This window comes from Conexibacter sp. S30A1, from assembly GCF_023330665.1.
Classification (GTDB): domain Bacteria; phylum Actinomycetota; class Thermoleophilia; order Solirubrobacterales; family Solirubrobacteraceae; genus Palsa-465.
Genome location: NZ_CP097127.1, coordinates 1,404,655 through 1,517,722, shown reverse-complemented (window position 1 = coordinate 1,517,722; position 113,068 = coordinate 1,404,655). Strand labels below are relative to the sequence as shown.

Sequence of the window (113,068 nt, the reverse complement as noted above, 5' to 3'; positions counted from 1 at the left end):
AGGACTCGGTGGTAATGCGCGGGTCGGCGACGCGCCCTGCGCCTGCTTGACAAGGTGCGGCTAAGGAAGCGTCAGTCGATAAGTCGCGGTTTGATGAGGTAGTTCCACTCGCCGTGGAACTCGTCCGGGGTTAGGTTGACCGCGGCCAGTTCAGCGTCGGGGACTTCGACGCCCCGCTGGTAGGTGTTCTCATCGAGCTGGGCGTAGACCTTCAACCCCGCGGTTGAGGTCGTCGCGCCGATCAGCTCGACGATCACTTGACGAGAGACGAGCGGCCGTCCACGCCAGTTTCTTGAGATGTAGCTGAACAGGCGGTGCTCGATCTTGTTCCACTTCGACGTTCCGGGCGGGAAGTGGCAGACCTGGATCTGCAGGCCGGTCTGATCAGCGAAGCGCTGTAGCTCGGTCTTCCATAGCCTGGTCCGGTAACCGTTAGAGCCGCCACAGTCCGCGGTGATCGTCAAGGTCTCAGCGTTGGGGTAGCGCGGTTTGCCGAGCTGCTCCCACCAGCTTCGGATCGACGCGACCGCGAACTGTGCAGTGTCGGCGTCGATCCCGACGCTCACCCACCCCTCGTCGTTGGCGATGTCATAGACACCGTAAGGGTTGACCTTGCCCAGCTGTTGGTCCTTGAAATCATGAACCCGAACCGGGATCGGATCGCCCTTCGCTCGCCACTCGCGCCCACCGTTCTTGAAGTCCCCGACCAGCTCCTTCTTCTTGGTGTCCACAGACACCGCCGGCTGCCCAGCGCTGAGCGCCGTCTGGACGGTCCGGTTGATATGACGAAACTGAGCGTCGCGATCGGGATGACTAGATCCCTCCTTGGTCTTGCGGTTGGCCTGCAAGCTGTAACCAAGGGACCGCAGATACCGCGCGACCGTCTCGTGGCTGACCTGATGGCCTTGATCGCGTAGCGCACCAGCGATCGACCTGACGCTCTTCGCGGTCCACAGAAGCGGCGACTGCGGGTCACCACGAGCATCATCCCGGACAAGCCGCTCAAGATCCGTCAGCAACGTCGGATCGCTCTCACTCAACGCCTTCGGGCCCCCACCACGCACACGAACCCGGCCGTGCTCGATCGACTCGCCAGCCTGGACCTCACGCACACCACGGCGGACCGTTCCCTCATTCAGGCCAGTCGCACGAACCACCGCCGCCTGACCACCACGACCATGCGAAAGCGCCTCCGCACCAGCCCACAACCGCCGCTGACGCTCGTTCAGATCACCAGCCAACGCCCGGTAACGCTCCCCGATCGCACGCTCATCGATCACACACAAAGAGTTCTACAAAACCCACAAAACTCCTTGACTTATTATCTGACGCCTCCTAACGAGGTGAACTGACTCGGACTGGGTTGCGTGGAGACCTCTGGCCTTGGAAAACAAGGAGGCGCACGCGGTGGTCAAGCCTACCGTCAGCGTCGTGATGCCGCGAACCAGCGACTCCGACGGCGGCGTGTCCGGAACGCGGCAATTCTGCGCTGCGAGAACGGCACAGAACTCGAAGGAGCCAGTGGTAAAGTCGCCAGGTGCATGGCAAGGAGGCCACCTGTAATGAAGCGGTTGGGGGTTCGAGTTCGAGCGCGGGCTTGGCCATGGTGTTGCCGGGCGGCCTCTATGTGCGGTAGTGAGACCGCTGTGACGGGTGGGCTACACGCTGCTTGCCGGCCGGACGCGGCTGGTGGCCTCGGGCGTTCTGGGTGGGGGTTGACGTGTCATGCTCGCGCGCGGGGCGTGAGCGCGATGTGATCGCTGTGGTTTGCACCTCCTGCCGGGTGGCCTACACCAGGATGGGTTGGTGAGGTGGCCTTGGTGCTGCATCAGAATGTGTTTATGGGGTCCGTAGGTGAGCGATTGTCAGATCGTGCGCGCGGCGTGTTGCTGGGCCTGGCGGTGGGCGATGCGTTGGGGGCGCCGCTTGAGTTCATGACCGAGCGGGAGATCCGCCGTAGGTACGGTGGACCGGTCGTTGACCTTGTGGGTGGTGGCTGGCTGTCGTTGGTACCGGGTGAGGGAACGGATGACACCGGGATGACGTTTGCGCTGGCTCGTTCGTTGGCGACCAGCGTGGGGTATGAGACAACTCGGGCGATGGCTGCGTACCTGGACTGGTTTCGTTCCAATCCGAAGGACGTGGGCAGCACGGTCGGTGCGGCTCTCGTTGGCTTGAGCGCGGGGCGACCTGCTGCCGAGGTGACCGAGGAGTATCACCGAGCGACGGGCAGGAGTGCCGGTAATGGCTCGTTGATGCGGGTCGCCCCGATCGCGCTCAGGCACCTGCATGAAGCGCAGCGGCGGGCCGGTGCAGCTCGTAGCGACTCGAAGCTCACGCATTTTGATGATCACGCGGCCGGTGCGTGCGAGCTGCTCTGTGACGTGCTCGCGTCGCTTGTGTGCGGTGTTGAGGTCTCAGAGATCGCTGCGCCGGAGAGCCTTGCGCACGAGTGGGCGCCGGCCCGTGAGGTGGCCGCCAGTGAGGCTGCTGGGGGGAGGGCCGGTTATGTTGGGACTGCGCTGATGGTCGCCTCAATGTTGAGCGCCGTTTGAATCCGGCACGCGCGGTGTGGGTGGCGCCGTTCATCGGCGGCATGTTTGCTGCGATGGTGGCAGGCTTGGCGCGTTTGTGAACGCGCGAGAGCCCTCCCGTCAGCTTGGCGGTTGCCGGGAGGGCTCTCTTGGATGCCGGAGGTGGCACCCCGATGTTGATCGTATGTGCAGAGCCTGCCGTGGTCGAGGCTGAGTTGTTGGCTGGCGGGTTGTTGTGTCCGTTATGCCGGGCGGTGTTGGGGCCGTGGGGTCATGGCCGGGAGCGGGTGTTGCGCTGTCGGGGTGCTGACCGGCGGCTGGTGCCCAGGCGGGCCAGGTGCCGGGGGTGTCTGGGGACCCATGTGCTGTTGCCTGATATCGGGTTGTTGCGTCGTCGGGACGAGGTGGCTGTGATCGGCGCGGCGGTTGAGGCGAGCGTTGCTGGGCAGGGGTATCGCCGGATCGCTGGGTGGTTGGGGTTGCCGGCGGACACGGTCCGGGGCTGGTTGAGCCGGTTCGCTGCGCGGGCGGATGTGATTCGGGAGCATTTCACGCGGTGCGCGATCGTGCTGGACCCGGAGCTCGGGCCGATCATGCCGGCTGGGAGCGTGGTCGCGGACGCGTTGGAAGCGATCGCAGTCACGGCCAGGGCGTGGGTTTTGAGGTTCGGTCCGGTGGATCCGTGGCCGGTTGTGTCCAGGTTGTCTGGCGGGGTGCTGTTGGCAACACGAGCTCCCGCCTTCCCGTGGGCGGCGTGAGCTGAGACGCTCCTGCGCTTCGGATGAACGAGAGCGCGGGAGAGCAACGAGGTGAATGAGGATCGTCGCCGGGAGATCGGCCTGTTTCGTTACACCCTGATTCGTGACGCCGCCGATGAGGGGTTGTCGAAAGCTGAGCGTGGCCGGCTCGTTCGGTCACTGGCTGGGCGTGAGCATGTCGGGCCTGATGGGCAGCTCGTCAGGGTCGCGCGCGGCACTCTGGATGAGTGGATTCGTGCTTATCGCCGCGGCGGGTTCGAGGCTTTGCTTCCCCGGCGGCGGGTCGTCCCGGTCAGGACACCGGCCGAGACATTGGAGCTGGCGTTCGCTTTGAAACGTGAGCGGCCGGAGCGAACCGCCGCGCAGGTCAGGCAGATCATGCTCGCCAGCGTCAAGGACGGTGAGGACGTGCCGGGGTTGCGGACATTGCAGACGCATCTGGCTCGTGCCGGGTTGAACGTCAGGGGTGATGGTCACACTGCAGGGAAGGTTTATGGCCGGTTCGAAGCCGCTGCCCGGAATGAGCTGTGGACTGGGGACGGGTTACATGGCCCCAGGCTCGCCGGCACCGCCGCGCGGGCGGTGCTCGTCGCGTTTATCGACGATCACTCTCGCCTGCTGACCGGGTGGCGGTGGGGGACCGGTGAGGATGTGTTCCGCCTCGAGGCCGCGCTCCGTGCCGGGTTGATGAGCCGTGGGGTGCCCGGCCAGATTTTGGTTGACCGCGGCTCGGCGTTCGTGTCCTCACAGCTATTTCGTGCGTGTGCGGTGCTTGGTGTGAGGCTGATTCACGCAAGCCCGAGGGCGGCGACAACGAAAGGGAAAATCGAACGCTTCTTCCGGACCGTGCGCGACCAGTTCCTGGTGGAGATCGATGATGGCATCGAGCTGGCGGAGCTGAACCGTCGGTTCTCCGCGTGGGTGGAGGTCGTTTATCACCGCCGGGTGCACTCAGAGACCAAGCAAGCCCCGCTGGCCCGGTTTGATGCGGCGGGCGCACCCCAGTTGCCGACCCCGGCGCTGTTGCGCGAAGCGTTTCTGTGGAGTCAGGAACGGACGGTCACGAAGACCGCGACCGTGTCGCTTTACGCCAACCAATACGAGGTCAACGCCGCGCTCGCCGGCTGCAAGGTCGAGTTGGTGTTCGACCCGTTCGATCTCACGATGATCGAGGTTCGCTACCAGCATCGCCCGATGGGGACCGCCACACCTTTGGTGATCGGCCGCCGCACCCACCCACAAGCCCAGCGGGAGCTGCCGCCACCACCGGCCGGCACAGGGATCGACTACCTGAAGCTGCTGGCTGAGCAGCGCGACGCTGAGCTGGGTGGTCAGCGGATCGACTACGCCAGCCTCACAAACAACGGCGACGGCGACGGCGAGAAGGATCGTGACATCAACCAAAAGCAGGAGGGATGAGCAGTGAGTATTGACAGGTTGCGCGCCCATTACGGGTTCACACGCATGCCGTTCGGGAAGGATCTGGCACCGGGAATGTTGCATGCCCATGGCTCGCATGCTGAGGCGGTCGCCCGGATGGCGTGGTGCATCAGTGAGCAGGCGATCGGTGTGATCAGCGGGGAGTGCGGCGCCGGCAAAACTGTTGCTGCCCGCGCCGCTGTGGCGAGCCTTGATGCCTCAAGGCACACGGTGCTTTATCTCGGAACCCCCGGCGTCGGGTTGCGCGGTATCTACGGGCTGATCATCAACACCCTGGGCGCCACCCCTAGGTTCCATCACGCCGCTCTGATCCCCCAAGCCCAAGAGATGCTCGCCGCCGAGAGCGCGGAGCGTGGCAAGCATGTCGTGATCATCATTGATGAAGCCCATTTGCTTGACGCGGAGAGCCTGGAGGGGATCCGGTGTTTGTCAAACATGGGGATGGACCAGACCGCCCCGTTCTGTTTGCTTTTGCTCGGCCAACCCACACTTCGGCGTCGGCTGCGCAACGGCACGTTCACCGCGCTGGACCAGAGGATCGCGGTGCGTTACACGATCAACGGCCTCGACCTGAAAGAGACCCGAAGCTATGTGCAGCATCATTTGGCGCTCGCGGGCCGCTCGGACACCCTGTTCTCCGATGATGCGATCAGCCTGATCCACACCACGTCCCGTGGTCTGCCGAGGTTGATCAACAACCTCGCTGTCGCGGCGCTGGTTGCCGCGTTCGCGGCAAACAAGGCGATCGTGGATGAGAGCTCGGCACGGGTCGCCGTCACAGAGGTCTCAGCCGAATGACCGCCACCCTGTCGCTGCTTGACCCGCCACCGGAGGATCAGCCTACAAACAGCGGGCTGCTGCCAGCACCGCCAGGCTGGCCGCAAGCACCAGCACCCGCCGTCTACCACGAGCTGCTCGGCGAGATCGTGGGCCGCGTCGCCCCGCACACCGAGGCTGACCCGGTCGCGATCCTCACCCAGCTGCTGGTCGGGTTCGGTACCGCCATCGGTCGTGGCGCGTGGTTCCAAGTCGAAGCGACCCGCCATCACACCAACGAGTTCATGCTGCTGGTCGGTGACAGCGCGAAGGCGAGAAAGGGGTCATCTTGGGATCATGTCCGTCGGCTTCTGGTCAGTGTCGACACGTCGATCGACTCACGGATTCTCACCGGCCTATCCAGTGGCGAGGGGTTGATCTGGGCGGTCCGTGACCCAGCCGGCCAGGATCCCGGTCACCCTGATCAGCGGCTGCTGGTGATCGAACCAGAATTCGCGTCAGTATTGAAGGCCGCAAGCCGTGAGATCTCGACACTCTCACCAACTCTGCGCTCAGCGTGGGATGGACGGCCACTGGCGATCCTGACCCGCACCGCGCCGGCGCGCGCCAGCACCGCGCACATCACGCTAATCGGTCACATCACCCAACACGAGTTGCGCCGCCACATAACCCAGGCAGAGCTCTCCAACGGGTATCTGAACCGGATCCTGATCGTCTGCTGCCGCCGCCAGCGCCTGCTCCCAGAAGGCGGCGAACCTGACCCCCTCGCCGGCACCGGCCTTGATCGCCTGCTCGCCACGGCGCTACGCCAAGCACGCACAGCCGGCCAGATCAAGCTTGATCCCGACGCCCGGGAGATGTGGCATCACGCCTACCGCACACTCGCCCAGCCACAGGCCGGGATTATCGGCCAGATCACCGCCCGCGCCGAAGCGCACGTCATCCGCCTCGCGCTTCTCTACGCCCTCGCTGACGGCAAAACCCAGATCGGCAGCCCGCACCTGAGCGCCGCACTCGCGCTCCAGGACTACGCCACCCGGTCCGCAGCATGGGCGCTCACCGGTGCGACCGGTCAGCCACTCGCCGAACAGATCCACACCATCCTCACAAACCATCCCGGCGGACTGACCCGCAGCCAAATCAGCCAGACCCTCAACCACAACCAGCCCGCCGGGCAGATCGACCACGCCCTCCAAGCCCTGCACGCCGCCCACCGCGTCCACAGCACCCAGATCCCGACCGGCGGACGACCCGCCCAGCTCTGGGCCGCCAGCAGCAGCGGGACATAACCGGCCGGCTGCCTACCGCCACGCGCGAGTGGGTCGAATCGCTCGCCGAGCACCCGGCCGCGCCACCAGACCGGTCACTCAGAAACCTGAGCACCTCATGGCGAGCGATCAAAAGCGAAAGCGAAGCGGTCACAAACGCGCGACAAGCAACCGCAAGCCCACGACCCTGACCGCCCTTCATTGCGAGCCGATCAGCCGTCAGCCCGGGACCCCACCCCGGACTTACTTCTTCTTTCGTACCCCACCCCCCGATGCCGCCGAACAAAAGCATCACCGTCCCGAAAATCAACGGCGCTCAACAGCCTCAAGCGCCCTGGTGAGCGCCAGGACGTTTGAGGAGGGGTTGGTGTGGGCGGTCAATCTCGGGGGTGATGCCGACACCAACGGCGCCGTTGCTGGCGCGCTGCTTGGGGCGCGCTTCGGCGAAGGGGGTATTCCAACGCGCTGGCTTGACGGGCTGCTGGTGGCGGAGGAGGCGCGTGCGCTGGCAGATCGGTTGCTTGAGCTTGCGCAGGCCCGTGGCGGCCTGGATGTGGTTGCCGGCAACCGTTACGCGCGCCACCGGCCCAGTGGGTTCAGCGACCTCGGTGCGCGGCTTGACGCCGCGCTGGCCACATTCAGGGGTGAGCTTGAGCACGACCAGAAGTCGCGGCTTGCAGCGGAGCTGCTGATAGCCCAAAGCGGTGTGTTTGGGCATGGGTCGACGCTCGTCTCAAACGTGCCGGACCGTGACGCGCTCTATGTGCATGAGCGCGAATACGCGTTTGACGACCTGGAGCCCGCACGGAGCATCGAGATCTGTGATGGTGTGCGCCTGATGCTCGACCTTGAGTCTGAGCGCTGCGTGGGGTTTGCGATGCGGGGGTTCGCATCGTTTGATTTCGAGTCACCGGCCAACGCCGCGGTGTGGCGGGGTCCTCGCTTCGATGTGCCACCGCTTGGGATCGAGCAGGGCACCGTCGGTCTGATCGCCGCCAGCGCCCGGCTTGTGCTCGGTGACCTCCGTACCCCGGACCGGGTTTTGTTCGACCGGGCGGTTGCGGCCGGTCAGAGCGAGAAGGCGCTTTTGCTGTGGCAGGCCTGTCTTGAGCAAGGCAATGAGCTGGCACGCTACGCGCTCGGCTACACGCTGCTTGACCAGGGTCGCCCAGCCGAGGCCAGGGAACAGCTCAAGCACTACTCCTCGATCGTTCGCGCCAACGCGTGGGCGTGGTGCTACCTCGGCCAGGCGTGCGAACAGCTCGAGGACTGGGAAGAGGCCGAGTACGCATACAGGCAGGCGGTCGCCGCCACGCAGGCGGGCGCGCTCGAGACCGACGCGCCCGCGCGGTTGGCGGATATGCTGCACCGACGCGCGGATGGGGCGTAGCTCACAGGCGGATTGCTGGTCGGGTAGCCTGGGCGGTGGATGACCGCTGAGGGCAACCCACCCAGTCGTGAAGCCACGCCTCTGACGGGCCGCTTCGATCAGGCTCTGGCGTATGCAGCTGAGGTCCATCGCAACCAGTTCAGGAAGGGAACAACCATCCCGTACCTCTCGCATCTGCTGGCGGTCTGTGGCCTGGTGCTCGAGGACGGTGGCGATGAGGACGAGGCAATCGCCGCACTGCTGCACGACGCACCCGAGGATCAAGGCGGCAGAGAGAGGTTGGCGGAGATCCGCACGCGCTTTGGTGAGCGCGTCGCGACGATCGTTGAGGCCTGCAGCGACACCTTTGAGACGGACAAGGAGGATTGGCGGGTACGGAAGGAACGCTACCTCGACCATCTCAGGGTGGAGACAGACCAGGGAGTTCTGCGCGTGTCACTGGCTGACAAGCTCGCCAACGCGCGCTCCCTGCTGCGCGACCAGCTCCAGCAAGGTGACACCCATTGGAACCGGTTTCACGCGCCGCGCCACGACCAGCGCTGGTACTACACGAGCCTTGCGACCGTGTTCCAAGAGCGCGCAAACGGCCCGATGGCGCGCGAGCTCAACGACACTGTCACCCGGCTATTTGCCATCTGACATCGTTGCCGTAGCTGGCTGGTAGCGCCTGCGAGCTGGGTGATCCATGCCGGGTGCATGTCGTGCACCGCGGTTTGCTGTGGATCGTGGACGGTGGTGTCTTGGCGGACACGCTGGACGGTGATGGCGGTGTTATCGACGAGGGGACCTGGGTTATTGAAGACCGAACGACCAAAGCCCTCAAAACTCGGGTGGGCTTGCCTGTCAGGTTGACCACGGTGCGCACGCCCGGTGAGCACGGCTTGATAATGGCGCAGCGGGCTGAGTGCACGGCAGTTGTCGCCCGCCGCCGCACGGCAGAGGTGGCGCGAGAGACGTTGCTTGATGCCGCTGCGGAGATGATCGCCTCCCACCGGCCGCAGCGCCGTACTGCGCCGATCAGGCCTGGGGCCACCGAGCGCGTGACCCTCGACCTCGCCCCGGCGAATTGAATCACCGCTACCTGGAACGGCATCTCACCGTTGACGGCTGCCGGTTCTGTGCGAGCGCGCCAACCACTTGATCTGCAATCACGTGGACGCCGACATGCGCACTCGCGTGCCAGGCCAGCGCGGAATCCCGGCCGGGACCGCTCGCGCGACCTGCTACAGGTAGCGCCACGCCCGGCACCAGCCCATCGGCGATGACTCGCTGCGACGTGTGAGAGTCGTTGGCAGAGCGGGCCGGTGACGCGCTCGTAGGTCTCGCCTTCGATGGTCAGCTCGAGTGTGCCTGAGAGGATCAGGCTGAACTCCTCGTCAAGGTGGCGAAATGGTCGTTCGCTGCCTCCGTTGGCGGGGAGGTGGCGGGCGTAGAGTGCGGAGAAGGCGCGGTCTGCGACCTGGCCTGCCAGTACGGCGTAGACCTCGCCTGAGCCTTGCTCGAGGCGGAATTCGTGGCGGTCGGCGGCCCGGATCAGTCGTGTGCCGTGGCGGCGCTCCTCGGGGAAGAAGTCTGCGACCTCTACGCCGAGGTCGGCTGCAATGACCTGCAGGGCTGTTAGCGATGGCACGGCGGTGCCTGTCTCGATCTGGGATAGGTAGCCGGTCGAGAAGCCGCAGTGACCGGCCAGTTCCAGAAGCGTGAGCCCGTGCTCGTGTCGCAGTTGCTGCAGCCTTTGGCCGATGGAAGATGTCCCGTTCGCTGTTGAACTTCGGTGGCGATCCGGACAGTGATTTCTAGGCAGCTTTGAGGGTATCGGCCTCCTCGGTCGGGATCGTCGGGTGTAGCTCTCGCTGGATCGCGTCGTGGAGCTTGGGCAGGTCGCGGTGGCCTTTGACGCGGTTGAAGTGCGCGGCCGCTTCGGCCATCCCGGCGGCGGTCCACCGCAAGCGCATGTCGCCGTCACGCCAGCGTTTGACGTTGCGCTGTGTGGTGCGGACGGTGTCGAACATGCTCTCGATGCTGTTGGTTGATCTCAGCGTGCGTGCCAGCGCACCGTCGATGCCGAGGCGGGTGAGCGTGAGGGTCTCCTCCATGCCCTCCCGCAGCGAGCCGGCGGCGTCGGGGTGGGTCTTCTGAAGCTGTGAGGCGAGCGCCCGCAGCGAGGTAAGCGCCTTGCTGTGATCGGGCTCTGACCAGGCTTTGCGAAGCTTCGCCCTCACCCAGGCGCGCTGGTGCTCGGGTAGGTGCCCGCACACATTCCTTGCCTTGTGCACCTGGCAGCGTTGCACCAGCGCCCGCTGCCCAGCCAGGTCACGCACCGCCTTGCGCAACGCCTTGGCGCCACCTGGCACGTAGAGCTGCTGGTCTGTGAGCCGCAGGCCGCGATCAACCAGATCGGCCAGCAGCGCGGTCACGACGGTCGTGTTCTTTAGCCTGGCCTTCGCGCAGCGAGAGCGGCACCTTCACGCCATCAGTCGTGATCTCAGAGCGCGACCACGTTGGTGCTGTCCGCAAGGTCGATCCCGCAGGTGAACAGCACCGCCAGCTCCAAGTCTGAGAGGTCCCGGCTCAAGCAGCTCGGTAAGCGCACTTCGTGTCCCAGCCACCAGCGCGCGTGACACCGAACTCTCAGGCGTCGAACGGCCATGCGCTCTGATGTCCTTCCCGACGGGCTCATCCACCCGCCGCGCCTTACGGGCAGACACCCCCGCGAGCATCCGCTCCAACATCACCTCACAAAGCGGGTCGCGGGCGGTGAACTGCCGGTAGGTTGCAAGCGCGATCTCCTGGCCCTCAGCGACCTTCCTGACCCGCGGACGGCTGACCTGCACACGTCGACCGCCGAGCGTCACCTCACCAGCGGTGCGCCCATGCCGATACGCCGCCCGGTCTTCAGTCATCACGGCCCTTCGGGCCCGCGACCTGCCCAACCTCCCACTCCATCGTCTCCTGCAACACCGCCAAACCCGCGCTGACAGCCAACGCAAGCAGCCCCTCCTTCGCCTCGCCCGCGATCCCAGGCAAGCGAGACCTGCAAGCGCTCAGGCACAATCAACGATGCTGAATTAGAGGGCGTCACGTTAACTGTGTAAGCGTGGTTTCTTCAGGTTAACAGTTACTCTCGTCGTGTCAATGGGTGGTGGTCAGCTTGCGTCCGGGATCCGGTCACCGAAGTGGATCTTGAGCGCTAGCAGCGCGGCTGTCCAGTTCCGGCAGCGGGTCCATTGCGGGACGGCGTTCTGGAGGCAGAGGTAGACGAGCTTGCGGGCTGAGTCCTCGTTGGGGAAGCTGCCCTTGGTTTTGATGGCTTTGCGTAGCTGCCGGTTGAGCGCCTCGATCGCGTTGGTGGTGTAGATGATCCGGCGGACCTCGGCGGGGAAGGCGAGGAACGGTGTGATGTGCTCCCAGGCGGCGGTCCACTGCCGGGTGATGATCGGGAAGCGCGCTCCCCACTTCTCATCGAAGGCCTCCAGTGCGGCCCATGCCTGCTCGGCGTTGATCGCGGTGTAGATCGGTTTGAGGTCGCGGGCGACTTGCTCACGGTCGCGTCTGGGCACGTATTTGAGACTTGAGCGGATCATGTGCACGATGCATGTCTGGACCGTGGTCTTCGGGAAGATCGCCTCGATCGCCTCAGGGAACCCTGTGAGCCCGTCGACACAGCAGATCAGGATGTCGCGCACACCACGGGTCTTCAGGTCGTTGAGCGCCTGCATCCAGAACTTCGCGCCCTCCGTCTCCTGAAACCACATGCCGAGCACGTCCCGGTCGCCGTCCAGGGTGATCCCGAGCGCTATGTAGAGCGCTTTGTGCCCGACGCTGCCACCATCACGGATCTTGAGCACCATGCAGTCCAAAAACACGACGGGGTAGATCGTCTCAAGCGGCCGTTTGGCCCACTCACGCACGTCGTCTGCGACCTGGTCGGTCACGCGGCTTATCAGCTCACGGCTCACACCCGTGCCGTAGAGCTCTTGCATGTAGCCCTCGATGTCACGGGTCGACAGGCCACGGCTGTAGAGCGCGAGGATCTTCTGATCGATCCCGGCAAGGCGCCGCTGACGCTTCTTGACGATCTGCGGCTCAAACGTGCCTGCCCGGTCCCTGGGCGCGTCGATCACGATCTTGCCGTGATCGCTCACGAGCGTCTTTACGCTCGTCCCGTTGCGCTGGTTGGCCGCGCCGCCAGCGGGCTCCTGGTGGGGCTCATAGCCGACATGGCAGGTCAGCTCCGCGTTCATCGCACGCTCCACCAGCCGTTTAGTCAGCCGGCCAAGAACCCCGCCTGACCCAAGGATCTCCTCCTCGGTCCTGGCGCCAGCCAGCAGCTCGTCGATCACCTCGTCGGAGATCAAGGACTCCTCAACGCCCCCAACCGCGCAACGGACCCGCCGACGCGCGATCGCGCGCTCGACCGCCTCCTCGAGCCCCGGCACCGGCCGCGCCGCGCCTGGGTTGGGCGGCTCGTCGCTTCGCTCCTCCCCGCCCAACCCAGGCGCGGGAGACATCACCCCGAACGGGGGCTGGGCCAACAACACATCACTGCTCATGGTCTTCGTCGTGGTAGGCATGCGATCTCCTTCGCTGATGCCTACACAGTTCCTGTGACGATCCCCCGTTAAACCCGGTCCGCCTCAGTGTGGCTGAGCTGGTCGCAGCGCTCGCTGGTGCGCGACGGGTCGGTGTGGAGGGCGAGCACCTGAATTTTGTGCGTAGCGAGGCGTTGCGCGCGGCTGGGTTTGAGCTGGTCAGCGCCGGGCAGCTCATGGATGCGCTGCGTTGGTGTAAGGAGGCGGGTGAGATCGAAAAGGTAAGGGCGGCGTGCGAGCTTGTCGAGCGTGGCGTGAGACTGGTGTTTGAGACGCTCAGCCCCGGCGTGACCGAGCGTGAGGCCAACGGTCGTGTCGAGAGCTGGCTGCGCGAGCAGGGGGCTAGGGCAGCGCATCCACTGATCCTGTTCGGGGAGCGGGCTGCCAACCCGCACAGTGAGCCCGGAGATCGTGAGCTGCGCGTTGGTGACGTCGTGTGCGCTGATCTATCGGCCTGTCTTGACGGTTACTGGGGGGATCTGACGCGGTGTGCCACGGTTGGGCCCGCGTCGGATTGGGCGAGGGACGCCTGGATCGTCGTGCGGGAGGCTCAGGCGGCCGCGATCGCGGCCTGTCGCCCTGGGATCAGCGCCCGTGAGGTGGATGCTGCCGCACGCCAGCCGGTTGAAGCGCGTCCCGATCTTGGGCAGTGCCTTCACGGCGCCGGGCACGCGATCGGTTTGGCGATCCACGAGCCCCCGTTCCTGGTTCCGCGCACGCAGACCCCGCTTGTCGCAGGCATGATCTTCACCATCGAACCGGGGATCTACCTGCCCGGTGTCGGAGGCCTGCGGCTCGAGGACGATGTCCTCGTCGGCCCGGATGGTCCGGAGCTGCTGTCAACGCCACACCCCGAACTGCTCGAGCTGAGCGCATGATCAGAAGCGTTCTCCACCGGCCTCGGCGCGCTGCATCTCGACGAACTTGCAGAGTTCGTCTACGACATGCGCCCCGGCATTCCAATTGAGGCCTCGGGACTGTGGCCCGTGGTGGTGTAGATGTCTCTGTCCGTGGTGGGGGCAGAGGCTGCGGCGCGGGAGCGTGTGTGCCAGCGCCAGAGTTCGTCTGAGCCCCAGACGATGATTGGGAAGCAGGCGAGCACAAGCAGGTCGCGCACGCTGAGCGGCGAGGTTTTGAAGATCGCCTGTATCGGCGGGGCGTAGATGATCGCCGCGGCGAACGCGAGCGCGAACGCGATCCCGCGCAGCAGGTGCCGGTTTGAAAGGACTCCGACCTCGCGGAGCGAGGCGTGGCTGGTGCGCACGGCGAACGCCGCGCCGATCTGGCAGGCGACGATTCCGGCCCAGGTCATGGTTGTCGCCTGCTGATAGGCGTGGTGTAGAGGCGTGCCGGAGCCGATGTGCTCGCCCACGGACCAGCCGGCTGTGAGCATTACCAAGAAGAAGCCGCCGGTGACGAGCAGCGCCTCAAGCACGCCCAGGCGCAGCCAGGCGCGGGCGAGCATGGCACGGCTGATGATCCCGGCCTCGCGCGGGCGGGGTGGGCGGTCCATCGTGCCAGGCTCGGCGGGCTCGCGGCCGAGCGCCAGGGCGGGGACGGTGTCGGTGCCGAGGTCGATCGCGAGGATCTGAATCGCGGTCAGCGGTAGCGGGATCGCGCCGCCGGCGAGTGCGTAGATCAGGAAGGGAAAGACCTCGGGGACGGCGTGCACGAAGATGTAGGTGATGAACTTGCGGATGTTGTCGTAGACGACCCGGCCTTCCTCGACGGCGGCCACGATCGAGGCGAAGTTATCGTCGGTCAGCACCATCGTTGCCGCTTCGCGCGCGACATCGGTGCCCGACGCGCCCATCGCCACACCGATGTCCGCGCGGCGTAGAGCGGGCGCGTCGTTGACGCCGTCGCCGGTCATCGCGACGGTATGGCCCTGCGCGCGGAGCGCGTCGACTATGTGCAGCTTGGTCTCCGGGTTGGAGCGGGCGACGATCAGCTCGGGCGCGGTTGAGAGCAGCTGGTCGCGTTCGTCCTGCGCCATCGCGTCGAGGTCTGCGCCACTGATCACGGTCGGTTCGCTCTCGCCGGAGACGAGCCCCACCTCTCGTGCGATCGCGGTGGCGGTCAGACCGTGATCGCCGGTGACGACGACGATCCGGATACCAGCCCGCTTGCAGCGGGCGACGGCGTCTGTGACCTCTGGGCGGGGCGGGTCCTCGAGCGCCGCCAGTCCCACGAACGTCAGGTTCGACTCGACAGCCTCGCGCGGTCCGTCGTCGGCCTGCGCGACCTGGCGCTGCGCGAAGCCGAGCACGCGCAGACCCTTGGCGGCATAACTTTCGAACGCCGCGCGCACCTCGGTTCGATCTGCATCGGTGAGCGAGTGGTCGCCATCAGGGGTGCGGATCGCGGTGCAGCGCTCGAGTAACTCCAGCGGCGCGCCCTTCGCGTGATACCACAGCTGCCCGCCGGGTTCGTCGTCGAGCGTCGTCATGCGCTTCAGGTGTGGGTCGAAGTGGAAGACCCGCTTACGGCGCCCCTCACGCTCACGCTCGGCGGCTTGCACATCGACGCCCAGCTGTGCCGCTGCCAAGAGCAGCGCGCTCTCGCTCGGATCCCCACCCCGCACCCAGCGCTCACCGTCGCGCTCGAGACGCCCGTTGTTGCAGCGAACGGCCGTGCGCAAGAGCGGCGAGAACAGGTCCGGGGCCGGCGAGCCCGCGGCGCTCGCAAGCTCGAGTTCGGTGCCGGCGCACCACAGCAAACGGACGCTCATCCTGCCCTCGGTCAGCGTGCCGGTCTTGTCGGTGCAGATCACGTCGGTCGAACCGAGTGTCTCCACCGCAGTCAGCCGCTTGACCAGCGCGTGCCTGGCCGCCATACGACGGACACCGCCGGCCAGCGACAGGGTGATCGTCGGAAGCAGCCCCTCTGGCACGTTTGCGACCAGCAGGCCGATGGCGAACGTGACTGCCGCGGCGAGTGAGAGGCCCGCCAGTGTCGTGCCCGCCACGAAGAACAAAGCGCCGGCCGCCACCGCGATCGCCGCGATCAGCCATGCGACCCGATTGACCTGCCGCTGTAACGGGCTGATCTCCGGTTTCACGCGTTGTGAGAGGGCGGCGATCCGCCCCAACTGGGTGCCCATCCCGGTCGCGTAGATGACTGCCTCAGCGTCGCCACCTGTGCAGAGCGTGCCGGCGAACACCAGATCCTCTGACTCCAGCACCGACGCCACGCGGTGGACTGCGCTGGCACTGCGCACGACCGGCTCTGACTCGCCGGTCAGCGGCGCCATGTCGAGCTCGAGCGAGCCGGCGGTCAGCCGCGCATCGGCGGAGAGGCGATCGCCCTCACTGAGCAGCACCACATCACCGGGCACCAGCTCGATCGCCGCCACGTCCAGCTCCGCGCCGTCGCGGCGTACGCGCGCGCGGGCCGGCAACAGCTCGCGCAGCGCCTCGGTTGCCCGCTCGGCCTGGAGTTCCTGTGCGTATGCGAGTGCTGCGTTCAGGAGGATCACCGCAACGATCGCGATCGCCAGTGTCTGGCTGCCGCTCGCCGCCGCGAGCACAGCAGCCACCCACAACAGCAGGGCCAGCGGGTGTACGAGCTGACGCACCAGCTCTCGAATCCGGCCCTGCTTGGCGGTGCGTGAGATCACATTGGGACCAAACTGCGTCAACCGTCGCGCCGCCTCACGCGCCGACAGGCCGGTTGAGCGCGTCCCCAGATGCGCAAGCAGCGAGTCGATCCGCTCCTGCGGATCGACGCCGCCGAGGTCGTCCCCTGAGGGAGCGCGCTCGGCGTCTGGGCCCGGCGCAGCTTGCGGCGTCGGGGAGGTGATGGTCCGGCGGAGCGGTCGCTGCGCCGGGCTGCTCATTGGGTTGACCTCATGGCGATAGGCTCACGCCTGGCCGGCGCATAGACATCCGTAGCGCTCCACAGCCGCTGCTGCGTGGCCTACCGACCCGCCGTGTGATCACTCCTGCGCTGGATAACTACGGAGCGGTGTTGAGGCTCATTCCCGATGCGCAAGCGGTCGGCTGGGTCTAGGGTCGTTGCATAAACGGCAATCAGAGGAAAGGAGCTCAGTGATGGCTGGAACACTCACGCGCTGGGACCCATTCGCCGAGCTGTCAGAACTGCGGACGCGGTTTGACCGCATCTACGACGGCCTGACTGGAGGCACGGAGCGTTCGTGGGTGCCCGCGATCGACGTCGCGCGCGAGAATGGAAATCTGATCGTGCGCGCCGACGTGCCCGGCATCAAGCCGGAGGAGGTCAAGATCGAGGTCGAGGACGACATCCTCACGGTCTCCGGTGAGCACGAAGAGACTACGGAAGCGAAGGAGAAGGAGTACGTGCGGCGCGAGCGCCGGTATGGCTCCTTCCGCCGCTCAATGGTGCTGCCGACGGGCGTCGATGCCAAGCAGATCAAGGCTACGACGCACGACGGAGTGGTCGAGGTCACGATCCCGCTCCCCAAGGACATCAAGAAGGAGACGGTCACGATAACGCCGACCGCCGCCTGATTCGCGTGTCGCGCCTGGGGCCGAACCCAGCTCATCGGGCAGCTGGGCGCCGACCCCAGGCGCCGTCACCGGCCCCGCCGGTACGCGCAAGCAACGGCCGCCGAGATATCCGATAGACCAGCGGCTGCCCAGCGGCGACAGTGGCGCACGCGCGCAGATACGTCGGCAGCGCGCGATGGGCGGGTGAGGCGCTGCGCTCGCCGCAGTGAATTTGACGAGGGTGCAGGCCGCGAGTGGTCTGCGCGCTTCGGTTCAAACTACGTAACCCAGCGCCCGCAGCCGCGGTGGCTGAGGTCGCGCCACCTTTGTATCCGCGCCCACGACCTGCCGACTGCAGCAGCGCAGTCTCTTCATCCAGTTCGCCGGAGTGCTCGGTCAACACGCTCGCGCCGCCCGTGCAATTGCTGGCCTCAGCCGGTCGCCGTCACCGACCTCCGACGGTGACTCGTCACTTCTTCAGGAAGCGCAGAGCGAAGGCTCCGAAGACCAGGACGATGCCGATGTTGACCATCAGCCGCTGCCAGAAGTGGTGTCTGAAGAAGAGCACGTCCACCAGTACCACGACCACCACCATGGTGGCGACGTAGATGGCGGTGGCCGGCTCTCTGCCCATCTGCCTCTGGATGTAGGTTAGCGGCGGTTGCAGCCGCTTGCCATGTGGCCGCCTTTTGACCTGCGGCGGCGGGGCCGGGAGGCTTGCGCGACTAATCCAGGCCTGCTCGGCCGGCGCTGGGAACGGCTGCCGCGAGCTCGTTCTGAGCACGTGCCGCGCCCGCGACGGTCGGGACGGCACCCTGCGCTTGCTGATCGCCTGGCGTCGCTGAGACACGCCCGCGCACCGTCAGCAGGGCGGCCAGGAAGGCCAGGGCCGCAAGCAGCGCTCCGGTTCTGAAGGCGCTGTCATAGCCCTTCACAAGCTCGCGCACGAGCAGCGCATGAGCGGCTGCGGTCGCGGGTGCGTGCTGCGGAGCCGCGGTCCTGCCGGCGCTCGCGTGGCTCGCGACCGTGACCAGGATGGCGATGCCGAGCGAGCCGCCGATCTGCTGGCTTGTGGTCAGCAGCGCGGATGCGAGGCCGGTGCGCTCGTGCGAGACCGAGCTCACAGCGTTCAGCGTGAGCGGCACGAACGATAGGCCCATGCCGAGGCCCGCAAGCACCAGCGGCCCAAACAGCGCCAGGTAGCTGTCGGTTGCCGAGATGTTTGAGAGCCAAAGCAGCCCGGCGGCTGTCACCAGCGGACCCACAGTCAGCAGCGGCCGCGTTCCGATGCGGCCGACCAGCCGCGAAGCAACCTGGCTGACGGTGGCGACCATCACCGGCACGGGCAGGAAGGCGACACCGGTCAGCAGCGGGCTGTAGCCCTTGACGTCCTGGAGGAACTGGGTGACGAAGAAGATCAGTGCCAGCATCGCGCCGCCCAACAGCAGCATCGCCGCATAGCCGCCGGCACGGTTGCGGTTGCGCAGCATGCCCAGCGGTAGCAGGGGTGTTGCCGTGGTCGCCTCCACGGCCACGAATCCGGCGAGCAGGACGGCCGCGGCAGCCATCGCGACGAGCGTGGTCGTGCTCCCAAAGCCGTAGTCGGCGGCGTGCGCGAGCCCGTAGACAAGGGATGCCGCTCCCGCCGTCGCCAGCAGCGCGCCGCGGATGTCGAGCCGCCCACGGCGCCCCGGGGCGGGGTCGAGCACGAGGACCGCTCCGAGCACGACGGCGAGGCCGATCGGCACGTTCACGAACAGCACCCAGCGCCAGGAGGCGAACTCGGTGAGTGCGCCGCCGATCAGCAGCCCCAGGGCGCCGCCAGCGCCCGACATCGCCGCGTAGACGGCCATCGCCCGGTGCCGTGGCCGACCCTCCGGGAACGTGGCGGTCACCAGCGAAAGCGCCGTTGGGGAGGCGATTGCGGCGCCCACACCCTGGATGGCGCGGGCCGCGATCAGCCATGTCTGATCTGTCGCAAGGCCACCGGCGAGCGAGGAGACCGAGAACAGCAGGATGCCTGCCACGAACATGCGCCGCCGGCCGTACAGGTCCCCGGAGCGCCCGCCGAGCAGCAGCAGGCCACCGAATGTGACGACGTAGGCGGTGATCACCCACTCGAGGTTGGCGGTGGAGGAAAACGAGAGCGCCCTCTGGATCGACGGCAACGCGACGTTGACGATGGTGACGTCGAGCATCACCATCAGCTGCGCCGCCGAGATGATTGCGAGCGCCCAGCCGAGGTGACGGTGGTGGGGTGTCCGGGCGTCTTCCGGATGCTGCCGGTGTCTGGCGGGCTCAGTGTTGGTCACGGTTTCTCCACAATGAAAAGCGAATGGGCGTTTTGCTTTTCACAAGCCTAGCAAAACGAACGTTCCCTCACTAAGCTTTGGCCTGTGCCCCGTGTATCTGAAGAACACCTGGAGTCCCGCCGCCAGCAGATTCTGGAGGCGGCCCGCCGCTGCTTTGTGCGAAACGGCTTCCACGAGACGTCGATGCATGACGTGTTTGCCGAGTCCCAGCTTTCCGCCGGCGCGGTCTACCGGTACTTCAGCAGCAAGGACGAACTCATCACTGCGATCGCGAGCACCGGCGTGAGCCAGCTCGAGCTGGCCTTTGAGACGGTCCTCGCCGACGACGATCCGCCGCCGCTGGATCGCGTGCTCGAGCTGCTGCTCGAGCAGGTGCGACGGCTCGAAGCCGAGCGTCAGCTCTGCGCACTTGCCGTGCAGATCTGGGCTGAGGCCGGTCGTAACCCGACCATGCGCGCGTGGTTTGATGGCACCATGGCGCGGGTGCGGGGCTGGTTCGCGCGGCTGATCGAAATCTACCAGCAGCGCGGACTCGTCGAGTCAGGCCACCGACCGCAGGACGCGGCGCTGGTTCTGGGCACGCTGCTCCCCGGCATCCTCGTGCAGGTGGCGCTGCTCGGCGACATCGATCCGCAGGCGTTTGCCAACGGCGTGAGGCTGCTTGGGATCCCCGCCGGCCCCTTGATCAGCTGAACGGCGCGCACCCGGCGGTCGCGGGTCCCTTGCCGGTGCGCCGTCCCGTATAAGCGCCGTAGGTGATTTGCGCACACGCGCACGCCGCCGAGCTGTGATCATCAGGTTCTGTTGTCAACCCCGTGGCCAGATCGCATAACCGACCCAGCCGTGCAGCGGGCGTTTGCGGACGCGCAGCCGGAGCCCTATTGGCTACAGACGCTGCCCGCCCGTGAAGCACACGCAGCGCTCGAGCGGGCGCTCGACGCTGACCTGTGCATCGTCGGTGGCGGCTTCACCGGACTTTGGGCCGCGCTATATGCCAAGGAGCTCGAACCGCGACGCGAGGTGGTGGTGCTCGAAGCGAGCCGCTGCGGTTCAGGGGCGAGCGTCCGCAACGGCGGCTTTCTGAACTACTCGCTGACGCACGGGATCGCCAACGGCATGGCCAGGTTTCCGGCAGAGCTGGCAGCGCTTGAACGCCTTGGCACGGGTAACTACGACGCGCTGCTGGCCGATCTCGAGCGCTACCGGATCAGCGCCGAGCTTGAGACCACCGGTGAGCTCGATGTGGCCGTGGCCACGCACCAGCTGGCAGGGCTCAGAGAGGCGCAGCGTCTGTTTGAGGAGTTCGGCCAGCGGGCCGAACTCCTCGACGCCGACGCCCTCCAGGCCCAGATCCACTCGCCGCTGTACCTCGGGGGCCTGTGGTTGCGCAGCGGCGCCGCGCTGGTCAACCCGGCCAAACTGGCCGACGGCCTGCGGCGTGCAGCGCTGCAAGCCGGGGTCCAGATCTACGAGCATTCGCGGGTGCGGCGCCTGCGCAAGCTTGGCAGCGGTGTCGAGGCGCTGACCGACTCGGGTGCCGTCCGCGCCAACAAGCTGCTTTTGGCGACCAGCGCCTACGAGCCGCTGGTGCCTGCGGTTGGACGCTACGTGGCGCCGGTGTACGACTACGTGCTTGTCACCGAGCCGCTTGGGCAGGACCGCATGAGACAGATAGGGTGGTCGCAGCGGCAGGGAGTTGGAGACAGCGGCAACCGCTTTCACTATTACCGCCTGACCGCAGACAATCGCATTCTCTGGGGCGGCTTCGACGCCGTCTACCGCTACGGAGGTCCGGTGGGCCCGGAGTACGACGAGCACCAGACGACGTTCCGGCGCCTTGCGGCGAACTTCTTCACGAACTTCCCGCAGCTCGAGGGTGTGCGCTTCAGTCACCGCTGGGGCGGGGCGATCGACACCTGCAGCCGCTTCTCGGTGTTCTTCGGCCGGGCCCTCGGAGGCCGGGTCGTCTACGCGCTCGGCTACACGGGTCTGGGCGTGGGCGCCAGCCGGTTCGGTGCGCGCACCGGCCTGGACCTGCTGGACCGTCGCAGCACGGAGGTGACGGCGCTTGGCTTTGTGCGCCGCCGCCCGGTGCCGTTTCCGCCTGAACCGCTGCGCCGAGCGGTGATTGGCCTGACCAGCAACCGTCTCGCCGCGGCCGATCGCAGCGGACGGCGTGGGCTGTGGCTGCGCACGCTCGACCGTCTCGGCCTGGGCTTCGACAGCTGACGCTGTTCGGTCGCTGATCTGTAACGGCGTTCGCTTGGCTGTGTAGAAATGGGTGCATGCCGTCCGCTCTTGCTGCCCCCGCCTCCGCTCGCGTGCCGCTGCCCGCGGGCGTCAACCCGCGCCGCAAGCTAGCCTCACTGCGGTGGCCGAGAGTCAGCCCACGAGCAAGGCCGCGCTCGACGCGCGCTTCAGCGAGCTCTACCGCGAACATCTGCGCGACGTCTACTCGTACAGCTTCTACCGGGTCGGCAACCACCACGACGCCGAGGATCTCACCGAGCAGACCTTCCTGCAGGCCTACCGTCACTTCGAGCGGGCGCTGCGCGAGTCCGACGGGCGGCCGTTGCGTCCCTGGCTCATCCGCATCGCTCACAACCTTGCTGCGAACCTCTATCGCGACCGCTCGCGCCGCCCGGAGGCGACGATCGAGGATGCCGAAATGATCTCCACTCCACACACGACGGAGGGTCTGGTCGAGGGCCGTGAGCAGCTGAGGGCGATCATCGACGGCGTCCAGCAACTGCCAGACGACCGGCGTGAGGCGCTGATCATGCGCTTTGCACTGGGCATGGACAACCGTGAGATCGCCCGTGCTCTGGGCCGCTCAGACGGCGCCACGAAGGTGCTTTTGCACCGCGCGATCAGGCAGCTCGAAGGGATAGTGGCCACCGACGACGAAAGCACAGCCAAGCCATGACCGCAAACCTCGAGTCGATGCTGCGAGAGGCCTTCGCGCCGGTGGAGCCGCCGCTGCGCCTGACCGAGCAGCTGGAGTCGCGGCTGATGGCGCTTGCCGAGGCCGCACAGGAGGAGCTCGACGGCTGGGAGCTGGCGGCGATGCGCGACCCGCGCAACTGGATCCGGCCGCTGGTTGCCGCGGGCGTGACGGTCACAGCCGGCACGGCGCTCGTGGCTCTGCGCGTCAGGGCTCGGCAGCGAGCGCGGCCTGAGGCGCAGGGCAAGACACTGCTTCAGTACGCGGAGCAAACTCTGAACGACATCGCCGAGGAAGCCCGGCGGATCCTGCCGGACCGGTAGCCGGTGGCGACCTGCTACAGGCACCCCGACCGGCAGACCGGGGTGTCGTGCTCCAACTGCGGTCGGCCGATCTGCCCTGACTGCATGACACCCACATCGGTCGGCATGCGCTGCCCGGAGTGTGCCAGCCAGCGCACGAAGGTCCGGCGGATGCAGGGCCGTGGGACGAGCGCGAGCTTCGCGCGGCCGAAGGTCTGGAGTGACCCACGCACATGGTCGGCGACCGACCTGCTGATCGCGATCAACGTGATCGTCTTTCTCTGGGAGGTCGCTGACGGGGTCACGCTCGGTGGCTCAGACAGCGGCTGGCTCTACTACAACGGCGTCCTCTTCGGTCCGTTGATGAGCCACGGCCATCACGAGTACTGGCGGCTGCTCACATCCGGCTTTTTGCACGCGAGCATCTTCCACATCGGCATCAACATGCTCTCGCTGTGGTTCGTCGGGCGGGCGATCGAGCCGGCGATCGGCAAGCTGTACTTCACCTCGATCTACTTCGCGGCGCTGCTCGCCGGCTCCTTCGGTGCGCTCTGGTTCTCGCCCGATGTGCCGACTCTCGGTGCCTCGGGCGCGATCTTCGGCGTCTTCGGGGCGTTGATCATGATCGCCCGCGCGCGCAGGATTTCGCTTTGGCAGTCGGGCCTGTTGCCGATCCTGCTGCTGAACCTGGTGTTTGACCTGGGGGTTGCGGGCATCTCGATCGGCGGTCACCTGTTCGGCTTCATCGCCGGCCTGGCGGGCGGGTGGCTGGTCGTCGAGTACGGCGAGAAGCGCGACCGTCGAGCGGTGGTTCTGGGCGGCTGCGTGCTGATCGCCGTGCTGGCCGTGGTCGGATCACTGGCTGTCGCCGGAGGCAGCGGCCTGTTGCCCAGCGGCAGCGTCATCTGACGCTCGCGCCCCGGTCAGAGCTCGACCGTGATGGCCTTGGCCGCCAACTCGGTGCTCACCGGCACGAGTTCCGGATGGATCACGTGCGCGAGCAGCTCGAGACCGTCGATCAGACGCGGTCCCGGCCGGGAGAAGTAGGACGCGGCGTCCACCGCGATCACTTCGCCGGCGCCGAGGGCGGCAAGCTGGTCGCGGTGCATCTCCGCCTCACGGTGGGCTATCTCCGCGTCGTAGCCACACGGCATAACGAGCACGACGTCCGGCTCGGTGGCGGCCACCAGGTCCCATGTCTGCTCCTGCGAGCTCTCGCCGGCGAACCCGAGCACATCCTCGCCGCCGGCGTAGCTGATCATCTGTGGCGTCCAATGACCGGCGGCGTAGGGAGGGTCAAGCCACTCCAGGGCCACAACCCGGGGGCGCCGTGCCCCGCGCACGAGCAGGCGGATGCGGTCGATGCGGGCGGCGGCTTCGCGGATCAGATCAACCGCGGCGTCCTTGGCGTCGGTGGCCTGCGCGATCGTTCTCGCGTCACCGAGCACCTCGCCCAGCGTGTGCGGGTCGAGCGCAACCACGATCGGCTGGCTGTCGATCTCCTCCGCAAGCTCGCGCACGTCGTCGACCGAGACGGCGCACACCTTGCACAGCGCCTGCGTGATGATCAGGTTCGGCTGCAGCTCGTGCAGCAGCTCGGCATCCAGCTCGTAGATCGACTCGCCCCTGAGGGTGCGTTCCTTGACGGCCGCGTCGATCTGTGCGGCGGTGAGGCCATCAGGGAGGCGGTCACGGGTGACGCGTGGTAGTGAGGTCGCGGCGGGTGGGTAGTCGCACTCGTGCGTGACGGCGACCACCTGGTCGTCGAGGCCCAGCGCGAAGAGCATCTCCGTTGCCGACGGCACGAGGCTTACGATGCGCATATGAGGTCAACGATATGACAACCCCACCACGCCTGACCGGCGACGAGATCGCCAAACGTCTCCTTGGCAGCGCATGGAGGCACGAGCAGGGCATGATTGTGCGTGATCTGGTGTTTGCGGACTTCGCCGCAACGATCGCGTTCGTCAATCGCGTTGCAGAGGTCGCCGAGGCATACAACCATCATCCCGATATGCTCGTGCATGGGTGGAACAAGCTGAAGCTCAGCCTCACCAATCATGCTGCCGGGGGGCTGACGGAGACCGACTTCGACATGGCCGCACGCTTCGACGCTCTGTTCGGGCAGACCGCGGCTCAGCCTGTGGATGAACGCTGACCCGGATCGATGTCGCCGGCCGGTGCTCCGCCGGCCGGTGCCAGCCCGCGCTGAAGTGCGGAGAGCGCCGTGAACCCGCTTTTGATCCTGCTCGCCGTGCTGCTCGTGCTGGTCAACGCGTTCTTCGTGGTTGCCGAGTATGCGCTTGTGCGCTCGCGCCGAGGACGCCTTGAGGAACTGGCCGAGGGCGGCTCGCGCGGGGCGCGGCTGGCGCTCGGTCAGCTGGACCAGATCGGCGACTACATCTCGGCCTGCCAGGTGGGGATCACGATGGCATCGATCGGCATCGGGGCCCTTGGCGAGCCGGCGCTGGCACGGGCGCTGCGGTCTGCCGTTGGCGCCGGCGCCGGCAATGAGCTGGCGCTGGTGCTCAGCGTGCTGGTCGCCTATCTGCTGATCACCTTCTTTCAGAGCACCGTCGGCGAGATCGTCCCCAAGCTCTACACGATCCAGCACGCGGAGGGCTTGGCCCGCCGGATAGCCCCGCCCATGCAGACGTTCATGGTCGCGTTTCGTCCGTTCATAAGCGCGCTGAATGCCTCGTCGGAATGGCTGCTGCGGCTGCTCGGCGTGGATCCTGATGCCGAGCCCGCGCACGGCACGCCCGAGGAGCTCAAGCGCCTGATCGCCGAGTCCCAGACCGGCGGGCAGCTCGATGTCGGCGAGGCAGAGATGCTGACCGGCGTCTTTCACCTGCACGAGCAGGAGGCTCGTCAGGTGATGACGCCGATTCCCGCGGTCGTGACCGTCGACATTTCAGAGACCGTGGGCGCGGCACTGCGGCGCGCGGTCGCCACCGGCCACTCACGGCTGGTCGTGACGGAGGAGGATGACCAGGATCAGGTGCGGGGCATCGTGCATGTCAACCAGCTGGTGCGCCGGCTGATGGATGGCGGCGAAGAGGCCGACTTTCGCTCGTTCGTACGCGAGGCGCCGATCTTTCCGGAGACCAAGCCGCTAGATGATCTGCTGGCCGACCTGCAACGCGAGCGGACCGAGCTCGGGATCGTGGTCGACGAGTACGGACGGACCGCGGGGATCGTCACGATCGAGGACATCATCGAGGAGGTCGTTGGCGAGATCGCGGATGAGAACGACCCTGCGGGCGGCGCCGTGCGTCGTCTGGCCGGGGGTGACTGGTTTGTGCGCGGGCATGTCGCGGTCACGGATCTGGAGGACTATGGTCTCGAGCTGCCGGTCGACACCGATGCCTACAACTCGGTGGGCGGCTTCGTCTTCACGGAGCTCGGCAGGCTACCCAAGCGCGGCGACACGATCGAAGCCAACGGCTACTCGATCAGGGTGGAGTCGGTGCGCCAGAACCGGGTTGAGGCCGTCCGCATCCGAGAACGTCGCGAACCTGTGAGCGGTGGGGAGCCCGCGGACGGCGACGCGTGAGCGGCGACTCGTCAGAGCCAGCCCGCCAGGAACTGGAACTCGGACTGCTGTTGGCGAATTGTTAGGCCTGCGCGCAGGCCGCCACCGACACGACACATTAGTTACAATCACAGGATCGCAACACCGGATGTGGGCGCCTCCCGAGGGAGTGCGCCAAAGAGATTCGCCCGGTGGTTGAGAGGAGAGAGATGAAGCCGGCCCACGGGCCGGCTTCAGCGTTTCCGCCGGGGCGAGGCCGACATGCGGACGGCCACGCGCAGCGGCTTCTGGGGCTTCCGAGCGCCGGCTGAGAGGCGATTAACGATTCGCAGCCAGCCAGGCGGCCGCGCAAACCGCGACGGGGCTCCCGGTGTTGGGCGAGGGGACCCACCAACAATCCGGGGGTCAAGCAGTAGCGAAGCCGACCCGCGGGTGCGGGCCGGCTTCGCGCTTCTGGGGAGGAGGTGCTGCTATGAGGTACGTCGCGCTATGGAATATGCTCGCGCGACCTGAAGATAGATTAAATTCATGTTAGGTGTTTGTGTAGAAAGCTCGCTCTGCGTTAGCGCTTCCGCTTCATATCTCCGTCCAGTGGCTTGCTCTGGTCGTCAACGGACCCCTCGCCCAGGCCGAAACGAGTGGTGTCTGACATCCGGATGCAGGTATCCACCCCCGGGCTTAGGGGTGGCCAGCAGAACCGTAGGGGGTGCAGACATGAGGTCGCGCGCCCCCTACACGCTGGTCGTCCTTGGCGCTGGGTGGCGGGTGCACCACGGCCGAACGGACGGCGGCCCGCGCTCACCCCGGCGGGCGGCCGTCCAGGCCGCAGCTGTGTGGGCGCCATGGTCTGGCCCAGGCGCCAGAGCGGATGCCTAGTGGTGAGCGTCGCCGGCGAGTGCGGCTGCGTCCGCGGAGACGCTTGCGAGCGGGTGCAGCCCCGCTTCTGCGGGATGGCCTCGGACCTCGCCCTCACGGGCGATCGCGTCGAGTCTGGCGAGCTCGCGCTCACCCATCAGCCGGGCGGGATGGTCCTGCGGGAGTGGCGCGATCAGCGCACGGATCCGCGTTCGCAGCTGCATCGCAAAGTGGGGTGTTGAGGCCCCCATCAGGGCCTGCACGTCCTCAAGCGTGACCTCGTGTTCGGGCCGCAGCCGTTCTGGATCCTCAGCCTGACTCATGTCAAGCACAGAGACTAACGGGATGTGGCCGCGGACGCCTGGCCAGCGTCCTGCTTGGGGCTCAGTGGAGCGGGCCGTGGCCCGGTGTCGCGGCGTCAGCTCCGCCGTCGCGTGGCTGTTGGGAAAAGGTGCTGCGGCCGTGCTCGATTGCCTCGCGTTCGGCCAGACGGTGGTGGCGGCGCAGCTCAGCGTCGTGGGCGCGCCGCGCGTCGGTGGGTGTCGTCGCGACCAGCGGTGGCACCTCCGTCGGCAGGCCGTCGTCGTCGAGCGCCACGAACGTGAGGTAGGCGCTGCTCGCATGGCGTACCTCGCCGGTCCGTGGATCTTCGGCCTCAACGCGCACGCCGACCTCCATGGACGTGCGCCAGGCGGCATTGACCGTCGCCGTGAAGGTCACAAGCTGCCCGATCTTGATCGGAACCAGAAATGACATGCGGTCAATGCTTGCCGTAACCGTCCGGCGGCGCGAGTGTCTGACCGACGCGATCCCGGCGGCCTCGTCAACCAGCTTCATGATCGTGCCACCGTGGATGTCGCCACTGGAGTTGGCGTCGGCGATGCCCATCCAGTGCGCCAGGACGCTTGTCGACTCTGAGGGTGTGCGCGGCTGCATCGCTGGCAACCTTAGCCTCTGGCTCACTGGCAACCCTGGCCTCCGGCTCAGAAAGCTCGCCGACCCGCTCGGTCGGGCGCTGCCTGACAGAAACTCCTTAACGATCAGACAATGGATCGGCGGGCTTGACCGTGCGCAGACGCTGGCAGGCGGCGGTACGCTTGTATCCAGGTTTCAGAACCCCGCCAAGGAGGATGCGATGCCGGGCTTGACCGGGCGCATGTCGACAGTCGTCAAAGCGAAGATCTCGAAGGTGCTGGACAAGGCTGAGGATCCCGCCGAGACGCTGGAGTACAGCTACCAGAAGCAGATCGAGCAGTTGCAGAACGTCAAGCGAGGCATCGCCGACGTCGTCACCGCCAAGAAGCGCCTGCAGGCGCAGGAGACCGGTCTGCAACAGCAGATCGTGAAGCTGGACACGCAGGCGCGCCAGGCATTGGCCGCCGGCCGTGAGGATCTGGCGCGGACCGCGCTCGAGCGCAAGAACGTCATCCAGACCGAGCTGCAGTCGCTTGACGGCCAGGTGCAGGAGCTCGAGCAGCAGCAGGAGCAGCTCACCGAGTCAGAGAAGAATCTGCGCGCCAAGATCGAGCAGTTCCGCACCAAGAAGGAGGTCATCAAGGCCCAGTACTCAGCCGCTGAGGCGCAGGTGCGGATCTCCGAGGCGGCGACGGGGGTAGGCAACCAGATGGCCGACGTGGGTCTGGCGATGCAGCGGGCGATGGACAAGACCGAGCAGATGAAGGCCCGCGCCGGTGCCGTTCAAGAGCTGGAGGCCGCCGGCACCTTCGAGGATCTGACCGCGATCGGCGGGCCGGGCGAGGACGACATCGACCGGCAGCTGCGCGAGCTCTCATCCACCAGCGCGGTTGACAACGAGCTCGCCCAGCTGAAGTCGCAGCTCGCCGGCGGCGCGCAGCTCGAGGGTGGCCAGCAACCGGTGGGAGAACTCGCCGCCGGCTCCGAGCCAGCCCCTGAAGCGGCCCAGTCGGCTCCCGCAGCGGCCCAACCGACCCCCGCGGCAACGCAGCCGCCGACCGAACAGGCTGCGGACCCTGCCGCCCCGCCGTCCGACGATGAGCAGGCCGCATCCGGGGACGACGCGGGCGGTGGCGAGGAGCACGCCTCGGCACCGGCGCCCGAGCCCGAGCCGTAGGACCGGGCTCACGCTCGGCGCTCAGCTCCAGCTGAACGCGAAGGTCGACACCTCGACGGTGGGCGCCACGCCGTCGGGGAGCACCGTGCTCACCGCCAACGCCGCCCGGTAGCCGCTCAGCGCGCCGGGCAGCTTCAGGTCGCTGCAGAGCCAGCCGCCGGCGACGGCGTCGTCCAGTACGTCGATCCCGCCCATGCTCAGGGCTGAGCCCTCGCCACCGGCCTTGAGCACCGCCTCCTTGCGCACCCACAGTCGCAGCAGCGCTTCCGGGCTCGGGTCGGCGAGGTGGGCGGCGTACTCACGCTCGCTGCAGATGCGCCGGGCGAACCACGGTTTGCCGGTCGCCGGATGCGGCGCCTGCACGTCGACACCGAGCTCGCGGCTGTGCGAGACGCCCACCAGCGCAAGGCGCTCCGAGTGCGAAAGGTTGAAGCGCAGGGGCTCGCCCCGCAAGCGCGGCTTGCCGCCCGGGGCGCGCACGAACTCGAGCGCCGCCGGTTTCACATCGAGGTAGCCTGCCAGCAGCCGAGCGCACGCCAGGTGCGCCAGTTCGCGGCGCCGCGCCCGGTCGTCGTCGCCGAGCGAGACCAACCAGATATGCACTTCGAGATCAGCGAGCGGCGGCGGGAGCATGAGCGTTGACGGGGGATGGGCGCGAGCCCGATGCGGGTTCGGTTGGGCGCCGCATCAGGCGGCCCTCGGGGAGTCAGGATGTTGATTGAAGCCGACAGTGCTCGTGGCACGCAATACTGAGGCCTGTGACGGCCACCAGAGGAGACGCGCGTGCCCGCCGTGGCCGACGGCGGGGTGGCGAGCACCAGAACGACACCAAGCCGCCGGTCCCACGCGAGGCATGGACCAGGCTCGCGGCCTGCACGGCTGCGGCGGCGCTGCTGCAGCTGGACGGCACCGTGATCACGGTCGCGCTGCCCTCTGTGGCCCGCGGCCTGCACGTCTCGAACTCGTCCACCGCGATTGTGCTGAGCGTCTACTTCGCAGCCTATGCGCTGCTGCTGTTCCCGGGTGGGCGTCTGGTCGACCGCTTCGGTGCCCGCCGTGTGGCTCTGCTCGGCCTGATGATCTTTGCTCTCGGCGCCGCGCTCGGAGCGGTCGTCTCGAGCCTCACGCTGCTTTCACTGACTCGCGTGGTGCAGGGCATCGGCGCCGGGCTGGTCAGCCCGGCGGCGCTTGCGGGTGCCGTCAGCGGTTTCCCGCCCGAGCGACGCGGCGGCGCGCTCGGTATCTGGGGAGCCAGCGCCGGCCTGGCGAACCTGGTGGGGCCACTGCTCGGCGGCATTCTGACCGTGGTCTTCGGCTGGCGCTCTGACTGGTGGGCGCTGGTGCCCATGGCGCTGTTGGTCGCCTGGGCGGTGGCCGTGCACGTCCCTCGCGTCGTGCACGAGGTCGGGGCGGAGGGACGCGGCCGCGTGCTCAACCGCACCGTCGTTGCCGCCGCTTTGGTCGCCGGCCTGACCTTCGCTGTGATGATCGGCGCCTTCTATCTCGCCGAGCAGTATCTGCAGAAGACAGCCCACTACTCCGCGCTCGGAGCGAGCTCCGTGCTGGTGGTGGTGGCCCTGTTCGTCGGTGCGGCCGCGCCGCTTGCGGGCAGGCTGGTCGACAGCAGGGGCGAGCGATTTGCGACCGCGCTCGGCTTCATCAGCGCGGGCGTTGGCATGGGGGTGATCGGGATTCCGGGGGTTTCGCTCACCGGTATCGGCGCCGGTATTGCGCTGGTGCCGATCGGCCTGGGGCTCGGGATGCTTTTCGTGCCCGTCTCGCGCGCGGCGCTCAACTCGATTCCAGACCACTCGCACGGACGCGTCTCGGCGGTGCTCTCCACAGCGCGCTTGGCCGGCGCGGCGCTTGGTGCCGGTCTCGCGGGGCTGGCGTTATCGTCGAGTGGTCCGTCGGCCTCCGCGTTGCACACGGCGCTGCTGGTGGCTGCCGCCGCCTGCCTGCTCGTTGGGCTTCCCGCCACCGCGCAGTTCCAGCCTCACCCGCGTCTGCCCGCCGCAGAGCCGGCAGCCTGATTCCGGGCTTGGGGCAAGTGCCCGTGATCGCCGGGGTTTCGGCCGCCGCGCCGGCCGGTGCGCTCACGCGACGGGCGCCGCATGGCAACATCGGCGGCTCGCGTGCACGGTGAAGCAGACCGATATCAGCTCTCTCACGTCTACCCGCTGGGCAGCCGCATCAACGAACGTGGCCATCTGGAGATCGGTGGCTGCGACAGCGTGGAGCTCGCGGCCCAGTTCGGCACGCCCGCATTCATCGTGGCCGAGGAGGACCTGCGCGCCCGTGCCCGCGCCTACCGTGAGGGCCTGGCCGCCCGGCACCACGACAGCGACGTGCTGTTTGCCTCCAAGGCGTTTCCCTGCACCGCCGTCTACCGGCTGCTGGCCCAGGAGGGGCTTGCCTGCGACGTCGCCTCCGGCGGCGAGCTGGCGCTGGCGCTGGCTGGCGGCTTTGACCCCGCGCGGATCTATCTGCACGGCAACGCCAAGTCAGAGGACGAGCTGCGCGAAGCGCTCGCCGCCGGTGTCGGCCATGTGGTGCTCGACTCGACCGATGACATCCGGCGGCTCGAGCGAGTCGCCGCGGCGCGCGCCAGCACCCAGGAGGTGCTGCTGCGGGTCACACCCGGTATCGCCGGCGATACGCACGCCGCGATCTCAACCGGCCAGGCTGACTCGAAGTTCGGTTTCAGCATGGCGCAGGCGCGCGCGGCGATCGACCTGGTGGCCGCGTGCGGCCACCTGCGGCTGGTGGGTTTGCACTGCCACATCGGCTCCCAACTGCTCGAGCTCGAGCCGTTCACCAGAGCCGTCGCGGCGCTCGCGACACTCGGCGCGTTTGAGGTCTACAACCTCGGCGGCGGGCTCGGCGTGGCCTACCTCGACAGCCAGCAGCCGCCCTCGGTCAGCGCCTATCTGGGTGCGCTGATCGACGCCGCCCGGGCGACGCTGCCGGGAACTCCCCGGCTGCTGGTCGAGCCGGGCCGTTCGCTGGTGGCCAACTCGACCGTGACGCTCTATACGGTGCAGACTGTGAAGCGCAACATCTCGACCTGGGTGGCCGTTGACGGCGGCATGTCGGACAACCTGCGCCCCATGCTCTACGGCGCCCGCTACGAGGCGGCGCTCGCCAACCGGATGCAGCGCACGGGCGCTGGCGAGCTCTGCCACGTGGCCGGCAAGCACTGCGAGTCGGGCGACGTGATCGTCCGCGACGTGCGATTGCCCGACCCACGGCCAGGTGACCTGGTCGTGACCCCGGCGACCGGCGCCTACGGCCATGCGATGGCCAACAACTACAACGGCGTGCCGCGCCCGCCGGTGATCTTCTGTGCGCGCGGCGACGCGCGACTGGTGGTGCGCCGCGAGACCTACGCCGACCTGATGAGCCGCGATGTCTGAGATGCAGCCGCCGAGCTTCCGGATCGGGGTCCTGGGCCGCGGCACGGTCGGCAGCGCGTTCACGGCGCTGGTCACCGAGCACTCAGACCGCATCCAGCGCATCACGGGGCTGCGCCCTGAGGTCAGCGGCGTGCTCTCCCGCTCAAGCGGTGACTTTGCCGAGATCCTCGCCCAGGCTGAGCTGATCGTTGAGCTGATCGGCGGCATCGAGCCGGCCAAGACCTACGTGCTTGAGGCAATGCGCGCCGGGCGCCACGTGGTCACCGCCAACAAGCAGCTGCTCTCCCAGCACGGCGATGAGCTCTTCGAGGCCGCCGGGGCGGCCGGGGTGCAGCTGCGCTTCGAGGGCGCGGTCGCGGGTGTGGTGCCGGTCATTCGCGTGCTGCAGGAGTCGCTCGCGGGTGCCCGCATCGACCGTGTGCACGGCATCGTCAACGGCACCACCAACTTCATCCTCAGCGAGATGGCGGCTCGTGGGATCACTTTTGCCCAGGCGCTGGCCGAGGCCCAGCAGCTTGGCTACGCGGAGGCCGACCCCTCCGACGACGTCGATGGCCGCGACGCTGCCGCCAAGATGGCGATCCTCGCTCGCCTGGCCTTCGGCGCGCCGGTGCATCTCGACCAGGTCCGCTACGAGGGCATCCGCCAGATCACACCCGACGACATGCAGTATGCGCGCGAGCTCGGCCTTGGCCTCAAGCTGGTCGGGACCGCCGAGCGGATCGGCGAGGCGCTCTCGGTGCGCGTCCATCCTGCCTTTCTCTACCCCGGCCACCCGCTGGCCTCGGTCGGCGGCCCGTTCAACGCGGTCACCGTCGAGTCGCCGGAGATCACCGAGATCACCATGTCAGGGCCCGGCGCCGGTGGCCCGCAGACCGCCACGGCTGTCCTGGGCGACGTGGTCAGCGCGATGATCCCGCCCGCCAGCCCGCCTGAGGCGATGGTCACGCTCCCGATCGTGCAGGACATCAGCTCGGCCTTCTACCTGCACCTGGAGGTCGCTGACGAACCGGGCGTGCTTGCGACCGTCGCGCAGGTGCTGGCCACCCACGGCGTGTCCGTGAAGTCGGTCTTCCAGCGTGGGCTGAGCGAGCAGGCGAGGCTCGTGATGGTCACCCACAGCGTGCTCGAGTCGCGCTTCCTGGCCGCCACCGATGAGATCACCGGCCTGGACGCGCTGCGCGCCCCGCCGCGCTTCATCCGCGTGATCGAGGAGGCGTTCTGAGGATTCAGGTCCACACGGGCGCGTGGCCCGCTGGCCACGCGCCTTGTCTGCCATCCTCGAACCGATGCCCGGTCTGATCGAGCGCTACATGGACCGCCTGCCGTTTGAGCCGGGCGATCCGATCATCACCCTCGACGAGGGCTCGACGCCGTTGGTGCAGGCGCCACGACTGTCTGAGCGTGTCGGCGCGGAGGTGTGGCTGAAGCTCGAGGGCGCCAACCCCACCGGCAGCTTCAAGGACCGCGGCATGACCTGTGCGGTGTCGGCCGCGGTGCGCGACGGCGCACGCGCGGTGATCTGCGCCTCCACCGGCAACACCGCGGCCGCGCTCGCCGCCTACGCGGCGCGGGCCGGCATCCGTGGCGTGGTGATCGTGCCTGAGGGCAAGATCGCGATGGGCAAGCTCGCGCAGGCACTGATGCACGGCGCCCAGGTGGTGGCGCTTCAGGGCAACTTTGACCGCGCCCTGGAGCTCGTGCGCAAGGTCGCGGCGCGACACCCGATCGCGCTGGTGAACTCCGTCAACGACTTCCGCATCGAGGGCCAGAAGACCGCCGCCTACGAGATCGCCGAGGCGCTCGGCGATCTCGACGCGCTCTGCATCCCCGTGGGCAACGCCGGCAACATCACCGCCTACTGGCGTGGCTTTCGCGAAGTCGGGCTGAGCCCCCGGATGTTCGGCTTCCAGGCGGCGGGTGCGGCGCCGCTCGTGCACGGCTCGCCGGTGGCGGCGCCTGAGACCGTAGCGAGCGCGATCCGGATCGGTAACCCCGCCCGCTGGGAGCAGGCGATGGATGCCATGACCTCCTCGCGAGGCGGCGTCGATGCCGTCAGCGACGAGCAGATCCTCGATGCCTACCGCTTCCTGGCCCGCGATGAAGGGGTGTTCTGCGAACCGGCGTCGGCGGCGTCGGTGGCGGGTCTGCTCGCGCACGGCGCAGGCGGCGCGCAGCGTGTCGTGTGCGTGCTGACCGGCCACGGTCTGAAGGACCCTGACACCGCGCTTGCGAGTGTGGGCGGTGTCATCCCGTGCGCGCCCGAACTCGACATGATCGAGCGCGTGATCGTGGGGCAGGGCCTGAGTTGAGCTCGGTGCGCGTGCGCGTGCCGGGCTCCTCGGCCAACCTCGGCCCGGGGTTCGACGTGCTGGCGGCTGCGCTTGCGTTGCACCTGACCGTCGAGGTGCACGAGACCGGCCAGTTCGCGTTGCTGACCGACATGCACCTGCGCCGTGACCGTGAGAACCTGATCGTGCGCGCCTTCGAGCGACTGCTGCCGGCCGACCGCTTCGAGTTCCACGTGCGCTCCACGATCCCGTTGAGCGGCGGCCTGGGCTCCAGTGCGGCCGGTGTCGTTGCCGGGCTGCTGGCCGCCGACCGGCTCTCCGGCGGCGGCGCCGACATCCTCGAGCTGGCGACCGAGATGGAGGGCCACCCCGACAACGTCGCCGCATCGCTGCTCGGTGGGCTGGTGATCTGCGATGGTCCCCGCGCCGTGAGGCTTGAGTTGCCGCCAGCGCTCGAGGCGGTGCTCGTGATACCGCAACGGCCGGTGCGCACCGCGGCTGCGCGCGAGGCTCTGCCGGCAGCGGTGCCGCTGGCCGATGCGGTCTACAACCTTGCGCAGATCGCCAAGCTCACCGCAGGGCTCGTGGCCGGTGACCTGCAGCTCATCGCCGACGGACTCGGCGACCGCCTGCACCAGCCCCATCGCGCTCACCTCTATCCGCGTTCGGCAGCCGTGGCGCAGCGCGCGAGCGAGTTCGGGGCGCTCGGGGCGACGATCTCCGGGGCGGGGCCGACGGTGCTCATATGGTGTGATCGTGACCGCCCCCGTGAGCCGCTGCTCGAGTGGCTCGAGAGCATCAGCGAAGGCTGGGCCACGATCCGGGCGGTGCAGTTCGAGCCCGCCGGTGCGAGCGCGACCGAGCTGCCCTGAGCGGGCGGGGCGGGTGGCGGCGTGGCGACCACGCCGAGGCCCCGGGCCCGGGGATCCTGGAGGCGCCTGTTAGGGTCAAGCGCACCGCCAGACCTCGAGCGCATCGCCCAACCGGGCGTAGTCGACAAGCCGCGCGCGTCCGGGCAGGTTTGTCGACTACGACCCGGCGGCCAGTTTGTCACGGTGGGCCGGTTGTCAGGCTCGAGGCTCGACGGCCTTGACAGCCGCATCCAGGCCGCGAACCATCGCGTTCGCGGCCCGGATGCGGCCGCGACCTCGTCGCGATGGTCTACCTCGCCGTTGGCAGGTTGAACGCTGGCCCCGTGATCGCCTGATCGGCTCGAGAACAGGGCGGAGCCCTCAAACGCTCGAGGCAAATGTCGCCTGGAGGCGCTCACTGAACTGCGCGTGGTCCGCGGTGAGCGCCGGCGAGTAGAGCAACCAGCCCCGCCTCGGCTGATGCCACCAAACGCCCTCTACGAACAGCAACTGCGTGTCAGCCTCGAGAGTTTCGACTGGCACTTTCCTCTGGGATGCCGCTGCCACTGCGGCGTCGCGGAACAGCCTCCATTGGTCCAGCGAACCTGTTTCACCAGCCGCCGCGATCACCCTGGGTGCGAACCAGCGCATGAAGTCCGGCCGAATCTCGCCGAAGAGCTCTGCGATCAGCGAGTCCGCGAGGTAGTCCGCGGGGAGCTCGTACGACGGTGTGGCTATCAGCGCTGAGAACCAGAGCTGCCAGGCTGATGCTAGTGCTGGCTGGCCGTACCCTTGGCACAGCGCGGATCTATCGGTCGCGCCGCCGAGGACCCGTGGGACGTGCCAAGGCTCGCTCAGGTGAATCGGAAGACCAAGAGCATCTCTCACATACAGGGCGAAATGAAGCTCCTCACTAGAACCCGTCGTGAACCGCCATGATCTTTGACCGGCGACTCGCATCGCGATCTGATTGGGACCGGGCCTCAATAGCGGCCCATCAGCCGTTCTTGCCGAGTCGTGTCGCGGCTGGCCCTGACCGGTTGCGGATCGCGGTCAGACGCTGCGGCGGAGAGCTGGCCGCCTAGGGGCAGGCTGACGTCGGGTAGACGGTCGAGGAACAGCCCCACGTGCACATGCTGACCTGCGCCGGGTAGCCTCAGTCGCCGCCGCATCCGAGGGCCTCCGAGTCCTTTCCCGGCTCGGTGCTTCAGGGGGCGGCATTCAGTGATTCGAAGCACCACGCCGGATCCCATCGTGGAGGTCAACTAACTGTTGCCGTCTGGACAGGGCCGCCGGAGTAGCAGATCGTTTCGGAGCCGATCACGAAACTACCCGACGGAACTACCGCCAAGATGTAGAGACATTAGGGGAAGTCACGCTCGCACGTCACCGCGTCGTTGTCAATGTCAGGTGAGACGAGAGCCGTTGTGGCCGGTCGCCGATCCGTCCCAAGGCGGTGCGGCGCCGAACGCCAGCTCGGGGTGTCGAGCAGTTGGCGAGGCGACCTCGGTGAGCGTGCGGACGGTCGTGGTCTTGCCGGTCCCGGCATTCTGAGAGAGCACTGCGATCGTGGTTGGCACGAGCGAGCGACTACGTGCTCGGACAATGATCAATGCCAAGGAACGCGATCAGACGCGAGCACTGGCCGGCGGCAGTCAGATGCCGGTGCTCGGGCTCGGCGTTTGGCAGGCTCCGGAGGGTGACGAGTGCGAGCAGGCGGTGCGCTGGGCGCTGGAGGTGGGCTACCGGCACATCGACATCGCTCAGGCCTACGGCAACGAGGAGAGCGTGGGGCGCGCGCTGCGCGCGAGCGGCGTCCCCAGGGAGGCGGTGTTCGTCACGACCAGATTGGGCGCTCATCCAGGCCGGGCTCGGCGACCGCCTGCACCAGCCCCATCGCGCTCACCTCTATCCGCGTTCGGCAGCCGTGGCGCAGCGCGCGAGCGAGTTCGGGGCGCTCGGGGCGACGATCTCCGGGGCGGGGCCGACGGTGCTCATCTGGTGTGATCGTGACCGTCCCCGTGGACCGTTGCTCGAGTGGCTTGAGAGCATCAGCGAAGGCTGGGCCACGATCCGGGCGGTGCAGTTCGAGCCCGCCGGTGCGAGCGTCGAGTTAGGGTAGCCTAAGCCGTGTGCCTGACGATGTGCCAGCCGCAGCGCCCCGTCCCGCGGCCGGCTCGCGCGCCGGCGACTGGCGCCTGCAGGCGGCGCTCGCCGGGGCCGGGATTCTGATCGGCAGCTACGACCTCGGCGCCATCTCGGTCGCGTTCGCGCCGCTTGAGGTCCGTTGGCATCTGACCAATGCCGTGGTTGCGACGCTGGGCACCGCCACGCTGGTCGGCATGCTCGTTGGCTCGCTGGTCACGGGACTGCTGGCCGATCGGCTCGGGCGGCGAGCGCTCGTGATCGCCGATGTGATCCTGTTCGTGCTCAGCGCGGCCGCCGGCGCGTCGGCTGGTGACTTTGCGGTGCTGACGATCGCCCGCCTGGCGACGGGGGTGGCGGTTGGGATGGACTTTGCCGTCGTGTTTCCGTTCGTTGTCGAGACCGCGCCGGCGCTCAAGCGGGGCCGGGCGCTGGCGTGGATCATGTGGGCCGCCAACTTCGGCACGCTGCTCGCCTACGGCGCCGGCGGCCTCCTGCTGCACGAGCTGCCCGTCAACGGCTGGCGGGCGGCGGTGGCGCTCGGTGGTCTGCTGGCGCTGCCACTCCTGCTGCTGCGCGGCCGGGTCGGCGAGCCGGCGGCCTGGCGCACCGCACGGCTCGAGCGCACGGGCAGCATCCTGCGCGCGGTGGCGAGCCGCGCCCGCCGCCGCCGGCTGTCCGCGTTTACGCTTACGACCTTCTGCTATCAGGTCGGCGACCAGGGTCTCGGGCTGGTGCTGCCGCTGATGCTGGTCACGGTGCTCGGCGCCTCCGCAAGCTCGGGCGCGGTCGACGCCGCGGTCGTCAAGGCGATCACGATCCCGGCCTCGACCCTGACCGTCATCTTCATCGAGCGTCTGGGTCGGCGACGGTTGCAGTTCTACGGCTTTCTCGGCCGGGCGCTGGCCTTTCTCGCCCTGGGGTTGTTGCTGATCGCCGTCGCTCACCTGTCGGCGCTGCTGGTCGGCGGCCTGCTGGCGGTCGGCTACTTCTTCGGTGCGGCCGGTCCGGACAAGACCACCGTGATCGTGCCTGCCGAGGCCTTTCCTTCGGAGATCCGTGGCACCAGCCAGGGCATCAGCCAGGCCGGCGGGAGGCTGGGCGGGATCGTCGGGGTGAGCGCCTACGGTGTGCTCGCGCAGCTCGCCGGCCCAGGGGCCGGGATGATCCTCTTCGGAGCTGCGGCGCTGATCGGAGCGGGCCTCACGCTGCTCCCGGGGCGGGGCGCGTTCGGGGGCCGTTCTATGCTCGCCCGATGACCATCAACACGGATCGCGATCAGCGGCGCACGCTCGCCGACGGCAATCAGATGCCGGTGCTCGGGCTCGGCGTCTGGCAGGCGCCGGACGGGGCCGAGTGCGAGCAGGCTGTGCGCTGGGCGCTCGAGGCGGGCTACCGGCACATCGACACCGCTCAGGCCTACGGCAACGAGGAGAGCGTCGGGCGCGCGCTGCGCGCGAGCGGCGTGCCCAGAGAAGCGGTGTTCGTCACCACCAAGTTCTATCCGGGTGGCGAGGATTCCGCCCTGGAGCTCGAGCACAGCCTCAGACGGCTTGGGCTCGACTACGTCGATCTCTACATCGTGCACTGGCCGCAGGGCGGCCCGACATGGGCGTGGCCCGGCATGGAGCTGGCGGCGCGGCGAGGTCACGCGCGCTCGATCGGCGTGTCCAACTTCAGCCTCGGCGAGCTCGACGAGGTGCTCCGGATCGCCGAGACCCGTCCGGTCTCAAACCAGGTTCAGTTCAGTGCCTTCGAATACCGCCGGGCGCTCGTTGAAGGCTGCCGCGAACGCGACGTGGCGGTGACCGCCTACAGCTCGCTGGGCACCGGCCAGCACCTTGACGATCCGACCGTCGCGGCCGTGGCCGCGCGCAACGGACGCACGCCCGCGCAGGTGCTGCTGCGCTGGTGCCTGCAGCGCGACACGCTGATCATCCCCAAGAGCACGCATCGGGAGCGCATCGAGGAGAACGCGGCGGTGCTGGACTTCGAGCTGTCGAGCGAGGACCTGGCGGAGCTGGATGCGCTTGACAGAACGGGCGGCACCGACCAGGCCAGGCCGGACGCGTGGTGGTGAGCGTGCCCTCGGAAGGGGGCGCCAGTGGACGAGCCTGACGGCGGCCGCCCCGGCCTGCTGGCGGCTGCCGAACGCCTGGTGGCCGCCTGGGAGCGTCGCTTCGGGTCGAGCGAGCCGCACCCGGCCACGGTGCCAGACCCAGCGCGGCTGGCGCACGCCTGGGAGGACTTCGGCCGCCGGATGGAGGATCACTACCCGTTCTTTCACCCCCGTTACGCAGGGCAGATGCTGAAGCCACCAAACCCGGTCGCGGCCGCCGGATACCTGGCGGCGATGCTGATCAACCCCAACAACCACGCGCTCGACGGCGGCCCCGGCACGAGCGCGCTCGAACTCGAGGTCCTGGCCGCCCTGGTGGGCATGTTTGGCCTGCCGGAGCGCACGCTCGGACACCTGACCTCCAGCGGCACGATCGCCAACCTCGAGGCGCTCTGGGTGGCCCGTGAGCTGCATCCGAACAAACGCATCGTCCACAGCCAGGCTGCGCACTACACGCACGCGCGGATGTGCAAGCTGCTCGGGGTGCAGGCCTCCGCGGTGCCGTCCACTCCGGACGGTCGCATCGATCTGGATGCGGTCAGCGACGAATGTCGTCGCGGCGATGTCGGCACCGTCGTGCTGACGCTTGGCAGCACCGGTCTTGGTGCGATCGACCGCATCGACCAGGCGCTCGCGCTGCGCGAGCGCTACGACGTGCGGCTGCACGTCGACGCCGCCTACGGTGGCTTCTTCACGCTGTTGGCCGATGGGTCCGAGCCGCTCGTCGACCCGGCGCCGTTTGCGGCCGTGCGCGCCTGCGACTCGGTGGTGGTCGACCCGCACAAGCACGGCCTGCAGCCCTACGGCTGCGGCGCGGTGCTGTTCGCCGACCCGACGGTGGCGCGGCTGTACCGCCACGACTCGCCCTACACCTACTTCACCTCTGAGGAGCGCCACCTCGGCGAGATCAGCCTCGAGTGCTCGCGTGCCGGCGCGGCTGCCGCCGCGCTGTGGTTGACGCTTCAGGTATTCCCGCTTGAGCGTGACGATGGCCTCGGTGCGATCCTCGCCGCCTGCCGGCGGGGGGCGCAGCGCCTCGGCGCGGTGCTGGCCGGCTCCGAGCGACTGACGCCACATGTCGCGCCGGAGCTCGACATCGTCACCTGCTTTGCACGCGAGCGGTCACTGACGCGTATCGACAGCGTCAGCGCCCGGATGCTCGCTGACGGCATGGCCGACCGCACGGACCCGCTGTTTCTCAGCCTGCTGACGGTCGACGCGCCAGCGTTCCGGACGCTGCACCCAGGGGTGCAGACCGACGCGCCGGCAGCGCGGATCGTGCGCAGCGTCCTGATGAAGCCAGAGCACGAGCACGCCACCGACTGGCTGGCCGCGCGGCTGGAGGCGCTGGCTGCCGGCTGAGAGAGCTGGGCCGGCAGCGCTCGCGCGCGTCTGTCAGGCCAGCTCGGGCTCGGCGGCCGGTGTGGCGATCATGTCGGCTGTCGCCTGCACGTCGCAGAAGTGCAGGTGGTGGCGGCCGATGACGATCTCATCGCCGTCCGTGAGCGCGCTCCACTCGACCCGCTCGCCGTTAACGAACACGCCGTTGAGGCTGCGGTCGTCGACGACCCTCAGGCCATCGGGCTGGCGCACGATCAGCGCGTGGCGGCGTGAAACCGTTGGGTCGTCAAAGCGGATGTCGGCCGCCAGGCTGCGGCCGATGCGTGTCCATTCCTGGTCGAGCCCGAAGGCCACGACGTTCCCGTCGGGGCCCCGGTAGGCCAGATATTGGCCCGGCGCATCGATCCCTTGACGCAGCTCCGCAAGCCAATCTTGGTCCGAGGACTCAGTCTGGGCGCGCAGCTGCTGGGACGTTACGCCGACCTTCAGTGTTGGGTCTGTCGTCCAGGCCTCCATGTCATCTCCTCTGGGCGGTGGACATGACGTGCCGGGGCCGGCACGTGCAGTGATGATAGTCCCCCGGTCGCCTCGTTCCAAACGGGTGCTCCACGGTTCTTAGTGAGTTATTCGCTGCAACGCGGCTGCGGTTTTGTGCTGGTTGGCGGTTGGGGCCGTTCATGCAGGAGTTATCGCTTCCCGCTCGAACTCGGTCTCATGCAAGCGTCAAGCCAGGACACCCCTGCACTCGAGTTCGCCCTGCTGCACCGCAGCCTCGGCGAGATCACCGCCAGCACCGAGCACTGTGGCCGCTGTGGCCGCGCGCTGTTGATCGGCGAGCGAGTCTACGAGTACGAGGACGGCGGCTTGGCATGCTCGCTCTGTCGCGACCGTGAGCGTCGCACGCCCGCCTTGACACGGACCGTCCACACGGCCGCCAGTGGGCATTCGATCAGGGTGCTCGACCGACGCCCGCGCCGGCACGCCCCCTGATCCGGCCCGCGGCCCGGGCGTGGAGACGTTCGCGCGGGCTGGCATTTAGACTGGGGTCCCCGTGCAACCGTTCACCGTCTCCGTCGTCATCGAGCGTCCGGCCAGTGAGGTCTTCGAGTACCTGGCTGACATCGCCAACCACGCTGAGTTCACAGATCACTACCTGGTCGACTGGCACCTGACGCGTGAGGACAGCTACGGACAGGGCGCTGGCGCCCGCTTTCGCGTCAAGGCGCCGCTGAACCGTTTCGCCTGGGCGGATATGACCTTTGCCGAGCTGCGCGCCCCGGTGAGATTGGTGGAGCGTGGCCGTGGCGGCAAGTTCAACCGCGTCAAGATGATCGGCACCTACGAGCTCTCCGAGCCGCAACCGGGCCGGACGCGGGTCGCCTACACGTATGAGACCGATCCCCACGTGCTCTCCGACGTCATCCGCGAGAGCCTCGGCGGACGTGTCTGGACTCGGCGTCAGGCCGGGCGTGCGCTCAAGCGCCTGCGCGCGATTCTCGAGGAGAACCGCATGCGCGGCGCCCGACCATCTATCGCCGCGCGCTGAGCGCGCGCTCTATAGACTGCGCAGCCGTGAGTTTTCTGCCGACCAAGCGCCTGCCGCGGGTGGCCCAGCTGCTGCTCGCCGGCGCCGTCGCGATTGGCGTCAGTGGCTGCGCGATCTCGACCAGGCCGCCCGCGCCGCGCAACGTCACGGCGGTGGAGCTGGCCAACGGCGCCGAGCCGTACTTCTGGTCCGGTCCCGTCACCTACCAGGTGCAGATCTCGCGTCAGCTGAACCCGTTCAGCTTCTCCGACGTGCAGTTTCTGGCCGGCGTCAAGGACGCGCAGCAGTTGGGCCCCAACGAGTTCTGGTACGGGGTGTTCCTCTGGGCCAAGAACCAGACCAACCGCTTCGTGCATACCGCCGATCACTTCCGGCTTTTCGACTCCGCCGGCCAGGCCTTCTCCCCGGTCAAGCTCAATGCGAACGTCAACCCGTTTGCGTGGACGTCGCAGGTCCTCGGACCCAACGGCACCGAGCCGGCCGACGGCAGCATCCCCGCGTCGATGTCGACCATGGGCGACCTGGTCCTGTTCAAGCTGCCCGAGAGCGTCTACTCCAACCGGCCGCTGATGCTGCAGGTCTACACGCCGGGCGCCCGCAAGCCCTCCGACGTCTCGCTGGATCTCTAGCCGCCCGTGCCTGCGCTCGCCGGCTGGGCGAGCGCGTCCTCGATGAGCTGCCTGACGACAGCGCACGCCGCAGATCCAGGCAAACCGAGGAACTGAACGACGGTCACCGCCGCCGGCGCCGGGAGCAGCAGAACCGGCGCCGCGCGTGCCACGGGTCGCCTGCGTCTCTGGGGCCGGCGCGAGGTGATCCTCAGCTGCTGTATGGGGCCGAACGTTGGTCAAAGGCGCCCGTGTGCGGGAAATGGCTCACGGGTAAGCTCCCGCTGCATGACCACAGCTGACCTCGTGATCATCGCGCTTGTGGCGCTGATGGCGCTGCAGGGCTTCGCGCGCGGGTTTGTGGTGGGCGCGGCGGCACTGGCAGGCTTTGCTGGCGGTGCGCTGATCGGCTCCAGGCTGGCGCCGCTTGTGCTCTCGCACGGGGCCCGCTCACCCTATGCGGCGCTCGTCAGCCTCGGCGGCGCGATCATTCTGGGCGGGCTTGTGGCGGCCGTTTTCGAGGGCGTTGCTCGGCGCCTGCGGCGCTTCATGTGGCTGCCAGGCCTGCGCATCGTCGACGGCCTGCTGGGCATGGTCCTGACCGCGTGCGTCGGGCTCGGTCTGGTTTGGATTGCGGGTGCCGCGATGCTGCAGGCGAGCAGCCAGTTCAGCCTGCCCGCCGGCGTGCGCCGCAGTATCGCCGGATCGGTGATCCTGCGCTCGTTGGACAGTGTCCTGCCGCCCTCGGGGCCGATCCTGAACGCGCTTGGGCGCATCGACCCGTTGCCCAACGTCACCGGCCGCGTCGCGGACGTGCCGGCGCCCAGCCGGGCGATCGTCGACTCCGGCGGTGTGCTTTCCGCGTCGGCATCGGTCGTGCGTGTCCTGGGGACCGCCTGCAATCTCGGGATCGAGGGCAGCGGCTGGGTTGCCGGACCGGGTCTCGTGGTCACCAACGCGCACGTCGTGGCCGGCGAGCGCTTCACGTCGGTGCAGTTGCGCGGCGTCGGTCCGGAGCTGCCGGCGACGGTGGTGCTCTTCGATCCCCACAACGACATTGCGGTGTTGCGCGTGCGCGGCCTGGGCGCGCCGGTGCTGCGCTTGGCCGCCACGCAGGCGGTGGGGGAGTCGGGCGCGATCCTCGGTTTTCCGCTCGATGGTGCCTTTGACGTGCAGCCGGCGCGCCTTGCCCAGACGCAGCTGACCGACACGACCAACGCCTACGGGAACCCCACGGTGCGGCTGATCAGCTCCGTGCGGGGCCTGGTGCGCCCGGGCAACTCCGGTGGGCCGCTGGTCGATTCGGCCGGCCGGGTGATCGGCACGGTGTTCGCGGAGATCACCAACGCCCCGGCGAATGCGCCGAGCGGGCTTGCCGTGCCCGACAGCGTCGTCAGAACCGAGCTCGAACGGGCCCGCACGCGCCTGCGCGCGGTCAGCACGCGTGGCTGTGCCGAGTAGGTCCGAGTGTGCGCCTTCGCGCGGATCGCTACGCTGCTGACCCCATGGCCAAGACACTGGTGATCGCCGAGAAGCCCTCCGTTGGGCGAGACCTGAGCCGCGTGCTGCCCGGACCCTTCACCAAGGGGGAGGGCGTGCTCGAAGGTCCCGAGCACATCATCACCTGGGCGGTCGGTCACCTGGTTCAGCTCGCCGACCCCGACGAGTATGACCCGAAGTACGCAAAGTGGCGGATGGCCGATCTGCCGATCGTGCCGCGCAAGTTCAAGCTGGTGGTGCGTGATGAGCGCTCACGCAAGCAGATGAACGTCGTCAAGCGCGAACTGGATCGCGAGGACGTGGCTAGCGTCATCAACGCCTGCGACGCCGGCCGCGAGGGCGAGTTGATCTTCGCCTATCTATACGAGAAAGCCGGCAGCAAACTGCCAGTGCAGCGCCTCTGGCTCAACTCCATGACCACCGGGGCGATCCGTGACGCGTTCGCGTCGTTGCGACCGTCCGCCGAACTGCACACGCTCGAGCAGGCGGCGCGCTCGCGCTCGGAGGCCGACTGGATCGTCGGCATGAACGCGACCAGGGCCGCCACGATCAGGCTGCGCAGCTCCTTCGACGGTGCCGTCAGCCTCGGTCGCGTGCAGACCCCGACGCTCGCGATCCTTGCCCGCCGCGAACAGGAGATCCGCGACTTTAGACCTGAGCCATACTGGGTGGTCGACGCCCGCTTCCTGGCATTGCCGCAGGAACCGCGGCGTGCCTACGACGGGCGCTATCACGCCGGCGCCAACCCGCGGATCGCCGACGAGCGCGAGGCGCAGGAGATCGTCGCCGCCTGCCAGGGCGCCGTCGGCGTCATCACCAAGGTCGAGAAGCGCGAGAGCCGTGACCGTTCTCCGCTGCTGTACGACCTGAGCTCGCTGCAGCGCGACGCCTCCTCGCGCTACGGCTTCTACGCCCGCCGCACGCTCGCAGCCGCCCAGCGCCTCTATGAGGAACACAAGGCGCTCACCTATCCCCGTACCAACAGCCGCTACATCACCAGCGACATGGTGCCCGACATCAAGCCGATCGCGGCGCTGGTCGGGGCTCAGCCGCAGTACGCCGCCGCCGGCAGCTACGTGACCGGTCTTGACGTGCTGCCGCTGGCGCGCGTGGTCAACAACGAGAAGGTCACCGATCATCACGCGATCATCCCGACGCTGGCCGAGCGCCACCCGGTCGAGAAGATGGACGACGACGATCGCCGCATCTACGACCTCGTCGTCCGCCGCTTCCTCGCGGTCTTCCACCCCGAGGCGGTGTTCGAGAACACGCGTGTGGAGACCACAGTTGCGGCGCGGCACGTGTTCCGCACCCGCGGACGGCTGCTGTTGGTTCCCGGCTGGAGAGGGGTCTACGGTGAGGGTGTCAGCGCCGATGCAGCCACCGCCGAGGATGACGACGAGGGCACCGACCAGCAGCTGCCCAAGCTCGAGCAGGGTGAGCAGGCGCAGGTGCACAGGGTTGCGTTCGCGGCCAAGGAGACCAAGCCACCACGGCGCTTCTCGGACGGGTCACTGATCGACGCGATGGAGACCGCCGGCAGGCTGGTTGACGACGAGGAGCTGCGTGAGGCGATGAAGGACTCGGGGATCGGCACCCCGGCCACGCGCGCGGCGATCATCGAACGGCTGCTGCAGGTCGGTTACATCGAGCGTGACGGCCGTGCGCTGGTGGTCACCGAGAAGGGCATGAACGTGATCAGGCTGCTCGGTGAGCACGCGCTCACGTCTCCGTCGCTGACGGGTGAGTGGGAGCACCGCCTCGCCAAGATCGAGACCGGCGAGGACACGCGCGCGGCGTTCATGGCAGACATCGCGAGCTTTGCCAAGGAGACCGTGACCCAGCTCGACGAAACGCTCAAGGACGTCCGCATTCCACGCGCGAACCTCGGTCCCTGTCCGGTGTGTCACCAGGACATCGTCGAGAATCGCAAGGGTTACTCGTGCTGGTCGCGTGAGGATCCCGGGTGCGGATTCGTCATCTGGAAGGCCAAGGCCGGCAAGAACCTGACGACCCAGATCGCCCGCGAACTGATCAAGACGGGGCGGACACAGCGTCCGGTGACCGGCTTCAAGAGCCGTGCCGGTAAGAGCTTTCGCTCGCGCCTGGCGCTGATGCAGACCGAGGAGGGGCGTTGGCGCGTGGAGTTCGACGAGCCCTGGGCGCGTGAAGGAGCCAAGCCGCCGGAGGCTGAGGACGTGCTGGCGGAGGCGGCGGAGGCCGGGGTCGACCGAGTCGGGGCCGAGCTGCCCGGCGCGGAGCCAGCTGCCGCCTGAGCCGCCGCCCGCGAGTTCAGCGGATCGGCAGGTCCAGCGCGAAGCTCGCGCCGCCCCAGGCCGAATCGATCACCGACACTGAGCCGTGGTGAGCCTCAGTGATCGCCTGCACGATCGCAAGCCCCAGGCCGGCGCCACCGGCCTCCCGCGAGCGGGCCTTGTCGGTCCTGAAGAAGCGTTCGAAGACTCGCAGACGCAGCTCCGGATGGATGCCTGGGCCGTCATCACTTACGGTGATCCGCACCGCGTTCGGTCCACGCCGGGTCACGTCGACCCGCACCAGCCCGCGTGGCGGCTGAGTGTGGGTGATCGCGTTGCGGGCCAGGTTGCGCAGCGCCTGAGCCAGTCGGTCAGGGTCCGCCCGGATGGTCACGGGCTCGAGCGCGCCGATCTCAAAGTTCCGCTCCGCGATCAGGCTGAGGCCGTCCCACAGCTCGGTGACCAGCTCGTCCAGGGGCACCTCGGTCGGATGCAGGAAGTCGTTGCGATCCGACTGCGCCAGGACCAGCAGGTCATCGACCAGGCGCGTGAGCCTGGCGGTCTCCGCCTCCATCAGGTGCCGGACGCGCTCAAGCTCGGCGGCCGAGAGCGACCCGTCGAGCTGATCGCCGCCGGAGAGCACGTCCAGCTGGCCGCGCAGGACCGTCAGCGGCGTGCGCAGCTCATGGGAGGCGTCGGCGACGAACTCGCGCTGTGCCGCGAACGCCGTCGCGAGCCGGTCGAGCATACGGTTGAGCGCGTCGGCGAGCAGCTCGAGCTCGTGGCTGGTACCGGCAGGTAGATGGATCCTGGGACTGAGCTCGCCCGCGTCGATGCTGGCGGCGACCTCCGCCGAGCTGCGGATCGGCGCGGTTACGCGCGTGGCGGTCAGGTAGGCGGCCAGGAGCGCCAGGGCGATGCCGATCAGGCCGGCGAGCTCAAACGAGTGCCGCACCACCTCCTGCGCGTGCGAAACCGACGCCAGCACCTCGCCGGCACCGGCGTAGGCGGTTATCCCGGCGACCTTGACGGGGATCTCGAAGAGCCGCAGCTCGCCGGTGTCCGCGCCGAAGGTCGTGCTGTATCCAGGGTGTGGCTCAAGCAGACGGCGGTCCTGGGCATTCTCCGCGCTCTGGGCCGAGCCCGACTCGTCCCGGTCGGCGTCGACGGTGCTGAACAGCTCCGGGTGGTTGCTCACGGCGCCGACGCCGGGGATCAGCGCGAACAGCAGCACCGCGGAGTCGCGGTAGGGCTGGGAGCTGGCGAAGTGCCTGGCGCTGATCAGCGCGGCCTGTGGCGAGCTGCCGCCGCGCTCAAAGATCTCGTCACGCATCTGGATCGCGCTCGCGCGTACCGAGCGGTCGATCTGCGCCTTGAGCTGGGCTCCGGTTGAGCGGTAGACGAAGGCGAAGGTGGCCGCCAGCACGATCACCACGACCGCGGCCACGGCCAGCATCAGCCGCGCGCGCAGACTCCCCGGTAGGGCCGGTCGCTTCAGGCCGCGTCCTCGTCGAACCGGTAGCCGACCGAGCGCACGGTCGTGATCGGGGCCGGTCGGGAGACGGTCCGGAGCTTGCGCCGCAGATAGCCGATGTAGACCTCAAGCACGTTGGTCCCGGGATCGTGCGTGTAACCCCACACGGCTCGCAGTATCTCCTCGCGTGAGAGCACGTGTGGACGGTTTTGGGCGAGGTAGACGAGCAGCTCAAACTCTGTGTTTGAGAGGCGCACGGGGGTACCGTCGACCAGCACCTGGCGCGAGACCAGGTCGATGCGCAGGGTCTCGGTGCGGATCGTTGGCGCCCCCCGCGAGGCGGTGCGCAGCTGGGCGCGGATACGGGCCGCCAGCTCAGCGACCGCGAATGGCTTGACAAGGTAGTCCACGGCGCCGGCGTCGAGCCCGGCGATCCGGTCCTCGACCTCGCCGCGCGCGGTGAGCACGATCACGGGTAGCTCCGGACGCTGGGCGCTCAAGCGGCGCAGCACCTCGGGTCCGCTCAGCTTCGGGAGCATCAGATCGAGGACCACCAGCTCGACGGCCGGGTCCAGCGCGTGCGCGAGCCCAGCCTCGCCGTCGGCCGCAGATGTCACATCGAGCCCGTGTCGTCTGAGGCCTCGCTCGACGAAGTCGACGATCCCGGGCTCGTCCTCAACCACAAGGATCATGGCGCGATCATAGGCACCGCACGCCCAGGCGTAATCCTGGCCCTGCTTTTAGAGACTTTTCTCATAAGCCGGTCAGGGCGGCTTTATCGGTCTTTCCGAGACTCGCATGGTGGCAACCACCAAGCCCTACGCGCCGCCGCGGGTCCGGATCGTCCACAGCACGCGGGGCCGGCGACTGTTCGGCGGCGGTACCTCCGGCAACGAGCAGTTGACCGCGGCAACGGCCGTGATCCTGCTCGTGCTCTTCGGGGTGCTGGGGATCACCATCGTCGCGCTCACTCGGCTCCTGTGGCTGCACCTCTTCCTCGGCGTGCTGCTCGTCGGCCCGGTCGCGCTCAAGCTGGGCAGCACCGGTTACCGGTTCATGCGCTATTACACCGGCAACTCCGCCTATCGCCGTAAGGGACCACCGCACCCGGCGATGCGCCTGCTCGGACCGTTTGTCGTGCTTAGCACGCTGGCGGTGTTCTTCACCGGGCTGCTGCTGTTGATCGCCGGCCCCGGGGCATCGATGGCGCTGCGCGACCTGCACAAGCTCAGCTTTATCGCCTGGATCATGGCGGTCGGCCTGCATGTCCTCGGGCACCTGATGGAGCTGCCCGCTTCGCTGCGTGCGGTCAGCCATCAGGAGCGCCGCCGGCACAGGCTGCCGGGCAGTCAGGGGCGCGCGTTGGCGGTCATCGCGGCACTGGCCGGTGGGCTGCTGTTGGCGCTGGCGTTTCTGCCGCTGATCGACGCCTGGTCAGCCGCGGGACTGTTTAACCCGCGCTACTTCCACCCGTAGCCGGGGCGCCTGGCCAAGCCCGGCGATGGCGGCAGCGGGTATGCTCGCCCGCATGGACGATTGGTTTGATGAGCTCGCCGAGCTGCTGCGGATTCCCTCGGTCAGCGCCGACTCCGGGCACGCCCAGGATGTGACTCGCGCCGGTGAGTGGGTGCGTGACTTCATTCTCGGAGCCGGTGGCGGCGCCGAGCTGGTCGACTGGCACGGCCAGCCGCTCGTGATCGGCGAGATCGCCGCCAGCACGCAGGCGCAGCACGCACCGACAGTGCTCTGCTACGGCCACTTTGACGTTCAGCCGCCCGACCCGCTGGCGCTCTGGGAGTCCGCGCCGTTTGAGCCGGAGATCAGGGGTGACCGTATCTACGGGCGGGGTGTCGCCGACGACAAGGGTCAGCTGTACATGATGCTCGCGGGGGCGCGCGCGCTCGCGCGCTCAGGCACGCTGCCGGTCAACGTGCGCTTCGCCTGCGACGGCGAGGAGGAGACGGGCGGGCACTCGATCGTTGAGTTCCTCGAGGCCGACGAGCGCGGCGCCGATGCGGCGGTGATCTTCGACTCCGGCATGATCGCCGAGGACCGACCCGCCTTCAGCATCGCCACACGCGGGTTGGTCTACTTCCATCTGGAGCTTTCAAGCGGCAGGGTGGACCTGCACTCGGGCGTCTACGGCGGCGCCGCGCTGAACGCCGCACACGCCCTGATTCGCACGCTCGACAGTGTGATCGCACGCGACGGCCGCCTGGCGGAGCCGTTGCGCGAGGGCATCGAGCCACCCACGCCGCAGGAGCTCGCGGACTGGGCGGCGCTGCCCGGCGGCGCTGCGGAGCTGGCCGATCAGGGCGCGCGCCCAGCTGACCGGCAGGCCACGGAGGCCTTCTATGTGCGCACCTTCGCGGAGCCGGCACTGGACGTGAACGGCATCGCGTCGGGCTCGCCGCAGCTCGAGAAGACGGTGCTGCCCGTGCACGCCAGCGCCAACGTCTCGGTGCGCCTGGCCCCAGGGCAGGATCCCGACGCGATCGCTGACGCCTTCGAGCGGCTGCTCGCCGCCGCCACGCCGGATGGTGCTGAGCTCACGGTGACGCGCAAATCATCGGCCCGGCCGGGGATCGTGCCGCCGGACGCGCGGGCCCTCAAGCTCGGCCAGGACGCCTTCGAGCGGGTGCTGGGCGTGCGGCCGGCGCTGATCCGCACCGGCGGCACCCTGCCGATCGTCGCGGCGCTCGCCGATCGCCGGATCCCCGCGATCATCACCGGGTTCTCGCTGGCGGACTCCAAGATCCACGCGCCCAACGAGAACCTGCTGGCGCGCTACATCCCGCTCGGCACCGAGGCTGCGGCGGCGCTGTTCACGTCCCTCGGTGAGCTTCGCTAGCTCGCGCGGCCAGCGGGCCGCGCGAGCCTACGTTCGCGCCGTCACGGAATCTGTGAAACTGCTCATGGTTCTGCTTCTCGAGCCTGGCGATCGTCCGGCTCCGCGCAGGCCGCCAATCGAGACACTGGAGAGATGAGCGTCATGAAGTCAAGCCTTGAAATCGCCCAGGAAGCCACACTGCAGCCGATCGAAGCGATCGGCGCGGCGGCAGGCCTGGAGCCGGAGGAGATCGAGCCCTACGGCCGCTACAAGGCGAAGCTATCCCTGTCGGTGCTCGACCGGCTCGCCTCACGCCCGGACGGCAAGCTCATCTGTGTCACCGGCATGACCCCCACCAAGGCTGGTGAGGGCAAGACGACGACGCTCGTGGGTCTGACACAGGGCCTCGGCGCGATCGGCAAGCGGTCGGTGGCCTGTCTGCGCGAGGCCTCGCTCGGCCCCGTGTTCGGCATCAAGGGTGGTGCCGCCGGTGGTGGGCTAAGCCAGGTGGTCCCGATGGAGGACCTCAACCTGCATTTCACCGGCGACATCCACGCGATCGGCGCCGCCAACAACCTCCTGGCGGCGATGATCGACGCCTCGATCCTGCACGGCAACCCGCACCGGATCGACGCGCTGCGGGTCGGCTGGCGTCGCGCTGTCGACATCAACGACCGTGCGCTGCGCGACATCACGATCGGGCTCGGCGGCCGCGCCAACGGCTACCCGCGTGAGACGGGCTTTGACATCACCGCGGCCTCGGAGGTGATGGCGATCATGGCCGTCGCACGCGACCTCACGGACCTGCGTCGGCGGTTGGGGGCGATCACGGCCGCCTACTCATACGACGGCGGCAAGCCGATCACCGCCGAGGACCTGCGCGCCGCCGGGGCGATGGCCGTGCTGCTCAAGGATGCGCTCAAGCCCAACCTGGTGCAGACGCTGGAGGGCCAGCCGGTACTGATGCACTGCGGCCCGTTCGCCAACATCGCCCACGGCAACAACTCGCTGATCGCCGACCTGATCGGCATGAAGCTCGGTGACTACGTCGTCACCGAGTCCGGGTTCGGCGCCGACATGGGAATGGAAAAGTTCTTTGACATCGTCTGCCGCTTCGGCAAGCTGACGCCTTCGGCCACCGTGCTGGTGAGCACCGTGCGTGCGGTCAAGCATCACGGTGGGCTGGACGATGACGCGCGCACCGATCGCTCAAACGCGATGCACGCGATCGAGGCGGGCTTCGCCAACGTCCGCCGTCACCTGCGCACGATCGCGACCTTCGGCGTGCCGGCGGTGGTCGCCGTCAACCGCATGCCGGGCGACACCAACGAGGAAGTTGAGCTGTGCAGGCGCCTGGCGCTTGAGGCCGGCGCCTTCGCGGCTGAGGTCAACGAGGGCTTCATGAAGGGTGGCGCCGGCTCAGCCGCGCTGGCGGCTGCGGTGGTCGAGGCGTGCGAGCAGCCCAACACCTTCCACCAGCTCTACCAGGACGACGAGCCCATCCAGGACAAGATCGAGGCGGTGGCCACCAAGGTCTACGGCGCCCGCGAGGTGTACTACTACCCGGAGGCTGAGGCGAAGCTCGCCCAGTTCACGCGCGAGGGGCTTGCAAAGTTCCCCGTTTGCATGGCAAAGACGCATCTGTCGCTGTCGTCGGACCCGACGCTGCGGGGCGCACCTGAGAACTTCACCCTGCCGGTCCGCGACATTCGCGCCTACACCGGCGCGGGGTGGCTTGTGCCGCTGTGCGGCGACATCGTGCAGATGCCCGGGCTTGGCAAGGCCCCGGCGGCGGTGAACATCGACATCGACGAGAACGGACGCACCGTCGGCCTGTTCTAGGCCGGTCCCGGGGCGGGGGTGAGCGCCGCGATGAGCGCGCTGGCCGACGAGCAGCTGAGCGAGATCCTCAGGCGGATCGAGGCGCGCACACCCGCACCGGCCAGCGGCAGCGCCGCCGCGGTCGTGTGCGCCACCGCCGCCGCGCTGGCCGGGATGGTCGCCGCCTATCAGGGCGAGGCGCCGGCTGGCGTCGCTGCCGGCGAACGTGCGGCTGCGCTCCGCCTGCGGGCGCTGGCGCTCGCGCAACAGGACATCAGCTCCTACGCGCCTGTCCTTGAGGCGCTGCGCCTGCCGCAGGCGGCTGCGGGTCGCGACGCTCAGCTCGCCCGGGCGCTGGCGGCTGCGGCCGAGGTTCCGCTCCAGATCGCCGAGGCTGCGGCGGAGGCGGCCGAGCTGGCGGCAGAGCTCGCGCAGGGCGCAAGCAGACATGCGCTCGGCGACGCCGCCACGGCGGCGACGCTGGCGGAAGCGGCGTGTCGTGCCGCGGTGCTGCTGGTGGAGGTAAACCTGCGCGGTGCCGGCGAGGACGAGCGGCTCATTCGGGCCGCTGCGCTGGCGCGCAGGGCGGCTGCGGCACGCGCCGGCGCGCTGGCGCTCGCCTGCGGTTGAGCCTGGGGATCGCTTTCTGGGAAGCGCCCGCCGTCTGTCCAGGGCCTCCCGCCTGCGCCCCTGCAAAGCTTCTGGGCCGTGCCCACGACACTGATCATCGGCCCTGCAAACGCCGCCAAGGCGGGCGCCGTGCTTGGCGCCTACGCACTTGCTGCGCGCCGTGATGCGCTGCTGGTGCTGCCGACCAGCGCCGACGCCACGCACTACGAGCGTGAGCTGGCGAGTCCCGGTGTGACGCTCGGTCGCGCGCTTACGTTCCCGGGACTGATCGACGAGATCGCCTTGCGGGCCGCCTACAGGCGTGGGCGGCTTGGGGCAACGACACGCGAGCTCGTGCTGCGTCGCGTGCTCGCGGCGGCGCGCCTGGAGGCGCTCGAGGGGCCCGCGGGTGCGCCCGGGTTCGCGCGCGCGGCGGGCCGGATGATCGCCTCGCTGGAGCTGGCGCGTGTCGATCCACAGCGCTTCTCGCAGGCGATGCGCAGCTGGTCACTTCAGGCGCACGGTGCTTCAGCGCTGGCCGCCGACCTGGCTGGGATCTACAGGCGCTACCGCAGAGAGCTCGACGCCCTCGACCTGGTCGACGCCGAGCTGTTCGCCTGGGAGGCGCTGGACGCGCTGCGGGCCCGCCCTCAAACCTGGGGGTCGACGCCGCTCTACCTCTACGGCTTCGACGATCTCACGGCGATCGAGCTTGACGCCGTGCAGACGCTGTCTGAGCGGGTCGGCGTTGCCGTCACAGTGGCGCTCACCTACGAGCCGGGCAGACCGGCGCTGGCCGCTCGTGCAAGCGTCGTCGAGGAGCTGCGAGCGCACGCGCACACGGTCACGGAGCTTGAGGCCCGCGACGATTACTACGCCCCCGCCGCGCGCAGCGCCTTGCACCACCTCGAGCGCCAGCTGTTCGAACCAGAAGCCAGCGCGATCGACCCGGGACCGGCGGCCCTACTGATGGAGGCGGGCAGCGAGTGGTCTGAGGCCGAGCTGGTGGCGGCCGAGGTGCTCCAGACGCTGCGCGCAGGTGTGGCGCCAAGCGACATCGTCGTGGTCTGCCGCAACCTCGAGCGCTCCGGGGCACGGCTCGAGCGGGCGCTCGAACGCGTTGGCGTGCACGTCACCAGCGCCAGACGGGTGCCGCTCGCGCACACGGCGCTCGGTCGTGCGCTGCTCGGGCTCGTGCGCTATGCGCTGGCGCCGCTCGCCGGTCGCGACGTGTCGGACCTGATCGCATACCTGCGCCGTCCCGGTGTGGTCGCCTCAACAGATGCCCTCGACGCCTTCGAGCAGCAGGTGCGGCTCGCGGGTGGCGACTCCGGTATGGTGATGCGGACAGGCGGAGCGCAGCTGCGCGCGGCGCTTTCAATGGTGGAGCGCCTGCGCGTGGAGACGGATCGTCTGCCTGCCGTTGGCGAGGTGACGCGCTGGCTCTTGGCGGCGCCCGACAGGGAGCGGGCGCCGCTGTTTCAGGCGGCCGAGCGCGTTGACGCGCACGCGGCCACGGTGGTGCTGGACGCGCTCGCGGAGCTCGCCGATTTGCGCGGGCGGCCGGTGGCGGGCACGGAGCTGATCCTGGCGCTCGAGTCGCTGCAGGTGCCCGTCCACGGACCGCCCGGCCGAGACGCGGTGCTCGTCTCCGACCCGCTCGCGATCCGTGCACGGCGCTTCAGGCATGTCTTTCTCACCGGCCTGTGCGACGGTGAGTTCCCGAGCCTCGAGGCCAGGGGCGCCGACCCGCTGCTGAGTGACGAACGCCGCCGCGAGGTCGCGCTCGCAAGCGGCTTGGCACTCCCGCCGGCGCCGGATCCGCTGGAGCGCGAACGCTACCTGCTCTATGCCTGTCTCTCGCGTGCCACCGACCGGATCTGTGTGAGCTACCGCAGCTCGGATGCGGACGGCAACCTCGTCGTAGCCTCCTCCTTCCTGGATGAGCTGGTCGCGGTGTTTGGGGAACCGTGGCTGGAGGCCAGACGGCGCAGGCCGCTTGCCGATGTGGCCTGGGAGCCGGACCTTGCGCCGACGCGACGTGAGTGGCTGCTCGCCCGTGAGCTGGTCGCTGCTCGCCAGCTGCCCGGGCTCGCGCCGGCCGTGGCGACCAAGCAGCTGTCCGCGCGCGTCATGACACACGTGCGCCACCGGCGCGTGATCTCCGCCGGTGCGCTTGAGGCGTATGCCGCGTGTCCGGTGCGCTGGCTGGTCGAACGCCAGCTCAAGCCACAGCAGCTTGACCCCGAGCCGGAGGCGTTGGCCCGTGGCTCCTACATGCATCGGGTGCTCGAGCGCGTGTTCAGGCAGCTTGATGACGGCCTGACACCGGCCACGCTGCCACGGGCGGAGGGTCTGCTGGCGGAGGCGATGGGCGGCCACGACACGGCGGCGGAGCGCGCGCGGCTGGCGGTCGATCAGCCGGCCGAGGTGCGGGCCGCGATCCTGCGCGGGATCGAGGCGGAGCTGCTGCGCTACCTGCGTGCGGAGGCTGGCGATGGCCGTTCGAGCAGGCCACTCGCGGTCGAACTGCGCTTTGGCCTGGGCCAGGACGGCGACGGCGAGCCGGGACCGGTGCCGCTGCGCGACGGCGACGATGTGGTGCTGCTCGGCGGCATCATCGACCGGGTCGACGCTGCCCCGCTGCCCGGCACGCTCGTGGTTCGTGATTACAAGAGCGGTGCCAAGAACGCCAGCTGGCCGGCGGCGCGCTGGCGCTCCGACAATCAGTTGCAGGTGGCGCTCTACATGATCGCCGCCGGGCGACTCCTGGACGCCCGCGCCGTGGCCGGCTTCTACCAGCCGCTCAGCGGTGATGATCTGCGTCCCCGTGGCGTCTATGAGGCCGGTTTCGATCCTGGTCCGCGCGCCGTCAGCCGTGACGAGCTGGCGCCCGAGGAGCTCGACCTTCTGCTGGCCGGCCTGGAGCGCGATGCTGTCGCACTGGCCGGGCGGCTGGGGCGCGGCGAGTTGACCCCATGCCCTGAGCGCTGCTCGCCGGAGGGTCTGTGCAGTCACCCTGGGATCTGCTGGGCGCGACGCTGATGGATTTCACACCCGAGCAGACAGAAGCGATCACCCGCAGCGACGGCGAGCTGCTGCTCGACGCCGGTGCCGGCAGTGGCAAGACGGCGGTACTCGTCGAGCGCTTCGTGCGAGCCGTGCTCGAGGATGGCGTGAGCGTCAGCCAGATCCTCGCGATCACGTTCACCGACAAGGCGGCCGCGGAGCTTCGCGAGCGCGTGCGCAAAGCGCTCCGCAAGGCAGGCGAGCGACAGGCGGCAAATGCGGTTGACGGCGCCTGGATCTCGACGATCGACGCCTTCTGCGCGCGCGTGCTGCGGCTGCACCCGCTGGATGCGGGCCTGGACCCCGAATTCTCTGTGCTTGACGAGCGCGCCGCCGCGCCGCTGCGCCAGGCTGCCTTCCGGCGTGCGCTGGCGGCCTGCGCCCGGACGCAGGCCGGTGCGCACCTGATCTCCGCCTACGGCGCGACGGCGCTCTGGGGCGCGGTGTCGACGACCTACGCGGAGCTGCGAACCAGGGGGGCGTTGGCACCGACCCTCCCGCCGCCCCCGCCGCCCCCCGACCCGCGGGACATCCGCAGCTCGATCCTGCGGGTGCAGGCGTCCGCCGCGTCTGCGCTGGCTGAGCTGGGGGCGCTTAGCTCGCCGGGACGAAGGGTGCTGGACGCGCTCGCCCTGCTCGAGCGCGTGACCGAGGGGATCCCGTCCGCAGCGCTGTGGCCTGGGGAGCTCGAGCGTCTGCGACTGGGGATCGGGGCCGCAGCGCTGCGCACCGACGCTTGCGAGCGCTACAGGCTGGCGCTGGCCGAGCTCGAGCAGCTCGCCGGCGCGGCGGCGGTCGCCACCGTGCACGACGGCCTGAGCGCACTCCTCGAGACCTACGGAGAGCACTACGCGCGGCTCAAGCGCGAACGTGCGGCGCTCGACTTCTCCGACCTCGAGCTGTTTGCGCGGGACCTGCTGGCGAGCCGTGAGATCGGCTCGCGCTACCGGGAGCGCTTTGCCCGGGTGATGGTCGATGAGCTGCAGGACACAAACCAGCTCCAGCTCGAGCTGGTCGACCTGGTCGCCGGTCCAAGCCTCGTGATGGTCGGCGACGCCCAGCAGTCGATCTACGGCTTCCGGCATGCGCAGGTCCAGCTCTTCGAGGAGCGCGGCCGGCGACTTGACCGCCTCGGCGCACGCCTGTCACTGCAAACGAACTTCCGCTCCCGTCCGGAGATACTGAAGGCTCTCAACGCCGCCTTTGCGACCGCGCTGGGCGAGTCCTTCAGACCGCTTTGGGCCGGCCGTCAGGTGCAGCCGGTAACGGTTCCGCTGGTTGAGCTGATCCTCGCCGACCGTGACGGCGCGCCGACGGGCCTCGAGGCCGACGTCGAGCAGCTCTCCGCGCCGTGGCGGGTTGCCGAGGCGCGTGCCCTGGGGGCACGCATCGCCGAGCTGATCGCAAGCGGCGAGGCGCGCCCCGGTGAAATCGTCGTGCTGCTGCGCGCCACCACCGGAATGGGAATCTACGAGCGGGCGCTCGATGCTTTCGGCGTACCGAGCTACGTCGTCGGTGGGCGCGGCTTCTGGGCGGCGCCACAGCTGGTGGAACTGGTTTCCTACCTGCGTGCACTCGCCAACCCGCGCGACGCGGAGGCGCTGGCCACGGTTCTGTGCTCGCCGCTGTGCGGCCTGACGCTCGATGGTCTGGTGCTCACCTTCGCCGCAGCCGAGGACCAGCTCGAGGCCGGAGACCGGGCACGCCTGGATGACTTTCGTGACTGGTTTGCTGCCGAGCGTCGGGCCGCGATCTGGCTGGGCGCGGAGGAACTGATCGACCGGGCGCTCCTCCACAACGGCTACGAGCGAACGCTGGCACAGCGGCCCGACGCTCGCCAGCGGCTGGCGAACGTCCGTAAGCTGATGGCGCTGGCGCGCGACTGGGAGCAGGCGCACGGCAGCGACCTGCGCGGCTTCGTGGACCAGCTGCGTGCTCAGGCGCAGGCGCCTGAGGGCACGGCGGAGAGCGAGGCGCCGGTCGAGAGCGAGGCCATGGACGCCGTGCGGATGATGACGATCCATCGCTCCAAGGGACTTGAGTTTCCGGTCGTGTGCGTGGCGGACCTCGGCCGACAGGTGCAGAGCAGGTCTGCGCCGATCGTGGTCGTCGGCCGCGACGGTTCAAGCCTTGGGTTGCGTCTCAAGCAGCCCGGGCAGGGGCGTGCGGTCTCTGCGCTCGACTACGACGCGCTCAGGGCGCAGGCGCGCGAGCGCGAGCTCGAGGAGGAGCGGCGGCTGTTCTACGTCGCCATGACGCGTGCGCGCGAGCGCCTGATCGTCTCTGGCGCGGCTCGCTTCGACAGCTGGGAGCAGTCCAACAGCCAGGCGCCGATCGGTTGGGTGGCTCGGGCGTTTGTCCCGGACATCGCCGAGCGCGTCGCCGCCGCCGCGGCCGCTGACACGCTCGCCAGCGGTCCGCTTGAATTTCGCGGCGAGCATGGGGTGCTGGTGCGGCTGGTCGGCTCGACGCCGCCCGTGCCCGCCGTGGCGCCGATTGCGGCGTTTGCGGCGGGGCGCGGCTCGGGAGCTGGCGCGGGCGGGCTCGATGCCCCGTCGCCTGCAGCCGCCCCAGGCGCACCCGCGGGCACCGAGCCCGGCCCCCAGCCCGGCGCCCAGCCCGGCCCCCAGCCCGGCGCCATGAAGCTCTCCTACAGCGCGCTTGCGCTGCACGAGCGCTGCGGCTACCGCTTCTACCTTCAGCGCGTGCTCGGCCTCGCGGACGCACCGGGAGCCGTCATGGGCGCCGGCCGCGAGGGCGGCGAGCGCGGCCGTTCGAGAGCTACCGTCGCACCGGGGCGTAGCGGCGCCGAGCGTGGCGTCCTGATCCACCGGTTGCTGGCCGAAATCGACTTCCGCAGCCCGTCGCTGAGCGGCGCAATGCCTGCGGATGTGCGGGCTCTGCTGGCGAGGTTGATCGGCAGCGAAACCTTTGTGAGGCTCGCGGGTGTGCGTGAGCGCCGCAACGAGCAGCGCTTCGCCTTTCCGATCGGCGAGACGCTGATCACGGGTGTGTTTGACCTCGTCGCGCGGGAGCGGACCGGCGCGCTCCTGGTTGTCGACTACAAGAGCGACAGGCTTGGCGGCCTTGATCCGCACGAGCTGGTCGCTCGCCGCTACGAGATCCAGCGCTCGCTCTACGCGCTGGCCGCGCTCGAGCTCGGTGCGCAGACCGTCGAGGTCATGCACCTCTTCCTGGAAGCGCCTGATCAGCCGGCATGCAGGCGCTACAGCTCCGCGGACGCGGGCGCTCTGCGCTCGACGCTGGCACGGCGCGTGGCCGCGGTCCTCGGCCCCGGCGCCAACTACGGTGTGACCGACAGGCCCGGCCGGGAGGTCTGCGAAGGGTGCCCGGCTCAGGGCGGGCTGTGCTCGCACCCGCTCGAGGTCACGGCCGTCTGATCCCCGCCGGCCTCAGGGCTCGCGCGGGGCGGGAGCCCTGAGGCCGGCGGGGTCTGCGCCTGTTGGCCCACTGCCGGCCCGCCGAGCCGGCGGGCGCCGGCCGGCTGATCGCTGCCGAGCAGTGAGCGCGGCCAGCGTCGGCCCGCGATCACTGTGTTGAGCTCGGCGCAGTAGAGCGTGATTCTGCAACCGAGCTGCAGCCAGGCGAGGATCCCGAGCACCACCGCGAAGGTGCCGTACGCGGTGTCTGAGTGCGCGATGTGCCCAACGTAGATCCCGCCGACGGCTTGCAGCAGCGTCCATACGAGCGCCGCGGCCACCGCTCCTGGGAGCAGCTCGCGCCAAGGGGCCCGCCATGCGCACAGTAAACGGAACGAGGCCAAAAACAGGCAGAGGTTGACGAGCACCGAGACGGCGAGTCCGAGAATCACGAGGGGGGCACCACCAAGGCCGCCGCCGACGAGCCCGGAGGCGCCCGAGGCCAGGAAGAACAGCAGCGCCAGGCCCGCCAGCAGACCCAGGCCACGGACCTTCTTCTTGATGAAGCCGGTGCGCGCCGCACGAGGGACCTCCCAGATCTGCTCCAGCGCGTTCGACATTGCGCCGGTGACAGCCGATCCGGACCACAGCGACAGCACGATTCCGACCACCAGCGCCAGTGCATCACCACGCAGATGTCGCTGGCGCAGGGTGCTGCCGATCACCGGGAAACTGCCGAGCACCGACCTGCTGACCGACCGCATCAGCGACGGGTCGCCCGCCAACACGTAACCCAGGACCGTGACGAACACGAGCAGCAGCGGGAAGATCGAGAAGAACGCGTAGAAAGCCACCACCACCGCCAGGTTGGATGCCTGATCGTCGCTTGCCTTCTTGACGGTTGCGACCAGCAGCGCGAGCGGCCTGTGCCGCTGCTGCCAGCTGTCCAGGCGCTGTATCGGTGTGGCCGCCGTCATACAACGTGAGTGATACCCGCTTTGCTTGCTGTCAGCGTTGAACCCCAGCGTCGAGGCGTGCATGCCTGCTCAGGCAGCGTCGCCGTGCTTGAGCACGCCTTCGATCTCGAGCAGGCGGCGCTTGATCTGCAGCCCGCCGGTGTAACCGCCAAGCCCTCCGTTCGCATGCAGAACGCGGTGGCAGGGCACCACGATCGGCAGCGGGTTTGAGCCGAGCGCCGTGCCCGCGGCACGGTAGGCGCGGTCGTTGCCCGAGCGGCCAGCTATCTCCCTGTAGCTAACCGTCTCGCCAAACGGGATCAGCGACGTCTGCTCGAGCACCCGGCGCGTGAACCCGGTTTTGACAAGGGCGAAGTCGAGTGCGATTGCAAACTCGCGGCGGCGTCCGGCGAAGAACTCGTCAAGCTCTCGACGTGGCGCCTCGAGCCTGCTTGGCGCCCTCAGCACACGCGGTGACAGACGCCTGGCGATCAGTTCGAGTGCCGCTTCGACGTCGCTCTCCGTGCGCACGTATTGCACGCAGACCAGGCCCGTCGCCGTTGTCGCCAACAGCAATCTGCCCAGGGGCGAGTCCTCCACCGCATAGGCAACGTCCATCAGGCCGGAGCGCGCAAACGCCTCTGTCAGATCAGGTGGACCACTCAACGCCGTGCTCCTCTCGTAGCCGCTTGAGCCCCTCGTGGACATTGCGTCTGGCCGCCGCCTCGCTGATCGCCATGGTCGCGGCGACCGTGGCGTAATCGGCGTCCAGCAGATGGCGCAGGACAACAGCCGCCCGCTGCTTGGGTGCCAGCCCACAGATCGCGGCCCAGAGATCCTCAGACAGCCTGCCATCGGCGCGCTGGCATTGCGCCGCTGGCGCCGTCGCGGCGGCGTCGAGCGCCGCCAGCAAAAGCGGGGTGCGTTGGCGGCGGCGCTGCAGGTCAAGCGCCTTGTGCGCGGCGATCGTGAACAACCAGCCACGCAGGTTGCCGGTGTGCGCCAGCGTCGGGTACGCGCGCAGCGCGGCCAGCCAGGTCTCCTGATAGCAGTCCTCGGCGTCTGCCCGTCCCACGCTGGCCACCAGGAAGCCATACACGTCGCGGCCGTGGTCGTCGAGCAGTCTTTGGAAAGGGGGAGGGGTCATCCATGCAATAGAACGCGCGGGAACCGACATTGTGAGGTCCAGCCGTGCTGAGCCTGCGGCCGGCCTGTCGCTGGCTGCGCACCCGCACCGCATCCCGCGTGCGCGCCTAACGTGCGCCCGCACGCGCGCGCCCCGCGCGCGCCCCGCGTGCGCCCCCGCGTGCGCCCCCGCGTGCGCCCCCGCGTGCGCCCCCGCGTGCGCCCCCGCGTGCGCCCCAAAGGGTGGCAACAAACCCGGTAGCCTCTATAAACGTAGGCTCAGGCTCACACGCCTCCCGCCACGCTCGCCCAGCCGAGCGGATCCCTGAAAGCCGATGAACCACGCACCCGAACCGATGGCCGCCAGCCGCGGCCTGTACCAGTCCTCAGCCGAACACGACGCCTGTGGTGTGGCGCTCGTGGCCAAGCTCTGGGGTGAGGCGACGCATGCCGTTATCGAGAAGGGCATCGAGGCGCTCGGCAACCTGGAGCATCGCGGTGCCGCCGGCGCAGACCCCAACACCGGTGACGGAGCCGGCATCCTGCTGCAGGTGCCCGACGCCTTCTTCCGCGGCGTGGCGGCTGGCATCGAGCTGCCGCCGCTCGGTCGCTACGGCGTCGGCGTCGTTTTTCTGCCCACCGATCCCGAGCGTCGAGTCGAGCTCGAGCAGATGATCGAGGCGCGCGTTCGCGGCGAGGGACAGCGCGTGATCTGGTGGCGTGACGTACCCACCGACGATCGCTATGCGGGCGAGACCGCCCGAGCCTCTCAACCCTACATTCGCCAGCTGCTGATCGCGGCGGCCGAGGACCTGCCTGATCAGGATGCGTTCGAGCGCAAGCTCTACGTGATCCGGCGCCTGATCGAGCTCGAGGCGGGCGCTGAGCTGTCCTTTGCCAGCTTCTCCTCCCGCACGCTCGTCTACAAGGGGATGCTGACCGCACCGCAGCTGCCGCGCTTCTTCACCGACCTGCGCGACCCCCGCCTGGCGAGCCGTCTGGCGCTCGTGCATTCGCGCTTTTCCACCAACACCTTCCCGAGCTGGACGCTGGCCCACCCGTTCCGGATGATCGCTCACAACGGGGAGATCAACACCCTGCGCGGCAACGCCAACTGGATGCGGGCGCGCGAATCGCAGCTTGCCTGTGAGCTGTTCGGCGACGATCTGGGCCGGATCCTGCCCGTGATTCAGCCGCAGGCCTCCGACTCGGCCGCCTTTGACAACGTGCTAGAGCTGCTGGTCCTGAGCGGCCGCTCGATCCCGCACGCGATGATGATGATGATCCCCGAGGCCTATCGCACCCGCCGCGACCTGGATCCGGACGTCCGGGGCTTCTATGACTTTCACTCGTGCCTGCTGGAGCCCTGGGACGGGCCGGCGGCGGTTGTCTTCACGGACGGCAAGATCGCCGGCGCGACGCTCGACCGCAACGGGCTGCGTCCCGGACGCTGGATCCAGGACACCGAGGGCTACGTGGTGCTCGCCTCGGAGGCAGGCGTGTTGACCGTGGCGCCGGAGCACGTTGCGCGCAAGGGTCGTCTGGCCCCGGGCAAGATGTTTCTGCTCGACCTCGAGCAGGGCAGGATCGTCGACGACGAGGAGGTCAAGCGCCACGTTTCGCGACGCCAGCCCTACGGTGACTGGTACCAGCAGGCGGTGGTCCACATCGACGACCTACCCGAGCGCGAGCCACGGGTGCCGCGGATCGAGCCGCTGCGGGCCAAGCAGCTCGCCTTCGGTTACTCCCAGGAGGATCTCAAGCTGATCATCGCGCCGATGGCGGCCAGGGGCGAGGAGCCGGTCGGGTCGATGGGCAACGACACCGCACTGGCGGTCCTCTCGGATCGCCAGCCACCACTCTTTGCCTACTTCAAGCAGCTCTTCGCGCAGGTCACCAACCCACCCATCGACCCGTTGCGGGAGCAGGTCGTGATGAGCCTTCAGGTGGGCGTGGGACGTGAGCGCAACCTGCTGGCGGAGCTTCCCGAGCAGGCTCACCAGCTGGTCATGGACCAGCCGATCCTCCGCAACCACGAGCTCGAGAAGCTGCGTCAGGTGTCGCATGAGATCTTCGACGCCGCCACGCTCGACATCACATGGCCGGTGCAGGACGGCGAGGACGGTATGGCCCGACGCCTGGACGCACTCTGCGAAGAGGCGGCCAGCTACGTTGACAACGGCGCGAACATCCTGATTTTGTCGGACCGTAACCTGGGGCCCGAGCGCGCGGCGATGCCGTCGCTACTTGCCGTCGCCGCCGTGCACCAGGACCTGGTGCGGCGTGGTACGCGCCTGACCACCGGTCTGGTGATCGAGTCCGGCGAACCGCGCCAGATTCACGACATGGCCACCCTGATCGGCTTTGGTGCCTCCGCCATCAACCCTTACGTGATGTTTGAGTCGCTCGACGAGCTGGCCGACCGGGCGCTGCTGCCGGAGGATCTTGACCGCGACGAAGCGGAGAAACGGATCGTCAAGGCGATCGGCAAAGGACTTCTGAAGACGATCTCCAAGATGGGAATCTCGACGATCCAGTCCTACTGCGGCGCCCAGATCTTCGAGGCGGTCGGTCTCGAGCGCGAGCTGGTTGAGCGTCACTTCACCGGCACCGCCTCACGAATCGGCGGCATTGGGCTGCGCGAGCTTGCCACCGAGGCGCTCGAGCGCCATTTCCGCGCCTACCCGCGCACGGAGCGCGAGCTGCTGCCGGTGGGTGGCGTGATGCAGTGGCGCCGCGACGGTGAGCTGCACAACTGGAATCCGGACACGATCGCCAAGCTGCAGCACGCAGTCCGCCGCCAGGGCGGGGATGGCTGGCAGACATATGAGGAGTTCGCGCAGCTCGCAGACGCCGAGGCGACCAGGCACTCCTCGCTGCGCGGCCTGATGAAGCTGAGGACCCTCTCCGAGCCGATCCCGCTCGACCAGGTCGAGCCGGCGGCGCAGATCGTCAAGCGTTTCACCACGGGCGCGATGTCGCTTGGCGCGCTCAGCCGCGAAGCGCACGAGACGCTGGCGATCGCGATGAACCGCCTGGGCGCCAAGTCCAACACCGGCGAGGGCGGCGAGGACCCGATGCGCTTCACGCCCGACGCCAATGGCGACGACCGGCGCTCGAAGATCAAGCAGATCGCATCGGGCCGTTTTGGCGTCACGACCCACTACCTGGTCAACGCCGACCAGCTTCAGATCAAGATGGCACAGGGCGCCAAGCCCGGCGAGGGCGGGCAGCTCCCCGGACACAAGGTCGACGCCTACATCGCCCGGATCCGCCATTCGACCGAAGGGGTTGGCCTGATCTCACCGCCCCCCCACCACGACATCTATTCGATCGAGGATCTCAAACAGCTGATCTACGACCTGCGCTGTGCCAACCCGCAGGCGAGCGTGTCGGTCAAGCTCGTCAGCGAGGTCGGGGTCGGCACCGTCGCCGCGGGGGTGGTCAAGGCCAACGCCGATCACCTCACGATCTCAGGCGGAGAGGGAGGCACCGGCGCCTCGCCGCAGTCTTCGATCCACGGGGCTGGCATGCCCTGGGAGATCGGTCTGGCCGAGACGCAGCAAACACTGATGCTCAACGATCTGCGCAGCCGCGTGACGGTGGAGGTCGACGGCCAGATGAAGACCGGCCGTGACGTCGTGGTGGCCGCGCTGCTCGGCGCCGACGAGTTCGGCTTCTCCACCGCGCCGCTGATCGCGATGGGCTGCATCATGATGCGCGTCTGCCACCTGAACACGTGTCCGGTTGGTGTAGCCACGCAGGATCCCGTGCTGCGCGCCCGCTTCAAGGGCACGCCCGACCATGTGATCAACTACCTGATGCATGTCGCCGAAGAGGTGCGCAGGCTGATGGCGCAGCTCGGCATCCGGCGCTTTGAGGAGATGATCGGTCGCAGCGAGCTGCTCGACACAGAGGCGGCGATCGATCACTGGAAGGCCCAGCGGGTTGACCTCTCGCTGGTGCTGGCGAGCCCGGAGGTGCCGGCGGAGGTCGCCCGGCGGCGCTTGCGCGGGCCGGAGCCGGTGCTCGATGACGCGCTCGACTGGGCTCTGGTCCGGCAGTGCGCCCCCGCGCTCGAGCGCCGCGAGCCGGTCAAGCTCGGACCGATCGGCCTGCGCAACGTCAACCGCACGGTCGGGGGCATCCTCTCTGGCGAGATCAGTCGCCGCCTCGGCCCCGACGGGCTGCCGGACGACACCATCAGCATCGAGTTCACCGGTTCGGCCGGGCAGAGCTTCGGCGCCTGGCTCGCATCCGGCGTCACCCTGACCCTGCGGGGCGAAACCAACGATTACGCGGGCAAGGGGATGTCCGGTGGGGTGCTGGTCGTGCGCCCGCCCGAGGCGGCGCTGTTCCGTGCGGAGGAGAACACGATCGTCGGCAACACCGTGATCTACGGTGCCACCTCCGGCCGCGCCTTCTTCCGCGGCCTGGCGGGCGAGCGCTTCGCCGTGCGCAACTCCGGTGTCGTGGCGGTGGTGGAGGGCGTGGGTGACCATGGCTGCGAGTACATGACCGGCGGACGGGTGGTCGTGCTCGGTCCCACAGGACGCAACTTCGCCGCGGGCATGAGCGGCGGCATCGCCTACGTCTACGACTCCGACAGCCGCTTCGCCGGCCGCTGCAACACCGACCTGGTCGACCTAGAGCCGCTCACCGAACAGGACGATGAGGAGCTGCGGGCACTGATCGCCGAGCACGCGCAGCGCACCGGTTCGCTGGTGGGGCGCAACGTGCTGGCGCGCTGGGAGCACGCGCGCGAGCGCTTCGTCAAGGTGATGCCGCGCGACTACCGCCTGGCGCTCGAACGCCAGGCGCGGCAGGCCGTCGCCGCCGGCCCGCTGGCCGGCAGCGACGCTCGAGCGGTCAGCGCCGCGGGAGCCGATCGCCGTGGGTGAACTCCGCGCCTTCCTGACGATCCACCGCGTGGGCTTCGACAAGCGCGACCCGCGCGAACGCGTGGCGGATTACGAACCGTACTTCAAGCTGCAGGCTGAGTCTGAGGTCAAGCGTCAGGCTTCCCGTTGTATGGACTGCGGCGTGCCGTTCTGTCACGAGGGATGCCCGCTCGGCAACCTGATTCCGGACTGGAACGACCTGGTCTACCGCGACAAGTGGCGCGAGGCGATTGACGAGCTGCACGCGACCAACAACTTCCCGGAGTTCACCGGGCGCATCTGTCCGGCGCCGTGCGAGTCCGCTTGCGTGCTGGCGATCGCCGACGAACCGGTGACGATCGAGCAGGTCGAGCTCGCGATCGCGGAGCGAGCCTTCGCTGAGGGATGGATCGTGCCGGAGCCGCCCACAAGGCGCTCGGGCAAGAGCGTCGGCGTGGTGGGCGCAGGTCCGGCCGGTCTGGCGGTGGCGGCTGAGCTGAACCGCATAGGTCACCGGGTGACGGTCTACGAGCGCGACGAGGGCCCCGGTGGTCTGATGCGTTTTGGTGTGCCCGACGCCAAGCTCGAGAAGGACGTGATCGACAGGCGGGTTGCGATCCTGGAGCAGGAGGGAGTCGAGTTCAGCTACAACACTGAGGTTGGAGTTGACGTTGAGGTCCAGCGGCTGAAGGGTGATCACGACGCCCTGGTCGTCGCGATCGGCTCACGTGTATCGCGCGACCTTGACGTTCCGGGCCGCGAGAACGCAGGCATCCACCTCGCGATGGACTACCTGTACCAACGCAACCGCTGGGTGGCCAGGCAGGCGGGCCGGCCCGCACGCGAGGTTGATCCGGCACAGACGATCACCGCCGCCGGCAAGCACGTGATCGTGATCGGTGGCGGGGACACGGGCATGGACTGCATCTCCAACGCGCTGCGCGAGGGGGCAGCCAGCGCCCGGATCCTCGACGTCTACGCGGAGCTGCGCAATTCGGACCCGCGACACCCGTGGCCGCTGCCACCCAAGCGTACGGCGATGACCTACGCACTGGAGGAAGGCGGAGAGCGGCGCTGGGGCACCGAGGTGGTCGGCTTCGGCGGCGCGCAGGGGCAGGTCACGCATGTCTACGCGCGCAAGGTGACCGGCGCTTCATCGCGTGATCTCACGCCGGTTCCCGGCAGCGAGTTCGTTGTCGACGCCGACCTGGTGCTGATCGCGATCGGCTTCGAGCATCCCGAGCACGACGGGCTTGTGGCGGATCTGGCGCTGGATCTGGACCGCCGCGGCAACATCCGCACCGAACGCACGTACAAGACCTCGCACGAGGGTGTGTTCGCCTGCGGTGATGCGCGGATCGGCCAGTCGCTGGTTGTGACGGCCATCGCCGAGGGCCGCAAGTGCGCGCGTGTGGTCAACCGCGCGCTCGGGGGCACGCCCATGGACCAGGACCGGGAGCTTTTGGCGATCGGCGCCTGGAGTGGTGAGCCTGACAGCACCCTGCGTCACGAGGCGGAGGCGGCCGGCACCGTGCGTCCCGGAGATCAGTTCTTCACCGGCCCGGGTCAGCGTCGCGAGTCTGACTGAAGCCGCGCGCGACTGTTCTTTGCCTTTTCTTCACCGGGCGACCGCCTCACAGCGGCTACGTTTAAGCGGCCAAGCGTTGGGTGGAAAGACCCCGCCCAAGCAGCCGGAGAAATGCGCCCCCACTTCTCCGGCCAGCTGGGAGGCCCGGATGGAACCGGGTCTCCCAGCACCAACCCTGATGCTGCCGGCGTGTCAGGATTAGAGCCGTGCCCAGCTTCTGTCGTCATAACCGCCTGCTCGCCAACTGCACGATCTGTGCCCGTGAGCAGAACTTTGAGGTGCGCCCGGTCGTCTCCTCCAGTGCTCCCCGGTCAACGCAACCGCGTGTCCGTGCGCCAAGGCCGACGCCTGCGGCACCGGGGCGCGCGCGCGCGACGCCCCGTCCGGTCGCCGGCACCCGCGCCGGCGGCGTGCGCGTGCGGCGCCTGGCCCGCGGCGCCGACGATGGTTACAGCTCGCCACTGGTGCCCGGGCTGCGTTCTGGCGAGGACGCCGCCCGCTTGGCCGGCGAGATCGGCTTCGCCGCCGCTCGGCTCGAGCTGATGGCGAGCGTCGCGGCCGGCGAGCGCTTGCAGGACGCGCCTGGGGCCTGGCGCGAGCTGGTGGCGCCCGATGATCTCGGCGCCCGCACCGAGCGCGCGATAGAGCATGTGCTGAGCGGCCCGCGTGGCATCGACTCCGAACCTCTGCGGGGGGCCGCGCTGGCCGCGGCGCGAAGCTGGGGCGAGCGCCAGGGCTCGCTGGCCACCGGCCTGGCTGGCGACCCGGCCTGGGCGCCCGACCGGCGCTTTGATCGTGACTTCGAGCGCCTGGGCACACTTCACGGCTTCACCCGTGATGTCAGCTTCGAGCTGCTCACGCTGCTTGGCGGCCTCGGCCTCTACGCGCTGGCGGCGGGCCAGCTGTATCTGAGCGGCGAGAACGAGGCGACGTGGGCGGCCAAACGGGCGTTCGGGATCGGCGAGCGGCAGTTGCTCGAGCGCCGGGCGGCGAACCTGGCAGATGCCTGTGAGGTCCCGCTGGCGGCCCTCGACCTGGCGTTGCACGACTGGGGGACGGGTGCGCGCGCCGCCGGCGAGGCGGACGCTGATCCAGAGGTCATGTCGGTGCTTCAGCGGAAAGCCCTGCACGCGCTGGGAGTCCCCGACCCAACCGTCTGAGCGCGCATGGCTCCGTCCGGCCGGGCGCCTACATTGCGCGGCGGAGAACAAGCCCTAGCCGGAGCCACCATGTCACTTTGCTTCATCGAGCCGCAGGACGCGATCCGCGTCATCGCCGATTCAGTCGGTCGCGAGGCGCGACGCCAGATCCTCGGAGAGGTCGTCGCAGCCTGGGTCGATGAGATCCCCGAGTCGGACCTGCTCTCGCACTACTCGCGCGCGGTTGCCGACCTTGACGAGCATGACCTCTCGCTGCTCGCCGCCTGGCACGCATCGCTCGAGGTCGGCCATCCGGTTCCGAACAAGGAGTTCCTCGTCAACGTCTTCCCGTCGCTCGGCGAGAACCGGCGTGAGGCGCTGCGCATCGCTGCCGGCTTTCGCGGCGAGGATGCCTTCGACGCTGGGCTCGGCGATGATGAGGCTCTGGACCAGGTGCTGCCGTGGCTGACCGAGGCGCGCTGCAGGCGCCTGGCCGCCGAGTGCCTCGAGCTCTACTGCTGGGACCGTCTGGGCAGCGAGAATTAGGCCCGGCAGCGCGCCCTGCCGCCGCTGCTTCGCTGCGAAGCACCTAGGCTTTGGCCGGCTAGCCCAGCGGGTCGGCCAACACGTACACGCCGGTGCCTGGTTCACCTCGGGTGACACACTCGAACGCGTAGGCGCGCAGCGCTCCGATACTCACGCTAGCGCCGCCGGCGCGACCGGCGACACGCCGTCCGCGCAACCCCGCTTCGTCGTCTTCGCTTTCGCCGAGCCACAGCTCGATCCCGACCCGGACCGGCTCACCGGCGCTGTTGTAGGTCGTTGAAAGGCGTGGGTCGAGCACGAGCGGCTGCTCCTCGCCACGCGCCGTGACGCTGATCTCGTCGCCCTCACCGCTCGACGCCCCGGGGCGGCGAAGTGCAAGCACGCCCAGCTCCTGCCCAGCCGGGAACCAGGAGCCAAACAGGCGCATCGAGCCGCCATCCTGCGCCAGCCCCACGGCGGTCCTGATGCCTGTCCCGCGGAGCTTGCGCGTCGCCCCGTCGAGCGCCAGCGTGCCGAGCACCTGGCAGTGCTCGATCGGTGTCGCGGCGGGTGTGGCGCTGCCCGTGGGCGTCGGTGTGACCAACAGCTCACAGCCCGAACCATGCAGCGACCAGGTGTCACCGTCGATCGCGACATCCACCGGTGTCGGGTCGAGCATCCCGGCATGCAGGCCGCCGGCCGCCAGGCCGGCCTGCTGGTCGATCGCGGCGATTCCCCAGAGCTCCAGATCGGGATCGGCGAAGATCGCCAGCTGGAGGCCTTGCGCGTGCATGGCGCTCATGCTTTCAGCTGTGGCTCGTTCACGTCGGCCGCTGTGGCTTCGGCGTCGTAGTCGTCAGGTCTGTGGCGGCCGCCACGGCCCGGGTTCCAGCTGGCGGCGCCCGCCAAGCGCGTGAGCCAGGCGCTGCGCTGGTTGCGCGCCACCAGCGGCCTTACCAGAGCCCGTGTGGGCGGCAGCAGCAGCAGCACGCCCACCGCGTCGGTTATGAAGCCCGGCACCAGCAGCAGCAACGCCCCGAACAGCACCAGCGCGCCGTCCAGCACCTCTTTGTCGGCAGTCCTGCCGGCGAGCAGCGCATCGCGCAGGTGGCGCAGCGCGGCTCGCCCCTGATGGCGGATCAACCGCCAGCCCACGGGCCAGCTCACGATCAAGAGCAGGATCACCCAGAGAAAGCCGATCGCCTCCGAGAGCTTGATGATCACGTAGAGCTCGGCCAGCGGCCAGAGCACGAGGAGCACGAACCAGATCATGGGGATTGAGCTAAGCCTAGTGAGCGGCGTACTCGCGCGCGGCTGCGAGGTCCTGGCTGGTGGGCGCGCTGCCGGGGTCGATGAAGGTCTGGATCAGCAGGCCGTCAACCGCAGCGATGATCAGGGACGCGAGGTTGCGCGCCGCGTCAGCGGCGATCTGCTCTTCGCCGGGCTCTCTCAGCAGTGCCGCCACGCGGTCTCGCTGCCGGTTGTAGTGCGCCGCGAGTTGATCGCGCAGCTGCGGCGAGCGTGCGCTGCGCGCCAGTGCCTCGATGTAGGCGTGGTGGTAGGGCCGGATCGTCTCGTAATGGTCGAGCACGGTCCGTAGCGAGTCCGCCAGCGTCGGTGGCTCCGGGCCTGAGCCGATGCGCGTGGCACGGATGACCGCGTCGGTCCACTCCTCAAACTCCAGCCCGATCGCCTCGTTGAGCAGCGCCTCCTTGGAGCCGAAGTGGTAGCCGATCGATCCGAGGTTGGTGTTCGATGCGGCGACGAGATCGCGGGCGGTGATGTTGCCGTATTGGCGCTCGCGCAAAAGAGCGCGGGCCGCCTGGAGCAGCTTGGCGCGATGCGTGGAACGGGTGGCGGTTGACGCGCTCATCTATACAACGTATAATACTTTGTTCTAGATGGTTATCAAGCGTGAGGAGCCGTGACCGTGACGCCACCACCATCCGTGCAACCACAGCCGGCAGCTGCAACTACCAGGAGCTGCGAGCGCACGCTGCGGCTGGCGAGCGTCGACGAGGTGCCGCAGGTGGCGCGCGCGCTGGCCGATGCGTTCATCGCGGACCCGGTGTGCAGGTGGTTGCTCCCGCCGGGCCCGCGGTTCCGGGCTCGGTTGCGCATCATGTTCACCGCTGAGCTTCAGCTGTATGTGTTGCGCAACGGCGGTACCGTGTGGACGACCTCCGAATACGACGGCGCGCTGTGCGTGCTCGCGCCTGGAACCTGGCAGATGGCCGCTTCATTCGAGCTGACGGAGGCGCTCAGATGGGCCCGCGCGTTTGGGATGCGCTTGGCGCGCGCCGGCCGCGTGCAACAGGAGCTCCACAAGCGACATCCACAAGCGCCGCACTTCTATGTGCGATGGGTGGGAGCGCGAGTCGCGCGACAGGGCCAGGGGCTCGGCACGGCGCTCCTGCAATCGGTTCTCGCCGAAGCCGACCTGGCCGGGCTGCCGGCTTACATCGAAGCCAGCAGCGAACGCAGCGCAGCGCTGTACGAGCGGCTCGGCTTCGAGCACACCGGGGTCCTCACGCTACCCGGTGGCGGACCAACGGTCTGGCCGATGCTCAGACCGGTGGTCGCACCGTAGATCTGCGGGTCGGCACCCGGAGCCGCCGTCGCACCGACGGCCCGTCCGGCCCGCGCCCGCCCCAGGTCCGGGTCTCAGGCGACTGCCGGTGCCGCCCAGCCGTCTGCGACCATCTCGACGCCGGGTAGGCGGTCCAGTCCGGCTATTTCGATCAGTTGCATGATCTGCGGCTGCGGGGCCTGCAGGAGCAGGCGGCGACCGCGGCGGCGCAGACGGTGCGAGAGCGTCGCCAGATCGAGGATCAGCGTCATGTCCGCGAACGACAGGTCGCGCATATCGACCATAACGTCGCTTGGGGCACGGAAGGCGAGCACCAGCGCGCGGCGCCGGAGGCTCTGAGTGCTTCGGTCCTCGTCTCCGGCGCAGAGCAGCACCGGCGGATTGTCGGCGAACTCGATGATCTCCCAAACTTACAAAAGCAACCGGCGGTAACGCAACCTTAACTTTGGCTCAATGCTGCGAAACCGCCGTAAACTGGTAGAGATGATCACCGTTGACGAGGTAAACGACGCCCTGCGCGAGGTCATTGACCCTGAGCTCGGGCTCGATTTCGTCGAGCTGGGCCTGATCTACGGGGTCGAAATCGACCCCGCCGGTGCCGTCAAGGTCACCTACACGCTCACCACGCCGGGCTGTCCGATCGGTCCCCAGGTGGACGAGCAGATCAGGGAGTTCGTGGGCGAGATCGAGGGTGTCAGCGCGGTCGACTCGGAGCTCGTGTTCACGCCGCCGTGGTCACCTGAGCTGATGAGCGAAGACGCCAAGTTCGCGCTGGGCTTCTGAGCCTCGGACGCCCCGCGTCTCCGGGCGCGGCCATCCCGTCGGATGACCACAGCCCGCCGGACCATCTTCATGCTCCCAGCGGTCTGCCGGGCGTCTGCCGGACACGAGTTGGGCGGGGCCCCGAGGGGCCCCGCCCAACCGCTGCTCGCACCCTCCGGGTTGTGGCTTAGGGGGGCGGACCACAACCCGACGTGTGGGGCGGATGCTGCAGGGGTCTTACTCTGGAACCCCTGCATGTGCCTGGTAAACACCAGATACCCGCAGGAGTCGCGCCCAAACCTCGGGTTTTTCGCTCAGCTGGTGGCCGCGGCACCGTCAAGCAGCAGCTGCAGCGAGCGCTCGATCCCAGTGGCGATCACGTCGATGTCGGGCAACGCCGCCTGATCGCCCAGCAGCCCATATGCGATCCGGCCGTTGTAGGACATGACCGCGACCGCGAGCGCGTGGTGCTCTGGCAGGAATGCCACCGGGATCAGCTCGGTCAGACGCCGGCCGCGGAGATACAGCGGCACCTGCGGTCCGGGGATGTTGGTTACCAACAGGTTGAACAGCCAGGGCGAGAACTGCAGGCGCGAGGCCTGCGCCAGAACCACCGGCGGCAGCCTGTCGTTCATCGCCGCCAGCGTGGCGGCGCCCACCGCCTGGTTGGAGCGCTTCAGCGTGCCCATGCTTTCACTCACCTGGCGCAGCCTGCGCACTGGGTCGGTGATCCCGACCGGTAGCGGGCCACGCATCAGCGCCAGCCGGTTTCCGAGCGTGCCATGCTCATCGGCGCCTCGCAGCGACACGGGCACGAGCGCCCGCAGCTCCAAACCCTCCGTGTCGACTGCGCGTGAGCGCAGCCACTCGCCGACCGCGCCCGCGACCACGCTCAGGACAATGTCGTTGACGGTCACCTCGTAGGCTTGCTTGATCGTCCGGTAGTCGCTCAGCTGCTGGCGCACCACTCGCAGCCGTCGCTGCGGGCCGATCGCGACGTTGAGCGGCGTTCGGGGTGCAGGACTCCCGAGCTCCACGAGCAGGGCGCACAGACCGACTCCGGCATCGCGCAGCGCGGCGGCACTGTGGCGTGGAGTGGTGAGCGCCCGCGCTGTCGCATCAACGATTGCGATCGCCGAACGCAGGCCGTCGCGAGCGCCCGCCGCCAGGAACTCGAGGGCGTCCGGTGGGGGCTGCGGCTGCCACGCTCGCAGGTCCGCGGGCGCCGGGCGCCGTGGCTCCGGCGTCAACTCCAGCAGCGCCGTCGCCAGATCCACTCCCGAGACCCCGTCCACGAGCGCGTGGTGGTTCTTGGCGATCAGCGCGAAGCGCTCACCGGTGCCGGGCGCCGCCCGGCCGAGCCCACCGACCAGCCATAGCTCCCAGAGCGGCCGGCGGCGGTCAAGTGGCCGCGAGGCGATCTGTTCGGCCAGCTCCAGCAGCTGTGCGTCATCGCCGGGAGCGGGAAGCGCCACCGCGTGCACGTGACGCTCGAGACTGAAGTCGGGGTCGTCGATCCACAGCGGCCGCCCGCCGCCAGGGGGTGGGAAGGCCAGCTTCTGGCGGTAGCGTGGGACCAGGTGCAGGCGGCTGCGGATGTGATCAAGGAGCTCCTCGAGCTTCGGCGCGGCGCCGGCGAACAGCAGCAGTCCGCCAATGTGCATGTGCGCGCTGTCGGTCTCGCGCTGCAGAAACGAGGCGTCTGTTGACGTCAGGCGATCCAGGTGCCGCCGGTTCACGGCCATTCCTCCCAAGTGCACGGGCCAGATTGAGGCTGCGCTAAGGGTAGGCGGCGCGCCGCGCTCTAAACTCGCTCATCCGGATGGCACATACGCCAGAGAAGCTGCTGCTTGCATCCCCGCGCGGGTACTGCGCCGGCGTCGACCGAGCTGTCCAGACGGTCGAGCAGGCGCTGGATCTGCACGGAGCTCCCGTCTACGTGCGCAAGGAGATCGTGCACAACAAGTACGTCGTCGAACAGCTGCGCGAGCGGGGCGCGATCTTCGTCGACTCGGAGCTGGAGGTGCCGGTCGGCGCGACAACCGTCTTCTCGGCCCACGGCGTGGCGCCGGCGGTGCGCGATAACGCTTCAAGCCGCAGGCTGAACGTGATCGACGCGACCTGCCCGCTGGTGACCAAGGTGCACCGGGAGGCGCTGCGCTTCGCAGAGCAGGGCTACACGATCGTGATGATCGGTCACGCTGGTCACGAGGAGGTCGAGGGCACGATGGGCGAAGCTCCCGACCGGATCGTGCTGGTGCAGAGCGAGGAGGACGTGGATGCGCTGGTCCTCGCTGACCCGTCGCATGTCGCCTACATCTCGCAGACGACGCTCAGCGTCGACGAGACCCGCGCGATCATCGAGCGGCTGCGCGAACGCTTCCCGGAGATCGTGGGGCCGAGGACCGACGACATCTGTTATGCGACCACCAACCGCCAGGCCGCGGTCAAGGAGCTCGCTGGCTGCTGTGATCTGGTGCTGGTGATCGGCAGCGCCAACTCCTCCAACTCCAACCGCCTGGTCGAGGTCGCACGCGAGTTCGGGGCGGACGCCCACCTGATCGACAACGCGTCCCAGGTGCAGGAGGAGTGGCTCGAGGACGTCGTCACGGTGGGTATCTCCTCGGGTGCGAGCGCCCCCGAGGAGCTGGTCCAGGGCCTGGTGGAGTTCTTTCGTGCCCGCGGCACGACGGACGTCTCCGAGCTCGACGTGGTGCGCGAGGACACCCGCTTCATGCTCCCCAAGCCCATCCGCGAAGCACTCGCGTAGCGCTTGCGGACGCTGGTCGTATCGGACCTGCACATCGGTGCCGGCCACGGCCGCAGCCGCCTTGACCAGCACGCGCTCTCCGTGTTGGCGCCGGTTGTGGCGGCGGCTGACCGTCTCGTGCTGCTGGGCGACGTCGTCGAGCTGCGCGAGCGCCCGCTGGCGGACGCGCTCGCCGCCGCCTCGCCTGTGCTCTCGCAACTCGCCGCCGGCCTGGGCACCGGCCGCGAGGTGGTCTACCTGTTCGGCAACCACGACCACCAGCTGCGCCTGCAGCCCGGCGCGCTGACCGAGCTTGAAGCTGTGCTTGCGGCGGGCGGTGCCCGCGTGCGCTTCGAATACCCCGGCGTCTGGCTGCGTGAGGATGTTTACGCCCACCACGGGCACTATCTGGACCGCCACACCACCACGCCGGGTTTGGAGCGCGTGGCCGCAGGAGCGATGGCGCGCATGCTCAAGCTGCCAGAGGCGAAGATGCGGGGCGCCGCCGACTACGAGCGCGTGCTGTCACCGATCTACGCCTGGATGTATGCGATCTCCCAGAACGGTGACGGCGAGGTCGATGCAGAGGATGGTGGCGGCAGCATGCGGTTGTTCAAGCGGATCCGCGAGGGCAACCGCCTCGAGACCTTCGCGCTCGAGACCGGCGTGCGCGTGGCGGTTGGCGCGCTTCGCTGCCTGGGCCTCGGACCGCTCAGCGGCGATCTCTCCGACGCGCAGCTGACACGTGCGCCGCTTGTCGCCTACGCTCGGGTGCTCGCGACGCTCGGACTTACGCCTCGCTACGCGCTCTTCGGCCACTCGCACCGGGCCGGGCCGCTGCCCGCCGACTCCCCGGCTGAATGGGTCACGGCTTCGGGCACAGCGCTGATCAACACCGGTTGCTGGGTCAACGAGCGCTTCGCGCTCGCGCCCGCGAGCCCGTACCGCCCCGGCTTTGTCGTCGAGCTCGACGACGCTGGCCCGCCGCGCCTGCGCAACCTGCTCGACCCCTGAGGTCCGAAGCAGGCCGGTATCTGGCGTCACACGCGCCTAGCCTTGTGCAATAGAGGGATTGATGGCTGTCCATCGCAACGATCGTGCGCTGTGGGCCGATGCCGAGCTGTTGGCGGCTGCTGCCGCTGGTGACGGGGAGGCCTTTGCCGCCTTCTACCGGCGCCACCTGGCCGAGGTGCTCGCCTATCTGCGGCGCGAGACCGGCGACCGAGAGCTCGCAGCCGACCTCGCCGCCGAGGTGTTTGCGGCGGTGCTGCTGAGCGCCGGGCGCTACCAACCGCAGCGGGACTCGGCGCTCGCGTGGGTGATCGGCATCGCCCGCCACAAGCTGCTGATGAGCTGGCGGCGAGGCCGGGTCCAGGAGCGGGCCCGCCGTCGCCTCGGCCTCGAGCCGCTCGCCCTGGACGATCTCGACCTGGAACGCGTCGACCAGCTCGCCGATGCCGGTGTCGGACGCCTGGAGGAGATGCTCGACGGCCTGCCCGCGCTCGAGCGCGAGGCGGTCCGTTGGCGGGTAGTTGACGAGCTCGGCTACGACCAGATCGCGGGGCGTATGGGCTGCTCGGCGCTCGTGGTGCGAAAGCGCGTAAGCCGCGGCCTGCGGCGGCTGCGCGACCAGCTGACGGAGGTCTCAAGAGCATGAGCGGCGACTTCCTTGAGCAGCTCGAAGAGCAGTTGGTGGCCGCCGCCAGGCGCGCTGGTGTCCGGCGGCGTCCGGCGGCAATGCTGGCGCGGGCGCTGGCGCGCCTGGCGCTGCGCGTGCCGACCGCCGGCCTCGCGGCCGGCGTCGTCACGCTGCTTGCCGCCAGTGCGTTTGCGGCCACTCTGGCGCTGCCGGTGCGCAACCCGCTCGCGGCGCGCCCGAGCGCGGCGAGCGTCGCGAGCGGCGCCGCGCGCGCCGGCGCCTACACGACCGCCGGTGCTGTGCCGGTCGGCTTCCAGCCGCGGTCCTTCACCGCGGTCAGCGAGACCGACTGGTGGCTGCTCGGAAGCGCGCCGTGCGGCCGGCGCAGCTGCACGGCGATTGTGCATACGACCGACGGCGGTCCCCGCTTCAGCCGCATCCCGGCGCCACCGACGCGCGGTGTGAGCGCGCTGCGCTTTGCCAACGCCCGCGACGGCTACGCCTTCGGCCCGCGGCTCTACACGACCACCAACGGCGGGCGGACCTGGGTCGCCGAGCGGGGCTTTGGCGCCAACGAGCTGGCCGCCGCCGACGGCTACGTCTACGCGGTCACCTCAAACGGCGGACCGCAGCGGCTGATGCGCGCCGCCGTGGGCAGCGACCGCTGGCAGCTCGTGGGCGGCTTTGGGCGCGCCTACGCGCAGGGCCAGGCGTCGCCCAGCGCGCTGTGGGTGCAGGGCGCGATGGTGCTCGTCGCCATCGGTGACCGGCTGTTCGTCTCGCCGGCGCCGCTCGCACCGTTCCGGCGGGTGGCGGGGGTTCCCCGGGGAATGGGTAACTGCGCCTACGACGCCGTCTCCGCGCCCGCCACGATCTGGGCGCTCTGCTCAACCGGCATGGCGCCCGACATCATCCTGCGCTCGAGCGACGGCGGCGAGCGCTTTGCCACAGCCGCGCAGGTCCCCAACGGGCCGATCGACGCCTTCGCAGCCGCCTCGGCAACCGTTGCGGTCGCCTCCGGACAGGGCCCGCTGTATGTGACCGACGATGCCGGCGCGAGCTGGAGCCCGGTGCAGGCGCCGGCGGCGGCCTGGGCCTACCTCGGCTTCACCGACGCCACGCACGGGGTCGCGCTCGGGGTCTTTGGCGGTGGCGGCAGACAGGTGTGGCGTCTCTACTACACGACCGACGCGGGCGCAAGCTACCACTACGTGCCGATCGGGCCGTGAGCATCAGCCCCGCGCGCTACCGCCTTGTGTCCGCCGTGACGGTCGCGCTGGCACTGGCTGGCTGCGGCGCGTCACGGCGCCAGCCGACACACACCGCGAGCCCGCCGGCGCAGCGGCCGTGTCGCACCCAGAGCGCGATCACGCAGTCGCCGTCGGGCCGGATCAGCGGCTGCCTGCTGGTCGGCCAGTTCGCCTCGGGCCGCTACACGGTCGCGCTCGACGACACGCTCGAGTTCGCCAGCCTTTACTCGGTCATGCGTGCGAAGCTGCGCGCCGTAGAGCACTACGAGGGGCGCCGCGGGGTCCCAGCGCAGCTCGTCACCGAGCTGCGGCTCGCGCGCCTGCCCCAGCCGCCGGTGAGCGTAACGCTGTCGCCGGCGAGTGGCCCGCCCGGCACGCGCGTGCAGGTCACGGGCACGCTGCGCCGGTCCGTGGCCAAGCACGCAAGCACGCTCCAGGTCTGCTGGGACGGCTGCCTCACCGGCCTTGACCTGGGCGGCTCAAGGCGCGTCCGCTGGATCTCGCCACGCACCTTCGTCACCCGGGTGAGGATCCCGGCCGCCCCCTGGCTTGAGGGTGGTGGCGGCGGCGTTGTGAGGCTGCGCGACGGGAGCTATCCGGTCTCGGTCACCTGCGTCACCGACGCGAGCTCCTGCCTGCTGGCCGCCACCGCCGAGGGCACGGCGCGCTTTACGCTGCGCGACGCCCAGCCGCCGCGCTGGTGTGAGCGCGCAAGCGCCTGCGCGACGCTCACGGTCTCCCCGCAGTCGGTCGCCTCGGGCGCGCTCGTGCGCCTGAGCGGCTACGCGCCCCTGGTCCAGCGGGATGACGGCGCCGACCGGTTCGGCGGCACGGTCAGCATCACCGCCGGGCGCCACTCCGGGCCGGAGGTGTCGCTCACCCGCCAGAGCACCCAGGTGCAGGCGAGCTTCGGGCACGCGGCGCTGCGGGTTGTGGGCGGCGCGCAGCTGACCGGCATCAGACGGCTGCCGGCCGGGGCGCTGGTGCGCGACAGGCACACGCCGATCGCCGCCGATCCCAGCGACCCGCAGCTCGTGGCCGCCTGCGACGGCCGCTCGATCATGCTCTGGGTCGGCGGCCGTCATGTCATGGTGCCCACGCACGCGAGCATCCCGGTGCTCGCCCGCGAGGGCATGTACCGGCCCGGCGCGCCCTTCCACTCAAGCTGCGCCGACGTGCTCCCGCTCGGCCGCAGCACGCTGCTTGCCGCCTTCCAGGGGCAGACCGGCGCGGGCACCGGGATCTTCGCCGATTACGCCGTGGAGACGCGCGACGGTGGGCGCAGCTGGCAGGCGCTGCCGGTTCCCGCCGGCGCCGCGGCTGCCACCTTCGGCGGCTTTCGCACCGTCGGGCGCGGGGCACAGGCGGTGTTTGCCGCCTCCGGCGCCCCAGGCGGGCCGCCGGACGCGGCGGTGGCGCTCGTCGAGGCGACCACGGGCGCCGCGCTGCGCTGGCGCGCCGCTCACCTGAGCTGCCCTGCGCGCGGGCCGTGTTTGAGCTTCGGGCCGTTCCTTCCGGGCAACTGTGCGATGGGCATCTCCACCCAGGACGTGCTGCGCTCAACCGACGGCGGGCGCCGCTGGCGCCTGGCGCCGACGCTCACACCCGGGCAGCTCGCCTGCGGTGAGGGCACGCTTGTCATGCTCGGCCGCGGCAGAGCGCTCCTGATCGACGCGCTCTCCGCCCACCCGGTGCAGGCCACCCGTGACGGCGGCCTGCGCTGGCAGAGTCTCGCGCTGCCGACGCCACCGACGGTGAGCTTGCCGGAAGGGGTCAGCGACCTCAACATCTTCGCGCCGGCGGGGATCACCGTGCTGCCCAGCGGCGCGCTGCTCCTGAGCGGCGATGGGCGGGGTGTGGCGCTGCTCGAGCCGGGCGCGCACAGCTGGTGTGCGGCGAGCGGTCCGTTGGCGGACCTGTCGCTCTCAAGTCAGGCCTCGGCGCTCGTCCCGATCGGCTCGCGGCTGTGGTGGCTTGACTACGGCAGCGCGCCCGCCGGCCATGCGCAGCCGCTGGCGCTCCACAGCCTGTCGCTTGGCGAAATCCGCTGCCGTTGATCCAGCCTCGGGTTCGCTGCGTACTGAAGCAGTGACCCCGAAGTTCTGACCAATGGAGGACGCTATGACCGAAGTGGAAGAGGTGCAGAAGGGCGGCATGAGCCGCGCGAGCTTCATCCGCAACGCTGCCAAGGGCAGTGTGATGCTGGTCGCAGGCGGCGGTGTGCTCGCCTCGATGGACGGCGTGGCCTTTGCCAAGACCACCAAGAGTGACATCACCGTGCTGCAGACCGGCTACATCGCCGAGACGCTCGCGGTGACGGTGTATGGGGCGATCCTCAGCACCTACTTCGCCAAGCTCAGGCTCGATCCCGGCAACCGCGGCTACTTTGAGGCGGCCTACCGCGACGAGGTCGCGCACCGCGACGCGTGGAAGGCGGCGCTCGGCAAGAAGTACACGCCGACCGGCTTCAAGCTCACCGTGCCCGGCAAGTACGTCGCGAGCAAGGATGCGCTGGCCACCACCGGCAAGACGCTGGAGGAGGCGTTCGTCGCCACCTACATGGGCGCCGTCAAGGAGTTCAACTCGGCCGAGTTGAAGGTGACCGCGGCCGGTGTGGCCGCCAACGAGGCGACTCACTACTCGTTCTTTGACGCGATCCTGCCCCGCGCCACCGCGGTGCTGCCGCCCTTCGGGCCCAAGGCGATCACGGCTGGCCAGGCGGCTGCCACGCTGACGAAGCTCGGCTTCCTCTCGTAGCCCGCCGCCCGCGGGCTACCGCTGTGCGCTTCAGCTCACGCCCGGGCCGGCCAGCCCGGGCGTGAAGCACACAGCGTGGACCTCGAGCCCGGTGCTGACGGAGAGCTCCAGCACGCCGCGCGTGTGGCGCGCGTGGGAGATCAGCTCGTAGGCCCCCGGCGCCGTCAACTCAAGCGACCGCCCGTTGACGCTCGCGGTGCCCCGGCCGCTGAACACGCCCCAGACGCCACCGGCCTCGTAGGGCCCGCTGTAGAAGCCTTCGACGTCCTCGGTCTGCGGCTCGAGGATCGCGCCGGTGGCGTCCTCGGGCCGGATCGGGGCGAGCGGCTCGCGGCTGATCTGAAGCAGCTCCTGGATCGCGCGCTCGGTCTCCTCGTAGCCGCCCTCGCCGAAGTGGTATTCGAACAGGCGGTTCTCGCCGTTGAAGAGGTAGCGGGTGGGCCAGCCGCGGTTGTCGTAGGCCTGCCAGATCTGGTCGCCGACATCGACCACGACCGGGTGCTTGATGCCCAGCCGCGTGACCGCCTCGGCCACAGCCTCGGGGCTTTCGCTCACCTCAAAACCGGCTGAGTGCACGCCGATCACGCGCAGGCCAAGCTCGCTGTAGCGCTCATGCCAGGCCTCCATGTAGGGGAGCGTGCGGATCGAGTTGGGGCGGCAGAAGTCCCAGAACTCGATCAGCACGGGTCGGCCGCGCTGCTGGTGCATCGGCAGCGGCTTGGTGTTGAACCACGGGAGGCGCGGCGGGAAGGCCGGCGCGAGGATCTGGTCTGCGGGAGCGCGGATGTGCTCAGGTTAAGCGGTCCGTGACATCGCCGCCGGATCGCGTCAAACTCTCTCTCGAGGCGCCGGTTGGCCGCCGGCCGAGAGCGCCTTGCGGAAGCCGCCCTCGGGCTACTACACTTTCTAAAGCAGAAATCCCGACTGTTTTTGAGGAGTTTTCGATGAGTCCGTCTGGAGCCGAGGTTTTACGCCAGATCAAGAGCCGGATCGCGGAGGTTGATCCTTCAGAAGTGCATGAGTTGCGGCGTCAGGGCGCGGTTGTGATCGACGTGCGCCAGGACGACGAACGAGCGGCCGGTCACATCCCCGGAGCACACCACGTGCCAAAGAGCCATCTCGAGACCCGCATCGAGTCCGTTGTTCCGGACAAGTCTGTGCCGGTCATCCTCTACTGCGCCTCCGGGGTGCGCTCCGCGTGGGCTGCGCGAACGCTGATCGAGGACCTCGGCTACGAGCGCGTCCACTCGATGGTCGGCGGGTTCACGCTCTGGAAGGACCGCGGCCACGAGGTTGAGGTGCCGCGCGTGATGAGCGCCGAGCAGCGCGAGCGCTACTCGCGCCACCTGCTGCTCAACGAGGTCGGAGCCGAGGGCCAGCAGAAGCTGCTCGATGCCAAGGTGCTGTTGCTCGGCGCCGGTGGTCTCGGTTCGCCGGCGGCGCTGTACCTGGCCGCGGCCGGCGTCGGCACGCTGGGGATCGTCGACGACGATGTCGTGGACCTCTCGAACCTCCAGCGCCAGGTGATCCACAACAGCGAGCGCGTGGGCGTCGCCAAGGTCGACTCGGCCGAGCAGACGATCAACGCGCTGAACCCCGATGTGAAGGTCATAAAGCACAGGCTGCGCCTCGGGCCCGAGAACATCATGGGGGTCCTCGACGGCTATGACGTGGTCGTCGACGGCCTGGACAACTTTCCCACGCGCTACCTGCTCAACGATGCCTCGGTGCGGCTGCGGATCCCGGTGGTGTCGGCGGCGATCCTCGGCTTTGACGGCCAGCTGTCGGTCTTCAAGCCCTACGAGGGCCCCTGCTACCGCTGCCTGTTCCCGGTACCGCCGCCGGCCGAGCTGGCGCCGTCCTGTGGCGCCAACGGCGTGCTGGGCGTGCTGCCGGGCACGATGGGTCTGCTGCAGGCCACCGAGGTGATCAAGCTGATCCTCGACGTCGGCAACCCCGCGATCGGGCGCCTGCTCATGTACGACGCGCTGGGTGCGACGATGGACGAGGTCAAGATCCGCCGCGACCCGGACTGCCCAATCTGCTCTCGTGACCCGGATGAGATCAGCGACGAGGAGATGGGCGTCTTCCCCGACTACGAGGCGTTCTGCGCCGGCGTTCATTAGCGCGAGCACAGGCGTCCTCGCCTAAGCTGAAGATCCCAGATAAAAGCGACCAAGAGAATAGATATGGCCACAATCCGCATCCCACCCGTGCTGCGGGCCGCCGTCGGCGGCCAACGCGAGATCAGCGCCACCGGCGCGAACGTGGGCGAGATCCTGCGCTCGGTGGTGGAGGAACACCCCGACACCCAAACGCAGCTCTTCAACTCCGACGGAGAGCTGAACCGCTACGTCAACGTGTATCTCAATGACGAGGACGTGCGCGTGCTCGACGGGCTCGATACCACGGTCGGTGACGGTGACACGCTGGTGATCCTGCCGGCGATGGCCGGCGGCTGCTAGTTTCACGGGCCGGCGTCCGCCAGGCGGTACTACACTAAGTAAAGCGATGCCATCAAACCTGGTCAACAAGCCCTGTGGCGGCCGCTACGGCGACATCATCGACGCGATCGGCCACACGCCGCTGGTCGAGCTCAAGAGGCTCAGCCCCAAGCCTGGAGTGAGGCTCTGGGTCAAGCTCGAGTCGCGTAACCCGACCGGCTCGGTGAAGGACCGGGTCGGCCGCGCGCTGATCCTCGACGCCGAGGAGAAGGGCCTGATCCGGCCCGGGCAGACCGTGCTCGAGCCAACCTCGGGCAACACCGGCATCTCACTGGCCATGATCTGCGCGCGCAAGGGATACCCGCTCAAGGTCGTGATGCCCGACAACGTGACTCCGGAACGCACCGACCTGCTGCGCATGTACGGTGCCGAGATCGTCTACTCGGAGGGTGCCAAGGGGTCCAACGGCGCGGTTGAGATGGCGCTCGAGCTGGCCGCCAAGAATCCCGACTACTACATGCCCTACCAGTACGGCAACGAGGCCAACCCGAACGCCCACTACAACGGGACCGCGCTCGAGATCCTCGAGGAGTTGGATGAGGTAAGTGCCTTCGTGGCGGGACTGGGAACCGGTGGCACGCTGATGGGCAACGGCCGCAGGCTCAAGGAGGAGTTCGGCGACAAGGTCAAGATCGTCGCCGCCGAGCCGATGCAGGGTGAGCCGGTGCAGGGTCTGCGCTCACTCGACGACGGCTTCATCCCGCCGATCATCGACCTGTCGCTGCTCGACCGCAAGATCTTTGTCACCAACCGCGACGCGATCACCTGGACGCGCAAGCTGCTGGACGAGGAGCAGCTGTTCGTCGGTGTATCGACCGGCGCGATCGCGCGCGTGGCGGTCCGTATCGCCAGTGAGCTCGATGAGGGCAACGTCGTCTTCATCGCCTGCGACGACGGCAGCAAGTACTTCTCCTCGGGCATCTACACGCGGCCGCTCGACGAGCTCGAGAACCTCGACTCGACGGTCTGGTGGTAGCCCGCGGCGGGCTTGGCGGGCGGCGATGAGGATCCCGCGCGCACTGCACGACGAGATCATCGCCCACGCGCTCGCTGATGCGCCCGACGAGTGCTGTGGCCTGGTCGCCTGCCGTGACGGCGAGGCCGTGGAGGTGATCCGCATGGAGAACACGGCGCACAGCCCTCTGCGCTACGAGATGGACAGCGGCGAGCTCTACCGCGAGATGATGCGCATCGACGCTGCCGGCCTTGAGCCGGGCATCATCTATCACTCGCACACGCGCAGCGCCCCCTACCCGTCGCAGACCGACATCAACCTGGCCTTCTACCCCGAGTCGCTCTACGTGATCGTCGGGACCGCCACACCCGAGCCCGAGCTGCGCGCCTACACGATCCGTGACGGCGCCGTGCAGGAGGCCGAGCTGCGGATCATCTGATCGCGTTTGATGGACGTTTGCGCCTCGTACAGGGTGACAGACGTCCATACAACCGGCAGCTGAGCCGTCTGGGGGTGGCCCCAGCGGGCCACCCCCAGCGCCACTCGCGCTGGTACCCAGCGCTTATACGAGAACCGGCTGACGATCGCCCGCGGCGATCGCGGCGATCTCCTCCGACGCGCGCTCAAACTCCTCGTCAGAGAGCACGGGCGTTCCCTCGAAGGGAAGGTCGCGCGTGATCTCCAGCCAGGAGCGGCAGCCACCGTACTCGTCGCGGACCTTGACCGTCACCGGCCGCGGGATCCGGTGGGTACGAAGCACCACCACGTGCAGCGGGTGGCGGCGCTTCCAGTCGAAGCGCTGCTCCGCGTAGTCCGACGTCCACACGTGAAACGGCGTGAGGGCGTCGACCGCGCGGCGGTCGGTGATCGTGTAGTGAGCGGCCACCTCGGCCCAGGCGCGGATGCGCACACGGTCGGGCTGGCTGATGTGAACGCCACGCAGCATCGCTGCCGCGGACGGCTCGCCGTCGCTCCAGACCCCCTCCTCAAGAGCCCGTGCCAGTTCCGGGCGGTGCGATTCGCGTACCAGGTCGGTCCGCTGATGGTCAAACGTGGGGTACAGAAAGAAGCGGTCATGCTCCAACTGGAAGTGCTTGTCCGGTTCACGGACACCGCCCTTGCGGAGCGTCAGCAGTTGCTCTCCCTCAGCGAGCGCGCGGACGGTGACCGCCCATTCTTTGAAAGCAATCGGCATTTTTGATGTTCGTCAGGTCGTCAGGGTTGTGATATAGGCCCGCCGAAGAGCTACACGCCGGGCGCCCACCGATTCTATGCCTGATTCACAGAATCGCAAAATCCGGCTGGAAATGGGCCAAACGCCCGCGGGTTCCCGGTCGCGGCGGATGGTCCGTGGCCCGGCGCGACTCAGGCCGCCTCGAGCTGCTCGTACTCGTGCAGCTCCTCGGTCTCAGCCAGGTGCTGGTGCGACGGGCAGTAGCCGTTGTGCGGCAGCGGCGTGCGTTGGCACTGGGTGCCCTTGCGGGTGCTGGCGCGGCATTGGACCGGATTGCCGTTGATGTCGAAGCCGCTCGGCTCCTGGTTGCGCAGGAACTCGTCGGCGAAGGTCATGTAGCGCTCGACGACCCGCCACACGCGTCCCTGAGCGGTGAGCGGGAAATAGATGCGAATGTCGGCGAACAGCGAGCGCGCCGGCCGGGCGAAGTAGTGCCGGTCGGTCGCCAGTCGCTCCACGGCTGCTTCGCAGGCACGCAGCACACGCTCGTGGTTCGCGTGCGGCTGCTCGACAGAGTCCTCCACGATCTCGGCGCAGAGCTCGCGATAGATCGCTCGACTGAAGGTATACATGCGACGGCTACTCCTTTTTGGCCCCTCCAGTCCGGTCCGCTCGAAAGATTACCGCCGGTGTCCACAAGCTGTCGTCCCGCTGGCGGCACGAGCGCTGGCGGACGTCAGCACTGTTACCGTAAGGCGTGATGGTGCGCGAGCCTGTATTCCTCTCGCATGGCGCCTCCCGTGAGCACGAAACGGGCGCCCATCCGGAGCATGCTGCGCGCATCGAGGCGATCGAGTCCCTGCTCGGAGAACGCCACTGGTGCGGCTATCAGACCGTGACCTCGCCCGCCGCCAGCCGCGCCGAGCTTGAGCTGGTTCACACCCCTGCGCACATCGACCGGATCGCCGCCGCGGCGTCCGCGGGCGGAGGCCAGCTTGACCCCGACACGGTGCTCAGCGCCGGGTCGTTTCAGGCGGCGCTGCACGCCAGCGGCGGTGCCATCGAGCTCGTGCGTCGCCTGGTCGCCGGAGGCCCCGGCCAGGTCGGCTTCAGCGCCCACAGACCACCGGGCCACCACGCGACCGCCAACCGCGCGATGGGCTTCTGCCTGTTCAACAACGTCGCCGTGGCGGCGCGCTACGCGCTTGAAAAGCTCGGCCTCAGACGTGTGCTGGTGCTGGATTGGGACGTGCATCACGGCAACGGGACCAGCGAGATCTTCTGGGACACAGACGCGGTCCTGTTGATCTCGATTCACCAGATGCCGCTTTACCCGGGCAGCGGCGCCACCTACGAGCTGGGTTCGGGACGTGGCTATGGCTACAACGTCAACCTGCCCGTGCCGGCGGGGGCAGGCGACGATACGTTCGTCTCGCTGGTGCGCGACGTCGCCGTGCCCATCGCGCGCGCCTACCGACCGGAGCTGGTGCTCGTCAGCGCCGGCTACGACGCCCACGCCGAAGACCCACTCGCCGACTGCAGGGTCTCCGATACCGGCTTTGGCGCGATGGCGGCGCTCGTGCGGGATCTCGGGCACGAGCTTGCGGTGCCGGTGGGCTGCGTGCTCGAAGGCGGCTACGCGGTGGACGCGCTCGCCCGCAGCGTGGTGCTCACGATGGAGACCCTCGCTGCCCAGCCCGCTGCGCCGGATGCCCTGGTGGCAGCCCTCGCCGTCGATCCGCTGGCGCTCGAGGCGCAGGAGCGCTTGGCGGAGCTGTGGCCCGCGGTGGCCGGTGGCGTGCGCGAGCCGTAATCTCCCAGCGATGAGCGAGCGAAGCTATGGGCGTGACGCCGACGCCCTGCGACCGGTGAGCATCGAACCGGGGTTCGTGCGCACCGCCACCGGCTCGGCGCTGATCTCGATCGGTGAGACCAGGGTGATCTGCACGGCTTCTGTGCAGGAGAGTGTGCCCCGTTGGCTGGCCGGCAAGGGCCGTGGCTGGGTGACAGCCGAATACGCGATGCTGCCGGCCTCGACCGGCGAGCGCAAGCCGCGCGACATCGCCAGTGGCAGGGCAGACGGGCGCTCCGTCGAGATTCAGCGGCTGATCGGCCGCTCGTTGCGGGGCGTGGTCGACTTCGCGGCGCTCGGCGAGCGCACGATCTATGTCGATTGCGACGTGCTGCAGGCCGACGGTGGAACGCGCTGCGCGTCGATCACCGGCGGGATGGTGGCCCTGGAGCTGGCCGTCTTGGCGCTGCTGCGTGAGGGTAAGATCGCAAGCAGCCCGCTGAACGGCAGCGTCGCGGCGATCTCCGCCGGCGTGCTGGACGGTCAACCGCTGCTCGACCTCGACTACGCCGAGGACTCCCGCGCCGAGGTGGATGCCAACGTCGTGATGACCGGCGACGGCGGGCTGGTCGAGGTGCAGGCGACCGCGGAGCGCACGCCGCTGTCACGTGCCCACCTCGACCGACTGTTGGCGCTGGCCGAGACCGGCGTGGCGTCGCTCCGTGCGGCGCAGAGCGCCGCGGTGCAGGCCGGCTAGCGGCGCAGGGGCCGGCGGCGATGTCTGAGCTGACGCTGGCGACGGGCAACCGCCACAAGCTCGATGAGTTTGGGCGTCTGCTGGCACCGTTCGGGATCACCGTCAGGGCGATCCCACCGGAGCTTTCGCTGCCGCCGGAGGACGGCGACAGCTACGCCGCCAACGCGCTCATCAAGGCACGCGCGGCGGCGGGCCAGCTCCGCTGCCCGGTGATCGCCGACGACTCGGGCATCGAGGCCACGGCGCTTGGTGGCCGGCCCGGTGTGCGCTCCGCTCGCTACGCCGGCGAGCACGCGACCGACGCGCAGAACCTCGCCAAGCTGATCGCCGAAGTCCCGCCCGGCGGTCGTCTGCGCTACGTGTGCGCGCTGGCGTTCGTCGACGACACGGTGGAACGGATGTTCATCGGCGAGTGCTCAGGCCAGATGGCAGCCGCCGCGCGGGGGGAGGGTGGGTTTGGCTACGACCCGGTCTTTGTGCCCGATGCCGACCGGGGGCGCACGATGGCCGAGCTCACCGGCTCGCAGAAGGATGCGATCAGTCACCGCGCGGCCGCGGTGACCCAGTTCGCCCGCTGGTATCTCGCGCGCGCAGACGGACCGAGTCGGTAAGGCCAGGCACGGGATGAAGCAGCGGACGGCCAGCCTGTCGGTCGCCTCAAACACGGTGTTGATCCTGCTCAAGGTGGTCGCGGGCACGCTCACCGCTTCGGTGGCGATTCTCACCGAGGCGGTCCACTCCAGCATCGATCTGATCGCATCGCTGGTGGCCCTTGCATCTGTGCGCGTGGCGGACGAGCCGGCCGACGAGCGCCACAGCTACGGGCACGAGAAGGTCGAGAACCTGGCCGCTGCGTTTGAGGCGATCCTGATCCTTGTTGGCTCGGTTGTGATCGCGTTTGAGGCGGTGCGCAGGCTGATCAACGGAGGTCACACGAGGCTGCTGGGTGTCGGTATCGCAGTGATCGCGTTCTCGGCCGTTGCCAACCTGATCGTGTCAACGGTCGTTGCGCGCGGCGGTCGGCGCACCGGCTCGCCGGCGCTGCAGGGCGACGCCGCCCACCTGCGCACCGATGCCGCGAGCTCCCTGGTCGTGTTGGTCGCGCTGCTGCTGGTGAAGGTCACCGGCGCACAGTGGCTCGACCCGGCGGCGGCGCTGCTGGTGGCAGCGTCGATCCTCGCCACCGGGGTGCGTCTGCTGGTGCGCTCCGGAGAGGTGCTGGTCGATCAGTCGCTGCCGGCGGCCGAGACGGCCGCGATCACACGGGCGATCGAGTCGCTCAGTGCCGACTGCGTGATCGGCTTTCACGAGCTGCGTACGCGCAGCAGCGGCTCAAAGCGCTACGTGGACGTGCACCTGCAGTTCCGTCGCGGCACCTCACTGGAGCAGGCACACCGCGTCGCGCACGAGCTGCAGGACAGGATCGCCGTGACGCTGGGTGGCGCGGATGTGCTGGTGCACCTGGAGCCCGAGGACCGCCTGCGGCCTGGTCAGCGGTCCCTGCACAGTTCCTGACAAGCGACCCGACCCCAGAGCCGTCACCCGGCCCCAGGGTGCTCAGAGCAGATTGATCGCCGCCGAGAGCGCCACCGCGACGGCCACAGCCGCGTAGCCGTCGTCCCCGCGCAGGAACACCACCAGGGCCGCCAACAGGCAGGCGAGGGTCGTAAGTAGCCATGCAAGGCGCTTCAGTCGCACGCCCCGAGCATGCTATCCGCAGCGGTTGGCGGCCCGTCCGGCGGCGCTGCCAGACCCGACAAAGCGTCCGTTTCCCACGAACCGTCCGCAAATCGTGTTAGCTTCGGCGCTTCCTACCACCTCGAAGGAGGAAAGAAGTGACAAAAGCCGAGTTCATCGACCAGGTCGCTGACCGTGCCGGTCTGAGCAAGAAGGACGCCTCGGAGGCGGTCGATGCGGTACTGGCGACGATCGAAGATGCCCTCAAGCGGGGCAGCGACGTGGTCTTCTCCGGGTTTGGCAAGTTCAGCGTGTCGGAGCGCGCGGCGCGTGAAGGACGCAACCCTGCCACCGGGGAGAAGATCAGCATTGCCGCAACCAAGGTGCCGAAGTTCAGCGCCGGAGCGGCTCTCAAGAAGGCGGTCAACTGACTGGCAGCCCTGCACTGGGCTGCTCCTTGCATGTGATCGCCCGGACGGGGCGCGGTAGATGACGGTGGATGCCGACGGGCCCGGCGAGGCTGCTGTCGGCGTGTTCGCCGGCGCCGCCAGGTCCGCACAGGGTTTCGGGGACCGGTTGGCCGAGCATGTCGTGCGGCGTCAGTCGCAGCTTGTGCTCGGCCTCGATCCTGATCCCGCGCTGCTGTGGCCACATGCGCTCGAACTTGTGGGTGGGGTGGACGATCAGTCCGCCCCACCCGCCGTCCGAGCGGCGGCGGCGGTGTCCGCCCATTGCCGGTTGCTGATCGACGCTGTGGCCGAGCACTGCGTCGCGGTGAAGCCGCAGCTGGCCTGTTTCGAGCGCCTCGGAGCCCCTGGCTGGTCGGCCCTCGGCGGCGTGGTCAGCCACGCCAAGGATGCGGGTCTGTTGGTGATCGCAGACGCCAAACGTGGCGACGTGGATGTCTCAGCGCATGCCTACGCGCAGGCGTTCCTGGGGTCCACGCCCAGTCCGTTCGGAACGATCCCAGGCCTCGGCGCCGACGCGATGACGGTCAGTCCCTGGCTGGGGATGGACTCGCTCGAGCCGTTTGTGGCCCTCGCGCGGGCCGTCGGCGCCGGGCTGTTTGTGCTGGTGCGCAACTCGAACCCTGGTGCGGCCGAACTGCAGGATCATCGGCTCGCAGGCTCAGCCGGCACTGTGAGTGACCTTGCGGCTCGGTCAGTCGCCAGGCTTGGCGCCAGCGCCCTGGGCGCTCACGGGCTGTCTGACGTGGGTGCCGTGGTGGGAGCGACCGCACCGCAGCACCTGGACCGGTTGCGCGAGCTGATGCCGCACGCCGTGCTGCTGCTGCCCGGGGTCGGCGCTCAGGGCGGCCGTGTCGAGGACCTCGCCGCCGCCTTTGCGCTCGGCCCGGCAGGCGGGCTGATCGCCGTCTCACGCGCGCTCGCGCAGGCGCACAGGCGCAGCGGCGGTGACCCGGCTGCGGCCGCCCGCAGCGAGGCTGCGCGCCTGCGCGAGCAAGCGTGGACGCTGGCGGCGGGCGCCCAACGCGCGGTTGGGCCGCCGGCCTCGGTTCACCGCTCCTTCACGCCGCCCGCTTGAGCTACCGTTTACGCTGCTGTCGGCCACGGGTAGCCCGCCCGAGGGGTTGATGCAGGTGCCGCGATGAGACCAACGACCACAGACGCGGCTGCAGGCCGCGAGCGACGATGATCATCACCGTAACCCTCAATCCAGCGCTCGACCGCACGCTCGAGGTGCCGAGCTTCACGCCCGGGCGCCGCCATCGCAGCCTCGACCAGCGCACGATCCCCGGCGGCAAGGGCGTCAACGTCGCACGCGTGCTCAAGCTCCTCGGTCAGCCGGTGATCGCAACGGGGATCATCGGTGGCGCCACCGGCACGCGCATCGTGGAGGGCTTAAGCGACGAGTCGGTGCTGACCGCGTTCGTGCGCATCCGCGAGGAGTCGCGGACCAACATGGCCGTGCTCGATCCGACCACCGGCATGCACACCGAGATCAATGAGCGGGGGCCTGCCGTGACCGAGCACGAGCTCGAGATGCTCGAGGAGAAGCTGATCTATCTGGCCAAGGGCGCGAGCATCTGTCTGTTTGCCGGCAGCCTGCCGCGCGGGCTCGAGCCCGACACCTACGCGCGACTGCTCCGGGCGGTTCGCAAGCTCGGCGTGCTGACGGTGGTTGACACCGACGGCGAGCCGCTGAAGCTGGCTGTCCGCGCCGAGCCGGACGTGGTCTCACCCAACGAGCTCGAGGCTGAGGACCTCGCCGGTCGCGAGTTTGAGGGGCCCGAAGACCGGGCGCAGGCGGTCGTCGAGATCACCCGCCAAGGGCCGGCCGAGGCGATCATGACCGTGCCGGACGGCTGCTACGCGTACGTACGCGAAAACGGCGAGCAGACGCTCTACCGTGTTGCGATCGAACCGCTCGAGGCGCAGTCGCCGATCGGGTCCGGCGATGCGTTTCTGGCGGGCTACATCGCGGCCCGCTATCAGGGCCGCTCGCCCGTCGAGTGCCTGCGCTTCGGCGTCGCCTGTGGCGCGGAGTCAACGCAGCATGTGGGCGCCGGGATCCTTGACCCGCGGACGGTGGAGCGGCTGCTGGACGGCGTGGTCGCGACGCCGATGAGTCTGCCCGCCGAGGTCATCTGAGCTCGGGATAAGGAGCGCGGGCCGCCCGCTGCGGCCGTGCTCAATGCCGTCGCCGGCCGGCGCCTGGCCGGTGCTAAGGTGGATCGGGAGGCTGCAAACGTGGCAGCCACGGCCGACGGTTGCCGCCGTCGCGGACGTGCACTCTCGCCGAAAGTGGGTTTCACCTTGACATCTGATCGACCCTCTACGATGCGCTGATGGAAGTAGAGATCGGACGTGGAAAGAAGGCTCGTCGCGCCTACGGGTTCGACGATGTTGCGATCGTCCCATCGCGTCGCACCCGCGACCCCGACGATGTGGACATCAGCTGGACGCTGGGCCCGTACCGTTTTGAGCTGCCACTGCTCGCAGCCGCGCTCGACGGTGTCGTCTCACCGGAGACCGCCGGCGTCCTCGGCAAGCTCGGCGGGCTGGCGGTGCTCAACCTGGAGGGCATCCAGTGCCGCTACGAGAACCCCGATGAGCAGCTGGCGCGGATCGCCACCTTCTCCAAGGACATCGCCACCCGCGAGCTGCAGGACATCTACCGCGAGCCGGTCAAACCGGAGCTGATCGCGCAGCGGATCCGTGAGATCAAGAGCCATGGCGTCGTCGCGGCAGCGTCGCTGACCCCGCAGAAGGTTCGCAGCTACTACGAGGTGGCGCTCGAGGCGGGCCTCGACATCCTCGTGATTCAGGGCACGGTGGTCTCCGCCGAGCACGTCTCCAAGGACACCAGCAGGCCGCCGCTGAACCTCAAGGAGTTCATCCGCGAGCTCTCGCCGATCCCGGTGATCGTCGGCGGCTGCGCGTCCTACCACACGGGCCTTCACCTGATGCGCACTGGCGCCGCCGGCGTGCTCGTCGGCGTCGGGCCGGGGGCGATCTGCACCACACGAGGCGTGCTCGGCATCGGCGTGCCGCAGGCCACCGCGATCGCCGACGTGGCCGCCGCACGTTCCCAGCACATGCTCGAGACCGGCGACTACGTGCGCGTGATCGCCGACGGGGGCATGCGCAACGGCGGTGACATCGCCAAGGCCATCGCCTGCGGTGCGGACGCGGTGATGCTCGGCTCCGCGCTGGCGCGTGCGCAGGAGGCCCCGGGGCACGGCTACAACTGGGGGATGGCGACCTTCCACCCGACGCTGCCGCGCGGCACGCGGGTGGCGACCAAGCAGAACGGCACACTCGAGGAGATCGTCAAGGGCCCCGCGCGCGAGAACGACGGCACGTTCAACCTGATGGGGGCGCTGCGCACCTCGATGGCGACCTGCGGCTACCAGGACATCTCGGAGTTCAACCGGGCTGAGCTGATGGTCGCGCCCGCGCTGCAGACCGAAGGCAAGCACCTGCAGCGCGAGCAGGCGGTGGGCATGGGGGCCTCCGGCAAGGCCACCGCCGGTGTCGCCGACTGAACTCGAGCGCTCCGGCGCCGCTCACACCGCCCGCGGCCCGCTGGCCACGGGCGGTGACCAGGCCGTGGAGGAGGTCGTGGTGCTCGACTACGGCGGCCAGTACTCGCAGCTGATCGCCCGCCGCGTGCGCGAGTGCGGTGTGTTCTCGACCCTGCTGCCGCATGACGTCGGTCCGCAGGAGATCGTGCGGCGCGCGCCCGTCGGCCTGATTCTCTCCGGCGGCCCGGCTTCGGTTTATGCGGACGGCGCGCCCAAGCTCGACCCGCGCCTGCTGGAGCTCGGCATACCGGTGCTCGGGATCTGCTACGGCATGCAGCTGATCGCACGCGAGCTCGGGGGCCTCGTCGAGGCCGCCGAGGTGGGGGAGTACGGCCGATCGCAGCTGACCGTCCACGAGCATGGACGGTTGCTCGCCGACACGCCCGACGAGCAGGCCTGCTGGATGTCGCACCGCGACACGGTCTTTGAGGCTCCCCCCGGGTTCGTGGCGCTGGCGTCCTCAACAGCCTCTCCCGTTGCCGCGATCGAATCCCGCGAGCGCGACATCTACGGGATCCAGTTTCATCCGGAGGTCGTCCACACCCCCTACGGCCAGCAGATCCTGCGCAACTTCCTGGTCGGCATCTGTGGCGCCCGGGGCAGCTGGAGCGCGCGCTCGGTGATCGACGAACAGATCGCCCGCATCCGCGCACAGGTTGGCGACGGCCGGGCGCTGTGCGCCCTCTCGGGCGGGGTCGACTCGAGCGTCGCGGCGCTGCTCGTGCACCAGGCGATCGGTGACCGGCTGGTCTGCGTGTTCGTCGACCACGGGCTGATGCGCAAGGACGAGGGCGCGCAGGTGGTCGCCACCTTCCGCGACCACTTCCAGGTGCCGCTGATCGCCGTGGATGCGCGTGAGCGCTTCCTGGAGCGTCTGGCGGGGGTCGTCGACCCGGAGCGCAAACGCAAGATCATCGGCGAGCAGTTCATCCGGATCTTCGAGGAGGAGGCCGCAAAGCTCGAGGGTGTCGGCTACCTGGTGCAGGGAACGCTCTACTCCGACGTGATCGAGTCCGGGGGAGGTGCCGGCGCCGCGACGATCAAGTCCCATCACAACGTCGGCGGCCTGCCTGACGACATCGGCTTTGAGCTCGTCGAGCCGCTGCGCACGCTCTTCAAGGACGAGGTGAGGGCGGTTGGTGCCGAGCTGGGCCTGCCCGAGCGGCTGGTCTGGCGCCAGCCCTTCCCCGGCCCGGGCCTGGCGATCCGCGTGGTTGGCGGCGAGGTGACGGCGGACAAGCTCGAGGTGTTGCGCGAGGCCGACGCGATCCTCCAGGACGAGATTCGCCGTGCGGGCATGTACCGCGAGCTGTGGCAGTCCTTCTGCGTGCTGCCCGATGTGCGCGCCGTAGGCGTTCAGGGCGACGAGCGCACCTATGGCAATGTGATCGCGATCAGGGCCGTGACCTCCGATGACGCGATGACCGCCGACTGGGCGCGGCTGCCCTATGACCTGCTCGAGCGGATCGCCAGCCGGATGATCAACGAAATCCGGCCGGTTGGGCGCGTCGTGCTCGACATCACGTCCAAGCCACCGGGCACGATCGAGTGGGAATAGCCATGGCGCTCGGGCGCGCCGGCCGCTTGTCGCGCCGATCGTCTACCATCAGCGATCCCGCGCGTGTGCGCGGCCAATAACCCTGCCATGAAGACATACGTAGCCAAACCATCCGACCGCGAGCGCAACTGGCTGATCGTCGACGCGACCGGGCTCACGCTCGGGCGCCTTGCGACACAGATCGCCGATGCCCTGCGCGGCAAGCGTAAGCCGACCTACACCCCGCACATCGACACCGGTGACTTCGTTGTGGTCGTCAACGCCGAGAAGATCTCCGTCACCGGCAACAAACTGGCTGACAAGCGCTATTACCGGCACTCCGGCTATCCCGGAGGCCTGAAGTCCCGCACCCTCACCGAGATGCTCGAGCGTCGCCCGGAAGAGGTGATCCGCATCGCCGTGAAGGGGATGCTGCCTCGCAACCGCCTGGCGCGCAAGCAGCTCACCAAGCTCAAGGTCTATGCGGGTCCGGATCATCCGCATGCCGCCCAGCAGCCGCAACCGATGGAGATCAAGTCGTGACCGACGAACAGAGTCCTGAGACCGAGCCCATGCCTGAGACGCCGGCGGACGTGCCGGCCGAAGCCGTCGCTGACCCGCAGGCGCTCGACCCGACCGAGATCGTCGAAGCTGACGTCGAGTACATCGAGGAGGCTCCCCGCGAGCGGCCGGCGATCCCCGGCGCTGACCTCGTGCCCGACATCGTGCTCGACGGTGACGCGCTGCTCGACGCCGAGGCGCGCGCCGCCGCCGAGGCTGAGGCCGAGGAAGCCGCTGCTCGTGCCGCCGCCTTGGCGCAGGACGTTGTTGAGGAGACGCAGCCGATCGCCGTCGTCGCGATCGACCTGGCCGCCGGGGCCCGCTACACCGCCACCGGTAAGCGCAAGACCGGCGTCGCCCGCGTGATCCTGAAGCCGGGCACCGGCACATACTTGATCAACGGCAAGACGCTTGAGGAGTTCTTCCCCCGCGAGACGCTGCAGCGCGTGATCCGCCAGCCGCTGGAGGCGGTCGGATACGAGCAGCGGATGGACGTGGTGGCGCGCATGCACGGTGGTGGCGTCGCCGCGCAGGCCGGCGCCCTGCGCCACGGCATCGCCCGTGCGCTGCTCGAGGCCGACCCGAACCTGCGCGGTGAGCTCAAGCGCCGCGGCTTTTTGACGCGTGACCCGCGTGTCAAGGAGCGTAAGAAGGCAGGCCTCAAGAAGGCGCGCAAGCGGCCTCAGTTCTCCAAGCGCTGAGCCGCGCCTGGAGTCCGCGGCGCCGAACGGCTGCAGACGCATGGCACGCAAGCTCTTCGGCACCGACGGTGTGCGCGGCAGCGCCGGGGAGTTCCTCACCGCTGAGCTGGCGCTGGCTCTGGCTCGCGCCGCCGTCGAGCTCTCCGAAGAGCCGCGACCACAGGTGCTCGTCGTCCGCGACACGCGAGAGTCAGGCGACATGTTGGAGGCTGCGGTCGCTGCTGGCATCACCGCGGCCGGTGGGGACGCTCTGCTCGGTGGCGTGCTGCCGACGCCCGCTGCCCCGCTTTTGGTACGACGCCACGGGCTGGCGTTGGCGGCGGTCATCTCCGCCTCCCACAACCCCTACCAGGACAACGGCATCAAGTTCTTTGCGGCCGACGGGTTCAAGCTCTCCGACGCGGCCGAGCTGGAGATCGAGCGCCGCGCGGGCGAGGGCCCGCGGCCGTCCACGCGCATCGGCCGGGTGCTGCGGCACGCGCACGCGGAGGAGGACTATCTGAGCGAGCTGGAGCGGCGCTACGGCACGCTCGAGCTGACCGGCATGCGCCTGCTGCTGGACTGCGCCAACGGCGCCACACATCGCCTGGCCCCGGCGATCCTCGAGCGCCGCGGTGCGCTGGTGGAGCTGATGGCCGCCGACCCGGACGGTCGCAACATCAACGCGGGGGTTGGGGCGACGCACATCGACGCGCTGGCTGCGCGGATGCGCAGTGGCGCCTATGACGCCGGCTTTGCCTTCGATGGCGACGGGGACCGGGTGCTGGCCGTTGATCGCCGGGGCGAGGTGGTTGACGGGGATGAGCTGATCGCGATCAGCGCACTGCACTACCAGCGGCTGGGCCTGCTGGACGGGGGCGGGGTGGCGGTCACGGTGATGAGCAACTACGGCTTTCATGCCGCGATGCGCGATGCAGGTATCGACGTCGCCGTGACGCCGGTCGGTGATCGCTACGTGAACGAGGAGCTGCGCAGACGCGGCTGGAGACTCGGGGGTGAGCAGTCCGGTCACATCATCGATCTGGGCTTCAGCCCTTCTGGAGACGGCATCGCCAGTGCGCTGCTGACGCTCGAGGCGCTTGGAGGTGCGGATCTGGCCGAGCGTGGGGCGATGCACAAGCTGCCGCAGCGCCTGGTCAACCTGAGGGCCGAGGACCGTGCCGGCCTGGCGCGGGCGCTCGCCGCCGACCCGGTTGAGCACGCGGTGGCGCAGGCCAGCGCCAAGCTCTCGGGACGTGGACGCGTGCTGGTCAGGGCCTCCGGTACCGAGCCGCTCGTGCGGGTGATGGTGGAGGCGCCCAGCGAGCAGGAGGCAGAGACCGTGTGTGACGAGCTCTGCCGTGCGGTCGAGGCCGAGCTCGACTGACGCTGTGAGCAGGCCCACGGTGCACCCAAGTAGACTCGGTGCTCCCGCCGATGGACCTGCCGCGCTGGTTGAAACCGCTCCCCGACGCCGCGCAACAGCGGGCACTTGACGCCTGGGCGATCGAGCAGCACGGCATCCCGTCGCAGACGCTGATGGAGCGAGCCGGCAGTGCGTTGGCCGGCGTCTGTGCGCAACTGGCCCCTGCGGGGCGCATCGTCGTCGTCTGCGGCCACGGCAACAACGGTGGCGACGGACAGGTGGCTGCGCGGGTGCTGCGTCAGCAGCACCGTGACGTTGATGTTGTGCAAGCCGGCTCCGCCGAGGCCGCCGCCTTGCCGGCGCTGCTCAAGGACGCCACCGCCGTGATCGATGCGCTGCTGGGCACGGGCTTTGCCGGCGTGCCCCGGGCGCCTGTGGCCGACGCGATCACCGCGATCAACCGGGCTCGCCAGGCCAACGCGGCGCTGCGCGTGCTGGCCTGTGACGTGCCGAGCGGCGTCGACGCCTCGACCGGTGAGGTGAGCGCGACAGCGGTCGTTGCCGATGCGACGGTCACCTTTCATGCCGCCAAGCCCGGGCTGTGGATCGCTCCCGGCAAGTCGCACGCCGGTGAGCTGCACGTGGTCGACATCGGCATTCCGGCACAGGGCCAACCGGTCAGCCCGCAGGCCGGTTTGATCGGCGAGCAGGTGTGTGACGAGATCCCGCGGCGCGGCCCGGCGTCCAACAAATTCAGCGCCGGCAGCGTGCTCGTCGTCGGCGGCTCGCCGGCCTACAGCGGCGCCCCGGTGCTGGCCGCGCTGGCGGCGGCTCGGGCCGGCGCGGGGTACGTGACCGTCGCAGCCCCCGCCTCAGTGGTGCCCGCGATCGCCGCCAAGCTGCTTGAGGTGATGGTCACACCGCTGCCCGATGACCCGGAGAGCGGACCGCGGCGGGGCAGCTCACGGCTGGCGGTGCAGCGTGCCGAGCGCGCCCAGGCGATGGTCCTCGGTCCGGGGCTTGGTCGGCTGGCGGCGACGCAGAAGTTCGCCCGCGACGTGGCGGTGCACGCCAAGCTGCCGCTCGTGCTGGACGCTGACGGGCTGGTCGCGCACGCCACCGATGGTGGGCTCGAACAGCTCGCGGCCCGCGCCCACGCAACGGTGCTGACGCCCCACAGCGGGGAGCTGGGAAGGCTGCTCGGGGTCTCGAGCACGGAGGTGGACGCACAGCGCCTCGCGCACGTGCGCGCCGCCGCGGCGCGCGCCGGCTCGGTGGTCGTGCTGAAGGGCGATGACACGCTCATCGCCGAGCCGGGTGGGCTGGTGGCGATCAGCCCCGGCGGCGCGCCGGCGCTGGCCACGGCCGGTACCGGCGACGTGCTCGCGGGCGTGATCGGCGCCTTCCTGGCGAAGGGTGTCGAGCCGTTCACGGCCGCCTGCGCCGGGGTGCTCACGCACCTGCGCGCGGGTGTGATCGCGGCCGAGACGGTTGGGCTCGAGGGCGTGATCGCAAGCGACGTGATCAGCGCGCTGCCAGGCGCCCGCGCGCGACAGCCGCGGTCGCCTGCCGGAGAGCTCTAGATGCCGCTGCGCGCCGTGGCCGAGGTCAACCTGGCCGCGATCGAGCGCAACGCCGAGCGCCTGCGCCGGCGTCTGCACGCGCACACCCGGCTCTGTGCCGTGGTCAAGGCCGACGCCTACGGCCACGGCGCCGCGCCAGCGGCACGAGCCGCGCTCGCCGGCGGCGCCAGCATGCTCGCGGTGGCGACGGCGTCAGAGGCCGCCGGCCTGCGCGAGGCTGGGCTCCAAGCGCCGATCCTGGTGCTCGGCGCGCTCAGCCCCGAGGAGCTCGATGTGGCGCTCGCCGCGGCGGCGGAGATCACCGCCTGGGAGCCGGGATTCGTGCGGTCGGTCGCGGCGCGCGCGGCGAGCGCACCCGCCCCGATCGGTGTGCACGTCAAGCTCGATACCGGCCTTGGTCGGCTCGGTACGCGCGATGTCGAGCAGGCGCTCGACACGGTCCGGGCGGTGCTGGCCGCAGGCCCGCGCCTGCGCCTGGCGGGGGTGATGACCCACCTGGCGACCGCTGACGGCGACCTCGACTTCGCCGCCGCGCAGCTGCGCCGGTTCGGCCCCTTCGTCGCCGAGTCAAGGGCACTGGCAACGACCGAGATCACCGTTCACGCCGCCAACAGCGCCGCGCTGCTGCGGCTGCCGGACAGTCACTTCGACATGGTGCGCGCCGGGCTCGCCCTCTACGGTGGTGACCCTCTGCACCACGACCCTGCCGATCACGGACTCGAGCCGGCGCTCGCGCTGCGCAGCTACGTGGCCGCACTCAAGCCGATCACCGCCGGCCAGAGCGTCGGCTACGGCCGGCGCTTCATCGCAGCCGGCGACGGCCTGATCGCGACCCTGCCGATCGGCTACGCCGACGGCGTCCCCAGGGCGCTGGCCGACAACTGCGAGGTGCTGATCGGCGGTCGTCGCATGCCGCTGCGCGGCATGGTCAGCATGGACAACATCACCGTCGAGGTCGGGTCTGATGATCAGGTAACGGTCGGTCAGCGCGCGACGCTGATCGGCACCGACGGCGACGAGCGCCAGACGGTGGAGGAGCTCGCCGGGCGCGTGGGCACGATCAGCTACGAGCTGTTGTGCTGGATCTCAAGACGCGTGCCGCGCCAATACCACCGGGACGGAGCGCCGGCGTGAGCGAGGCTGGCGGCGGTGAGCGCGGCCCGCTGGCCGCGCTCACCGAGATCGCCCCGCGGCACGGGCGCTCGTGGCTGGTCGGCGGCGCCGTGCGTGACGCCCTGCTCGGACGGCCAACGCCTGACTATGACCTGGCCGTCTCCGGTGATGTGCAGGGCCTGGCCCGAGAGCTCGCCCGTGCAGCCGATGGACACGCGTTTGTGCTCTCGGAGCAGTTCGGCGCCTGGCGTGTGCGCGCGCGCAGCGGGCGCTGGCAGGTGGACCTGACCCCGCTTGCGGGGGCGACGCTCGCAGAGGACCTGGGTCGCCGTGACCTGACGATCAACGCGATCGCCCGCGAGCTGGGAGCACCCGTCCACGACCTGATCGACCCCTTCGGCGGCCTGCGGGACCTGGAGGCCAGGCAGCTGCGGAGCGTCGGCCCCGAGTCCTTCCGCAGCGATCCGCTGCGCGTGCTGCGACTCGTGCGGCTGGCTGCGGAGCTTGGTTTCACACCTGAGCGCGAGACGCTGCGGTTGGCCTCCAGCGCCGCGCCCGGACTCGGTTTGACGGCTGCCGAGCGCGTCTTCACGGAGCTGCGGCTGCTGCTCTGCGCCGACGGTGCGGTGGCCGGGCTGGAGTTGGCCCGTGAGCTTGGTGCCAGCGCCGTGGTGCTGCCCGAGCTCGACGCGTTGCACGGCGTGGTCCAGAGCGACTACCACCACCTGGACGTCTACCAGCACACCTTGGCGACGCTGCAGGCGACGATTGACATCACCGCTGAGCCCGCTGAGACCTTCGGCGAACTCGCCCCGGCGCTACGTGCGGTGCTGGACGAACCGCTTGCCAACGAGCTCACGCGCGGGCAGGCGCTACGCCTGGGCGCGCTCATGCACGACATCGCCAAGCCGCTCACACGCGGGCTGAGCGCAGACGGCAGGCCCACCTTCTTCGATCACGACGTGCGCGGCGCCGAGCTGGCACGTCGCATCCTCGGACGGCTGCGGGCCAGCGAGCGGTTGAGCGAGCACATCTCAGCGCTGGTTGGCGCACATCTCAGGCTGGGCTTTCTCGTGCGTCGTCAACCGCTGGGAGCGCGCATCACCTACGAGTACCTGCGCAGCTGTGAGCCCGTTGAGGTCGACGTCACCGTGCTCAGCGTGGCCGATCGCCTGGCGACCCGAGGGCGCAACGCGGAGCGAGCGGTGGCGGCGCACCTGGCGCTCGCGCGAGTGCTGCTCGCGGGAGCGCTCCAGTGGCGGCGTCAGCCGCCGCGCGCCCCGATCGCAGGCGACGAACTGGCGCGGATGCTGGGCATCGCGCCGGGGCCGGTGCTCGGTGAGTTGCTCGCTGAGCTCGCCGCGGCCAGCTATGCCGGTGAGATCAGCGGCCGCGAGCAGCTCCTGGAGCATGCGCGCGCGTGGCTCGACGGTCGTGCGGGGGCAGGCCCGCCGGCTCCGGCGGCGCGCTAGGCTGGCCGCTGTGAGCGATTCCGAGTGCATCTTCTGCAGGATCGTTGCCGGTGAGCTGCCTGCGACCGTGATCGAGCGTGACGCGCAGACGCTGACCTTCCTGGACATCGCGCCCGCCACCCGCGGTCACGCGCTGGTGATTCCGACGCGGCACACGGCCGATCTCTGGGAGATCACGCCCGACGAACTGTCAGCCGTGACGCTGGCCGCCCAACGCCAGGCGTTGCGCGTGCGTGACCGGCTCGGTGCTGCCGGCGTGAACCTGATCAACTCGTGCCGTGCCGAGGCGTGGCAGACGGTCTTTCACTTTCACATGCACGTCATTCCCCGTTACCCGGGCGACCCGTTGAAGCTCCCCTGGACGCCCACGGCAGGCGACCCGGCGGAGATCGCCGCCGCCGCGCAGGCGCTGTCCTGAACGTCGGCCGTGGCCCTTCACCGGTCTTTGTCGTAATTGGGCCTAAAGCCCTGATAGGGTTGCGTTGATTTGCCGGGAGCCAGAGGGGCGCCCGGCGCCGAGTGCCAGCAGCGCCGAAGGGGATTCATCACATGGCAACTGGAACCGTCAAGTGGTTCAGCGACGATAAGGGCTTTGGCTTCATCACACCGGATGACGGAGGCCGGGACCTGTTCGTGCACTTCAGCGGCATCACCGGTGACGGTTACAAGTCGCTGGCCGAGGGAGCGAAGGTCTCCTACGAGGAGGAGAGCGGACCCAAGGGCCCCAAGGCCGTCAACGTCGTCAAGATCTGAGCGGCCCCGCGTTGGGCGCGGCCTGGGCTGCCGCGCCCAATAAGCGCCTCGGTGCGCGTCCAGCGCACGGTCACGCTGCAACGTTTCGCGCAACTCGAGCCCATGAGAACGTGTTCAATGCGCATATGAAGAGAGCGATCCTCGCGGCGGTGGCAGGAGTGCTGGCCGCCTTCCTTGCCCCTGCCGCGGCCATCGCCGCGGATGTCCCGGTCGGCGTTACGGCCAGTCCACTGGTGTCGCCGACCTGTCCTGCCAACGCGCAGGGGGCGGCATGCGAGATCGTGCTCACCCAGGTGACGGCCTATGAGACGCTGCGTGACGGTGTCGCAAACCCCGACATGATCAAGCGCTCTGGTGTGATCGTGTCGTTTGACCTGGGACTGGCCGGCACCAGCCTGATCACCCCCGCTGTGCTGGCCAGCCTCGATAAGACCTACGGGGGTCCGCCTGAGGTTCAGCTGACCGTGCTGCGCTCGGTCGGCACGCCGACCGCTCCGGCTTTTCGGGTGGCGGCCCAGTCGGCGGTCTTCATGCTCCGTCCTGAGCTGGGCACGGTCGCCGACTTCCCGCTGATCGCTCCGCTGCCCGTCGTGCGGGGCGAGATGCTGGCTGTGACCGTTCCCACCTGGGCGCCGGTCCTCTCCTTCGAGCTGAGCGCTACCCAGTTCGCCTACGCACAGAGTCGCTCGCAGGTGATCAAGGGCGGCGCCTCAAGCTGCGACACCACCGGTGGCGCCAACCTCGCCCAGCTGGCGGTCGGGGCGCTGTCCAGCTACAGCTGCTCCTACCCGGGTACCCGGATCGAGTACTCGGCGCTCGAGATCACGACCCCGCCCGGCTTCATCGGATCGGCGCGTCGCCATCGCGTGCGCGGGCACCTGGATCATCACCACCGGCGTCATCGCCGGTCAGCTCGCCGGCGGCGCGCCCGCCACCATCGCAGCGGCGTCTGAGCCCTGGGAGGCTCAGGCCCCGGTGCCGAGCGCCTGCGAGCCGGCGTCGGTCGGCGCGGGCGTATCGCGCAAGTACCACTCGGCGTCCAGCGCCGCCTGGCAGCCCGAGCCGGCTGCGGTGACCGCCTGCCGGTAGGTGTGGTCCACCAGATCACCGGCGGCGAACACGCCCGGCAGGTTCGTCCGTGTGGAGCGGCCCTGCGTAACCACGTAGCCGCCCGCGTCCAGTTCGACTTGACCGGCGACCAGCTGCGACTGGGGCTCGTGGCCGACCGCCACGAAGGCGCCGGCGATCTCCAGCTCCCGATGCGACCCGTCGACCGTGTTGTGCAAGCGTGCAAGTGCCAGCGAGCCGTCCTCGCCAGGGAGAAACTCGGCGACCTCGAACGGGGTCAGGAGCTCGATGTTCGGTACCTGGCGCGCGCGCTCGAGCATGATGCGCGAGGCGCGAAACTCGTCGCGACGGTGGACGATCGCCACCTTGGAGGCGAACTTGGCAAGGAACACCGCCTCTTCCATGGCCGAATCGCCGCCGCCGACCACGATCGTGGGCACGTCGCGGAAGAAGGCCGCGTCGCAGGTCGCGCAGTAGCTGACACCCCGGCCGGAGAGGAGATCCTCGCCCGGCACTCCGAGCTTGCGGTGCTCGGCACCCATGGCGAGGATCACGGTGCGAGCCAGGTGGACCTCATCGCCGACCAGAACCCGGTGCAGTCCGCCGTCGGTGGACAGCTCGAGACCGGTGACGTCCTCGGTCTCCAGGCGCGCGCCGAAGCGCTCTGCCTGGTCGCGCATCTGCTGCATCAGCTCCGGGCCGATGATGCCCATCGGGAACCCGGGGTAGTTCTCGACGTCGGTGGTCTGCTGCAGCAAACCACCCCAGGCAAAGCCCTCCATGACAAGTGGGTTGAGGTTTGCGCGGGCTGTGTAGAGGGCCGCCGTGTAGCCGGCGGGTCCGCTGCCGACGATGATCACGTCTTCAAGGTTCATATCGCTCACTTCAATAAGTATAGGACGAGGATCTGGACTCCGCCACCCAGCCGCGCACCGTGCGGCGCAGCTGAAAGTATGCAAGCGCGCCCGGCAGCGTCGGTAACCAGAAGGAGAAGGCGCGGTAGGCCAGCACGGCTATCACCGCCGCCTGCACGCTGACGCCGAGCACGGCGAACGCGCCGATCATGCCGCCCTCCACACCCCCGACGCCGCCCGGCAGCGGCAGGACGTTCCCGAGCCAGCCGACGAAGTAGGCCATCACGATCACCGCCGCGGGGGGGTGGTAGCCGAAGGCGTGAAAGCAGGCCCAGAGGGTGGCGATGTCAAAGCCCCACCACGCCAGCGCACCCAGCAGCCCGGGGTTGGCGTTGCGGATCAGCGCCAGCGCGGTGCGCACGCCGGTCGCCATCGCCGACGGCACCGATGCCAGCCGGCGAGCCAGCATGCCCACCAGCCCGGGGCGCTCGGCGCGCGCGGCGACAAGGCGGTCAAAGTCGCGCGGCAGCGCCGAGATGCTGAGGAAGGCGCCGATCACCACGCCACCAAAGGCGGCCGGCACGATCGTGAGCGCGAAGGGGTGAGGGCCCGGCCAGACGCGCAGATAGAGACCAAGCCCGTCGATCACAAGCGCGGCCATGTACACCCCATAGAGCAGCGATAGGAAGGCGACCATGCGCGAGGCAACGAGCTTGCGTTCCATGCCTGAGCGGCGCAGTGCCCAGGCGGTCAGCGCGATCCCGCCGGCGCCCGCGGCCGCGAACAGCCTTGTCGCGGCGAGCCCGGCCATCGTGATCTTGTAGCTGGCGCGCCAGCCGATCCTGCGGCTGCGCTGGAGAAACACCGTGCGAAACAACACCACGTAGCCGCAGAAGGAGAGGAACTCGAGGATGGCCGCGCCGCCGAGCCACCAGCCGTTGCCCTCGTCCAGCCGGTCAAAGCTCGAGCCGTAGCCGACCAGTTTGGGCAGGCCGAGGTAGAGGAACACCGCGATCGTGATGACGAACACGGCCGAGCCCAGGATGCGGCCGCGGGTGAAGATCACCCGCGGCAGCGCTTCGTCGCCCTGGGCGGCGCTGCCCGGCGCTCCGGTGACGCTGCCGGACAGCGGACCGGCAGCGGAAGGCGACGGCTCGTTCGGCGGCCGGTCGCTCATCGAGGCCTGTCAGTCGGCCTCGGCCAGCGCATGCAGCCGCCGCAGCGCGCGAGTCAGGGTATGCACAGCCGGGGTGAGCGGCTCAGCGCTGTGGTTGACCGCTTCGGCGAGCAGGCCACCGGCCAGCACGTCGACCACGTAATGCTCGCCGAGGTAGACCAGGGCAAGGGCGAGCGTGCCGGCGTAGGCACAGCCGACCGTGCCGGCCAGTGGATCCACCTCCCAGAGCAGGCGGGCGGCCATGACCGAGGTCGCGAAGTGCAGCGACGGCATGGCGGCCAGAGGGTTGCCGCCGAGCACCTCGTAGATGTCGTTCCAGCGTCGGCCCCAGAAGCGCTCACCGTACTCGCGCATCATGCGGCGCACCGGCAGGTGCCTTTCGCCGGCGCGGTCGCCGTCGATCTGGCCCGCGATGTGCTCGCCGTTGTGCACCATCCGATGTTCGAGCTCCTGGATGCGCCCGTGCGCGGCAGCCCACCACGGCGGCGCTGTCGGCAGCAGCCAGTAGACGATGGCGCCGAGGTCATAGACCGCATACATGCGTGCGGCGGCCGTTCCCAGCGTACGGGGCCGGCGCAGCCCCACGTAGGCGACCGCCAGGTGCGGAACCACGAACCAGGCCCAGTGCGACCAGATCAGCGTCCGTTCAAAGCGGTTGATCTCGCCGTCGCGCGCGAGCGCCCGCTGCAGGCGCTCGGTCGGAATGCGGCCCAGGCCGAGCGCTCGGTCGATCCTGATCGGGTAATCGATATGCACGCGATCGCGCAGTGCCTGGGGATCGTCGTTGGGCATCTCGTAGGCCGTCAGGTAGGCCCACATCTGCAGAGCGCACACGGCGCCGTCGCGCAGACGGCCCCGCGGGGCCGCGACGCACAGTGCCACCGGTGCCGTAGCCGCCGCCACGAGCACCGGTCCGTTGCGCAGGTCCGCTCGGCGGCGCAGCAACGGCGCCGCGGCGCCCGTTGCCACGAGCGCCCATGCCGCAGATCGGATCGCCCTGGACAGTCGCAAGCCTGGCGAGTATAGAAATCGGGCGTGGCGCCCACGGACCCCCATCCCGGACGGCGCTTGGTCCGTTCTCTGACCGCTGATGCGACCGGACGTTTAGTGCTCGTGTAAGATCCGGCGGGCTGTGAGACGAGTCCGTAACCTTCTAGCCGGCGTCCGTCGCCGCTACGCGGCGTCGGTGGCGCTGTTTTTCCCGCTCGCGGCCGGAATCTTCTTTGCCAGCGCGCAAACGGCCTCGGCTCGCTGCTGCACGCTGAAGACGGGCGCCTCGCCGAACGCCACCGCTATCGCGACGCTCTACGACATCATCCTCGGGCTCGGGGTCAGCGTGTTCCTGATCGTGTTCGGCTTCATCGCCTACTCGGTCTGGAAGTTCCGGGCCTCAAAGCATCCGGTGGCCGCCCAGTTCCATGGCAACACGCGTCTGGAGCTCAGCCTCACGGCGGCCGCGACGATGATCCTCGTTGTGATCGCCGCAGCAACCTTCATCGCGCTGCCGACGATCATCGACCCGCCCAACTCCAATGCCAACGTCGGCTCGGTGCTATCTGCATCGCTGACTGCGCCAGTCCCGCCGAACGGCAAGGAGGTGACGATCTGTGTCATGGGCCGCCAGTACATCTGGCGCTTCACCTACGGGGCCAACTGCAACAAGACCGCCTGGCAGGATCGTCTGCCGTACTCCTATCAGGAGATGGAGGCGCCGGCGGGCGAGGTTGTGAAACTCGTCATCCAGTCCAGCGACGTGATCCACTCATGGTGGATCCCGGCGCTCGGCGGCAAGGTCGATGCGGTCCCCGGATTCACGACCTACACCTGGTTTGAGGCGCTGCACTCGCATGAGCTCTACCACGGCCAGTGCGCACAGCTGTGCGGCAGGGAGCACGCGTTCATGACGGCACTGGTCAACGTCGTCACGCCTGCGCAGTACGAGGCCTGGCTGAGCCAGCAGGGAACCGCGATCCAGTCTCAGAACGATCAGGTCGCGCAGGTCCGCCGCTACCTGGTCAAGCAGGGCATCCTGACTCCCAGCGGCAACTTCTAGTTAGCGAACGACCCTGACAGCGATGAGCACGATTGAATACACCTCACGGCCGGTTCCCCAGATCCTCGTCCACGAGGTGCACAAGCCACGCCACAGCAGGCAGTGGCTCGACTGGGTGACGACGACCGATCACAAGCGGATCGGGATCATGTACATGGTCCTCACCTTCGTGTTCTTCACGCTGGGCGGCGTCGAAGCGCTGCTGATGCGCTCACAGCTGTCGGTCCCGAACAACACGCTGGTCAGCGGTCTGGTTTACAACGAGCTTCTGACCATGCACGGGACGACCATGATCTTCCTGTTCGTGGTGCCGGTGATGGCCGGTTTCGGGAACTACTTCGTGCCGCTGATGATCGGGGCCCGAGACATGGCCTTCCCGCGGCTGAACGCGCTGTCGTTCTGGCTGCTTTTGCTCGGCGGGATCGTCTTCTACGCCTCGATCTTCTGGCACCCGCCGGAAGCGGGCTGGTGGAGCTACCCGCCGCTCTCGAGCAAGCTGTACTCGCCAGGCGGCGGCCAGGACGCCTGGATCTTCCTGATCCACCTCACCGGCCTCTCGTCGTTGGTCGGCGCAGTCAACTTCTACGTGACGATCGTGAACATGCGTGCGCCTGGCATGACCTGGGGGCGTGTGCCGCTGTTCATCTGGTCGATCCTGATCTATGCGGTGCTGCTGATCATCGCGCTGCCGGTCATCGCCGCCGCGGTGACGATGCTGCTGACCGACCGCAACTTCGGCACCAACTGGTTCAACCCGACCGACCATGGCTCGCCGGTGCTGTGGGAGAACCTCTTCTGGTTCTTCGGCCATCCCGAGGTCTACATCATGATCCTGCCGGGCTTCGGCATCATCTCGGAGATCCTGCCGGTGTTCGCGCGCAAGCCGATCTTCGGCTACAAGGCGATCGCGGCCTCAACGATCGTGATCGCCTTCCTCTCGACGCTGGTCTGGGCGCACCACCTCTTCACCGCGCCGATGCCGCTGGTCGTGCTCGGCTTCTTCATGCTGAGCTCCTTCCTGATCGGCATCCCGACCGGCGTCAAGATCTTCAACTGGACGGCGACGCTGTGGCGCGGCTCGCTGGTCATGACCGCGGCGATGATGTGGGCGATCGGCTTCATCGTGCTGTTTTTGATCGGCGGCATCACGGGCATCTTCCTCGCCACCTTCCCGGTCGACTGGCAGCTGAACGACACCTACTTCGTTGTGGCGCACTTCCACTACGTGCTGGTTGGTGGCGCCGTGTTCACGATCATCGCCGGGACGTACTACTGGTACCCGAAGATGACCGGCCGGCTCTGCAACGAGACCCTCGGTAAATGGTCGTTCTGGGTGACGTTCATCGGCTTCAACCTCACCTTCTTCGTGCAGCACGCGCTGGGGCTCTCGGGTATGCCGCGCCGCATCTACACCTACCAGGAGCACATGGGCTGGTCAACGTACAACTTCATCTCGTCCGTTGGCGCCTTCATCATGGCCGCCGGCTTCGTGATGTCGTTCTATAACTTCGCACGCAGCTACAAGACCGGCAAGCTCGCGGGCCCGGACCCGTGGAAGGCCAACACGCTGGAGTGGTTCACCACCTCGCCGCCGCCCGTCAACAACTTCGATGCGGTCCCCCGGATCCGGTCGGTCGAGCCCATGCGCGACATCCGGCTCGAGGTTGAGGCGCAGACGGGGGCACTGCAGAAGACGGGCGGCTCGGAGCAGTTTTCGCGAGTCTGACGGCCCTGACGGCTGCGGCCAGTCCAGGCTGCGCGCCGAAGCCAACTGAGGCGCGGGGGATCGCTGTTGGCCTAACCTGGTATCTGCCTTGAGCACCTCATCATTCAGCGCAACTCAGGCGATCGGGCGTTATTCGCGTGTTCGTCAGGTCGCCTCCGACTACGTCGAGCTGACCAAACCCAAGGTACAGACGCTGCTGCTGTTCACGACGGTGGCGACGATGGAGATCGCCGGCAACCCGAACGTCTCGCGGATCCTGCTGGCGTGCGCTGGGGGATACCTCTCCGCCGGTGGCGCGGGGGCCGTGAACCACTGGTATGACCGTGATATCGACGGCCGCATGGCGCGGACGGCATCGCGGCCGATCCCCGCCGGCAGGGTCAGCCCGCGAGCGGCGCTGATCTACGGTCTCAGCCTCGCGGCCGCCTCGTTCGTGCTGATGTCGCTGACGCTGAACCTGCTGGCCGCGACGCTCGCGCTCGGAGGTTTCGTCGGCTACGTCGGGATCTACACGGTCTGGCTCAAGCGCCGCACCTGGCACAACATCGTGATCGGCGGGGCGGCCGGCGCGATCCCGCCGCTGGTGGGCTGGGCGGCCACACGTGGTTCTCTGTCGTGGACAGCCGTCTACCTCTTCGCGATCGTCTTCTACTGGACGCCACCGCACTTCTGGGCGCTCAGCCTGCTCATGAAGGAGGATTACGCGCGCGTGGGTGTGCCCATGCTCCCGGTCGTGCGCGGCGAGCGCGTGACGCGTCAGCAGATCCTCCTGTACGCGCTGCTGCTCTACGCAATCACGCAGCTGCCGTTCTGTGCCGGTGCCTTCGGCGTCGTGTACCTGGCGGCCTCGGTGCCGCTCGGTCTCGGCTTTGTAGCGCTCGCCGCGTTGCTGCTGCGCCGTCAGGACCGCCGCAGCGCGCTGCGGCTCTACCTCTACTCACTGGCCTACCTGGCGCTGCTCTTCGGCTTCATGGTGGTGGATGTCAAGCTCTGAGCGGCGGGCTGGCGCGCTTCGCGTGCCGACGCGGTAGGATCTGCGCCCATGGACAAGAAGCTCGCTCGCAAGAATCTCCGTGCTGGCCTGATCGCCGGTGCCGTATGCGCGTTCATGTTCGGGCTCACCTTTGCAGTCGCGGCGATCTATCTCCACCCATGAGCGTCACCGAAGGCGATCGGCGGCCCCCGGCCGAGCTGGAGGACGAGCAAGCGGCGCAGGTGACCTACAGCGTCCCGCCCGTGGGCGAGGAGATCCACCTTCCGTCCGGCTCGGTCCTGCCGCTGATCACTGCCATCGGCGTGACCCTCACGCTGATCGGGACGACGATCTGGATCGGGTGGTCGATCCTCGGGCTGATCATCCTCGTGACGGCGGTCGGTCTCTGGATCCGGGATGTGCGCCACGACATCGACGCTCTGCCTGACGAGCCCCACCACCGCCACTGAGTTCAGCCAAAAGCCATGAGACTGATGCAGAAGTACCGGATGCGGACACCCTCCACTGGGCGAGAGGTGATCATCGCCGTCGACCCCGAGAAGGTCTATATCGACCGCGATACGGGAGAGGTGCTCGAGCCTGTGGCTCAGCTCCTCCCGCTGGCGCCAACAGCCTCCGAGCTTCCCTGGGCGATCGAGAACCTGCGGTTCTGCGATCACTGCGATCAGCTTGCGCAGAAGGACCTGGTGGAGTGCCCGTGGTGCGGTCACCGGATGGCCACCCTGATTGACTGAGGCCAGG

The 113,068-nt window shown here is 68.8% G+C and carries 107 protein-coding genes and 3 pseudogenes; 79 read left to right on the top strand and 31 right to left on the bottom strand.

Annotated features, from left to right (window positions below; translation table 11 throughout):
• Positions 1-71: 71 nt before the first annotated feature.
• A complete protein-coding gene (locus tag M3M54_RS07580; protein WP_249021564.1) occupies positions 72-1,280 on the bottom strand; it encodes an ISAzo13 family transposase in 1,209 nt (402 codons plus the stop codon).
• 561 nt (positions 1,281-1,841) lie between these two features.
• Here M3M54_RS07580 and M3M54_RS07575 point away from each other — a divergent pair.
• The 9 genes from M3M54_RS07575 to M3M54_RS16710 all read left to right on the top strand — a co-directional run bounded on the left by M3M54_RS07575 (position 1,842) and on the right by M3M54_RS16710 (position 9,788).
• On the top strand, positions 1,842-2,555 hold the full coding sequence (locus M3M54_RS07575; protein WP_249021563.1) for an ADP-ribosylglycohydrolase family protein: 714 nt from the start codon (positions 1,842-1,844) through the stop codon (positions 2,553-2,555).
• Between the two features lie 341 nt (positions 2,556-2,896).
• Positions 2,897-3,292, top strand: a complete 396-nt coding sequence (locus M3M54_RS07570) for a helix-turn-helix domain-containing protein (protein ID WP_371878586.1) — start codon at positions 2,897-2,899, stop codon at positions 3,290-3,292.
• 51 nt (positions 3,293-3,343) lie between these two features.
• Entirely contained in the window at positions 3,344-4,711 is a 1,368-nt protein-coding gene (locus tag M3M54_RS07565) for a DDE-type integrase/transposase/recombinase (RefSeq protein ID WP_249019757.1), read from the top strand.
• A gap of 3 nt (positions 4,712-4,714) precedes the next feature.
• A complete protein-coding gene (locus M3M54_RS07560) occupies positions 4,715-5,530 on the top strand; it encodes an ExeA family protein (RefSeq protein WP_249019415.1) in 816 nt (271 codons plus the stop codon).
• The gene (locus M3M54_RS07555; RefSeq protein WP_249019416.1) at positions 5,527-6,798 is read left to right on the top strand and encodes a YfjI family protein; all 1,272 of its coding nucleotides are present in this window, start codon (positions 5,527-5,529) and stop codon (positions 6,796-6,798) included. Before M3M54_RS07560 ends, M3M54_RS07555 begins: the two co-directional genes overlap by 4 nt.
• Positions 6,799-7,114: 316 nt before the next feature.
• Positions 7,115-8,167 carry an ADP-ribosylglycohydrolase family protein gene (locus M3M54_RS07550; RefSeq protein WP_249021562.1) on the top strand — a complete coding sequence of 351 codons (1,053 nt, stop codon included), beginning with the start codon at positions 7,115-7,117 and terminating at the stop codon, positions 8,165-8,167.
• Positions 8,168-8,206: 39 nt separating this feature from the next.
• Positions 8,207-8,806, top strand: a complete 600-nt coding sequence (locus M3M54_RS07545) for an HD domain-containing protein (RefSeq protein ID WP_249021561.1) — start codon at positions 8,207-8,209, stop codon at positions 8,804-8,806.
• 101 nt (positions 8,807-8,907) lie between these two features.
• Positions 8,908-9,237, top strand: coding sequence for a hypothetical protein (locus tag M3M54_RS07540; RefSeq protein ID WP_249021560.1), 330 nt, complete (start codon positions 8,908-8,910; stop codon positions 9,235-9,237).
• A gap of 425 nt (positions 9,238-9,662) precedes the next feature.
• On the top strand, positions 9,663-9,788 hold the full coding sequence (locus M3M54_RS16710; protein ID WP_256465824.1) for a hypothetical protein: 126 nt from the start codon (positions 9,663-9,665) through the stop codon (positions 9,786-9,788).
• A gap of 9 nt (positions 9,789-9,797) precedes the next feature.
• Here the strand turns inward: M3M54_RS16710 and M3M54_RS16915 are convergent.
• The 3 genes and pseudogenes from M3M54_RS16915 to M3M54_RS07530 form a co-directional block, all read right to left on the bottom strand.
• Positions 9,798-9,857 (bottom strand): annotated as a pseudogene (locus M3M54_RS16915) (hypothetical protein); the annotation flags it as partial.
• Positions 9,858-9,963: 106 nt separating this feature from the next.
• Positions 9,964-11,249, bottom strand: a pseudogene (locus M3M54_RS07535) (IS256 family transposase).
• 64 nt (positions 11,250-11,313) lie between these two features.
• Positions 11,314-12,741 carry an IS256 family transposase gene (locus M3M54_RS07530; RefSeq protein ID WP_249019252.1) on the bottom strand — a complete coding sequence of 476 codons (1,428 nt, stop codon included), beginning with the start codon at positions 12,739-12,741 and terminating at the stop codon, positions 11,314-11,316.
• 68 nt (positions 12,742-12,809) lie between these two features.
• Between M3M54_RS07530 and M3M54_RS07525 the strand changes: the two genes are divergently transcribed.
• Positions 12,810-13,637 (top strand): Xaa-Pro peptidase family protein, encoded by an 828-nt coding sequence (locus tag M3M54_RS07525; RefSeq protein ID WP_249021559.1) that lies wholly within the window; start codon positions 12,810-12,812, stop codon positions 13,635-13,637.
• A gap of 59 nt (positions 13,638-13,696) precedes the next feature.
• On the opposite strand, the gene M3M54_RS07520 is transcribed toward M3M54_RS07525, so the two are convergent.
• On the bottom strand, positions 13,697-16,597 hold the full coding sequence (locus M3M54_RS07520; RefSeq protein ID WP_249021558.1) for a cation-transporting P-type ATPase: 2,901 nt from the start codon (positions 16,595-16,597) through the stop codon (positions 13,697-13,699).
• A gap of 214 nt (positions 16,598-16,811) precedes the next feature.
• Here M3M54_RS07520 and M3M54_RS07515 point away from each other — a divergent pair, with 214 nt between their 5' ends.
• A complete protein-coding gene (locus M3M54_RS07515; protein WP_249021557.1) occupies positions 16,812-17,249 on the top strand; it encodes an Hsp20/alpha crystallin family protein in 438 nt (145 codons plus the stop codon).
• Between the two features lie 448 nt (positions 17,250-17,697).
• Here the strand turns inward: M3M54_RS07515 and M3M54_RS07510 are convergent, their stop codons facing one another.
• Together M3M54_RS07510 and M3M54_RS07505 are read right to left on the bottom strand one after the other, a co-directional pair.
• Positions 17,698-17,862 carry a hypothetical protein gene (locus M3M54_RS07510; RefSeq protein ID WP_249021556.1) on the bottom strand — a complete coding sequence of 55 codons (165 nt, stop codon included), beginning with the start codon at positions 17,860-17,862 and terminating at the stop codon, positions 17,698-17,700.
• A gap of 91 nt (positions 17,863-17,953) precedes the next feature.
• Positions 17,954-19,540 carry an MFS transporter gene (locus tag M3M54_RS07505; RefSeq protein ID WP_249021555.1) on the bottom strand — a complete coding sequence of 529 codons (1,587 nt, stop codon included), beginning with the start codon at positions 19,538-19,540 and terminating at the stop codon, positions 17,954-17,956.
• Positions 19,541-19,624: 84 nt separating this feature from the next.
• Here M3M54_RS07505 and M3M54_RS07500 point away from each other — a divergent pair, with 84 nt between their 5' ends.
• From M3M54_RS07500 to M3M54_RS07480, 5 genes are all read left to right on the top strand, one after another.
• Positions 19,625-20,233 carry a TetR/AcrR family transcriptional regulator gene (locus M3M54_RS07500; RefSeq protein ID WP_249021554.1) on the top strand — a complete coding sequence of 203 codons (609 nt, stop codon included), beginning with the start codon at positions 19,625-19,627 and terminating at the stop codon, positions 20,231-20,233.
• A gap of 111 nt (positions 20,234-20,344) precedes the next feature.
• Positions 20,345-21,769: an FAD-binding oxidoreductase gene (locus tag M3M54_RS07495; RefSeq protein ID WP_249021553.1), complete on the top strand. Its 1,425-nt coding sequence runs from the start codon at positions 20,345-20,347 to the stop codon at positions 21,767-21,769.
• Positions 21,770-21,911: 142 nt separating this feature from the next.
• On the top strand, positions 21,912-22,466 hold the full coding sequence (locus M3M54_RS07490; RefSeq protein ID WP_249021552.1) for an RNA polymerase sigma factor: 555 nt from the start codon (positions 21,912-21,914) through the stop codon (positions 22,464-22,466).
• The gene (locus tag M3M54_RS07485) at positions 22,463-22,807 is read left to right on the top strand and encodes a hypothetical protein (RefSeq protein ID WP_249021551.1); all 345 of its coding nucleotides are present in this window, start codon (positions 22,463-22,465) and stop codon (positions 22,805-22,807) included. The genes M3M54_RS07490 and M3M54_RS07485 overlap by 4 nt, the downstream gene beginning before the upstream one ends.
• A gap of 84 nt (positions 22,808-22,891) precedes the next feature.
• Positions 22,892-23,695 (top strand): rhomboid family intramembrane serine protease, encoded by an 804-nt coding sequence (locus tag M3M54_RS07480; RefSeq protein WP_249021550.1) that lies wholly within the window; start codon positions 22,892-22,894, stop codon positions 23,693-23,695.
• A gap of 14 nt (positions 23,696-23,709) precedes the next feature.
• On the opposite strand, the gene M3M54_RS07475 is transcribed toward M3M54_RS07480, so the two are convergent.
• Complete coding sequence (locus M3M54_RS07475) at positions 23,710-24,609, bottom strand: cobalamin-binding protein (protein WP_249021549.1); 900 nt, start codon at positions 24,607-24,609, stop codon at positions 23,710-23,712.
• Positions 24,610-24,623: 14 nt separating this feature from the next.
• Here M3M54_RS07475 and M3M54_RS07470 point away from each other — a divergent pair, with 14 nt between their 5' ends.
• Together M3M54_RS07470 and M3M54_RS07465 are read left to right on the top strand one after the other, a co-directional pair.
• A complete protein-coding gene (locus tag M3M54_RS07470) occupies positions 24,624-24,944 on the top strand; it encodes a 4a-hydroxytetrahydrobiopterin dehydratase (protein ID WP_249021548.1) in 321 nt (106 codons plus the stop codon).
• 69 nt (positions 24,945-25,013) lie between these two features.
• The gene (locus M3M54_RS07465; RefSeq protein ID WP_249021547.1) at positions 25,014-26,342 is read left to right on the top strand and encodes a hemolysin family protein; all 1,329 of its coding nucleotides are present in this window, start codon (positions 25,014-25,016) and stop codon (positions 26,340-26,342) included.
• Positions 26,343-27,193: 851 nt separating this feature from the next.
• On the opposite strand, the gene M3M54_RS07460 is transcribed toward M3M54_RS07465, so the two are convergent.
• Positions 27,194-27,499: a hypothetical protein gene (locus tag M3M54_RS07460; protein WP_249021546.1), complete on the bottom strand. Its 306-nt coding sequence runs from the start codon at positions 27,497-27,499 to the stop codon at positions 27,194-27,196.
• 61 nt (positions 27,500-27,560) lie between these two features.
• Complete coding sequence (locus M3M54_RS07455) at positions 27,561-28,112, bottom strand: acyl-CoA thioesterase (protein ID WP_249021545.1); 552 nt, start codon at positions 28,110-28,112, stop codon at positions 27,561-27,563.
• 199 nt (positions 28,113-28,311) lie between these two features.
• Here M3M54_RS07455 and M3M54_RS07450 point away from each other — a divergent pair, with 199 nt between their 5' ends.
• Entirely contained in the window at positions 28,312-29,268 is a 957-nt protein-coding gene (locus M3M54_RS07450) for a PspA/IM30 family protein (protein WP_249021544.1), read from the top strand.
• 21 nt (positions 29,269-29,289) lie between these two features.
• Here the strand turns inward: M3M54_RS07450 and M3M54_RS07445 are convergent, their stop codons facing one another.
• Positions 29,290-29,871, bottom strand: coding sequence for a 4'-phosphopantetheinyl transferase superfamily protein (locus M3M54_RS07445; RefSeq protein ID WP_249021543.1), 582 nt, complete (start codon positions 29,869-29,871; stop codon positions 29,290-29,292).
• Positions 29,872-30,026: 155 nt separating this feature from the next.
• Between M3M54_RS07445 and M3M54_RS07440 the strand changes: the two genes are divergently transcribed.
• The 5 genes from M3M54_RS07440 (at position 30,027) to thrB (ending at position 35,847) form a co-directional block, all read left to right on the top strand.
• A complete protein-coding gene (locus M3M54_RS07440; RefSeq protein ID WP_249021542.1) occupies positions 30,027-31,301 on the top strand; it encodes an MFS transporter in 1,275 nt (424 codons plus the stop codon).
• A gap of 81 nt (positions 31,302-31,382) precedes the next feature.
• The gene (gene lysA / locus M3M54_RS07435; protein ID WP_249021541.1) at positions 31,383-32,684 is read left to right on the top strand and encodes a diaminopimelate decarboxylase; all 1,302 of its coding nucleotides are present in this window, start codon (positions 31,383-31,385) and stop codon (positions 32,682-32,684) included.
• Positions 32,677-33,909 (top strand): homoserine dehydrogenase, encoded by a 1,233-nt coding sequence (locus M3M54_RS07430; protein WP_249021540.1) that lies wholly within the window; start codon positions 32,677-32,679, stop codon positions 33,907-33,909. Before lysA ends, M3M54_RS07430 begins: the two co-directional genes overlap by 8 nt.
• A gap of 64 nt (positions 33,910-33,973) precedes the next feature.
• The gene (gene thrC / locus M3M54_RS07425) at positions 33,974-34,996 is read left to right on the top strand and encodes a threonine synthase (RefSeq protein ID WP_249021539.1); all 1,023 of its coding nucleotides are present in this window, start codon (positions 33,974-33,976) and stop codon (positions 34,994-34,996) included.
• A gap of 5 nt (positions 34,997-35,001) precedes the next feature.
• Entirely contained in the window at positions 35,002-35,847 is an 846-nt protein-coding gene (gene thrB, locus M3M54_RS07420) for a homoserine kinase (protein WP_249021752.1), read from the top strand.
• Positions 35,848-36,207: 360 nt separating this feature from the next.
• Here the strand turns inward: thrB and M3M54_RS07415 are convergent, their stop codons facing one another.
• Both M3M54_RS07415 and M3M54_RS07410 read right to left on the bottom strand, forming a co-directional pair.
• Complete coding sequence (locus M3M54_RS07415; RefSeq protein ID WP_249021538.1) at positions 36,208-36,786, bottom strand: hypothetical protein; 579 nt, start codon at positions 36,784-36,786, stop codon at positions 36,208-36,210.
• Positions 36,787-37,232: 446 nt separating this feature from the next.
• Positions 37,233-37,406, bottom strand: coding sequence for a hypothetical protein (locus M3M54_RS07410; protein WP_249021537.1), 174 nt, complete (start codon positions 37,404-37,406; stop codon positions 37,233-37,235).
• Positions 37,407-37,431: 25 nt separating this feature from the next.
• Between M3M54_RS07410 and M3M54_RS16910 the strand changes: the two genes are divergently transcribed.
• The 5 genes and pseudogenes from M3M54_RS16910 (at position 37,432) to M3M54_RS07385 (ending at position 41,452) form a co-directional block, all read left to right on the top strand.
• A complete protein-coding gene (locus M3M54_RS16910; protein ID WP_371878627.1) occupies positions 37,432-37,833 on the top strand; it encodes an aldo/keto reductase in 402 nt (133 codons plus the stop codon).
• Positions 37,730-37,948, top strand: a pseudogene (locus M3M54_RS07400) (homoserine kinase); the annotation flags it as partial. The gene M3M54_RS16910 and the pseudogene M3M54_RS07400, both read left to right, overlap by 104 nt.
• 10 nt (positions 37,949-37,958) lie before the next feature.
• Positions 37,959-39,230, top strand: coding sequence for an MFS transporter (locus M3M54_RS07395; protein WP_249021536.1), 1,272 nt, complete (start codon positions 37,959-37,961; stop codon positions 39,228-39,230).
• A complete protein-coding gene (locus M3M54_RS07390) occupies positions 39,227-40,051 on the top strand; it encodes an aldo/keto reductase (RefSeq protein ID WP_249021535.1) in 825 nt (274 codons plus the stop codon). Before M3M54_RS07395 ends, M3M54_RS07390 begins: the two co-directional genes overlap by 4 nt.
• Positions 40,052-40,075: 24 nt before the next feature.
• Positions 40,076-41,452, top strand: a complete 1,377-nt coding sequence (locus tag M3M54_RS07385; RefSeq protein WP_249021534.1) for an aminotransferase class V-fold PLP-dependent enzyme — start codon at positions 40,076-40,078, stop codon at positions 41,450-41,452.
• A gap of 33 nt (positions 41,453-41,485) precedes the next feature.
• Here M3M54_RS07385 and M3M54_RS07380 read toward each other — a convergent pair whose 3' ends face one another.
• Entirely contained in the window at positions 41,486-41,947 is a 462-nt protein-coding gene (locus tag M3M54_RS07380; RefSeq protein WP_249021533.1) for an FHA domain-containing protein, read from the bottom strand.
• A gap of 198 nt (positions 41,948-42,145) precedes the next feature.
• Here M3M54_RS07380 and M3M54_RS07375 point away from each other — a divergent pair, with 198 nt between their 5' ends.
• The 5 genes from M3M54_RS07375 to M3M54_RS07355 all read left to right on the top strand — a co-directional run bounded on the left by M3M54_RS07375 (position 42,146) and on the right by M3M54_RS07355 (position 47,361).
• The gene (locus tag M3M54_RS07375; protein ID WP_249021532.1) at positions 42,146-42,421 is read left to right on the top strand and encodes a hypothetical protein; all 276 of its coding nucleotides are present in this window, start codon (positions 42,146-42,148) and stop codon (positions 42,419-42,421) included.
• A gap of 61 nt (positions 42,422-42,482) precedes the next feature.
• Positions 42,483-42,977, top strand: a complete 495-nt coding sequence (locus M3M54_RS07370) for an SRPBCC family protein (protein ID WP_249021531.1) — start codon at positions 42,483-42,485, stop codon at positions 42,975-42,977.
• 26 nt (positions 42,978-43,003) lie between these two features.
• Complete coding sequence (locus tag M3M54_RS07365) at positions 43,004-43,606, top strand: hypothetical protein (protein WP_249021530.1); 603 nt, start codon at positions 43,004-43,006, stop codon at positions 43,604-43,606.
• Positions 43,607-43,873: 267 nt separating this feature from the next.
• Positions 43,874-45,046: a MarP family serine protease gene (locus M3M54_RS07360; RefSeq protein ID WP_249021529.1), complete on the top strand. Its 1,173-nt coding sequence runs from the start codon at positions 43,874-43,876 to the stop codon at positions 45,044-45,046.
• 44 nt (positions 45,047-45,090) lie between these two features.
• On the top strand, positions 45,091-47,361 hold the full coding sequence (locus tag M3M54_RS07355) for a type IA DNA topoisomerase (protein WP_249021528.1): 2,271 nt from the start codon (positions 45,091-45,093) through the stop codon (positions 47,359-47,361).
• Positions 47,362-47,377: 16 nt separating this feature from the next.
• Here M3M54_RS07355 and M3M54_RS07350 read toward each other — a convergent pair whose 3' ends face one another.
• Both M3M54_RS07350 and M3M54_RS07345 read right to left on the bottom strand, forming a co-directional pair.
• On the bottom strand, positions 47,378-48,796 hold the full coding sequence (locus tag M3M54_RS07350; RefSeq protein WP_249021527.1) for a HAMP domain-containing sensor histidine kinase: 1,419 nt from the start codon (positions 48,794-48,796) through the stop codon (positions 47,378-47,380).
• 38 nt (positions 48,797-48,834) lie between these two features.
• On the bottom strand, positions 48,835-49,506 hold the full coding sequence (locus M3M54_RS07345) for a response regulator transcription factor (RefSeq protein ID WP_249021526.1): 672 nt from the start codon (positions 49,504-49,506) through the stop codon (positions 48,835-48,837).
• A gap of 109 nt (positions 49,507-49,615) precedes the next feature.
• Here M3M54_RS07345 and M3M54_RS07340 point away from each other — a divergent pair, with 109 nt between their 5' ends.
• The 6 genes from M3M54_RS07340 (at position 49,616) to M3M54_RS07315 (ending at position 60,544) form a co-directional block, all read left to right on the top strand.
• On the top strand, positions 49,616-50,290 hold the full coding sequence (locus tag M3M54_RS07340) for a hypothetical protein (RefSeq protein ID WP_249021525.1): 675 nt from the start codon (positions 49,616-49,618) through the stop codon (positions 50,288-50,290).
• Between the two features lie 52 nt (positions 50,291-50,342).
• A complete protein-coding gene (locus M3M54_RS07335) occupies positions 50,343-51,665 on the top strand; it encodes a M20/M25/M40 family metallo-hydrolase (protein WP_249021524.1) in 1,323 nt (440 codons plus the stop codon).
• Between the two features lie 132 nt (positions 51,666-51,797).
• Positions 51,798-53,486 (top strand): formate--tetrahydrofolate ligase, encoded by a 1,689-nt coding sequence (locus M3M54_RS07330; protein ID WP_249021523.1) that lies wholly within the window; start codon positions 51,798-51,800, stop codon positions 53,484-53,486.
• Between the two features lie 30 nt (positions 53,487-53,516).
• Positions 53,517-54,095, top strand: coding sequence for a cyclodeaminase/cyclohydrolase family protein (locus M3M54_RS07325; RefSeq protein ID WP_249021522.1), 579 nt, complete (start codon positions 53,517-53,519; stop codon positions 54,093-54,095).
• A gap of 78 nt (positions 54,096-54,173) precedes the next feature.
• The gene (locus M3M54_RS07320) at positions 54,174-57,119 is read left to right on the top strand and encodes a PD-(D/E)XK nuclease family protein (RefSeq protein WP_249021521.1); all 2,946 of its coding nucleotides are present in this window, start codon (positions 54,174-54,176) and stop codon (positions 57,117-57,119) included.
• Positions 57,119-60,544, top strand: a complete 3,426-nt coding sequence (locus tag M3M54_RS07315) for an exodeoxyribonuclease V subunit beta (protein ID WP_305883100.1) — start codon at positions 57,119-57,121, stop codon at positions 60,542-60,544. The genes M3M54_RS07320 and M3M54_RS07315 overlap by 1 nt, the downstream gene beginning before the upstream one ends.
• Here the strand turns inward: M3M54_RS07315 and M3M54_RS07305 are convergent.
• The 3 genes from M3M54_RS07305 to M3M54_RS07295 all read right to left on the bottom strand — a co-directional run bounded on the left by M3M54_RS07305 (position 60,499) and on the right by M3M54_RS07295 (position 62,626).
• Complete coding sequence (locus M3M54_RS07305; RefSeq protein WP_249021519.1) at positions 60,499-61,500, bottom strand: YihY/virulence factor BrkB family protein; 1,002 nt, start codon at positions 61,498-61,500, stop codon at positions 60,499-60,501. The two genes, M3M54_RS07315 and M3M54_RS07305, sit on opposite strands and share 46 nt — an antisense overlap.
• A gap of 69 nt (positions 61,501-61,569) precedes the next feature.
• On the bottom strand, positions 61,570-62,145 hold the full coding sequence (locus M3M54_RS07300; protein ID WP_249021518.1) for a methylated-DNA--[protein]-cysteine S-methyltransferase: 576 nt from the start codon (positions 62,143-62,145) through the stop codon (positions 61,570-61,572).
• Positions 62,129-62,626 (bottom strand): RNA polymerase sigma factor, encoded by a 498-nt coding sequence (locus tag M3M54_RS07295; protein ID WP_249021517.1) that lies wholly within the window; start codon positions 62,624-62,626, stop codon positions 62,129-62,131. The genes M3M54_RS07300 and M3M54_RS07295 overlap by 17 nt, the downstream gene beginning before the upstream one ends.
• 313 nt (positions 62,627-62,939) lie before the next feature.
• Here M3M54_RS07295 and gltB point away from each other — a divergent pair, with 313 nt between their 5' ends.
• The 4 genes from gltB to M3M54_RS07275 all read left to right on the top strand — a co-directional run bounded on the left by gltB (position 62,940) and on the right by M3M54_RS07275 (position 70,757).
• Complete coding sequence (gene gltB, locus M3M54_RS07290) at positions 62,940-67,505, top strand: glutamate synthase large subunit (RefSeq protein ID WP_249021516.1); 4,566 nt, start codon at positions 62,940-62,942, stop codon at positions 67,503-67,505.
• Entirely contained in the window at positions 67,498-69,072 is a 1,575-nt protein-coding gene (locus tag M3M54_RS07285; protein ID WP_249021515.1) for a glutamate synthase subunit beta, read from the top strand. The genes gltB and M3M54_RS07285 overlap by 8 nt, the downstream gene beginning before the upstream one ends.
• A 206-nt stretch (positions 69,073-69,278) precedes the next feature.
• Positions 69,279-70,232 (top strand): hypothetical protein, encoded by a 954-nt coding sequence (locus tag M3M54_RS07280; protein WP_249021514.1) that lies wholly within the window; start codon positions 69,279-69,281, stop codon positions 70,230-70,232.
• 69 nt (positions 70,233-70,301) lie between these two features.
• Positions 70,302-70,757, top strand: coding sequence for a hypothetical protein (locus M3M54_RS07275; RefSeq protein WP_249021513.1), 456 nt, complete (start codon positions 70,302-70,304; stop codon positions 70,755-70,757).
• Positions 70,758-70,815: 58 nt separating this feature from the next.
• Here M3M54_RS07275 and M3M54_RS07270 read toward each other — a convergent pair whose 3' ends face one another.
• Genes M3M54_RS07270 through M3M54_RS07260 form a run of 3 tightly spaced genes read right to left on the bottom strand, consistent with a single transcriptional unit; the run spans position 70,816 to position 72,609 of the window.
• On the bottom strand, positions 70,816-71,538 hold the full coding sequence (locus M3M54_RS07270; protein WP_249021512.1) for a hypothetical protein: 723 nt from the start codon (positions 71,536-71,538) through the stop codon (positions 70,816-70,818).
• Positions 71,535-72,008 (bottom strand): FxsA family protein, encoded by a 474-nt coding sequence (locus M3M54_RS07265; protein ID WP_249021511.1) that lies wholly within the window; start codon positions 72,006-72,008, stop codon positions 71,535-71,537. The genes M3M54_RS07270 and M3M54_RS07265 overlap by 4 nt, the downstream gene beginning before the upstream one ends.
• A gap of 16 nt (positions 72,009-72,024) precedes the next feature.
• On the bottom strand, positions 72,025-72,609 hold the full coding sequence (locus tag M3M54_RS07260) for a TetR/AcrR family transcriptional regulator (RefSeq protein WP_249021510.1): 585 nt from the start codon (positions 72,607-72,609) through the stop codon (positions 72,025-72,027).
• Between the two features lie 57 nt (positions 72,610-72,666).
• Here M3M54_RS07260 and M3M54_RS07255 point away from each other — a divergent pair, with 57 nt between their 5' ends.
• Positions 72,667-73,326 (top strand): GNAT family N-acetyltransferase, encoded by a 660-nt coding sequence (locus M3M54_RS07255; protein WP_249021509.1) that lies wholly within the window; start codon positions 72,667-72,669, stop codon positions 73,324-73,326.
• A gap of 74 nt (positions 73,327-73,400) precedes the next feature.
• Here the strand turns inward: M3M54_RS07255 and M3M54_RS07250 are convergent, their stop codons facing one another.
• Positions 73,401-73,700 carry an STAS domain-containing protein gene (locus M3M54_RS07250; protein ID WP_249021508.1) on the bottom strand — a complete coding sequence of 100 codons (300 nt, stop codon included), beginning with the start codon at positions 73,698-73,700 and terminating at the stop codon, positions 73,401-73,403.
• A 109-nt stretch (positions 73,701-73,809) separates the two neighbouring features.
• Between M3M54_RS07250 and M3M54_RS07245 the strand changes: the two genes are divergently transcribed.
• Complete coding sequence (locus tag M3M54_RS07245; protein WP_249021507.1) at positions 73,810-74,109, top strand: metal-sulfur cluster assembly factor; 300 nt, start codon at positions 73,810-73,812, stop codon at positions 74,107-74,109.
• 293 nt (positions 74,110-74,402) lie between these two features.
• Here the strand turns inward: M3M54_RS07245 and M3M54_RS07240 are convergent, their stop codons facing one another.
• A complete protein-coding gene (locus M3M54_RS07240; protein WP_249021506.1) occupies positions 74,403-75,827 on the bottom strand; it encodes a wax ester/triacylglycerol synthase family O-acyltransferase in 1,425 nt (474 codons plus the stop codon).
• An 83-nt stretch (positions 75,828-75,910) separates the two neighbouring features.
• Here M3M54_RS07240 and M3M54_RS07235 point away from each other — a divergent pair, with 83 nt between their 5' ends.
• The 6 genes from M3M54_RS07235 to M3M54_RS07210 all read left to right on the top strand — a co-directional run bounded on the left by M3M54_RS07235 (position 75,911) and on the right by M3M54_RS07210 (position 82,483).
• Positions 75,911-76,858 (top strand): 4-hydroxy-3-methylbut-2-enyl diphosphate reductase, encoded by a 948-nt coding sequence (locus tag M3M54_RS07235; protein ID WP_249021505.1) that lies wholly within the window; start codon positions 75,911-75,913, stop codon positions 76,856-76,858.
• 3 nt (positions 76,859-76,861) lie between these two features.
• Positions 76,862-77,851 (top strand): metallophosphoesterase, encoded by a 990-nt coding sequence (locus tag M3M54_RS07230; RefSeq protein ID WP_249021504.1) that lies wholly within the window; start codon positions 76,862-76,864, stop codon positions 77,849-77,851.
• Positions 77,852-77,912: 61 nt separating this feature from the next.
• Entirely contained in the window at positions 77,913-78,494 is a 582-nt protein-coding gene (locus M3M54_RS07225; protein WP_249021503.1) for an RNA polymerase sigma factor, read from the top strand.
• Entirely contained in the window at positions 78,491-79,705 is a 1,215-nt protein-coding gene (locus M3M54_RS07220) for a hypothetical protein (protein ID WP_249021502.1), read from the top strand. Before M3M54_RS07225 ends, M3M54_RS07220 begins: the two co-directional genes overlap by 4 nt.
• Complete coding sequence (locus M3M54_RS07215; RefSeq protein ID WP_249021501.1) at positions 79,702-81,783, top strand: hypothetical protein; 2,082 nt, start codon at positions 79,702-79,704, stop codon at positions 81,781-81,783. The genes M3M54_RS07220 and M3M54_RS07215 overlap by 4 nt, the downstream gene beginning before the upstream one ends.
• 64 nt (positions 81,784-81,847) lie before the next feature.
• Positions 81,848-82,483, top strand: coding sequence for a ferritin-like domain-containing protein (locus M3M54_RS07210; protein WP_249021500.1), 636 nt, complete (start codon positions 81,848-81,850; stop codon positions 82,481-82,483).
• Between the two features lie 30 nt (positions 82,484-82,513).
• On the opposite strand, the gene M3M54_RS07205 is transcribed toward M3M54_RS07210, so the two are convergent.
• Entirely contained in the window at positions 82,514-83,191 is a 678-nt protein-coding gene (locus M3M54_RS07205; RefSeq protein ID WP_249021499.1) for a redoxin domain-containing protein, read from the bottom strand.
• Positions 83,192-83,427: 236 nt separating this feature from the next.
• Here M3M54_RS07205 and moeB point away from each other — a divergent pair, with 236 nt between their 5' ends.
• From moeB to M3M54_RS07185, 4 genes are all read left to right on the top strand, one after another.
• Complete coding sequence (gene moeB / locus M3M54_RS07200; RefSeq protein ID WP_249021498.1) at positions 83,428-84,609, top strand: molybdopterin-synthase adenylyltransferase MoeB; 1,182 nt, start codon at positions 83,428-83,430, stop codon at positions 84,607-84,609.
• A 63-nt stretch (positions 84,610-84,672) separates the two neighbouring features.
• A complete protein-coding gene (locus M3M54_RS07195) occupies positions 84,673-84,948 on the top strand; it encodes a ubiquitin-like small modifier protein 1 (RefSeq protein WP_249021497.1) in 276 nt (91 codons plus the stop codon).
• 46 nt (positions 84,949-84,994) lie between these two features.
• Positions 84,995-85,963 (top strand): PLP-dependent cysteine synthase family protein, encoded by a 969-nt coding sequence (locus M3M54_RS07190; RefSeq protein WP_249021496.1) that lies wholly within the window; start codon positions 84,995-84,997, stop codon positions 85,961-85,963.
• A 25-nt stretch (positions 85,964-85,988) separates the two neighbouring features.
• Positions 85,989-86,381, top strand: a complete 393-nt coding sequence (locus M3M54_RS07185; protein ID WP_249021495.1) for a Mov34/MPN/PAD-1 family protein — start codon at positions 85,989-85,991, stop codon at positions 86,379-86,381.
• 123 nt (positions 86,382-86,504) lie between these two features.
• On the opposite strand, the gene M3M54_RS07180 is transcribed toward M3M54_RS07185, so the two are convergent.
• Positions 86,505-87,137, bottom strand: coding sequence for a DUF1802 family protein (locus M3M54_RS07180; protein WP_249021494.1), 633 nt, complete (start codon positions 87,135-87,137; stop codon positions 86,505-86,507).
• Positions 87,138-87,307: 170 nt separating this feature from the next.
• Positions 87,308-87,748 carry a hypothetical protein gene (locus M3M54_RS07175; RefSeq protein ID WP_249021493.1) on the bottom strand — a complete coding sequence of 147 codons (441 nt, stop codon included), beginning with the start codon at positions 87,746-87,748 and terminating at the stop codon, positions 87,308-87,310.
• A gap of 131 nt (positions 87,749-87,879) precedes the next feature.
• Between M3M54_RS07175 and M3M54_RS07170 the strand changes: the two genes are divergently transcribed.
• From M3M54_RS07170 to M3M54_RS07155, 4 genes are read left to right on the top strand one after another with little or no spacing between them, the layout of a single operon-like run.
• Entirely contained in the window at positions 87,880-88,929 is a 1,050-nt protein-coding gene (locus tag M3M54_RS07170; RefSeq protein ID WP_249021492.1) for a histone deacetylase, read from the top strand.
• 10 nt (positions 88,930-88,939) lie between these two features.
• Positions 88,940-89,665, top strand: a complete 726-nt coding sequence (rph, locus tag M3M54_RS07165; protein ID WP_249021491.1) for a ribonuclease PH — start codon at positions 88,940-88,942, stop codon at positions 89,663-89,665.
• A gap of 20 nt (positions 89,666-89,685) precedes the next feature.
• Positions 89,686-90,276, top strand: coding sequence for an RdgB/HAM1 family non-canonical purine NTP pyrophosphatase (gene rdgB, locus M3M54_RS07160; RefSeq protein ID WP_249021490.1), 591 nt, complete (start codon positions 89,686-89,688; stop codon positions 90,274-90,276).
• Positions 90,277-90,289: 13 nt separating this feature from the next.
• Complete coding sequence (locus M3M54_RS07155) at positions 90,290-91,180, top strand: cation diffusion facilitator family transporter (RefSeq protein ID WP_249021489.1); 891 nt, start codon at positions 90,290-90,292, stop codon at positions 91,178-91,180.
• Positions 91,181-91,222: 42 nt separating this feature from the next.
• On the opposite strand, the gene M3M54_RS07150 is transcribed toward M3M54_RS07155, so the two are convergent.
• Positions 91,223-91,363, bottom strand: a complete 141-nt coding sequence (locus M3M54_RS07150; RefSeq protein ID WP_249021488.1) for a hypothetical protein — start codon at positions 91,361-91,363, stop codon at positions 91,223-91,225.
• 137 nt (positions 91,364-91,500) lie between these two features.
• Between M3M54_RS07150 and M3M54_RS07145 the strand changes: the two genes are divergently transcribed.
• The 14 genes from M3M54_RS07145 to M3M54_RS07080 all read left to right on the top strand — a co-directional run bounded on the left by M3M54_RS07145 (position 91,501) and on the right by M3M54_RS07080 (position 105,408).
• Positions 91,501-91,773 (top strand): HU family DNA-binding protein, encoded by a 273-nt coding sequence (locus M3M54_RS07145; RefSeq protein ID WP_249021487.1) that lies wholly within the window; start codon positions 91,501-91,503, stop codon positions 91,771-91,773.
• 58 nt (positions 91,774-91,831) lie between these two features.
• The gene (pyrF, locus tag M3M54_RS07140) at positions 91,832-92,887 is read left to right on the top strand and encodes an orotidine-5'-phosphate decarboxylase (protein WP_249021486.1); all 1,056 of its coding nucleotides are present in this window, start codon (positions 91,832-91,834) and stop codon (positions 92,885-92,887) included.
• Between the two features lie 107 nt (positions 92,888-92,994).
• Entirely contained in the window at positions 92,995-93,954 is a 960-nt protein-coding gene (locus M3M54_RS07135) for a 1-phosphofructokinase family hexose kinase (protein ID WP_249021485.1), read from the top strand.
• Between the two features lie 197 nt (positions 93,955-94,151).
• Positions 94,152-95,351, top strand: coding sequence for a GuaB3 family IMP dehydrogenase-related protein (locus M3M54_RS07130; RefSeq protein ID WP_249021484.1), 1,200 nt, complete (start codon positions 94,152-94,154; stop codon positions 95,349-95,351).
• A gap of 64 nt (positions 95,352-95,415) precedes the next feature.
• The gene (gene guaA / locus M3M54_RS07125) at positions 95,416-96,948 is read left to right on the top strand and encodes a glutamine-hydrolyzing GMP synthase (RefSeq protein ID WP_371878653.1); all 1,533 of its coding nucleotides are present in this window, start codon (positions 95,416-95,418) and stop codon (positions 96,946-96,948) included.
• Positions 96,949-97,035: 87 nt separating this feature from the next.
• Positions 97,036-97,470, top strand: a complete 435-nt coding sequence (gene rplM, locus M3M54_RS07120) for a 50S ribosomal protein L13 (protein ID WP_249021482.1) — start codon at positions 97,036-97,038, stop codon at positions 97,468-97,470.
• Entirely contained in the window at positions 97,467-98,189 is a 723-nt protein-coding gene (gene rpsI, locus M3M54_RS16905; RefSeq protein ID WP_371878626.1) for a 30S ribosomal protein S9, read from the top strand. Before rplM ends, rpsI begins: the two co-directional genes overlap by 4 nt.
• 40 nt (positions 98,190-98,229) lie before the next feature.
• Positions 98,230-99,555, top strand: coding sequence for a phosphoglucosamine mutase (glmM, locus tag M3M54_RS07110; RefSeq protein WP_249021481.1), 1,326 nt, complete (start codon positions 98,230-98,232; stop codon positions 99,553-99,555).
• A gap of 50 nt (positions 99,556-99,605) precedes the next feature.
• Entirely contained in the window at positions 99,606-101,117 is a 1,512-nt protein-coding gene (locus M3M54_RS07105) for an NAD(P)H-hydrate dehydratase (RefSeq protein ID WP_249021480.1), read from the top strand.
• Positions 101,118-102,251 carry an alanine racemase gene (gene alr / locus M3M54_RS07100; protein ID WP_249021479.1) on the top strand — a complete coding sequence of 378 codons (1,134 nt, stop codon included), beginning with the start codon at positions 101,118-101,120 and terminating at the stop codon, positions 102,249-102,251. It begins immediately after the preceding gene.
• On the top strand, positions 102,248-103,702 hold the full coding sequence (locus M3M54_RS07095; RefSeq protein ID WP_249021478.1) for a CCA tRNA nucleotidyltransferase: 1,455 nt from the start codon (positions 102,248-102,250) through the stop codon (positions 103,700-103,702). The genes alr and M3M54_RS07095 overlap by 4 nt, the downstream gene beginning before the upstream one ends.
• Before the next feature lie 10 nt (positions 103,703-103,712).
• The gene (locus M3M54_RS07090) at positions 103,713-104,120 is read left to right on the top strand and encodes an HIT family protein (RefSeq protein ID WP_249021477.1); all 408 of its coding nucleotides are present in this window, start codon (positions 103,713-103,715) and stop codon (positions 104,118-104,120) included.
• A gap of 131 nt (positions 104,121-104,251) precedes the next feature.
• Complete coding sequence (locus M3M54_RS07085) at positions 104,252-104,455, top strand: cold-shock protein (RefSeq protein ID WP_249021476.1); 204 nt, start codon at positions 104,252-104,254, stop codon at positions 104,453-104,455.
• A 125-nt stretch (positions 104,456-104,580) separates the two neighbouring features.
• A complete protein-coding gene (locus M3M54_RS07080; protein ID WP_249021475.1) occupies positions 104,581-105,408 on the top strand; it encodes a hypothetical protein in 828 nt (275 codons plus the stop codon).
• A gap of 12 nt (positions 105,409-105,420) precedes the next feature.
• On the opposite strand, the gene trxB is transcribed toward M3M54_RS07080, so the two are convergent.
• The 3 genes from trxB to M3M54_RS07065 are packed head-to-tail and all read right to left on the bottom strand — an operon-like array spanning position 105,421 to position 108,565.
• Complete coding sequence (gene trxB, locus M3M54_RS07075) at positions 105,421-106,398, bottom strand: thioredoxin-disulfide reductase (protein ID WP_249021749.1); 978 nt, start codon at positions 106,396-106,398, stop codon at positions 105,421-105,423.
• A 10-nt stretch (positions 106,399-106,408) separates the two neighbouring features.
• Positions 106,409-107,554 carry a lysylphosphatidylglycerol synthase transmembrane domain-containing protein gene (locus tag M3M54_RS07070; RefSeq protein ID WP_249021474.1) on the bottom strand — a complete coding sequence of 382 codons (1,146 nt, stop codon included), beginning with the start codon at positions 107,552-107,554 and terminating at the stop codon, positions 106,409-106,411.
• Positions 107,555-107,563: 9 nt separating this feature from the next.
• Entirely contained in the window at positions 107,564-108,565 is a 1,002-nt protein-coding gene (locus M3M54_RS07065) for a phosphatase PAP2 family protein (protein WP_249021473.1), read from the bottom strand.
• A gap of 121 nt (positions 108,566-108,686) precedes the next feature.
• Here M3M54_RS07065 and coxB point away from each other — a divergent pair, with 121 nt between their 5' ends.
• The 5 genes from coxB (at position 108,687) to M3M54_RS07040 (ending at position 113,061) form a co-directional block, all read left to right on the top strand.
• On the top strand, positions 108,687-109,607 hold the full coding sequence (gene coxB, locus M3M54_RS07060; RefSeq protein ID WP_249021472.1) for a cytochrome c oxidase subunit II: 921 nt from the start codon (positions 108,687-108,689) through the stop codon (positions 109,605-109,607).
• 22 nt (positions 109,608-109,629) lie between these two features.
• Positions 109,630-111,333, top strand: a complete 1,704-nt coding sequence (gene ctaD / locus M3M54_RS07055; protein WP_249021471.1) for a cytochrome c oxidase subunit I — start codon at positions 109,630-109,632, stop codon at positions 111,331-111,333.
• An 88-nt stretch (positions 111,334-111,421) separates the two neighbouring features.
• A complete protein-coding gene (locus tag M3M54_RS07050) occupies positions 111,422-112,327 on the top strand; it encodes a heme o synthase (RefSeq protein WP_249021470.1) in 906 nt (301 codons plus the stop codon).
• A 158-nt stretch (positions 112,328-112,485) separates the two neighbouring features.
• Complete coding sequence (locus tag M3M54_RS07045; protein WP_249021469.1) at positions 112,486-112,776, top strand: cytochrome c oxidase subunit 3; 291 nt, start codon at positions 112,486-112,488, stop codon at positions 112,774-112,776.
• 15 nt (positions 112,777-112,791) lie between these two features.
• A complete protein-coding gene (locus tag M3M54_RS07040) occupies positions 112,792-113,061 on the top strand; it encodes a hypothetical protein (protein ID WP_249021468.1) in 270 nt (89 codons plus the stop codon).
• The last annotated feature ends 7 nt before the right edge of the window (positions 113,062-113,068 follow it).

Excerpts from the sequence above, each read along its gene's own strand:
- rplM (WP_249021482.1), top strand. The coding sequence starts at position 97,036 with ATGAAGACATACGTAGCCAAACCATCCGACCGCGAGCGCAACTGGCTG.
- trxB (WP_249021749.1), bottom strand. The coding sequence starts at position 106,398 with ATGAACCTTGAAGACGTGATCATCGTCGGCAGCGGACCCGCCGGCTAC.
- M3M54_RS07225 (WP_249021503.1), top strand. The coding sequence starts at position 77,913 with ATGGCTGTCCATCGCAACGATCGTGCGCTGTGGGCCGATGCCGAGCTG.
- M3M54_RS07190 (WP_249021496.1), top strand. The coding sequence starts at position 84,995 with ATGCCATCAAACCTGGTCAACAAGCCCTGTGGCGGCCGCTACGGCGAC.
- M3M54_RS07390 (WP_249021535.1), top strand. The coding sequence starts at position 39,227 with ATGACCATCAACACGGATCGCGATCAGCGGCGCACGCTCGCCGACGGC.
- M3M54_RS07210 (WP_249021500.1), top strand. The coding sequence starts at position 81,848 with ATGACCGAAGTGGAAGAGGTGCAGAAGGGCGGCATGAGCCGCGCGAGC.
- M3M54_RS07185 (WP_249021495.1), top strand. The coding sequence starts at position 85,989 with ATGAGGATCCCGCGCGCACTGCACGACGAGATCATCGCCCACGCGCTC.
- M3M54_RS07195 (WP_249021497.1), top strand. The coding sequence starts at position 84,673 with ATGGCCACAATCCGCATCCCACCCGTGCTGCGGGCCGCCGTCGGCGGC.
- M3M54_RS07480 (WP_249021550.1), top strand. The coding sequence starts at position 22,892 with ATGACACCCACATCGGTCGGCATGCGCTGCCCGGAGTGTGCCAGCCAG.
- M3M54_RS07245 (WP_249021507.1), top strand. The coding sequence starts at position 73,810 with ATGATCACCGTTGACGAGGTAAACGACGCCCTGCGCGAGGTCATTGAC.
- M3M54_RS07345 (WP_249021526.1), bottom strand. The coding sequence starts at position 49,506 with ATGATCCTTGTGGTTGAGGACGAGCCCGGGATCGTCGACTTCGTCGAG.
- glmM (WP_249021481.1), top strand. The coding sequence starts at position 98,230 with ATGGCACGCAAGCTCTTCGGCACCGACGGTGTGCGCGGCAGCGCCGGG.
- M3M54_RS07475 (WP_249021549.1), bottom strand. The coding sequence starts at position 24,609 with ATGCGCATCGTAAGCCTCGTGCCGTCGGCAACGGAGATGCTCTTCGCG.
- M3M54_RS07520 (WP_249021558.1), bottom strand. The coding sequence starts at position 16,597 with ATGAGCAGCCCGGCGCAGCGACCGCTCCGCCGGACCATCACCTCCCCG.
- M3M54_RS07155 (WP_249021489.1), top strand. The coding sequence starts at position 90,290 with ATGAAGCAGCGGACGGCCAGCCTGTCGGTCGCCTCAAACACGGTGTTG.
- M3M54_RS07430 (WP_249021540.1), top strand. The coding sequence starts at position 32,677 with ATGTCTGAGATGCAGCCGCCGAGCTTCCGGATCGGGGTCCTGGGCCGC.
- M3M54_RS07460 (WP_249021546.1), bottom strand. The coding sequence starts at position 27,499 with ATGAGTCAGGCTGAGGATCCAGAACGGCTGCGGCCCGAACACGAGGTC.
- M3M54_RS07545 (WP_249021561.1), top strand. The coding sequence starts at position 8,207 with ATGACCGCTGAGGGCAACCCACCCAGTCGTGAAGCCACGCCTCTGACG.
- M3M54_RS07510 (WP_249021556.1), bottom strand. The coding sequence starts at position 17,862 with ATGGGCAGAGAGCCGGCCACCGCCATCTACGTCGCCACCATGGTGGTG.
- M3M54_RS16910 (WP_371878627.1), top strand. The coding sequence starts at position 37,432 with ATGATCAATGCCAAGGAACGCGATCAGACGCGAGCACTGGCCGGCGGC.
- M3M54_RS07295 (WP_249021517.1), bottom strand. The coding sequence starts at position 62,626 with ATGACCCCTCCCCCTTTCCAAAGACTGCTCGACGACCACGGCCGCGAC.
- M3M54_RS07315 (WP_305883100.1), top strand. The coding sequence starts at position 57,119 with ATGGATTTCACACCCGAGCAGACAGAAGCGATCACCCGCAGCGACGGC.
- M3M54_RS07470 (WP_249021548.1), top strand. The coding sequence starts at position 24,624 with ATGACAACCCCACCACGCCTGACCGGCGACGAGATCGCCAAACGTCTC.
- M3M54_RS07135 (WP_249021485.1), top strand. The coding sequence starts at position 92,995 with ATGATCATCACCGTAACCCTCAATCCAGCGCTCGACCGCACGCTCGAG.
- M3M54_RS07335 (WP_249021524.1), top strand. The coding sequence starts at position 50,343 with ATGGACGATTGGTTTGATGAGCTCGCCGAGCTGCTGCGGATTCCCTCG.
- M3M54_RS07330 (WP_249021523.1), top strand. The coding sequence starts at position 51,798 with ATGAGCGTCATGAAGTCAAGCCTTGAAATCGCCCAGGAAGCCACACTG.
- M3M54_RS07105 (WP_249021480.1), top strand. The coding sequence starts at position 99,606 with ATGGACCTGCCGCGCTGGTTGAAACCGCTCCCCGACGCCGCGCAACAG.
- M3M54_RS07220 (WP_249021502.1), top strand. The coding sequence starts at position 78,491 with ATGAGCGGCGACTTCCTTGAGCAGCTCGAAGAGCAGTTGGTGGCCGCC.
- M3M54_RS07085 (WP_249021476.1), top strand. The coding sequence starts at position 104,252 with ATGGCAACTGGAACCGTCAAGTGGTTCAGCGACGATAAGGGCTTTGGC.
- M3M54_RS07350 (WP_249021527.1), bottom strand. The coding sequence starts at position 48,796 with ATGCTGGCCGTGGCCGCGGTCGTGGTGATCGTGCTGGCGGCCACCTTC.
- M3M54_RS07175 (WP_249021493.1), bottom strand. The coding sequence starts at position 87,748 with ATGTATACCTTCAGTCGAGCGATCTATCGCGAGCTCTGCGCCGAGATC.
- M3M54_RS07325 (WP_249021522.1), top strand. The coding sequence starts at position 53,517 with ATGAGCGCGCTGGCCGACGAGCAGCTGAGCGAGATCCTCAGGCGGATC.
- M3M54_RS07130 (WP_249021484.1), top strand. The coding sequence starts at position 94,152 with ATGGAAGTAGAGATCGGACGTGGAAAGAAGGCTCGTCGCGCCTACGGG.
- rdgB (WP_249021490.1), top strand. The coding sequence starts at position 89,686 with ATGTCTGAGCTGACGCTGGCGACGGGCAACCGCCACAAGCTCGATGAG.
- M3M54_RS07575 (WP_249021563.1), top strand. The coding sequence starts at position 1,842 with ATGGGGTCCGTAGGTGAGCGATTGTCAGATCGTGCGCGCGGCGTGTTG.
- M3M54_RS07305 (WP_249021519.1), bottom strand. The coding sequence starts at position 61,500 with ATGACGGCGGCCACACCGATACAGCGCCTGGACAGCTGGCAGCAGCGG.
- lysA (WP_249021541.1), top strand. The coding sequence starts at position 31,383 with ATGGCAACATCGGCGGCTCGCGTGCACGGTGAAGCAGACCGATATCAG.
- M3M54_RS07355 (WP_249021528.1), top strand. The coding sequence starts at position 45,091 with ATGGCCAAGACACTGGTGATCGCCGAGAAGCCCTCCGTTGGGCGAGAC.
- M3M54_RS07070 (WP_249021474.1), bottom strand. The coding sequence starts at position 107,554 with ATGAGCGACCGGCCGCCGAACGAGCCGTCGCCTTCCGCTGCCGGTCCG.
- M3M54_RS07455 (WP_249021545.1), bottom strand. The coding sequence starts at position 28,112 with ATGCAGCCGCGCACACCCTCAGAGTCGACAAGCGTCCTGGCGCACTGG.
- M3M54_RS07275 (WP_249021513.1), top strand. The coding sequence starts at position 70,302 with ATGTCACTTTGCTTCATCGAGCCGCAGGACGCGATCCGCGTCATCGCC.
- pyrF (WP_249021486.1), top strand. The coding sequence starts at position 91,832 with ATGACGGTGGATGCCGACGGGCCCGGCGAGGCTGCTGTCGGCGTGTTC.
- M3M54_RS07515 (WP_249021557.1), top strand. The coding sequence starts at position 16,812 with ATGGCTGGAACACTCACGCGCTGGGACCCATTCGCCGAGCTGTCAGAA.
- M3M54_RS07415 (WP_249021538.1), bottom strand. The coding sequence starts at position 36,786 with ATGCGAGTCGCCGGTCAAAGATCATGGCGGTTCACGACGGGTTCTAGT.
- M3M54_RS07080 (WP_249021475.1), top strand. The coding sequence starts at position 104,581 with ATGAAGAGAGCGATCCTCGCGGCGGTGGCAGGAGTGCTGGCCGCCTTC.
- ctaD (WP_249021471.1), top strand. The coding sequence starts at position 109,630 with ATGAGCACGATTGAATACACCTCACGGCCGGTTCCCCAGATCCTCGTC.
- alr (WP_249021479.1), top strand. The coding sequence starts at position 101,118 with ATGCCGCTGCGCGCCGTGGCCGAGGTCAACCTGGCCGCGATCGAGCGC.
- M3M54_RS07380 (WP_249021533.1), bottom strand. The coding sequence starts at position 41,947 with ATGGAGGCCTGGACGACAGACCCAACACTGAAGGTCGGCGTAACGTCC.
- M3M54_RS07555 (WP_249019416.1), top strand. The coding sequence starts at position 5,527 with ATGACCGCCACCCTGTCGCTGCTTGACCCGCCACCGGAGGATCAGCCT.
- M3M54_RS07485 (WP_249021551.1), top strand. The coding sequence starts at position 22,463 with ATGACCGCAAACCTCGAGTCGATGCTGCGAGAGGCCTTCGCGCCGGTG.
- M3M54_RS07045 (WP_249021469.1), top strand. The coding sequence starts at position 112,486 with ATGAGCGTCACCGAAGGCGATCGGCGGCCCCCGGCCGAGCTGGAGGAC.
- M3M54_RS07270 (WP_249021512.1), bottom strand. The coding sequence starts at position 71,538 with ATGAGCGCCATGCACGCGCAAGGCCTCCAGCTGGCGATCTTCGCCGAT.
- moeB (WP_249021498.1), top strand. The coding sequence starts at position 83,428 with ATGAGTCCGTCTGGAGCCGAGGTTTTACGCCAGATCAAGAGCCGGATC.
- M3M54_RS07235 (WP_249021505.1), top strand. The coding sequence starts at position 75,911 with ATGGCACATACGCCAGAGAAGCTGCTGCTTGCATCCCCGCGCGGGTAC.
- thrC (WP_249021539.1), top strand. The coding sequence starts at position 33,974 with ATGCCCGGTCTGATCGAGCGCTACATGGACCGCCTGCCGTTTGAGCCG.
- M3M54_RS07360 (WP_249021529.1), top strand. The coding sequence starts at position 43,874 with ATGACCACAGCTGACCTCGTGATCATCGCGCTTGTGGCGCTGATGGCG.
- gltB (WP_249021516.1), top strand. The coding sequence starts at position 62,940 with ATGAACCACGCACCCGAACCGATGGCCGCCAGCCGCGGCCTGTACCAG.
- M3M54_RS07205 (WP_249021499.1), bottom strand. The coding sequence starts at position 83,191 with ATGCACCAGCAGCGCGGCCGACCCGTGCTGATCGAGTTCTGGGACTTC.
- M3M54_RS07375 (WP_249021532.1), top strand. The coding sequence starts at position 42,146 with ATGCAAGCGTCAAGCCAGGACACCCCTGCACTCGAGTTCGCCCTGCTG.
- M3M54_RS07450 (WP_249021544.1), top strand. The coding sequence starts at position 28,312 with ATGCCGGGCTTGACCGGGCGCATGTCGACAGTCGTCAAAGCGAAGATC.
- M3M54_RS07040 (WP_249021468.1), top strand. The coding sequence starts at position 112,792 with ATGAGACTGATGCAGAAGTACCGGATGCGGACACCCTCCACTGGGCGA.
- M3M54_RS07530 (WP_249019252.1), bottom strand. The coding sequence starts at position 12,741 with ATGCCTACCACGACGAAGACCATGAGCAGTGATGTGTTGTTGGCCCAG.
- M3M54_RS07260 (WP_249021510.1), bottom strand. The coding sequence starts at position 72,609 with ATGAGCGCGTCAACCGCCACCCGTTCCACGCATCGCGCCAAGCTGCTC.
- rph (WP_249021491.1), top strand. The coding sequence starts at position 88,940 with ATGAGCGAGCGAAGCTATGGGCGTGACGCCGACGCCCTGCGACCGGTG.
- M3M54_RS07180 (WP_249021494.1), bottom strand. The coding sequence starts at position 87,137 with ATGCCGATTGCTTTCAAAGAATGGGCGGTCACCGTCCGCGCGCTCGCT.
- M3M54_RS07265 (WP_249021511.1), bottom strand. The coding sequence starts at position 72,008 with ATGATCTGGTTCGTGCTCCTCGTGCTCTGGCCGCTGGCCGAGCTCTAC.